Origin of the sequence: Hoylesella timonensis S9-PR14 (genome assembly GCF_000762405.1) — a bacterium.
In the GTDB taxonomy this organism is placed as follows: Bacteria; Bacteroidota; Bacteroidia; order Bacteroidales; family Bacteroidaceae; genus Prevotella; species Prevotella timonensis_A.
Genome location: NZ_JRPQ01000071.1, coordinates 1 through 105835, shown reverse-complemented (window position 1 = coordinate 105835; position 105835 = coordinate 1). Strand labels below are relative to the sequence as shown.

68 protein-coding genes, 1 tRNA gene and 1 pseudogene are annotated in these 105835 nt (G+C 41.8%); 41 read left to right on the top strand and 29 right to left on the bottom strand.

What is annotated here, in order from left to right:
* Positions 1 to 80: 80 nt before the first annotated feature.
* The 4 genes from HMPREF9304_RS04360 to HMPREF9304_RS04345 all read left to right on the top strand — a co-directional run bounded on the left by HMPREF9304_RS04360 (position 81) and on the right by HMPREF9304_RS04345 (position 4009).
* A complete protein-coding gene (locus tag HMPREF9304_RS04360; protein WP_036926767.1) occupies positions 81 to 1706 on the top strand; it encodes a hypothetical protein in 1626 nt (541 codons plus the stop codon).
* Positions 1707 to 1783: 77 nt separating this feature from the next.
* The gene (locus HMPREF9304_RS04355; protein WP_036926766.1) at positions 1784 to 2350 is read left to right on the top strand and encodes a hypothetical protein; all 567 of its coding nucleotides are present in this window, start codon (positions 1784 to 1786) and stop codon (positions 2348 to 2350) included.
* A 15-nt stretch (positions 2351 to 2365) separates the two neighbouring features.
* Positions 2366 to 3517 carry an OmpA family protein gene (locus tag HMPREF9304_RS04350; RefSeq protein ID WP_036926764.1) on the top strand — a complete coding sequence of 384 codons (1152 nt, stop codon included), beginning with the start codon at positions 2366 to 2368 and terminating at the stop codon, positions 3515 to 3517.
* Positions 3518 to 3631: 114 nt separating this feature from the next.
* Positions 3632 to 4009: a RidA family protein gene (locus tag HMPREF9304_RS04345; protein ID WP_008124457.1), complete on the top strand. Its 378-nt coding sequence runs from the start codon at positions 3632 to 3634 to the stop codon at positions 4007 to 4009.
* 159 nt (positions 4010 to 4168) lie between these two features.
* Here HMPREF9304_RS04345 and HMPREF9304_RS04340 read toward each other — a convergent pair whose 3' ends face one another.
* Positions 4169 to 5176 (bottom strand): aspartate-semialdehyde dehydrogenase, encoded by a 1008-nt coding sequence (locus HMPREF9304_RS04340; RefSeq protein WP_025072459.1) that lies wholly within the window; start codon positions 5174 to 5176, stop codon positions 4169 to 4171.
* A 1067-nt stretch (positions 5177 to 6243) separates the two neighbouring features.
* Here HMPREF9304_RS04340 and HMPREF9304_RS04330 point away from each other — a divergent pair.
* Genes HMPREF9304_RS04330 through HMPREF9304_RS04320 form a run of 3 tightly spaced genes read left to right on the top strand, consistent with a single transcriptional unit; the run spans position 6244 to position 10070 of the window.
* Complete coding sequence (locus HMPREF9304_RS04330) at positions 6244 to 8376, top strand: cation:proton antiporter (RefSeq protein ID WP_036926761.1); 2133 nt, start codon at positions 6244 to 6246, stop codon at positions 8374 to 8376.
* On the top strand, positions 8373 to 9104 hold the full coding sequence (locus HMPREF9304_RS04325; protein ID WP_025072457.1) for an ABC transporter ATP-binding protein: 732 nt from the start codon (positions 8373 to 8375) through the stop codon (positions 9102 to 9104). The genes HMPREF9304_RS04330 and HMPREF9304_RS04325 overlap by 4 nt, the downstream gene beginning before the upstream one ends.
* A gap of 42 nt (positions 9105 to 9146) precedes the next feature.
* A complete protein-coding gene (locus tag HMPREF9304_RS04320) occupies positions 9147 to 10070 on the top strand; it encodes a CvfB family protein (RefSeq protein WP_036926760.1) in 924 nt (307 codons plus the stop codon).
* A 95-nt stretch (positions 10071 to 10165) separates the two neighbouring features.
* Here the strand turns inward: HMPREF9304_RS04320 and HMPREF9304_RS04315 are convergent.
* The 6 genes from HMPREF9304_RS04315 to HMPREF9304_RS04290 form a co-directional block, all read right to left on the bottom strand.
* Positions 10166 to 10250: transfer RNA gene (locus HMPREF9304_RS04315), tRNA-Leu, on the bottom strand.
* A 71-nt stretch (positions 10251 to 10321) separates the two neighbouring features.
* On the bottom strand, positions 10322 to 10567 hold the full coding sequence (locus tag HMPREF9304_RS04310; protein ID WP_197061636.1) for a hypothetical protein: 246 nt from the start codon (positions 10565 to 10567) through the stop codon (positions 10322 to 10324).
* A gap of 100 nt (positions 10568 to 10667) precedes the next feature.
* On the bottom strand, positions 10668 to 11684 hold the full coding sequence (locus HMPREF9304_RS04305; protein WP_036926755.1) for a S41 family peptidase: 1017 nt from the start codon (positions 11682 to 11684) through the stop codon (positions 10668 to 10670).
* Complete coding sequence (locus HMPREF9304_RS04300; protein WP_081455466.1) at positions 11681 to 12520, bottom strand: DUF3316 domain-containing protein; 840 nt, start codon at positions 12518 to 12520, stop codon at positions 11681 to 11683. Before HMPREF9304_RS04300 ends, HMPREF9304_RS04305 begins: the two co-directional genes overlap by 4 nt.
* Positions 12498 to 15218, bottom strand: a complete 2721-nt coding sequence (locus HMPREF9304_RS04295; protein ID WP_036926753.1) for a DNA gyrase/topoisomerase IV subunit A — start codon at positions 15216 to 15218, stop codon at positions 12498 to 12500. The genes HMPREF9304_RS04300 and HMPREF9304_RS04295 overlap by 23 nt, the downstream gene beginning before the upstream one ends.
* Positions 15219 to 15760: 542 nt before the next feature.
* The gene (locus tag HMPREF9304_RS04290; protein ID WP_036926792.1) at positions 15761 to 16519 is read right to left on the bottom strand and encodes a YaaA family protein; all 759 of its coding nucleotides are present in this window, start codon (positions 16517 to 16519) and stop codon (positions 15761 to 15763) included.
* Between the two features lie 434 nt (positions 16520 to 16953).
* On the opposite strand from HMPREF9304_RS04290, the gene HMPREF9304_RS04285 reads away from it, so the two are divergent.
* The 11 genes from HMPREF9304_RS04285 (at position 16954) to HMPREF9304_RS04240 (ending at position 33416) form a co-directional block, all read left to right on the top strand.
* Positions 16954 to 19527 (top strand): zinc-dependent metalloprotease, encoded by a 2574-nt coding sequence (locus HMPREF9304_RS04285; protein ID WP_036926752.1) that lies wholly within the window; start codon positions 16954 to 16956, stop codon positions 19525 to 19527.
* Positions 19528 to 19531: 4 nt separating this feature from the next.
* Complete coding sequence (locus HMPREF9304_RS04280) at positions 19532 to 22618, top strand: SusC/RagA family TonB-linked outer membrane protein (protein ID WP_036926750.1); 3087 nt, start codon at positions 19532 to 19534, stop codon at positions 22616 to 22618.
* Positions 22619 to 22643: 25 nt separating this feature from the next.
* Positions 22644 to 24407 (top strand): RagB/SusD family nutrient uptake outer membrane protein, encoded by a 1764-nt coding sequence (locus HMPREF9304_RS04275; protein WP_036926790.1) that lies wholly within the window; start codon positions 22644 to 22646, stop codon positions 24405 to 24407.
* A gap of 250 nt (positions 24408 to 24657) precedes the next feature.
* Positions 24658 to 26202 carry a glycine--tRNA ligase gene (locus HMPREF9304_RS04270; RefSeq protein WP_036926749.1) on the top strand — a complete coding sequence of 515 codons (1545 nt, stop codon included), beginning with the start codon at positions 24658 to 24660 and terminating at the stop codon, positions 26200 to 26202.
* A gap of 10 nt (positions 26203 to 26212) precedes the next feature.
* Positions 26213 to 26875, top strand: a complete 663-nt coding sequence (gene bamJ / locus HMPREF9304_RS04265) for a BamJ family beta-barrel-assembly machinery protein (protein WP_036926748.1) — start codon at positions 26213 to 26215, stop codon at positions 26873 to 26875.
* Between the two features lie 1317 nt (positions 26876 to 28192).
* The gene (locus HMPREF9304_RS04260) at positions 28193 to 29581 is read left to right on the top strand and encodes an MATE family efflux transporter (protein WP_036926746.1); all 1389 of its coding nucleotides are present in this window, start codon (positions 28193 to 28195) and stop codon (positions 29579 to 29581) included.
* Positions 29582 to 29711: 130 nt separating this feature from the next.
* Positions 29712 to 30815 carry a phosphotransferase enzyme family protein gene (locus HMPREF9304_RS04255; RefSeq protein WP_036926745.1) on the top strand — a complete coding sequence of 368 codons (1104 nt, stop codon included), beginning with the start codon at positions 29712 to 29714 and terminating at the stop codon, positions 30813 to 30815.
* Between the two features lie 2 nt (positions 30816 to 30817).
* Positions 30818 to 31471 carry a carbohydrate-binding family 9-like protein gene (locus tag HMPREF9304_RS04250; protein WP_036926788.1) on the top strand — a complete coding sequence of 218 codons (654 nt, stop codon included), beginning with the start codon at positions 30818 to 30820 and terminating at the stop codon, positions 31469 to 31471.
* Between the two features lie 75 nt (positions 31472 to 31546).
* Positions 31547 to 32788, top strand: coding sequence for a D-alanyl-D-alanine carboxypeptidase/D-alanyl-D-alanine-endopeptidase (locus HMPREF9304_RS04245; RefSeq protein WP_052045886.1), 1242 nt, complete (start codon positions 31547 to 31549; stop codon positions 32786 to 32788).
* Between the two features lie 110 nt (positions 32789 to 32898).
* Positions 32899 to 33084 (top strand): DUF4250 domain-containing protein, encoded by a 186-nt coding sequence (locus HMPREF9304_RS13985; RefSeq protein ID WP_081953644.1) that lies wholly within the window; start codon positions 32899 to 32901, stop codon positions 33082 to 33084.
* A 77-nt stretch (positions 33085 to 33161) separates the two neighbouring features.
* Positions 33162 to 33416, top strand: a complete 255-nt coding sequence (locus HMPREF9304_RS04240; RefSeq protein ID WP_036926741.1) for a BAR domain-containing protein — start codon at positions 33162 to 33164, stop codon at positions 33414 to 33416.
* Positions 33417 to 33786: 370 nt separating this feature from the next.
* On the opposite strand, the gene HMPREF9304_RS04235 is transcribed toward HMPREF9304_RS04240, so the two are convergent.
* The 13 genes and pseudogenes from HMPREF9304_RS04235 to HMPREF9304_RS04175 all read right to left on the bottom strand — a co-directional run bounded on the left by HMPREF9304_RS04235 (position 33787) and on the right by HMPREF9304_RS04175 (position 51860).
* Positions 33787 to 34410, bottom strand: a complete 624-nt coding sequence (locus HMPREF9304_RS04235) for a putative endonuclease domain-containing protein (RefSeq protein ID WP_231564464.1) — start codon at positions 34408 to 34410, stop codon at positions 33787 to 33789.
* A 56-nt stretch (positions 34411 to 34466) separates the two neighbouring features.
* Positions 34467 to 38006: an SIR2 family protein gene (locus tag HMPREF9304_RS04230; protein WP_036926738.1), complete on the bottom strand. Its 3540-nt coding sequence runs from the start codon at positions 38004 to 38006 to the stop codon at positions 34467 to 34469.
* A 38-nt stretch (positions 38007 to 38044) separates the two neighbouring features.
* A pseudogene (locus tag HMPREF9304_RS04225) lies at positions 38045 to 39966 on the bottom strand (DNA methyltransferase).
* A gap of 9 nt (positions 39967 to 39975) precedes the next feature.
* Entirely contained in the window at positions 39976 to 42855 is a 2880-nt protein-coding gene (locus tag HMPREF9304_RS04220; RefSeq protein ID WP_036926736.1) for a DEAD/DEAH box helicase family protein, read from the bottom strand.
* A 12-nt stretch (positions 42856 to 42867) separates the two neighbouring features.
* Positions 42868 to 43830 carry a cell filamentation protein Fic gene (locus tag HMPREF9304_RS04215; RefSeq protein WP_156104757.1) on the bottom strand — a complete coding sequence of 321 codons (963 nt, stop codon included), beginning with the start codon at positions 43828 to 43830 and terminating at the stop codon, positions 42868 to 42870.
* Positions 43823 to 44029 (bottom strand): helix-turn-helix domain-containing protein, encoded by a 207-nt coding sequence (locus HMPREF9304_RS04210; RefSeq protein ID WP_036926733.1) that lies wholly within the window; start codon positions 44027 to 44029, stop codon positions 43823 to 43825. The genes HMPREF9304_RS04215 and HMPREF9304_RS04210 overlap by 8 nt, the downstream gene beginning before the upstream one ends.
* A gap of 178 nt (positions 44030 to 44207) precedes the next feature.
* On the bottom strand, positions 44208 to 44723 hold the full coding sequence (locus tag HMPREF9304_RS04205) for a DUF6155 family protein (protein ID WP_036926731.1): 516 nt from the start codon (positions 44721 to 44723) through the stop codon (positions 44208 to 44210).
* Positions 44724 to 45089: 366 nt separating this feature from the next.
* Positions 45090 to 47018: a molecular chaperone DnaK gene (gene dnaK / locus HMPREF9304_RS04200; RefSeq protein ID WP_036926730.1), complete on the bottom strand. Its 1929-nt coding sequence runs from the start codon at positions 47016 to 47018 to the stop codon at positions 45090 to 45092.
* A 241-nt stretch (positions 47019 to 47259) separates the two neighbouring features.
* Positions 47260 to 47808 (bottom strand): hypothetical protein, encoded by a 549-nt coding sequence (locus tag HMPREF9304_RS04195; RefSeq protein ID WP_036926784.1) that lies wholly within the window; start codon positions 47806 to 47808, stop codon positions 47260 to 47262.
* Between the two features lie 346 nt (positions 47809 to 48154).
* A complete protein-coding gene (locus HMPREF9304_RS04190; protein WP_036926782.1) occupies positions 48155 to 48673 on the bottom strand; it encodes an outer membrane beta-barrel protein in 519 nt (172 codons plus the stop codon).
* A gap of 170 nt (positions 48674 to 48843) precedes the next feature.
* The gene (recA, locus tag HMPREF9304_RS04185; protein WP_008123422.1) at positions 48844 to 49872 is read right to left on the bottom strand and encodes a recombinase RecA; all 1029 of its coding nucleotides are present in this window, start codon (positions 49870 to 49872) and stop codon (positions 48844 to 48846) included.
* 75 nt (positions 49873 to 49947) lie between these two features.
* Positions 49948 to 51174 (bottom strand): saccharopine dehydrogenase family protein, encoded by a 1227-nt coding sequence (locus HMPREF9304_RS04180; RefSeq protein WP_036926780.1) that lies wholly within the window; start codon positions 51172 to 51174, stop codon positions 49948 to 49950.
* A gap of 86 nt (positions 51175 to 51260) precedes the next feature.
* Positions 51261 to 51860 (bottom strand): DUF6621 family protein, encoded by a 600-nt coding sequence (locus HMPREF9304_RS04175; RefSeq protein ID WP_036926778.1) that lies wholly within the window; start codon positions 51858 to 51860, stop codon positions 51261 to 51263.
* Positions 51861 to 52577: 717 nt separating this feature from the next.
* On the opposite strand from HMPREF9304_RS04175, the gene HMPREF9304_RS04170 reads away from it, so the two are divergent.
* The gene (locus tag HMPREF9304_RS04170; protein WP_036926728.1) at positions 52578 to 53327 is read left to right on the top strand and encodes a ThiF family adenylyltransferase; all 750 of its coding nucleotides are present in this window, start codon (positions 52578 to 52580) and stop codon (positions 53325 to 53327) included.
* Between the two features lie 14 nt (positions 53328 to 53341).
* On the opposite strand, the gene HMPREF9304_RS04165 is transcribed toward HMPREF9304_RS04170, so the two are convergent.
* Positions 53342 to 54097, bottom strand: coding sequence for a helix-turn-helix domain-containing protein (locus tag HMPREF9304_RS04165; RefSeq protein WP_036926727.1), 756 nt, complete (start codon positions 54095 to 54097; stop codon positions 53342 to 53344).
* 316 nt (positions 54098 to 54413) lie between these two features.
* Between HMPREF9304_RS04165 and HMPREF9304_RS04160 the strand changes: the two genes are divergently transcribed.
* The 8 genes from HMPREF9304_RS04160 to HMPREF9304_RS04130 all read left to right on the top strand — a co-directional run bounded on the left by HMPREF9304_RS04160 (position 54414) and on the right by HMPREF9304_RS04130 (position 69086).
* A complete protein-coding gene (locus tag HMPREF9304_RS04160) occupies positions 54414 to 56684 on the top strand; it encodes a TonB-dependent receptor domain-containing protein (protein WP_231564463.1) in 2271 nt (756 codons plus the stop codon).
* Between the two features lie 27 nt (positions 56685 to 56711).
* Positions 56712 to 56840 (top strand): cysteine peptidase family C39 domain-containing protein, encoded by a 129-nt coding sequence (locus tag HMPREF9304_RS15160; protein ID WP_081953642.1) that lies wholly within the window; start codon positions 56712 to 56714, stop codon positions 56838 to 56840.
* 333 nt (positions 56841 to 57173) lie between these two features.
* Positions 57174 to 58370, top strand: a complete 1197-nt coding sequence (locus HMPREF9304_RS13780) for a TlpA family protein disulfide reductase (protein WP_197061635.1) — start codon at positions 57174 to 57176, stop codon at positions 58368 to 58370.
* Positions 58371 to 58488: 118 nt separating this feature from the next.
* On the top strand, positions 58489 to 59994 hold the full coding sequence (locus tag HMPREF9304_RS04150) for a kelch repeat domain-containing protein (protein ID WP_036926724.1): 1506 nt from the start codon (positions 58489 to 58491) through the stop codon (positions 59992 to 59994).
* Between the two features lie 69 nt (positions 59995 to 60063).
* Positions 60064 to 63159: a SusC/RagA family TonB-linked outer membrane protein gene (locus HMPREF9304_RS04145; RefSeq protein ID WP_081953641.1), complete on the top strand. Its 3096-nt coding sequence runs from the start codon at positions 60064 to 60066 to the stop codon at positions 63157 to 63159.
* 36 nt (positions 63160 to 63195) lie between these two features.
* Positions 63196 to 64713, top strand: a complete 1518-nt coding sequence (locus HMPREF9304_RS04140; RefSeq protein ID WP_081953640.1) for a RagB/SusD family nutrient uptake outer membrane protein — start codon at positions 63196 to 63198, stop codon at positions 64711 to 64713.
* Between the two features lie 413 nt (positions 64714 to 65126).
* Positions 65127 to 66479 carry a sodium:proton antiporter NhaD gene (nhaD, locus tag HMPREF9304_RS04135; protein WP_036926717.1) on the top strand — a complete coding sequence of 451 codons (1353 nt, stop codon included), beginning with the start codon at positions 65127 to 65129 and terminating at the stop codon, positions 66477 to 66479.
* Positions 66480 to 66527: 48 nt separating this feature from the next.
* On the top strand, positions 66528 to 69086 hold the full coding sequence (locus HMPREF9304_RS04130; protein WP_052045888.1) for a peptidase associated/transthyretin-like domain-containing protein: 2559 nt from the start codon (positions 66528 to 66530) through the stop codon (positions 69084 to 69086).
* On the opposite strand, the gene HMPREF9304_RS04125 is transcribed toward HMPREF9304_RS04130, so the two are convergent.
* From HMPREF9304_RS04125 to phoB, 3 genes are read right to left on the bottom strand one after another with little or no spacing between them, the layout of a single operon-like run.
* Positions 69070 to 69651 carry a GNAT family N-acetyltransferase gene (locus HMPREF9304_RS04125; protein WP_036926713.1) on the bottom strand — a complete coding sequence of 194 codons (582 nt, stop codon included), beginning with the start codon at positions 69649 to 69651 and terminating at the stop codon, positions 69070 to 69072. The two genes, HMPREF9304_RS04130 and HMPREF9304_RS04125, sit on opposite strands and share 17 nt — an antisense overlap.
* Complete coding sequence (locus tag HMPREF9304_RS04120; protein ID WP_036926711.1) at positions 69648 to 71066, bottom strand: sensor histidine kinase; 1419 nt, start codon at positions 71064 to 71066, stop codon at positions 69648 to 69650. The genes HMPREF9304_RS04125 and HMPREF9304_RS04120 overlap by 4 nt, the downstream gene beginning before the upstream one ends.
* Complete coding sequence (phoB, locus tag HMPREF9304_RS04115) at positions 71063 to 71758, bottom strand: two-component system response regulator PhoB (protein ID WP_036926709.1); 696 nt, start codon at positions 71756 to 71758, stop codon at positions 71063 to 71065. Before phoB ends, HMPREF9304_RS04120 begins: the two co-directional genes overlap by 4 nt.
* A 1084-nt stretch (positions 71759 to 72842) precedes the next feature.
* On the opposite strand from phoB, the gene HMPREF9304_RS04105 reads away from it, so the two are divergent.
* The 3 genes from HMPREF9304_RS04105 (at position 72843) to HMPREF9304_RS04095 (ending at position 75909) form a co-directional block, all read left to right on the top strand.
* Entirely contained in the window at positions 72843 to 73664 is an 822-nt protein-coding gene (locus HMPREF9304_RS04105; RefSeq protein ID WP_036926706.1) for an AAA family ATPase, read from the top strand.
* A 31-nt stretch (positions 73665 to 73695) separates the two neighbouring features.
* Positions 73696 to 74691 carry a DUF4435 domain-containing protein gene (locus HMPREF9304_RS04100; RefSeq protein WP_036926703.1) on the top strand — a complete coding sequence of 332 codons (996 nt, stop codon included), beginning with the start codon at positions 73696 to 73698 and terminating at the stop codon, positions 74689 to 74691.
* A gap of 318 nt (positions 74692 to 75009) precedes the next feature.
* A complete protein-coding gene (locus tag HMPREF9304_RS04095) occupies positions 75010 to 75909 on the top strand; it encodes a diaminopimelate dehydrogenase (RefSeq protein ID WP_008123387.1) in 900 nt (299 codons plus the stop codon).
* Between the two features lie 150 nt (positions 75910 to 76059).
* Here HMPREF9304_RS04095 and HMPREF9304_RS04090 read toward each other — a convergent pair whose 3' ends face one another.
* Together HMPREF9304_RS04090 and HMPREF9304_RS04085 are read right to left on the bottom strand one after the other, a co-directional pair.
* A complete protein-coding gene (locus tag HMPREF9304_RS04090; protein WP_081953637.1) occupies positions 76060 to 78522 on the bottom strand; it encodes a S9 family peptidase in 2463 nt (820 codons plus the stop codon).
* Between the two features lie 13 nt (positions 78523 to 78535).
* Positions 78536 to 79942, bottom strand: coding sequence for a C1 family peptidase (locus HMPREF9304_RS04085; protein ID WP_036926770.1), 1407 nt, complete (start codon positions 79940 to 79942; stop codon positions 78536 to 78538).
* 112 nt (positions 79943 to 80054) lie between these two features.
* On the opposite strand from HMPREF9304_RS04085, the gene dxs reads away from it, so the two are divergent.
* The 10 genes from dxs (at position 80055) to HMPREF9304_RS04035 (ending at position 99327) form a co-directional block, all read left to right on the top strand.
* On the top strand, positions 80055 to 81968 hold the full coding sequence (dxs, locus tag HMPREF9304_RS04080) for a 1-deoxy-D-xylulose-5-phosphate synthase (protein WP_036926700.1): 1914 nt from the start codon (positions 80055 to 80057) through the stop codon (positions 81966 to 81968).
* 35 nt (positions 81969 to 82003) lie between these two features.
* Positions 82004 to 83347, top strand: a complete 1344-nt coding sequence (gene trkA, locus HMPREF9304_RS04075; protein WP_036926698.1) for a Trk system potassium transporter TrkA — start codon at positions 82004 to 82006, stop codon at positions 83345 to 83347.
* 19 nt (positions 83348 to 83366) lie between these two features.
* Positions 83367 to 84824 carry a TrkH family potassium uptake protein gene (locus HMPREF9304_RS04070; RefSeq protein WP_036926696.1) on the top strand — a complete coding sequence of 486 codons (1458 nt, stop codon included), beginning with the start codon at positions 83367 to 83369 and terminating at the stop codon, positions 84822 to 84824.
* Between the two features lie 37 nt (positions 84825 to 84861).
* Positions 84862 to 85824, top strand: a complete 963-nt coding sequence (locus HMPREF9304_RS04065; protein ID WP_036926695.1) for a type I phosphomannose isomerase catalytic subunit — start codon at positions 84862 to 84864, stop codon at positions 85822 to 85824.
* Between the two features lie 358 nt (positions 85825 to 86182).
* The gene (gene ruvA / locus HMPREF9304_RS04060; protein WP_028901009.1) at positions 86183 to 86797 is read left to right on the top strand and encodes a Holliday junction branch migration protein RuvA; all 615 of its coding nucleotides are present in this window, start codon (positions 86183 to 86185) and stop codon (positions 86795 to 86797) included.
* A 42-nt stretch (positions 86798 to 86839) separates the two neighbouring features.
* Positions 86840 to 94429, top strand: a complete 7590-nt coding sequence (gene sov / locus HMPREF9304_RS04055) for a T9SS outer membrane translocon Sov/SprA (RefSeq protein ID WP_036926694.1) — start codon at positions 86840 to 86842, stop codon at positions 94427 to 94429.
* A gap of 618 nt (positions 94430 to 95047) precedes the next feature.
* Positions 95048 to 95491: a PH domain-containing protein gene (locus HMPREF9304_RS04050; RefSeq protein ID WP_036926692.1), complete on the top strand. Its 444-nt coding sequence runs from the start codon at positions 95048 to 95050 to the stop codon at positions 95489 to 95491.
* On the top strand, positions 95488 to 96750 hold the full coding sequence (gene dacB, locus HMPREF9304_RS04045; protein ID WP_036926691.1) for a D-alanyl-D-alanine carboxypeptidase/D-alanyl-D-alanine endopeptidase: 1263 nt from the start codon (positions 95488 to 95490) through the stop codon (positions 96748 to 96750). Before HMPREF9304_RS04050 ends, dacB begins: the two co-directional genes overlap by 4 nt.
* 42 nt (positions 96751 to 96792) lie before the next feature.
* On the top strand, positions 96793 to 98004 hold the full coding sequence (locus HMPREF9304_RS04040) for a mechanosensitive ion channel family protein (RefSeq protein WP_036926690.1): 1212 nt from the start codon (positions 96793 to 96795) through the stop codon (positions 98002 to 98004).
* 81 nt (positions 98005 to 98085) lie between these two features.
* Positions 98086 to 99327 (top strand): serpin family protein, encoded by a 1242-nt coding sequence (locus HMPREF9304_RS04035; RefSeq protein WP_036926689.1) that lies wholly within the window; start codon positions 98086 to 98088, stop codon positions 99325 to 99327.
* Between the two features lie 103 nt (positions 99328 to 99430).
* Here the strand turns inward: HMPREF9304_RS04035 and HMPREF9304_RS04030 are convergent, their stop codons facing one another.
* From HMPREF9304_RS04030 to gdhA, 3 genes are all read right to left on the bottom strand, one after another.
* Positions 99431 to 100288: an enoyl-ACP reductase FabI gene (locus HMPREF9304_RS04030; RefSeq protein ID WP_036926687.1), complete on the bottom strand. Its 858-nt coding sequence runs from the start codon at positions 100286 to 100288 to the stop codon at positions 99431 to 99433.
* 77 nt (positions 100289 to 100365) lie between these two features.
* Complete coding sequence (locus tag HMPREF9304_RS04025) at positions 100366 to 100890, bottom strand: septal ring lytic transglycosylase RlpA family protein (RefSeq protein WP_231564462.1); 525 nt, start codon at positions 100888 to 100890, stop codon at positions 100366 to 100368.
* 76 nt (positions 100891 to 100966) lie between these two features.
* Entirely contained in the window at positions 100967 to 102304 is a 1338-nt protein-coding gene (gdhA, locus tag HMPREF9304_RS04020; RefSeq protein ID WP_036926686.1) for an NADP-specific glutamate dehydrogenase, read from the bottom strand.
* A 312-nt stretch (positions 102305 to 102616) separates the two neighbouring features.
* On the opposite strand from gdhA, the gene HMPREF9304_RS04015 reads away from it, so the two are divergent.
* Positions 102617 to 105583, top strand: coding sequence for a PEP/pyruvate-binding domain-containing protein (locus tag HMPREF9304_RS04015; protein ID WP_036926685.1), 2967 nt, complete (start codon positions 102617 to 102619; stop codon positions 105581 to 105583).
* The last annotated feature ends 252 nt before the right edge of the window (positions 105584 to 105835 follow it).

The following is a 105835-nucleotide window of genomic DNA, read 5'->3' as shown; positions in this document are numbered from 1 at the left end:
GCAAAAGTGCTATATTTTAATTAACATATATTAGTCCTTTTATCAAAACACAGAAGGATGGTTTTACACTTCGTGCACAGATGCCAAAAGAAGGTAAGCAGCAGGCTTATGCATTCAACAAAGACAAAGCGAATAATGAACAGAACCAAGCAACTATCGATCGCGAACCTTTGGTACGCGTTATTTTGACAGATGATGTTAATAAGAAGGTTGCTGCCGTTGGTTATATCAAGGTTAAAATTGTTGCTCCAGAAGATGTTGCAACAGACCCAGTGTTGTTTACTCACGATGTACCTGTAGTGAACACCGACTATACTATTGCTTGTGGTGATGAGAACGTTCTTGATTTGAAGTTGAAGTGGTTTGAAATTGAAGAGCCGATTATTGCTAAGCTTAACATGTCTAAAACAGACTTCGAAGCAAATTACAAACTTGATGGTACAGTTGCAGATGCATCGCAGTTCGAATCGAATGAGGACGCAGCAAACGCTGTTGCACTTGACGCTGACAAGAAAGTTGGTGTTATTGCCCAGACAACCGCAGATGTTGAAGGCACTATGACTCAAGTATTGAAGTGGACTGTTAAGAACCAACAAGCTTGGGCCGCTTTCAAGGAAGGTAAGACAACTCTTTCTACTTACGTTCGTTACAAGAAGACAGGTACTAAGGGTAAGTACGATTACTTCTATGTGAAGTTTACATGGACTCCTAATAAGATTAACATCACGCCTGAAACCGCTTTTGGCAATGCTAATAAGATTAAGGGATATTGGTATGCTGAGGATAGTAGTGTTGCAGGTTCTGGTTACAAGGATATTCATGGAAACGTAGAGGCTGTTGGTACTACAAATAATACAGTGACAGGGTCAACCACTGCCGAGGCAGATGATGAATATGTATTTAGTATAATGACCGCATTGGAAGGCAATAAGTTGACTGTTGATAAGTTGGCAGCACCTTATGATGGTTTGAATGCTAACGTGGCTCATAAGTTCGCTTTTGTTACTGGTAAGGGACTTTATGCTAACCAAGATGGTACAAAAGTTTATGCCGAGAAGTCTCTGACCAATGAGGTTGCTACAATCGACCCTGTAACAGGTATCGTATCTTATTCTAAGAATGAAATCGCATTGCAACTCTTGAATGCTTATGATCATTCAGACCTCTCTAAGACTGTTACTGCAGTAGTTGCAGTTAAGGCTACTATCTGTGGCAATATTGATGTGCCTGTGAAGAATAATAGATTTAATGTGAAGTTCCTCCGTCCTGTTGATGTAAAGGATGCTAAGGCTACATTCACTGATGCCGAAACAAACGGATCTGAGTCTGCTTTGAATTTGACATTCGTAGATTGGCGTGATCACAACTTTACAGATAATGTTAAGACCAAGGGTCATAACTATTGGAAGTACTATGGTGTTAAGTCTATCAAACTGGATATTGATAATGCTACATCTGACTTGAATGGCAATATGACACAGAAACTTTCTGAGATTACTTCTCAGGTGAAATTCAAATACACAGAACCTACAGTAGCAGAAATTGAGGCTGGTAAGTTTGGTAAGATCCGTTATGAGAATAATGGTCTAACCGTTGGTGAGTTCCATGTGAATATTCCTGCAACCATCACTTATGATTGGGGAACAATTCATTTGACTGTAAAATGTACAGTTAAGAAAACTCAGAACAATGCAAAGCGTCATTAATTATTTGACAAACGCTTAATATTATAAATAGGCAGGCATGATTAGCATGCCTGCCTATTTTCTTAACATACTATACGATGAGGAAATTTATCTCTTTTATTTCATTTTTGCTTTTCCTTTCGCTTGGGCTTTTCGTAAGTTCATGTAAGAAGAAGCCTGCTCCTCAAACCAAGACCTCGTTTGAAGTCTCTTTGACCAATCAGGATTCTTTAGAAGTGATACATTTGATTGATCAGTTCTTTCAATATGCAGAGTCAGGAGACGCAACTTCAGCTGCGGGCATGTTAGTCAAACTTGACAATCGTGACGTGTATTCCGAGCCACAGTTGTTGGATAATGAAGAGCTTAAAGACATGGTTTCTTTGCTCAAATCGCTTCCTATTCAGAGTCATCGAATTGATTACTTAAAGTTCAGCGAGACCTACGAGAATGAAGCTAAAGTTACGGCTGTTATCATGCCTGCTCACGACAATGTTCCTGAAGTAAAGACGGTATTTTATTTTAAGCCAATTGTCTATCTTGGGAAATGGAAGTTGAGTGTAATTGATAGTCACTCTGATGATAAGACTATTATTGATAAGGATAAGAAAGACTCTATGGAATCAGAGTATGCAACAGAGATGAGACATAAAGAACAACATTAAAAAGACATTATAAAGATGAAAAATTATAAGATTTTAATTGTTGCGTCCATGCTTTTTGGCATTGGAACAACGATGTTGGCACAATCCACCTATACGGATAAAGCCAACAACGAGTATCAGTTTAAGAAACATGCTTTCCTGAATCTTCAGGGTGGTGCACAGTACACACTTGGCGAAGCTAAGTTTGACAAATTGTTGTCTCCAAATGTACAGTTGGGTCTTGGTTATCAGTTCTCACCTGTCTTTGCATTGCGTTTGCAAGCCAATGGCTGGCAGAGCAAGGGAGGCTGGAACGGTTATGAGTTGGCTCGTACTGGTAATCCATACACTGCTGACTATAAATTTAACTATGTGGCTCCAGGTTTGGATTTGATGTTTAATTTATCAAATTTATTCTGTGGCTGGAATCCCAACCGTGTATTCAATGTAACTGCTTTCTTAGGTGGTGGTGCTAACATCGCATGGAAAAACGATGAGGTAAATGCCATTGCCAAGACCTTGAAGAATTTAGACAACTATCAGTTGCAGAATTTATGGGATGGTACTAAAGTACAGCCTTATGGTCGTGGTGGAGTTGAATTGGCTTTCCGCTTGGGTGATGCAGTTAGCTTCTTGGTAGAGGGTAACGCTAACATCTTGAGTGACAAGTACAACTCCAAGAAAGCTGACAATCCAGACTGGTACTTCAATGCTTTGGCTGGATTCCGCATTAACTTAGGAAAGACCTATAAGAAGGTTGAAGCTCCTGCACCCGAGCCAGCTCCTGTTCAAGAGTATGTGGAGCCTACACCTGCTCCAACTCCAGCACCTGAGGTTAAAGAAGAAGTGGTTGAAAAGAAAGTAGAACCTTTCCGTCGTGATGTATTCTTCTTGATTAACTCTGCTAAGATTCGTAATTCAGAAGCAGGTAAGATACAAGAAATGGTAGACTACCTCAATGCCAACCCTAACGCAAAGGTATCTGTTACTGGTTATGCTGATGCTGGTACTGGTAACAATAGAATTAACGACCGCTTGGCTCGTCTTCGTGCTCAAATCGTAGTGAAGACCTTAAAGGAGAAGTACAATATCCCTGCCGATCGCATTATTTCAGATTCAAAGGGTTCAAGAGTACAACCATTTGCTGTAAACAATAAAAACCGCGTTACGATTTGTATCGCAGAATAATACTTACGATATAAAGTTGCATTAAAAAGAGAGCTCATCATGTTGGGCTCTCTTTTTTGCATGATTCAGATTTTATGATTAAATTTGCATCATCATCCTATAAAACACAACATAATGAAATCAGTACATTCAGAAAAGGCTCCAGCTGCAGTTGGACCTTACAGTCAGGCTATCGAAGCCAACGGTTTTGTTTTCGCATCTGGTCAATTACCAATAGACCCTTCAACAGGAAAGTTCCCCGAGGGTGGTATCAAGGAGCAAACACGTCAGTCCATACTTAATGCTCAAGCGGTATTAAAAGCGGCTGGGTTAGACTTGTCCAAAGTAATCAAGACAACGGTGTATCTATCCGATATGGCCAACTTTGGTGCCATGAACGAGGTGTATGCAGAGTTCTTTGCAGAACCTTATCCAGCTCGCTCTGCTGTTGCAGTTCGCACACTCCCTAAGGAAGCCTTAGTAGAAGTAGAGTGCATCGCAGTGAAAGCATAAAAGTTAATTGCAACGGATTTTCACGGATTTGCGCACTACATCTGTGCCATTCCGTGAAGTTCCGTTGCAATAGTAAGATATTTCACTGAGCGGTAGATTTGTGGCTACAATAATCAGCTTTCAGTGAAAGTATCGATAAAAGGAGAAAGGCCGGTTCTTTTATCTTTCCTTTTTGATTAAATATTCTGCAATTTGCACAGCATTCAGTGCAGCACCCTTGCGAATCTGATCGCCTGTTAGCCATAGCGTGATACTGTTGTCGTCTGCCAGGTCTTTGCGGATGCGACCAACATAAATATCATCGTGTCCAGCCGATTCCAAAGGCATGGGGTAAAGTCCTGCATTAGGGTCATCCTTCACCTTACAACCAGGTGCAGCAGCTATTGCCTTGCGCACCTCTTCAACATCAAGTGGCTTTTCGGTTTCTATCCATACTGATTCAGAGTGCGAACGAAGCGAAGACACGCGTACGCAAGTGGCACTCGTCTTGATATCCGAATGCATGATTTTTTGCGTCTCGTTAAACATTTTCATCTCTTCCTTGGTGTAACCGTTCTCTGTAAACACATCTATTTGCGGAATGACATTGTATGCCAACTGATGTGGAAATTTCTGAATGGTTTTCACCTCGCCCGTTTCCACTAACTCTTTATACTGTTGCTGTACTTCTGCCATGGCTGCCGCTCCAGCTCCGCTTGCACTTTGGTAGGAGGAGATGCGAACCCGTTTGATGTGACTTAATTGCTCAATGGGTTTCAATACCACCACCATCATAATGGTAGTGCAGTTGGGATTGGCAATAATGTTGCGTGGACGAACGAGTGCATCTTCAGCGTTCACCTCGGGTACTACCAACGGCACGTCCTTATCCATGCGAAATGCACTGGAGTTGTCAATCATAATGGCTCCATGTTTTGTGATGGTCTCGGCAAACTCTTTAGAAATGCCACCACCAGCCGAGGTAAAGGCAAAATCAACACCTTTGAAATCATCGTTGTGCTGAAGACGTTTCACCGTGTAGTCTTTACCCTTAAAGTTGTATGTCTTACCTGCGCTGCGTTCAGAGCCGAACAGCACTAAATCGTCGATAGGGAAATTACGTTCTTCCAAGATGCGTAAAAACTCCTGACCTACTGCGCCACTTGCGCCTACTATTGCTACTTTCATTGTCGTATCTATTTTTATTAAAACTGAGCAAAGCTCAAACTTCTTTTATGTACATAGTACCCGACAAATTTACATAAAAACTGTGATTTATATGCCTATGGAATAAAGAAAATGCTTTTTTCTTTAATGAATGTTGGCTCTTTCATTGAAGAGTACTATTCTTGCCATGAAAAATATCGAAAATATTGGTTCTGTAAGATTGGTGGTACATTAGAAGGAAGAAAAATTAATGCTGAATTTTCTTTACAAAGTACCTCTCAAAACTCGCATGAAAACATCCAACGACAATGTTGGTCGCAAATACGCGAGTTATGAGCAACTTTCATAACCCATTGCTATTTAGAGTATTGCGTATAAATCATTTCCTTTCTTTCGTATTTTTACCACTTTTTTGCGACTGAAGCATTAAGATAAGGTTGCTATTTGCATGCTTTAATGTCGTTGAAGTATGTGAATAACACCTCTAAAGAGTGTTTCCAAGAGCGTTAAGTCGATGCTCCAACTTGAAAAGGCATCAATTTTGGCAAAATTAGCCCATTTTTGCATCTCGTTTGCCTATTGATTTTTTCTATTTTGAAGATTTTGGATGACCGTTTTTTGGTAAATTAACAGGACAAAAATGGTATTTGACAAGTGCTTTTGGTGATTGAACTCTCAAAGAAAAAGCTCTTTCTTTCTCCCACTCGCTTATAATTCGGAAAATTTATCTACATTTGCATAAGGTAGGCTGCGCCTTAACAAAGAAAGTAAACTTTCTCTGTCTTCGGCTTGCGCTACCTTTGCATAAGGTAGGCTACGCCTTAACAAAGAAAATAAATTTTCTCTGTCTTCGGCTTGCGCTACCTTTGGATAAAAGAGACTTCGTCTTAGCAATTTCAGGCTTGCCTGATTGCGTTCGGCTCGTACTCTTTTTGCATAAGGTAGGCTGCGCCTTAACAAAGAAAGTAAACTTTCTCTGTCTTCGGCTTGCGCTACCTTTGCATAAGGTAGGCTACGCCTTACAAAGAAAATAAATTTTCTCTGTCTTCGGCTTGCGCTATCTCTGATGTGTAAAAATAACTAACCGCATGATATCAGCATATTTCCCCATTACAGACCCCACTTTGGTGTTTTTAGTAGTATTATCGGTCATACTCTTGGCGCCGATAATCATGGGAAAATTGCGTATTCCCCATATCATTGGCATGGTGTTGGCGGGCGTTGTGTTAGGGAAGTATGGACTAAATATCTTGGTTCGTGACAATTCATTCGAATTGTTTGGCAAAGTAGGGCTGTATTACATCATGTTCTTGGCATCGCTCGAAATGGAGATGGAAGGGGTGAAGAAGAACAAATATCGTATGTTGGCGTTCGGTCTTCTTACCTTTGCAGTACCCCTTGTGTTGGTTTATTTTTCATGTGTTTACATTTTACATTTCTCCGCACAGGCTTCGTTGTTGTTGGGGTGCATCATGTCTTCCAACACTCTTATTGCTTATCCCATAGTAAGCCGATATGGATTGCAGCGCAAACCCAGTGTGATGCTGAGTGTTGGTGCCACCATGCTGTCGTTGTTGTTAGCGTTAGTGTTGTTGGCAGGCATTGTCTCTTCTGCTGAAAGTGGGTCGGATATGGGATTTTGGTTGCTGCTCACGCTGAAATTTGCCATCTATTGTGCCGCCATGATTCTTTTGATTCCTCGATTTACACGTTACTTTCTGCGCCGCTATAGTGATGCGGTGATGCAGTATGTGTTTGTAATGGCAATGATGTTCATGAGTGCAGCCCTGAGTGAAGCCGTTGGTTTTGAAGGTATATTTGGAGCTTTTTTTGCAGGTTTGATACTTAACCGTTATATACCAGCCGTTTCTCCACTGATGAACAGGATAGAGTTTATAGGCAATGCGCTGTTTATCCCCTACTTCTTGATAGGGGTGGGGATGCTCATCAACTTGCGAATCCTCTTTGCAGGCGGACAAGTAGTGTTCTTTCTATTGGTGATAACCTTGGTGGGAACCGTTGGAAAAATGTTAGCTGCCTACCTTGCGAGCCATCGTTTTCAGCTTCCGCTCTCTTCGGGAACGATGATGTTTGGATTGACTTCGGCTCATGCCGCAGGTGCTATTGCCATGGTGATGGTAGGGATGAGGATAGAACTGGCACCGGGAGAGTTTCTTGTGAATGATGAAATTCTCAATAGTGTGGTGCTGATGATACTACTCACCTGTATCATTTCCTCGTTGATTACAGAGCGTTCTGCTCAGAAAATAACATTGCGTGATCAGCAAATTGCATCGGATGAAGAGGCGTCTCTCGACGATGAGCATATCCTTGTTCCTATAAAATATCCCAATTATGCAGAACAACTCATTGGTTTGGCAATCTTGATGAAAAGTCGGAAGCTCAACAGACCCCTCACGGCTATTAACGTGGTGTATGAAGATGAGCAAATGCGAGTGAATCAGGAAAAAGGCAAACATTTATTAGAACAAGTTACACGGTATGCGGCAGGGTCGGATGTACAAGTACAGTCGCAGGTGCGAATAGCCGTGAATATCGCCAATGGCATCAAACATGCTTTCCAAGAGTTCCAAGCAAACGAGATTATTATTGGGATGCACACGCACGCTGAGGTTTCAAAGAAGTTCTGGGGGCAATTTCATCAAAGTTTGTTTAACGGATTGAATTGTCAGATTATCATGGCAAGACTGATGCAACCCCTCAACACGCTCCGCCGTATTGTGGTGGCAGTACCTTCGAGAGCTCAATTTGAACCGGGCTTCTACCGATGGTTGGAACGCCTTTTGCGTATGGCGACGCATTTAGATTGCCGAATAGAGTTTCATGGCAGACAAGACACATTAGCGTTGATAAGTGCGTATATACAAGAGAAGCATCCTGTGGTGAGAGCGGCATTTAAGGACATGGAACACTGGAATCAGTTTCCGCAGTTGGCTTCTACGATTGCCGACGATCACATGTTTGTGGTCATTACAGCGCGCAAAGGCACCGTTTCTTATAAAAATGCGTTAGAAGAATTGGCAGAAGAAATAAGACAGAACTTTTCTGGGAAAACGATTCTCATTGTTTTCCCCGACCAATATGGGGCTGTAGAGGGCGATATGACCTACTCTCAATCCCAACATCAGGAAGAACGTTCGGCGTATGACGTTGTTGGAGGATGGATAAAGAATAAAATTGAAAAAACAAAAAAGATATGATAGATATACAAGGCGTTACAAAGTCGTTTGGTCATCTCCAAGTATTAAAAGGCATTGATTTGCACATCAACAAAGGAGAAGTTGTGAGTATTGTGGGACCGAGTGGTGCTGGCAAAACGACTTTGCTCCAGATAATCGGAACATTAGACCAAGCAGACCAAGGACAAATCATGGTAGATGGGGTTAGAGTAGACCAGTTATCTTCCAAAAAACTAAGTGATTTTAGAAATCAGCACATTGGTTTTGTATTTCAATTTCATCAACTATTGCCCGAGTTCACTGCACTCGAGAATGTCATGATTCCTTCATTGATTGCAGGTAAAAGCCAAGTTGAAACAAAGCAGCGTGCCCAAGAGCTACTCCAATATATGGGACTGTTGGATCGTGCTCGTCATAAACCCAATGAATTGTCAGGAGGTGAGAAGCAGCGTGTGGCAGTGGCACGAGCATTGGTGAACCATCCAGCCGTGATATTGGCAGATGAACCCAGTGGTAGTTTGGATTCTAAGAACAAGACAGAGCTGCATCAGTTGTTTTTTGATTTGCGTAAAGAGTTTGGGCAAACCTTTGTTATTGTGACACATGACGAGGGCTTGGCGTCCATCACCGACCGCACCATCCACATGAAAGACGGTAGGCTTATCCAGACTACGCCATGCCAAGCAGAAAATGATGCGCAATGTCAACCTTCCGCTCAATGCTCTGAAGATGATACACGTCATTCTTAGGAGCATTCACAAGAATCTTCTATCTAAATATCCAATTGAATAATGAAATACAATCAACAAAAACAGCATAAAGACCATACGGGAGAAGAGACGCTTGAACAAGCTCATGCACCCGAACGCTCATGGGTTCGACTCGGCGATGATAATCGTTTAGTGATATTAAGAGAGGTTGAATTTGGTTTATATCTTGATGGTGGGGATGAAGGCGAAATATTGTTGCCGAAACGTTATGTGCCAGCACATTATACAATTGGCGATGCCTTGGATGTCTTTGTCTATTTAGATCAAGATGAACGTTTGGTAGCAACCACCGAAACTCCTTTGGCTAAGGTTGGCGAGTTTGCGTTCTTGTCGTGTTCATGGGTCAATGAGTATGGAGCGTTCTTGAACTGGGGGTTGATGAAAGACTTGTTTTGTCCCTTTCGTGAACAGAAGAAACGCATGGAGATAGGACATCAATACATTGTTTATGTCTATGTGGACGAGGAAAGTTATCGTATTGTTTCTTCTGCGAAGGTGGAACATTTTCTCTCTTCTGACACACCTTCGTATAAAAGCGGAGAAGAGGTAGATATCTTGGTGTGGCAAAAAACAGATTTGGGCTTTAAGGTGATCATCGACAATCGTTATGGCGGACTTATTTATAGCAATCAGATATTTAGACCCGTACATACTGGTGATCGGTTAAAAGCGTACATTTCTATGGTGCGTGAAGACGGAAAGATTGATGTAACGTTGCAACCGTTTGGGCAGAAACAAACAGAGAGCTTTGCTGAAGAGTTGTTGCAATATCTCCGTTCGCATAGTGGATATTGTGAGTTGGGGGATAAGAGCGATGCCGAACTCATCAAACAACGCTTTCAGGTGAGTAAGAAGACGTATAAAAAGGCTATTGGTGACTTGTATAAACGTCGATTGATTAGCATTCAACCAGATGGCATCCGATTAGTTGACGACCGCTCTTGATAGGATTGCGAGCATCTTCGGCACTCCCGTCTATACAATCTAAACAAACTTCCGAAATGTTGTAGATTCATCGCTACAGCATTTCGGAAGTTTTGTGGTGCGCCCGATAGGACTCGAACCTACACGTCGCAAAACACTAGATCCTAAGTCTAGCGCGTCTACCAATTTCGCCACGGGCGCAAAAAACATTGCGGTTGCAAAGTTAATCAATAATTTTATAAAATAATCTTGTTTGCTCGAAAAATGTTGTTTTATTCTTCAGAAGTTCCTCTTTTAGGAGACTTCTTCTCAAATTGTAACTTTTTCTTCAGCCTCTTCCATCCTTCCACTCCGATGATGGTTAGTCCACTATACTGACAGGTTTTAGCTAAACCAAAGAGTATTGTCCACCAAACACCTTTGGCAGTTGCGCTTATCGGCAGTAACATTTGTGCAAAGGAAAGAATGTAGAAAGGAATGCACATGCCTAATACGATGACACCTGTCCGAAATGACATGCTTTTTAACCATTGATGAAAGAGAGTGAATAGTCGTTTCATGCTGTTGATGATACTTTTGGGTTAGCAATAACAATAAAGATAATGGTATGACATCTCGCTATTTCGTTGTTGTTGGAATGTGAGTATTTGATAATAGCTTTCGTGCAAACTCAATAAGCGTGTCTTCGCCCTTTAAAGTGTCCGTCTTTTTCATCATGACAACGTGGTCGGGGTCTATGCCAAATTCTGTACTTTTCTTGTTTGCGTCAAAGATAGGGCATGCAGAGAATCTTACTCCCCACCCATTTGGTAGCTCACTTGAAAAAGGAAGTCCTGCTCCACCACCAGTCTTATCACCTACAATTGTCACTTGTGGACAAGCCTTCATGTATTTAACAAATTCGTTGGCTGCACTAAAGACCTCCCGATTGGTTAGCACAATCACTTTCTTTTGCCACCTAACACCTTTGGCAGGGTGTAATATTTGTTCACGCATCCTTGAAAAATCTTGATGCCCTTTGCCTGTTTTGTGTTGTATGTAGCCAACTAATAAATCCTCATTGGTAAAGCGGCTTGCTAACTGTTCTGCAGAAGTTAACATCCCACCGCCATTTCCTCTAATATCTATAATGAGTCCATTGCAAGGTGCTAAATAGAATAAAATGTTGTCCAAGTTGCCCGATCCAATAGCTCCCTCAAACGAACGACAGGAGATGTATCCCACATGATCGTCTAAAATGCAATACCGCATGCCAGCCGTGATGCGATAGTCGGTGCCGATATAGTGGTCTATAAGTATTTCATCAAAATTCTTTGGATAGTCTTCATGCCATTTCCAATACCGTCCATGATCAAAGCTTGTGTAAAGATTTACATGTCCATCTTTGAGTTCGGCAAGCATTTTAGCCATGATTTGAAACTGTTGGTACTCCGTTAGCTGTTGATGCATTTGATGAGAGTATCGTTGATAGATAGCATACCAGTCAATTCTTTTCTCTTCGAAGAAGCAATAATGCTCATCTAAAATTTTCCATAGGGCTTCTAAATTGCCTTGTGGGGTATCTTCGAACACTTCGTCCTGCGTGCAACTACATAGCCCCAGACTGAATACGAGTATGCATAAGAGCTTTTTCATGGTAAGATATGTGTGAGTGTAAATTTCTTCACTAAACCTATTACGAGCGAGTTTGAATAGGAGTGATACTTCAAGTTGTTCACGTTTGCTTGTTGGTAATCTCCCAAATAGCCCACTCTGAAAGTTGTTTTCCAAAGTGTAAAGTCGAGTGTGACCAACTGTTTCAAAGCAGGTGCGTTTCCTAAATGGGTACAAACGATGTTGTGATCGTAGTCGCCCCTTGAAAAAATCTCGTAATAAGACTGTCCGTAATTAGGCGAGAACATCATTCCTACGATAGGAGTAGATAATTCATAGCGTAATTGTAGAGGAACTTTCTGTATTTTTAGTGCGTAGGAAAGAATGAGGGCAGGAGCGATATTGACTCCTAACTTGGCTTGCATCGGATTGTTGCCGTTTCTTCCATTATAGAGAGCACCTGCATGTAGGTTCATTTTCCCACCTGTCATCAACTGTAAATGCTTTTCAAAGAGCTGCCATTGGTAAAAGACACCATATTCAAACTGGTACATTCCTTCCATTTCGTAAGCATTCTTTGCCCGATTCTTGGCGTAAGTGAAGTTGCCTTGATGTATTTTCAGTTGCATCCAGCGACTCTCTTCTTTTGTTCGCATGATGTGTGAAAGGTAGTCAATGCGATACCCCGTATATGTTTCGGCAGACAGATAAGTGTCCAACAAAGACGCTTGTCCATAGCCTATCATATCACTTTTTGTCGTGATACGTTGGGGTATTGCCCTCTCTTCTTGCGCTATTGTGCTTGTCACTCCGCCCATCAAGATGAAAGCGACAGCTATTCCCCTCACGCTTATCTTATTTAGGAGCCAGTTCCTCATCGTTAAACAAACTTAGTTGTCCCGTTATTTCGTCAATAACTTGTTGCTGACTCTTTCCAGCATCAGGGTCAAGATTTTCTTCTTCTTCATCATCATTGGTGTCTTCTTCTGGCTCATCATCTTGCGCAACTACGGGTTGGCGTGTTGGTTCGAGTTCTTCTATCTTGTCTATTTCCCAAGTAGTAAGACGCTTTCCTTTTGCCTTAAAGCCTTTTACGGCAATAAACTCCTCAACGTCTATCTCTTGACTGGGACGTGAGGAATCATTACCTCCAAAGGTAAGTAACAAGCGAGGATAGGCAACTTCGGTAAGTAAAACCAATTTGTTGTTTGGGTTCTCTCCTAAGTAATTTTGCTTTTTCTTCATTGCCTCCATCGTAAAGCGCTTCACATACGGATAGTTTTGGTTGTCTGCATCAAACAGCACGGCTGTCCATACCTTCGCATCGTCCCATTTCTCTATGATGTGAATATTGTCATCGTAGTGATTGTTGGCATCGAAGTCGGTGATGTAAAATTCCCCGTTGTCAAGCACCACCAAGATAGAGTCATCATCGTTGAACTCACCTAAATAGCGTCCGTGTTCCTCATAGTTAATGCGATTTACATCAGGGTCGAACCATACCTTTCTACCGCCCAGTGTACTGTGCCCATGACTCTTTAGTCCTATTCGGTGAATAGGCTTCTTGGAAACAATATTTCCTTTGGCACTGCGCGATTTAATCATGATGTCAGAGAAATCTTTTTCGATGAAGATGTTTTGTCTTGGCTTGGAAGGGTCAGGTTCTAACGTTATCTTTATCACTTCAGCTTCTCCGTTTGGATTGGCAGTAAAATATACTATTCTGGAATTGGGCTTACCCTGAGTCAAGTCGTACTCTTTGTCACGAGTGAAATTGGTAACATTAAAACGCTTGATGAAGTATATTCCGCTTTTGCCATCCTTGTAAACAACGTTGTAAGTAGTACGCTTGTCGTTTTTCTTGAACACCTGAACGTGAATAACATTCTTGCCCACAAATATCTTATCTGCGACCCTTATGATTTTGTACTTACCGTCACGATAAAAAATAATGATGTCGTCAATGTCCGAACAGTTACATACAAACTCGTCCTTTTTTAGTCCTGTTCCTACAAATCCTTCTTGTCGGTTGATGTAAAGCTTTTCGTTGGCTTCTACCACTTTCGTAGCTTCAATGGTGTCAAAGCTGCGTATCTCTGTAAGTCGTGGATGCTCCTTGCCATATTTGGTTTGGATGAACTCAAACCAATTGATGGTTACGTCGGTCATGTGTGCCAAGTCGTGGTCTATTTCTTTAATTTCGGCTTTGGTACGCACAATGAAATCATTTGCTTTGTCTTTGTTGAATTTCAGGATGCGGTGCATCTTGATTTCCAACAGTCGCAAGATGTCGTCGCGGGTTACCTCTCTGATGAAATGCGGCTTAAAGGGTTCCAATCGGTCATCCACGTGTGCCACAGCCGCATCTATATCTTTGGCTTCTTCAAATTTCTTATCTTTGTAAATACGTTCTTCGATAAATATCTTCTCAAGCGAAGCAAAAAATAATTGTTCTAATAGTTCGTTGCGCCTAATTTCCAATTCCTTGCGCAGCAATCCCATGGTGCTATCTACGCTGTGGCGTAACACATCGCTCACAGTTAAAAACACGGGCTTATTATCTTCTATCACACAGCAGTTGGGTGATATATTGATTTCGCAATCGGAGAAAGCATATAGGGCGTCAATTGTTTTGTCGCTACTAATTCCAGGCGACAGATGAACTTGTATCTCCACTTCGGCAGCTGTGTTGTCATCTACTTTTCTGGCTTTTATTTTTCCCTTGTCTATGGCTTTAAGAATAGAGTCAATGAGCGTTGTCGTTGTCTTACTAAATGGAATTTCCTTGATAACCAGCGTCTTATTGTCTAACTTTTCAATCTTAGCACGTACTTTTAGCGTTCCTCCACGTTGTCCGTCGTTGTATTTTTCTACATCAATGCTACCACCCGTAGGGAAGTCTGGATACAATGTAAAGGGTTCACCTTTCAGATAGTGAATGGCAGCTTGGCAAATTTCATTGAGATTGTGAGGTAGAATCTTCGAACTCAAGCCTACCGCAATGCCCTCTGCACCCTGTGTGAGGAGCAATGGAAACTTGGCTGGGAGTGTGATAGGCTCTTTGTTTCTACCGTCATAACTGAGTTGCCAGTCGGTCGTTTTAGGGTTAAAAACAACATCAAGGGCGAATTTAGACAGTCGAGCCTCAATGTAACGTGGTGCAGCAGCACGGTCGCCTGTCAAGATATTTCCCCAGTTACCCTGCGTGTCAATGAGTAAATCCTTTTGTCCCATTTGCACCAACGCGTCGCCAATAGAAGCGTCTCCGTGAGGATGAAACTGCATGGTATGCCCCACAATGTTGGCAACCTTATTGTATCGTCCATCATCCATGCGCTTCATGGAGTGCAGAATGCGTCGCTGCACAGGTTTTAGACCGTCCTCTATGTGTGGAACGGCACGCTCTAAGATGACATACGAAGCGTAATCCAAAAACCAATTCTTGTACATTCCACTCAAATGGTGTACTGCCGAAGCGTCAAATCGGTCGGCTGGTTGGTAGTCAGAATGCTGGTCGGTAGTCAATTCATCGTCTTCTAATTCTATATCGTCTTGTTGGTTTGTCTCTTTGCTCATGAACTTTTCTGTATAGGTAGATTTACTCAACTTGCAAAAGTAGGAAAAAAAAGGCACTTTTGCAAATCATTTACCATCTTTACACACCCATGATGTCATGAAAACAAAGCAAATAAAAATGTTGAAAAATTAGGACATTCGTTCAAAATACGCGCGTTTTTACAACCAAGTGTCTCTTTGGTTGGAAATATGCGAGTTTTATAGTTGGCTGATAATCAGCGACTTTACTAAAAAATAGCATGTCCTTTTGTTTGTTGAAGCAATGCTATAATGGCATTGAAGCATGTAGTTAACCGCCCAATCTACATACTCTAAGACCCTTATCTGCGATATATAGGAGTGTTATCTCAATGCTTCATGTATTTTCGGCGCTTAAATTGGAGATTTTATGCCATTTCCATCCCCGTTTTTTCTCTATTTTGCAACTTGAAAATTTTGAAATTTTTGGACAAAAAAGGTATGTTTTTTGTTCGTCAGTGTAAGATAAAAATCATCTTTCATGCAACAAAAAGATGTCCACATAGTGCAAATTAGTCAAACGATTAGAGGACAAATACCAGCTCATCGCCCTTGCTCTCTTGCTCATTATACACAAATCCTTCGTATTCAAAGGTTTTGAGCGCATCGACAGTGTGGGCATGATGTATAATAGCATGGCGTGCTAAACCGCCACGACACATTTTAGTGTACACAACAATGGTCTTCAGCTTCCCGTTTTTTCGTACTTTGAAGGCAGGTTCTATGATGCGAACCGATTTCTTGATGCGCTTCCAATCAAACATTTTCTTCATTTCCGCACTCGCCAAATTCAGCAGCACACCGTCGTCAGCACGAACGGCATCAATGAGGAGTTGTGTGAGGCGTGGCTTCCAAAAATCAAACATCGTTTGGTTGTCGTACTCGGGAAGCTGAACGCACCCCTCCAGTCGATAGTTCTTAATGCCATTGAGAGGACGTAGTAGTCCATAGAGAAACGAAGTGAGCCACAAATGCTGGTCGGCATATTGAAGTTGTTGAACCGACATCGATGCTGCATCCAGCCTTTTATATACGATTCCGTTGTAAGCAAGAATAGCGGGTAGGGTGGGCGAAGGTTCTAAAAAATGGGTATAACGTAACTTGTTGAGTGAAGCCAATTGGGGATTGATTTGTAACATCTCCGCCAGTTCGGTGGTGCTATATTTCATCAAGTACACCGACGTTTGCTCAGCTTCGTGCTGAAACTGCGGCAGCGTGGTTGATAAAGCCAAGTTTGGTGCAGCATCAACCATGTCCTTTGCGCAAGAGAGTAGTATTTGCATCTTGATAGTTTTGGCAACAAAAGTACGAAAAGTATTAGACAATTTAGGGGAAACAAATGCAAAATCTCACGACCATTTTTCCATGATAATGGTTTTACTTCAAAAGTCAGTAACTTGCAATGCGCTATGAATGTTGGCGTATGTGCAGGAGTGACTTCTGTTCATGTAGCAAATAATTTTTGCTTGCGCAAAGAGTTTGTCGCAGGAAAGAGAATCTGATCAGATGTTAAAATGATAGTTTTCGTTACAAATTTTGAAGAAAAGATAAAGAATAGGCAAAAAATCTATATATTTGCAAAATTATAGAAGAGAAATCGCCATGTTCATGAATCGCACTCCCTATGTAGGACGAGTTGGGACACCGTGTTTAGGGTATTGATGGAGAGCGGCAATTTTAAGAACTGTAAACAATATTAATAATTAAAAATGCTACTATGAGAAAATTTTTGATGATTCTTTTTTTGATGGGAATGATGTTCCCCAATCCTACACTTGCCAAGAAAAAAGACAAGAAGAAGACTGATGCACTCAAGGTGTTGACCGATAAACCCAAGGAAACGGGTGGGATAGAAGATTATAACAAAGCTATCAAGGACGCCAAGGTGTGCAAAGGAATGTTCAATACCTATCAGAAAAAGGATGGGAAGTTGTATTTTGAAATGCCAGATTCGGTGTTCTCGCACTTCTATATATTGTCCAATCGTATTTCAAAGACAAGCAACACCAGCGACTATGTGGCTGGACAGATGGTTACGTACCCCATGTTGCTGCGTTTCACCAAGGACAGCACGCGTGTGTACATGCACTTGGTTCAAAATGATAATGTGGTGGCGAAAGACGATCCGATAGCTGTGGCATTTCGTTCTAACTTTGCTGATCCAGTCTTAAAGGCGTTCAAGATAGTTGGACGAAAGGACAAAAACGTACTCATTGAGGTAACGAGTTTCTTTGGTGGTAATGAAAGATGTATTAGTCCGATAAAGAAGGACAACCCCCTGTCTATTCTTCTTGGTGGAAAAAAATCGCTCAAAGGAACTTTCGTCGCTGATGCATCGGGTATCACCGAAGTGAAAGCTTTTCCTAAGAATGTGGAGATTAAGACTGTGCTGTCTTACAATTTAACAGACAAGGACATGCCATACACAGTGGAGATGCACCGCTCACTGTTCTTGGCACCTGATAAGCCCATGCGTATGCGTCTAAAAGACAAACGCGTAGGTTTCTTCGACACAGAAAAGAACATTTATTCTTCGAACAAAGATAATATAGAAACAGAGACCTATATTAATAGGTGGCGGTTGGAACCCAAGGATGGGGAATGGGAAAAATATTATAACGGTGAACTTGTTGAACCCAAACAACAAATTGTTTACTATGTGGACACGGCTTTCCCCGAAAAATGGCGCGCCACTGTTCGACAAGGTATCGAGGATTGGAACAAAGCTTTTGAGGCTGCGGGTTTCAAGAATGTGGTAAAGGCCTTAGACTATCCTAAGGATGATCCCAACTTCGACCCCGATGACATGCGCTACAATTGTGTGAAATATGCTGTTACCGACATTGCCAATGCTATGGGTCCGAGCTATGTTGACCCGCGCACGGGAGAGATATTGACCGCCGATGTGATATGGTATCACAATGTGGTGTCGTTGTTGCACGATTGGCGATTTGTCCAAACTGCCGCCGTTGACGCACGCACACATAAGGCTGTTTTTGATGACGACCTCATGCAAGAGTCCATGCGTTATGTTGCCGCCCACGAAGTGGGACACACCCTTGGCCTAATGCATAATATGGGTGCAAGTTACGCATTTCCTGTGGACTCATTGCGCAGCCCCTCGTTCACACAAAAATACGGCACTACGCCAAGTATCATGGATTATGCTCGCAACAACTTCGTTGCACAGCCCGGTGATTTGGAGCGTGGTGTAAAACTAACGCCACCCGTATTGGGCGTGGCTGATATTTATGCCATCAACTGGGGGTATCGATTGATTAAGGACGCTGACACACCAGAGGCGGAGAAAAAAACACTGGATGCTTGGATAGATGCGAAGAAGGGAAATCCTATGTTTGAGTTTGGCGCTCAGCAATTTATGGGAACTGTTGACCCCACTGCACAGTCGGAAGACTTGGGTAATGATCATATCAAGGCTGGTAATTACGCCATCAGCAACTTAAAGATTATCGTGAAAAACCTTGAGAAATGGACCTTTGAGAAGGGTAAAAGCTATGATGACGTGACTGCAATGTATAAAGAGGTGGTGTCTCAATACTCAAGACACCTTCATCATGTCATACCATATTTGGGAGGTGTTTGTTTCCATGAGATTAGACAAGGCGACAACCAAAGAGGTGCCAAGACCTATGTGGACAAGGTTACACAACGCAAGGCTATGAAGTGGCTGGTGAATCAAGCACTCACATACAATTCTTGGTTGTCTCCGCAATCGTTGTTAGTGAAGTTGGATTTGCCGTCCACTGTAAATATGAAGCTGCAAAAATCGTTGGCTGGTGGTATCTATGGCGCTACCACTTTGTTCAGGGTGAGCGAGGGTTATAAAGTTAATCCGAACAAGAATTATAGTCTCGGGCAATATATGAACGATGCTTTCAATGAGATATTTCAAAACACATTGAAGGGTAAGGCTCTTTCCGAATCGGACATTAATTTGCAGGCTTCCATTATCTCACTTTTCAAGAAGAGTGCTGGATTGGACGGCGACGATTCTAAAAAGAAAGGACTGTCATTGCTCCAAGAGGAGTTGAAGGATGACAACATTTGCCTGCCCTCTCTGCCATGCAGCCACACAGAAGCAGAATATTCTTTCATGCGCATTAACTACGGTTTACCAGCCTTGTCGCCCAACTTGCTGGAGCCACTTATGCTTAGTCAACTGAAAAAAGTGGTAGCTCTCTATAAGCAGAAAAGAGCGACGGGAGATGCGAAGACGCGCAATTATTACGAATATCAAATTTTGCAAATAGATAAACTGTTAAAAAAGTAAGGCTATGAGAAAAATCTTTTTGTTAACATTGCTGTTGTCGGTTGTGTGTTTCATGCCTGTATTGGCACAAGACATCACCGTATCAGGGAAAGTTGTTGACTCCTCAGGCACTCCTATCATAGGAGCAGCGGTGAAAGCACAAGGAGAAAAAACAGGTGTGATTACTGATAAGGACGGCAATTTCAAGATTGTGATGCCCAAGGGCAAGAACAACCTTGTCGTGTCTTATTTAGGTTATAAAGAGATGATAGTGCAAGCCATTCTTGGCAAACTCTTAAACATCAAGATGAAGGAAGACGCTCAAAACTTGGATGAGCTGGTCGTGGTGGGTTACGGAACACAGAAAAAGTCGGCGCTGACCAGCTCTATCGAGACGGTGAAGGGCGAAGACCTACTGCGCATGCCCACCCCCAACCTCGACCAAGCCTTGAATGGTCAGGTGGCTGGTTTACAAGTAATGTCACTCTCTGGCGACCCAGGTGCAGCTCGAGAAGCTACCATTCGTATTCGTGCCATGTCGGGAGCGGTCAGCTCACCATTGTTGGTCATAGACGGTATTCCTCGTTTTTCGGAGAACACCACGGAGGGAGAACAGCGCCTGTCTGACCTCAATCCTGATGATATAGAGAGTATCTCCATCCTCAAGGACGCTGCTGCCGCTGCCGTTTATGGTGTGCGTGCTGCCAATGGCGTTATACTCGTTAAAACAAAACGCGCATCTGGCGACTCTAAAGTGCGTGTGAACTATCGTGGACAGTTTAATATCCAAGAAGCTACGCAATTCCCTCATTTCCTAAAGAGCTACGAGTATGCCAAGCTCTATAACAAGGCAGTGGAGGGCGCAAGAAACGCCCAGCCTTATACAGAGGAAGAATTGGAGCTAATTAGAACACAATCCATGCCAAATAAGTATGCTGATACCAATTTGCTCGACTATCTGAAATCGCATGGAACGTCCTCCACGAACGCTGTATCTCTCTCTGGCGGTAACAAGTTTGTAAGGTATTACATTTCTGGTGCCTATACCAATACAGTGGGATTGTATAGTGGCGTAGGGCGCGATCGTTTCAATTACGCTGCAAAGCTCGATGCCACGTTAGCCAAAGGATTGACACTATCGCTTGACATGAGTGGCGTTCGATCAGAATATAAGAACACAAGCTACACCACTATTGACGCAGCATACAGTTATGCCCCGACTCAACCGTTTGTCTACGATAATGGCGATTTGGCAAGTATTGGCCATGCCAACCCTTTGATATCGGTGCGCGGATTAGGAGGTTATAAACAAATGACAACCAAGATGAACACCGTTACGGCTAATCTGAAGTGGGAATTGCCTTGGGTTAAGGGACTGTCGGTTTACGGAAGGGTAACCGTTGATAATAATAGCTCGTTAAACAAGAACTATAACAACCCTGTAACGCTGTATCTGTACAACGAAAAAAACAAGGAGATAACGGTAGACAAGACTACTATTTATCCTAAAGCTAAAATAAGTGTATATCAGGGAACTCAGTTTGTTGACAACGCTTTGATAGAGTTTGGTGCAAATTACGACCGCACGTTTGGTGGCAAACACCATGTGACAGGATTGTTAGTAGCTAACTACCAATCTTATAAGCGCAAATCTATGGATGGAACCAACAACGATTTGCCGGGTTTATATCCCGAGGTTCTCGGCTCTACCAATACGGGAACGTTGCATGGAGTAGACAGCGAGGTACAGCGTGCATCGTTGATTGGACGTGCTACTTACGGATTCTCTAATAGATATTTCGCTGAGTTCAGCTTCCGTATGGACGGATCTGCAAAGTTCCACCCCGATCATCGTTGGGCGTTTTTCCCAACGGTATCTGCATCATGGATTCTCTCTAATGAAGAGTTTTTCAAGAATTGGAGACAGAAAGTGTTGAGCAATGTTAAGTTTCGCTTGTCTACCGGCTTGTTAGGGCGTGATGGAAGTGTGCAAGATTACTCATACTTGCTTAAATACATTTATTCGCCCGCCTATGGCTACAATGTTGGCGGCGTATTCAAACCCGCAGTTATCGTGGCCACAGGAAACTATCCCAATACACGCTTGTCATGGGAAAAGAACCGTGATTACAATGTTGGCATAGACCTTGGGTTTTGGGATAACAGGTTTGGGCTTACTTACGAGTATTACGTTCGTTACCGCACGGATATGCTGACACCTGCTCCCGACTATCTGTACCCTGCTTCTACAGGTACCAATGGTAGTGTGCCATTGATGAATTTTGGCAAGTTGAAGGCTTGGGGATGGGATTTAACGCTCACGCACAGAAACAGCATCAACAAGTTTAGGTATGACGCTGCACTCACGTTGTCATTAGGACGTGACGAGGTGATAGACTGGGGAGATGAATCCAACCAATTGGAGAACATGCGAAGAAAGGGTCAAAGCACTGGAACCACCTGGATGTACGAGTCGTTAGGTTTGTTCCAAACGCAAGAAGAGATCGATAATTGGAAACTCAACCAAGACGGAACGTACAAAGGCAAAAACAAAACGATAAAGCCTGGTGATATCAAATACAAGGATCAGAACGATGATGGCGTTTTGGATGACAAAGACTTGAAGCCTTTCAGAGATTCACAATATCCTGATTTCACTGGAAGTTTACGTTTGGGTGCGAGCTACAAAGGGTTCTTTGTGAGTGTCATGTTCCAAGGAGTGTCAGGTTTCAAGCAATATGTAAGCGAGATGTACTCATTAGAAAACAACAGCTTGCCCAAGTTCCAAGATTACCATCTCACAGATTGTTGGACTCCCGAGAACCCCAACGCCTCGTTCCCACGTGTCAAGTTGGCAACGGCAAGAGACAACAACCGTAAAAAGTCATCGTTCTGGGTGCGAGACAACAGCTTTGTACGCTTAAAATCTGTCAGTGTCGGCTATTCGCTGCCCTCTTCTGTGTTGAGCAAACTCAAACTATCATCGCTTAGTATATCATTGATGGGAGGCAACCTTTATACATGGAGCAAGCTCAAGTACATGGACCCCGAATCGATGCGAGGATATCCTATCCAGCGCACTTATGGTATCAATGCGAATATTGGTTTCTAAAAAAGGAATACATAAACTTATGATTATGAACAGAATTAGTAAATATATATTGACTGGCTTTGCCTCTTTGTCGCTTACTTTTGTGACAACAGGTTGTGACGACCTATTTAACGACGCACCTGTTGATAAACTTGCGGAGCCGAGTATTTGGGCAAGCCCCAACCTTTTGGACGAATACAGTTTAGTATGGTATCACAATCTTTCCAACGGTTTCAGCACAATGATGTCTACAAGTTGGTTCTTGCGCTATATGTCAAAACCGTACACAGGATGGTTTACCGACCAAATTACCTACTCGCGTACAGAATGGAGTCGTACTATTTTCGCCGAGGAAGTTGCTGGCGAAGAAGAAGCTATCAATACTGCGGGCTTAAATGAGTGGGGCAAGGACTATGAAATGATACAGCACATCAATAGGCTGTTAGCCAATGCAAACGAAATAGCCGATGGAGCACATAAAAATCGTGTTTTGGGTGAGGCTCACTTCTTTAGAGGATGGTATTACTATCAACTCCTCCGTCGTTTTGGTGCACCAATGCTTATTCAAGAATTGTACGACCCGTTGAATGACCAACGCAAATTCCCGCGTTCCTCATATGAGGAAATGGTGGCTTATATCGCTTCAGAGGCGGACAAGGCAGCCAATCTACTCGCTGTGAGAAACGAACCAGAGAATGTGGGACGTGTAACAAAGGGTGCAGCTATCATGCTTAAAGCCAAAGCGTACTTCTGGGTGGGGTCGCCAGCGTTCCAAAACAAGGGCAAAACCATCTACGGATTCAAGTCTGACCGTTCCAAAGAGATGATGCAAAAAGCGGTTAATGCCTATGAAGAATTGATGCGTTTGGGATGCTACTCATTAGTGCCAGTTACAGGCAACACCGAAAGTGAGATAGCCGAGAGCTACAATTCAATTTTCCGACTCCACAACAGTTCTGAGTCTATCTACGAGATTCAACACAGTGCTGACGGTATTGTAGATGATTTCGGACACCGTCTCGACGAAGACGCGGCCTCACCATTCTTTGCTGGAACCAGTTGTGCATATGTTCCCACCCAGAACCACGTGGACGAATATGGTATGCGAGATGGCAAGACCTATGATGCGCAACATCCGTACGCAAACCGTGATTATCGCTTTTATGCCAACATCACTTATGATGGCTCTACGTACAATAAACATGAGTTTGAGATACATTATGCTGTGGACAAGGGAAAGGAGGTGCCTGGCGCTGACCTTACGAAATATGGAACCAGTCGTAACGCTGCTGTAACACGCACGGGATACTACATGCGTAAGTTTCTTGACCCCAAAACAGAGCTTTTCGGTGATAGTAAATATGGTAGCAAACAGCATTATATCATTTGGAGATACGCTGAGGCGTTGCTCGATTATGCAGAGGCTCAGTTCCGTGTGGGCAATGCTGCCAAGGCTTTGGAGGCTGTTAACGAGGTTAGACAGAGAGTTCACATGGACGCTTTGCCCTCCATTACGCTTGAGCAGATACTTCATGAGCGTCGTGTGGAGTTAGCTTTCGAGGAGTCCATATATTGGGATTATCTTCGATTAGGAACAGCGTTCGATAAATTGAACGGTTCTACCAACCCTTTGCAGGGCATGAAGATTGTCAAGTTGGCAGATGGTACAACTACCTATACAGTCAGCGACCTGAAGAGTCAGGCTGCCGAACGGGTATTTAGAGCCAACCAATATTACTATCCCATACCTTGGTCGGAGGTGCGGTATCATGGGATAGAACAAAATGAGGGCTGGCACGAGATAAAATAGTATTTCTCGTTATAGCATGCTCTTGAATTATTTATACGTCCGCGACGCACTTTTATAGGGGTGTCGCGGATGTTTTTTGGTTGATGCTGTTTTGTCACAGATACGTTGTAAAACGGTATTTGTAAAGGAACAAAGTCTTTATAAATAAGAGAACCGTTGCAAAAATCTAAAGAATTTAAGCCGAGATAGCCAAGTACTCAAAAATATTGCGTACCTTTGTCCGATAAAATATACTCATAGGATATAAGAAATGGCACAAGAAGATGTTTTCAAAAAGATTGTGAGCCACTGCAAGGAATATGGTTTTGTATTCCCCAGTAGCGATATATACGATGGATTGGCAGCCGTTTATGATTATGGTCAGAATGGCGTTGAACTGAAAAAAAATATCAAAGAATATTGGTGGAAAAGCATGGTTCTGCTGCACGACAACATCGTGGGCATTGATTCGGCTATCTTTATGCACCCTACGATCTGGAAAGCCAGTGGACATATCGATGCGTTTAACGACCCTTTGATAGATAATCGTGACTCTAAGAAACGCTATCGTGCTGACGTTTTGATAGAAGACCAAATCGCCAAATATGAAGAAAAGATTGCCAAAGAGGTGGCAAAGGCTGCCAAACGGTTTGGTGATGCTTTTGATGAGGCGCAGTTTAAGGCAACCAACAAACGTGTTTTGGATTATCAAGCCAAGCGCGATGCTTTACATGCGCGTTATACTGCGGCGATGCAAGGACCTGATTTGGATGAATTGAAACAAATTATAGTAGACGAGGAAATCGTCGACCCTATTAGTGGAACCAAAAACTGGACCGAGGTACGACAGTTTAACCTGATGTTTTCAACCGAGATGGGGTCGCTATCGGATGCCACGAACAAGATTTATTTGCGTCCAGAAACAGCACAAGGAATTTTCGTGAATTATCTAAATGTGCAAAAAACGGGTAGAATGAAATTGCCCTTTGGTATTGCTCAGATAGGTAAAGCATTTCGCAACGAGATTGTGGCACGCCAGTTCATCTTCCGAATGCGTGAGTTTGAACAAATGGAAATGCAGTTCTTCGTGAAACCCGGCACAGAACTGGAGTGGTTTAAGCGATGGAAGGAACTGCGTATGGCATGGCACCAAGCTTTAGGTTTTGGTGCGGAAAACTATCGTTTCCATGACCACGAGAAGTTAGCTCACTATGCCAATGCAGCCACCGATATTGAGTTTAAGATGCCATTTGGTTTTAAGGAGGTAGAAGGGGTACACTCACGTACCAACTTTGACCTTTCTCAACATGAGAAATTTAGTGGGAAGAGCATCAAATATTTTGACCCTGAAACCAACGAGAGTTATGTACCTTATGTCATTGAGACTTCTATTGGTGTAGATAGAATGTTCCTTTCAGTGATGTGTCACAGCTATCAAGAAGAGGAGTTGGAAGGAGGCGACAAGCGCATTGTGTTACGTCTGCCTGCCGCTTTGGCTCCTGTAAAGTGTGCGGTGATGCCTTTGGTGCGTAAAGAGGGATTGCCAGAAAAAGCTCGCGAGATAGTTAATTTGCTCAAATTCCACTTCAACACCAGCTATGACGAGAAAGATTCCATCGGTAAGCGTTATCGCCGTCAGGATGCAGTGGGAACACCTTATTGCGTCACTGTCGACTTCGATACGTTGAAAGATAACAAGGTGACGTTGCGCCATCGCGACACAATGCAGCAAGAGCGCATCGACATTAGTGAGTTGTGTGCGCATATTGAAGATAAGGTAAGCATTGTTAGCTTGCTGAAAAAACTACAAGCTTAAGATATTAGATATGAAAAGAAACAAGTTGTTATATCTCATGATGCTCTTATTGGGAATGGGAATCATGGTGGCATGTAGCGAAAATGATGGTGAGGTAGAAGAATTTGCCGATTGGCAAAATAAGAATGAGACCTATTTTAATCAGTTGTATGCCTCAACACAACAGCGTATTGCCAAGGGTGACCAAAGTTGGAAGATTATCCGTAAGTGGTCATTGCCAGAAGATAACCAACATTTTCATGCGAACTTGGGAGATTATATCATTGTGCATATATTGAATGCAGGGGGCAGCACATCAGGTAGTCCTCTGTACACCGATTCGGTCAAGGTGAATTATCGTGGACGTTTAATCCCATCTGCGACCTATACAGGAGGTTATGTCTTTGACCGTAGTTATAATGGTAAGTACACTCCACAGACAATGCGTCCTGCAACGTTTGCAGTGAACGGTTTGGTAGATGGCTTTACCACCGCATTGATGCACATGACGATAGGAGATCGCTGGGAAGTGTATATACCACACCAGTTAGGGTATGGTAACAAAGAGCAATCGAATGGAACTATTCCAGCTTATTCAACCCTTATTTTTGATATCGGATTAGCAGGTTTTTATCGTGCAGAGGCTCCTACAGTTCGAGCCAGTGCATCCACAGGAAAGTGGATAGAGCGGTAATTCGCATCGTTGAAAATGATATTTAAGCGAGCAGTTTTATGTTGAAACTGTTCGCTTTCTTTTTCTTGGCAACTTTGTATAGCGTACGGTCGGGGTGGATATGCTTAACTCAGTTTTGTTGATTTAGGTCAAGAATTAATGTCTTTCATCGCCTTTTGTCCTATTTTTTCTTTGTTGTGTGCGGAAACAGTCGTATCTTTGCAACGTCAATAAGACAAAAAGGAGATGCCGAGAGGCATCAATCGAATACGATTAAAGATATTATTTGAGAGATATATTTAGGTTATTAGTTTTTAAGGGAAAAGCGAATATTCAGGTATCGTCAGGTATTAGATAAGGTAAAAAGACAGTAAGGGTAACAAAGGTATTAGTCGTTAGGTAAAAAGAAGGATATTAGTTCAAGGTAGAAGATAAAGGATAACCAATAGGTAGATGGTTTAGAGGTAAAATTTAGGATTGTTAGTAAGGAAAAATCTTCAATAGCGGTAGGCTCCATAGAGAAGGAGTAAAGACAGGAAAAAGATTATTTAGGACAAGATGAAAAGCCAAGTTGCAGCATTGCTGCACTGGCTATGCTGGGGGTGGAACAAACAGTTCGAAGAAGATTCCCCCATTTTTTGAGAAACTTCATGATTAAATAGAATATAATTAGCGATTTCACAGACAAAGTGAGTCGCTTTTTTGTTATAGCGAGTCTTTTATTTAATAGTGGTCTGCACATCAAAAACAGCACCGACAATGTCGTGTATTTAATGTTGATGAAATGCAGTATGGAAGGATAATAAATTCAGAAAAATCTTTACAAAGTGCCTCTCAAAACTCGCGTGAAAACAACCAACGGCAAAGTGGGTCGCAAATACGCGAGAAATGAGCCATGTTCATAATTCGTTGCTGTTGAAGATGTTACGCTTATATCTTTTCTTTTCATTCTCATTTTTACGATTTTTTGGCGACTAAAGCATTGAGATAAGCTTAGAATTTGCATGCTTTAATGCCGTTGAAGCATGTGAATAACACCCTTAAATGGTGTTTCCAAGACCGTTAAGTCAATGTTCTAACAAGAAGAGACCTCAATTTTATCAAAATCAGCATCATTTTGTGGGTCGTTTGCCTATTGATTTTTTTCTATTTTGAAGATTTTAGATGGTCGTTTTTTGGTAAATTTATAGGACAAAAACCTCGTTTTGAGAGTGCTTTTATCGGTTCAAGTTCTCTGCAAAAATTGGATGAGTTATTTTTGTTTGTCTTTTGCGATTTTCTTTCAAATTTCAGAATATGTAAATTTTAATCTGTATCTTTGTGCGAGAATAAAGAGGAATGTTTTCGAGTAAAAAAAGTGAAGCTTTATTAGCGAATATTCGTGAAAATAAGACATTAACGCGAGGTGAAAAGCTCAATTTAATTGTAGAGTTGAGTATTCCGTCAATTCTTGCGCAGATAACCACAGTGTTAATGTTCTTTATAGATGCCTCCATGGTAGGCCATTTAGGCACCGAGGCATCGGCTTCTATCGGTTTGGTGGAAAGTACCACGTGGCTATTGGGGAGTGTTACTGCCGCTGCATCGATGGGTTTCTCGGTGCAAGTAGCCCATTTTATCGGAGCCAATGATTTTGTGAAAGCCCGACAAGTGTTTCGGCATGGACTAATTTGTACCCTGATGTTGAGTGTGGTAATAGCCTTCATTGCACTTTTTATTTATCAACCCTTACCCTTTTGGCTGGGAGGTACATCGGATATTGCACGTGATGCTTCCCTTTACTTCTTAGTGTTTGGATTAGCCATGCCTTTTATGCAACTCGCCAGCTTGACAGGAGCCATGCTGAAATGCTCTGGAAATATGCACATTCCGAGTATTATCAGCGTGGGGATGTGCGTGATGGACGTCGTCTTTAATTATTTTTTCATTTATGTGTTGCATTTGGGCGTGTTGGGTGCCGCATTTGGTACGGCTACTGCCTTTTTAATAGGTTCGTTACTTCAAGCCTATTTTGCCATTTTTCGTAATAAGATACTGGCACTGGGACAAGATCACGAGCCATTTCGCTGGATGAGTAACTACGTTAAAAATGCCTTGAAAATTGGTGCACCCATGGCGGCTCAATCCATATTGATGAGTGGTGCACAGATTGTGAGTACCATTATTGTGGCACCGTTGGGCAAAGTTGCAATTGCAGCCAATACTTTTGCCATAACGGCAGAAAGTTTATGCTATATGCCAGGTTATGGAATTGGCGAAGCAGCAACTACACTTGTAGGACAAAGTGTGGGTGCGGGGCGCTATGACGTGTGTAAAAGTTTTGCCTATATGACGGTATTTTTAGGAATGGCAGTGATGTCCGTCATGGCAGTATTGATGTATATTTTTGCTCCAGAAATGATAGGTATCCTTACACCCGTTGAAGAAATCCGTGTGTTGGGCATTCAGAGCTTGCGAATAGAGGCGTTTGCAGAGCCATTCTTTGCAGCTGCCATTGTGACGTATAGTGTATGTGTAGGTGCTGGTGACACCTTGAAACCTGCTATCATGAACTTGCTGTCCATGTGGTGCGTTCGACTTACGTTAGCAGCAATATTGGCGCCACAGTATGGATTGAAGGGAGTATGGATAGCCATGGCCATTGAATTATGCTTGAGAGGATGTATCTTCCTATATCGTTTGTTTTCTGGGAAATGGCTGCATCAGCTGCATCAAACAAGTTTGTAGGCTTAGAACTTGGGAAAATCATAATATTTTTATAATTTTGTGGCTGTCGTTTTTGTTAAACGAGGTGCGCAAATAGCTAAAGTCGCACAAATCTAAATCTTTATAATAAGCAATAAATAAAAACAATTGTATGGAAACCGAAAAACTAAACCAAGTGATTAGCCCTTTCCTCATTGAGGGAACTGTTAGTAAAATTTCACCTTTAGGAAATGGACTTATCAATGACACTTATAAGATTGAAACAAAAGAGGATAATTTTCCCGATTATGTTTTGCAACGTGTAAATAATGAAGTGTTTACAGATGTTGATTTGCTACAGCACAATATTGAGGTGGTGACCAATCATATTCGTGAAAAACTACAAAAACAAGGTGAGTCTGAGTTGGACAGAAAGGTGCTTCGCTTCATTCCAACGAAGGAGGGAAAGACCTACTTTAAGGACAATGATGACAAGTACTGGCGAATTAGCGTATTTATCCCAGATGCCAAAACGTATGAGTTAGTAGATGCAGCCCACTCGTACGATGCAGGCAAGGCATTTGGGCATTTTCAGTCGATGCTAACAGATGTACCGGAACAATTAGGCGAAACGATACCTGATTTTCACAACATGGAACTGCGTATGAATCAGCTGAGGGAAGCTGTTGAGGCTAATCCCGTCGGTAGGGTAGCAGAAGTGCAAGATATGTTGGACGAATTAGAGACGCATGCCAACGAGATGTGCAAGGCAGAACAGTTGTATCGCGATGGAAAACTGAAAAAGCGTATCTGCCACTGCGATACCAAGGTGAATAATATGTTGTTTGACGAAAATGGCAACGTGCTTTGCGTCATTGATTTAGATACTGTCATGCCGAGCTTTATCTTCTCAGATTATGGCGATTTCTTACGTACCGGTGCTAATACGGTAGCAGAAGATTCCTCCGAATTTGATAAAATAGACTTTAGAATGGATATCTTCGAGGCGTTTACAAAAGGGTATTTAGAGTCTGCTCATCATTTTTTAGAGCCCATTGAAATAGAAAATTTACCCTATGCAGCCAAATTGTTCCCATTTATGCAATGTGTGCGCTTCTTGGCAGATTATATCAATGGTGACACCTATTATAAAATTAAGTATGACAAGCATAATTTAGTTCGTGCCAAGAACCAGCTCTGTCTCTTCAGAAGTGCTTGTACACACGAGCCAGCAATGAGGACATTTATCAAGGCATGCTTAAAAGAAATCCAATAGGAATGAAGACATTAAATATACAAAAATTGCACCAACGTCCATCCGCAGCTGCGATGATACCTGCCATTATGGATTCTCAGAAGATTGCGTTTGAGACAATTTCGGTTGCCAATTGGCGTGAGCAATATCCATATACACCACAGGTGCGGTTTCGCATGGCTCATGATGAGGCAGCTGTTTATTTGCACTACTGTGTGTCTGAAGACAGTGTGCGAGCTGTGGCGACCGAGGATAACGGGCGTGTTTGGGAAGATTCATGCTGCGAATTCTTTTCACAGCCTGCAGATGACGACACCTATTATAACATAGAGTGTAATTGTGCAGGTACCATTTTAGTGGGTTGCGGCAAAGGAAGAGAAGGACGCGAGTTGGCTCCACTATCAGTTCTTGAAAAGATTGACCGTTGGTCAACTTTTGGGCGTTGTCCTTTTGAGGAACGAATGGGAACATACGATTGGCAATTGGCACTTATCATCCCTTTGAGTACATTTTTCCAACATCAAATAAAACCCTTGAGTGGGCGAACTATTCGTGCCAATTTCTATAAGTGTGGCGATGCCTTACAGAAACCACATTTTCTGTCATGGAATCCTATTGATATAGAGAAGCCCGATTTTCATCGCCCAGATTTCTTTGGCGAGCTAACATTTGAGTAGACGAGTAGCAAGGCGTTTCTCATTCTCTCCTTTTCGATAAGTTGTTTAGGAAAGAAATGATTAACTTTGCAGCCTATGAGGAAAATCTTTAGAAAGATGGCGGTTGCGCCAACTTCGTTGTTGGTTTTGATGAGTATCGTGCTGCTGTTCATGGCTTGTGGTGATAAGCATCGGAAAGAAACGAAAGAAAAGCAACCCGATATTGCTATTGACGATAGCCTGCGTTCTCGGTTGGCAGCATTCGCACAAGACCCCAGGGTGCAGGGTAAGTTTGCCTTTCATGTGTACGACCTTACAGCGGATAAGCCCGTATATGGCTACCACGAGACCTTAGCACAACCTTCAGCGTCGTGCTTGAAGTTGCTCAGTGGCGTGGCGGGGCTGCATCTTTTGGGTAGTGACTATCTGTACATTACGGGCTTGTATCAACGGGGAAAGGTGTCTGACGGTGTCCTTCAAGGCGACCTGACCTTCAAGGGAAGCCTTGATCCACAGTTCACCGAACAGGAACTTGTGCGATTTGGGCAGGCAACAAAGAAGAGAGGAATCAATAGAGTGGATGGCAAGATCTTTGTAGATCTCGTGATACAGGAACCTGTGAAAAGCGAGGAGCATTGGTATCCATGGGATTTATCTTTCAGTCGATATGGCTTATTTTACAAAGGTGCGTCTCGGGTGATGAAGAGTTTGAAGAGTGTGCTGCGTACTCAGGGTATCGCTTTCGCTGACAGTCAGGTGGTGTTGGGTACAATGCCTGCTGGTTCAAAGGTTATTTACAGATACGGTACTCCCATCCATCGCGTTGTTAAGCGCATGTGGAAGAATAGTTCCAACACTCAATCCACCGCACTGCTGTACACCATTGGCAACCGTATTAACACGCAAGCCGACCCAACAGCCACGGGAGTAGCATATCTTAGAAAGTTTTTAAGGGAAGATCTCGGTATGACCGACACTTCATTGGTCGTACACGATGGGTGTGGTTTGTGTACTTACAATCATCTTTCTCCCCAAGCGTTGACGGCTATTCTCGTGTATGGGTATAAGGATAAGAGTATTCACACGATGCTTATGCAGAATTTGGCGATTGCAGGCGTTGATGGTTCGTTGGCTCATGAGATGACCGGACCAAAGACGCGGGGGAAGATACACGCCAAGACGGGTACTCTGTCTCATCCTTATGGCATCAGCTCACTGGCAGGTTATTGCCGTGGAAGCAACGGACACGACTTGGCATTTGCCGTAATGAGCAGCGAGATGTCTGTCCTCGATGCCCGCGTGTTGCAACGTAGGTTGTGCGAGAAATTGATAGAGTGAGAATTATCCTCATGAAAAAGATGTCAATGTTAAAATTTTGAGTTATAGAAAAGGTAGAAAGTTACAGATGACACTTTACTTACATTCATTTATTGATAGGAGAAAGGAACATGGAGCATTTACCATTACATGATACGCCGATGTTGGTGTCCGCCATTAACTTTTTGTTGCGTGATGAGGAGTTTGATAATCTCGACCAAATTTGCTATCACTTCAATGTTGATAGGGAAGAACTGGAAAAGCGTTTATCCGCAGCAGGATACTCTTATTCTACGGAGCATAAAAGATTTTGGTAACCGTCTATTTGTTTTGTTTATGGACGAAACTTATCTATTCTGCACTTGTTAACTCGTCAACTTAAAAACCTCCCCGCATGATAACCAAAGATAGTATCGAGACAGCCTACTGTTTTTTCCATCAGAAATGGCAAGTATATCGTAATTCCACCATGGAGTGGCAGAAAGAGGATATTGAATATGCCATTAGTTCGTATGTGGAGCGTATGAATCAAGAATTATATGAACTGTTGTCACAGGGGAGAGAGGAATATTTGCAGCAACCAGAAACCTTTGCTTTTGACTTGGCAGATGCCGTTGATAAGTTAGATAAAATGAAAAATGACAAGTAAAGCCCCTACTCATCAGAGTGCAGCCTTTACTTGTCATTCAGCGTGGGGCTATGGACAGTTATTATAAACCCAAATGGTCATTAGAGATTTTTCCGTGCAAAAAGTCAGATTATAGCAGACTGTTCCATCGTTATAGCATCTGTATACTAACACAATATGCATCTTTCGTTCTATTTCAAGACAAAATGAAAGCGAAATTTTCTAATGACCGATTTAGGATAAAATCCCAGTAACTTATTATGTTACTGGGATACATTTGTATTTATTAATAAACTTTAGTCAGCTTTATTTCACTTCCTCAAAATTATTATATGTTGAATATCAGTAACTTACATTTACATGATACAAATAAGTTTCCTCAATTTGAGTACTATTGATTAGAAACAATCTTGGATGTTATCTCCTTGTAATATTTATCTAATTCTTTAATCCCTGTAAGATATTCGTTGTTGACTTTTTCTAAAGCAGCCTTGTTTACTTCATATTGTTGTGGAAATTTACGAAAATCAGATGCCATTCTTTTTAATCCTTCTATGCAACAAAATGCAGGAGTATTTTTACCTTTAATACCCATTGACGGAACTGAGGGTGGAAACATTTGCTCCTCAACTTTTCGCCCAAAAAGTTGTTCTATAACTTCATTTGTCAATTGGATAAAGTAAGGAATACGGATAATTTGATATTCTAAAGTTTCATATTCCATTTGATTCTCAATGTCCCTAATGATATCCTCTGGTTTTTGATAATGCAGGACACCATCAAATTCTATGATCAAATGCAATTTCTCACATCTGTAGTCAGGCCGTTTTGAGCATCCGTTACCAACTTGTTTATTATGTACCCATTCAGAACTATCAATTTCTGGATAAATCACTTGAAGATACTTTTCCAGTCCTGTACGACATAAGCCTGTATCTTTATCCAATCCTGATTCCTCGGCTTTTCTTTGAGTTTCTCGTAGAAACCCCCATTTACTTTTTTGTTCCATTTTCATATTATTAAAATTTTACGCATACTGACTATTAATGATTCAGTATCATTGGATATTCGTCAGTTCTCTGTATGTAATTGAGGTAAGAATATTTTGACAAATGGGTCTTGTATCCAATATTCAATTATTTCTCCCTTGTAACCTTGTTCTTGAAGATAAAGAGCAATGTTATTTAAGTCTTCAAAACTTAAGTCTGGCCGAAATTCATCCATTTCCTGCCAATGTTCTTTATATACTGTTAAAAGAATATTTAGTTTGGGGGTAATTTTCATTTCTATCAATTCTGTTTTATTCAGATCTATAATCCATGCAATTACAGAAAGAGTCTTAGCCATGGCTTTTTTCTCTCCCATGATAGCTCTATCTACGATAAAATTGATCTCATTATGATAAGGAGCTAAGCCTGATGCACGAATACCTTGAACTATATTATCAATACCATAAGAAACATCTGCAGACTGCTCTGATAGCATCGCTTCAATAAAAGAGTTATACGAAACTCTACTCTCCAATAGTTTCTCTACTTGTTTTCTTACCGAACTCAGCATTTCAGACCTTTCTATCTCCAAGGAGTCTATAAATTGTAACACATCAGATAAATAGGATATTTGAATATTCCTCATAAATGAGTCTTGATGAAGCCTTTCAGCATAAGTCTCATATTTATTGATGTTCTCTTTGAGATTATCAGCGATAATTTCAAATTCAGGGTCACTCCATTTGATTATTTTATTAAATGCTTGTAAACGTATATAGTTAGGAGTTGACCAACCTTTGCTATCTTCTAAAACGCCACAATGCCATATATTCTTCTCGAGTAACTTCTGTTTAGCCTTACAAGTAATTTCCTCATCATCTTTTGCTAAAATACATATATAGAACAAGGAAGATATTTCTGAAGGAATTTCATCAAGCCCTGCCATTTTTAACTTGTTAATAAATGCTTTCAATAGAGTTTTAGAAAGACAGTTATTTTTATTGAAGAAATGTATAATTTCAGTGATATCAACTTGGGGATATTCATTAATTAACTCTTCAAGTAATGTCATTGTGTCATTATCAGCCTCTTGATTTAAGTAATTTAGGTGGATGTTATTGCGGATAAATCCATCCACAACAATGGGGTTATTTCGAAAATTACGCAAAAGGTCATTTATGATGACCAAAATATTTTGCTTAATCTTTAGATTTGATAGGGCATATTCTATATTCTCAACTATTTCATCACTATTTGTAATCTGACCAAGTTGCGCTAACATTGAGTCAAAAATGTTCGTTTTAAAGGACTCGAACCAAATGGATTCATCTACACATAAGTATAAAGGACCTGTAATATTTAGTATTCCAGATAAGAACGTTTTTGGAGTACACTGATTTCCATACGCCTTTAAAGAGGATAGTAGTAAGTCTTTATTTTCTTCTAATAAATCTGGGGTAAAGGCATAATCTTGTCCAATGCGTCTTAATACATCTTTATCATGATATTGAATTGAATAAAAGAAACAAGGATATGGTAAAAACCTAAATAGATTCTTACAAACTTTATACCAATCCTTAATATTAACAAAAGATGTAATACCAAAGTTTAAGTACAGTCCTGTATCAAATATAAACTGCAAAAATCTCAGGCTTTGCTCATATAGAGTGTTATTAGAACAAAGGCTATATGAAGAACCGACCCAACCCCTCTGTTTAGGCTTATCTTCTTTACTTCTCATCTTTTCAAGGATGTAACTGATTATCTCACCTTGTCCATAAATGTTATTTTGAAGAAAAACTTCCAAATTATATGGCCGAGGATACTTTAAAGAAATATAGTTGGCTAAAACGCATGCATACATTTTTTCTTGTGCATTTTCAAGGTTATCAATATATGAAGATAAGATGCTAAACGCATTTTCACTTCCATGAAATGCAGCTAATCGCATGGCTCTTGCTTGTAACCAATAACCTTCTGCATACCAATTTCCTAAAAGTTGACGAGCTGTCTCAAAATCTAAATGAAATAATTTCCTTTGAATATTCTCATAAATAGTATAATCAGATGGGATATCAAGCCGTAACACCTCTGTACTTCCTTCAAGAGTTTCGCTTCTTTGTACAAGTTCCTGCCAAAGTGGAATTGAATCTAAAGTCGGCTTATCTTGTAATAATGGAGAGTAATAGCGAGACAACTGTCCCGTTTCTTTAACAGCAAGTGCAAATAAATAGGCTTCTGCTTCCGCTAGATCTCCTTTTCTTCTAAGAGCTGTTTTTATAAAATATTTTTGATTATAGACATTCTGACAAAAATGATAGTTATGTTTCGCGCTTTTAATGCGTTCCATAATTTCAGATAAATCTTCTTGACGCTCGAATTTTGTATTTGCCTCATTCCATAACTTTTTATATTCGAAAGCAATAGCCTTTTCTACATTTGCTATTTCTACTTTTGTAGTCTTACTCCCTATTGAAGTCTCAGGCATATCTTCAAAAGTCTTATTTCCTTTACCACCTGTTTCTTCTAAGCGGACATCTTTCGTTTTACAAAGGAATTTTAAAAAGCTCTCAAGTATTTCTTTATAGGAGCCAGGAGCAGATAATGATAATGTAGATATTTCTAATTGATTATACCCCAGTACAGAAAGAACCTTGTTGTTCATAAGATTAATGACTCTAATATAATGATTGCTATAATAGAGTTTCTTATCCGAGCTTTCGTTATCATCAAAAGTGATAAGGTAAATTTTAGGACCTTTATCTTTTCCTTTCCCAAGAATATCACTCATCCATTTAACCCACCCCATATAATTAGGGTCATTACCAGAAAAACCCAATAGACAGAACTTCCCTTGTAGCATCGAAATTCTCATTAAATGAGAAAAAGCCTCATGCTTCTCAATATAGGTGTCATAATCTTCTTGAGCTATTATATATCGCAAGTGTTGATCACCATCAAATTCAAACCTATCATCTTCTATACTTAATGACCCATGTATTTTTATTATACTGCGCTTCTGGAAACCATCTGACAACTGCCATGATGTATTTACCACAGGAGTTTGAGACTCTAAAAAGTTATCTGAAGTAAATTCTAACAGATTATCATAATTTGTTGTATATATATTTTTAAATTTATCACATAGCAACAATTGCTTGTGTACAGAAAAGTCCGATTCTATAATGTCAGTCTTCTTTATGTCTTTTATATATAGGGACATCGTATTATCACTATTCTTTTTTGCATAAGGTGTTCGCTCTTCTATATAATCTTCTATAACCTCCCTATACCCCTTTTGAGCAATATATTTCGAAACAAGTCCTAAATACCCATACTTGTTTAGAAGGCTGTCAACAAATTCTTTCTTTATGGTTTTCTTTATGGCTTTCTTTTTCTTCTCGTTATATTTTCTTGCATTACAATGAATGTAATTTCCTATATACTGATTAATTTCCAATTTGAACGAATCATCTATAAGGTCTTCTAATAGTGAGGTCCAGTCCAAGTAAAGGGGTGATACATTTTTAGAAAAACCTGCCCCAATAAGGGCTGAAACCAGCCCCTTATTATAATCTTCTTTTAAGAATTCAAGATTTTCTATGTTCTTGTTCACTTCCATTGCCAATATGAAATATTCCCGATAAATTCAGTAATAATTTACAAGTTATATATCGTCTCATCCCCACAAATATTTCTAATCTTGAGGCGGAGAGGCTTTTCGTCGGAGGTTATTGTGCCATCCCAGAAAGATTTGGTGTCGATACCATTCTTGCGAACGTAGCCGAGGCGGTCGATGAGGATTTCAGAGGTACTGTGCCACGGAGCAGAGGTGTCAGAAGAAGTGCAGTCGAGACTGAGGAACTCGATGGTTTCAAGTCCTTCCTCGCTAATGGTAATGGGCTTATAGTCCTTTTTACCTTTGAGTGCCTGCTCCTGTCCTTTAAGGTTAAACTCTTTTATCTTTTTGTCGACTCGGTCACTGAAGAAACGATTGATTTTAACTTGCCAAACCTTTAGCAAGCCCTCGTTGGTTTCGCTCAATTCATAGTCGGCTTCATCTTCCACGACCACATTATCGAGTATATTTTTCAAGTCGCGCAGCTCTACCTCAATGATAGTGTCCTTTTGTTCTTTGATGAACTGCATGATTTCCTTTTCATCGGTGATATCAATGTAATAGACCACAACCTTTTTCACGCCATCTGGCAGATCGGGCATAGCCTCTCGGAGGATGCGATTCATCAAGGCGGTGTCTAACAGGCGAGTACTGCTATCCATGAGATTGGGAAGATAGACCGGTATCATGCCCTCTTTGGTATGTGGATGCTTCCTTCCCAAAACTTATCCAATTTGTCCTCGTTTCTAAGGCCAGGGATCAAACTCTTTAGTTTGTCCATCGTCTGAACAGGGTTGCGATAAAGAGAAACGCCATCTTTAATTTCCATCACTTCAAATTCCGCTCCAGCCTTACGCAAGCGGTCGCGCGTGGTTTCTATGCTATTCACGCCAATGTCGCAATGAATAAACCGACGCCCTAACCTATTGGCAACAGCAGCCGTCACGCCACTGCCACCAAAGAAGTCGGCAACAAGCATCTTTTCATTGCTACTTGCTTTAATGATACGTTCTAATAAGGCTTCTGGCTTTTGGGTGGCATAATTGACCGCTTCTGCAAAATGAGATTTTAAAGGAGATATATCATCCCACCAATCAGATAATGGCTGGCCATTTGCTATGTCTAGCCATATTTCAGACAAATCACTAGGAACCCCTTTTAAATTTTCAAAGACACCAGGATTACTATTTTTTAATGATTGATATGAGATTTGTCCTTTTTCATCAAAATATTTATGATAACGTTCAATTGTACTGGAAGAAAGACTTTGTCTTTGAATATTAAAAACTCTTTCATCTGTCTTCTGGTACAAATAAATGACATCATGCTTCTTCTTAAAGTAAGGTACAGCTTTAGCACCAATATCCTTATATCCCCATACTATTTCATTGACAAAATTGTCCTCCCCATATATCTCATCCAAGAGGATTTTTACATAATGCCCTATATGCCAATCCAAATGCACATAGATAGATGCGGTATCGCTCATGATGGATTTAATAGCCATGAGGTTCTCATACATCCAATTCAGATATCGCTCTTTGTCCCATACATCGCCGTACATTTTTTCCTCAAAGTTACGGAGTTCTTCGCTATCAATCTCTGATTCGGCTTGCTTAATTGCTTCTGCCACTTTAGGATTACGGCGAATATATACCTTTTTGGCATAATCGGCACCACTGGCAAAGGGAGGGTCTATATAGACTAAATCGACTTTTATGCCTTTCTTTTTCAGATAGGCACAGGCAGAGAGGCATTCGCCACGGATGATCATGTTGTTATTAGGATTATTGCCAACAATTTCCTGACACTCCATTTCGTAAAGAGGCATGCCACGCTCTATGCGTTCAATGACTTTATCATTATCACGATAATAAAGTTTTCGGTAGGTTCTTGCAAAATTGTCAAGAACAGCTTGTCCTTCAAGTACATTTGGACGGTAGGAAATATATTTAATTGTCATAATTATCTGTTATTTAAAGAATTGATTGATTGCATTGATTGTTATTTTGTCTTGCTCGGCTTGAGTAAGCGTATCTTCTATATACAAGAAGCAGAACTTGTTGTAGCCAAACTTCTCGTTGTTGCGTTTTACGAATTCATCCATGAATGATCGTCGTTCTGCAAACTTGGCAGCAAACCCTTCGCCCTTGGTTTCTATGATGATGACTTGTTTGATGGCATCCTGCTCATCACGGCTGAGAAAAAGAAAGTCGGGGACATACTTACCAATATAGTTCCAAGTTTTGCCGTTCTGTTTGTAGCATCTGATCTTGAAATCAGTCAGTTCATCGTCACCATTGAAATATACCTCCAATTGCTTGTCTTGGATAATGGTTTGGAGCAATGAGGAGAAGTAATTGATTTCAAACTTACTATCGAACTTATAGGGGAGATAATGGTAGGTATTATTGTTAATGCTGTCCTCTACTGCCTCATAACTTTTGGGGTCGTCAAGCAAGGCTTGTATTGTGCCTTCTTGATTTCCCATTGACTTAAGCGTATTTATTGTAGTCATGACAGCATCCTTCAGTTTCTTTTCTCCTTTGTCAGCATCAATAATCTTCAATACTTCCTCTTGCGCTGGATAGTAGTTAGAAGTATTAGCCACTTCGATAGGAGATATAAGTTTCTCTATCTTTAGAAGTGCTGCAGTTTCCCGGATAACTTCTTCCTTCACTTCTATGGTGCGTGTAGGGATGAATGCCTTACGGATATTTGTGCGAATTTGTCTGTGATTGTATTTGCCTTTAGGATAGCATACCCCCACTCTTTTTTCCGTAATCGAATCAAAGATATCTTGAAGCTGCGACGTGTATGCCTTAAGCTGCTGGCTCGTCAATGTGCCGAAGCTTTCTTTTGTGATGAGATGTAGCCAGGCATTGAAAGTGATAGGCTGGTTTTGCTCCTCATCCTGAAGGAGTTCACTATCTTTCTTGATAATTTCTCCCTTCAGGTTTTGCTGACTGATAAGTATTGAAGTACTTTCAGTACGGATGTCGCTACTATTCAATTCTTCGGAAGTGTTTAATTCTTCTTCCAGAACCAATGTCTGATAAGAAACCTTTAACTGATAGAAGTCGATGGGAGGAACTCGCAATTCCTCCATACGAGAGAAGCGTTGCAGGGAATGTAACTTGCTGTTCGCAGCCTTGTTGAGTTCCTCTATCGAAGTGTGTTGCTGCTTATCTAACTCATTGTTCAAGATTCGGGCATTCTCCTCGTTGAGCCAGATAAGAGCAGTCTCCTTCTCGTTTCTCACAACTTGACGCAAGCATCGGCAACTGGTTTGAAGTACCATGTTTTGAGGACAAGCACCCTTTTGTGGCAGAATAATACTTGAGAGACTCTTACAGTCCCAGCCTTCTTTACCAATTTGTGCCAATAGCACCACCTTTATTTTTGACAAGCTGGTGTCGAGTGAAGCAAACTGTATGGCTGCATCCTCGGCTATGGAATATTCTTTGTTACCACCATGATATCTAAGGATGGTGTCAGTTGGATTGAGACCATGTTTGCTAATGAGGTCTGAAACAATTGGATAAATGTTTTCTTCCAAATTGTCGATACGCCCACAATAGATTGCCAGCTTGGCGCAAGTGCCATTCTCATATACTAAACCGCCGTATGTTTCCAAGAATTCAGCGACTCCTTTTCTGATAATAGCCGCGGATTCACCATTCGATATTTTGATTGATGGGGTTTTGAGGAAATTACCAACTCCTTGGATGAGTGGATAGTAATAGACTACGTTTGAAAGATTCTTGTTCTGCAAAGATAAGTCTGAACTTATCTCTACTGCATCAGCAGAGGGAAAATAAGGAGTACCTGAAAAACCTAAAACAGAATTGAACGTTTTGGCTTCAGTCCACTTGTTTACAACCTGACGAAGTTTAATGTCTCCATCGGAAGCATGGTGTACTTCATCTATGAAAATAGAAAGATGTGGAATCTTTGCAATAATATTACGGAGTTCGTTTGAGTTTTTGACTTCATCCCATTCCTTTTCAGTATATAAGGAACGGTCATCGCCTTTGTCTTTATCAACCTTGTCGAGTATTACCTTTTCGGCATTGGTTACAGCCACCAGTCCACGAAGATATTCAAACGGTTGGTGGTTGTTTATCTTCTGTGCGTTCGGATTCTTAACAAGATTACTTTTTTGTGCGGTCTTTTGTTCATCGAGTATCTCAAATTGTATTTCTTTTTTAAGTTGGGAAGCAACTGGATCTGGTAGAATCCAAGTCGGGTCAAAGTCCTGAATGTTTTTGATGCTCGGGATAATGGATGACTTAAGACCTGATGGGGCAAGCACCATGAAGTTATGAGCGAAAGCAGGATTGTCTGGTTCGTTCAGGGAAAAATACAAGTCAAGATAGATAAACGTCGCCATGAGGTAGGTTTTGCCTGCTCCCATTGGAAGGCTGAATATATAATCAGGATAAGCAACATTATAGAACATTCTCTTGAAAACTGAAACATAATCTATTGTATCAGGGCTCTCTTCAATGAAGTTCTTTAAAGTTGTGGCAGACAAATTGCCTTTGTCATCTTTCAAACAGGCATATTCGTAAAGCGAAGCAGCTGCCTTATTAGATGCAAGGATATCTCTCGCTTTGGCTGTCAGCCTCAAATCATCAAGATTGAGAGACAAGAAATCACCCTCTATGAAAAGTCTCCATAAGGGCTTGTTGTTGCATTCAATCTTCAGGAACAGATAGGTCTTGATTGCTTCAATTTGCGCATCACGCATCATTCCTTTACTTTCAATGTATGAGAGTAAAGATTTGATAGGGCAGTCTTCACGCCCTAACCATTCGTTCCTTTTTCGTTGTATGATATTGTAGAACATTAATCTATAATTTTAATCATTTTGTTCATAATAATACGAATAATCAATTCCTTTCATAAACATTTCTCGGTCATCAATCTTTGTAGTGAGGGCAGGTTGTACCAAAGCTTTGATGTGCGTGCTGTCAGAAACACTCTCACGCATTGCCGATAGATATTCGTTTTTATCTATCTGACTCCAATCCACACACCGCTTGAGAGAATGCTTAAACATCAGATCAAGCCAAATACGGGTGCTGCGACCATTACCCTCCATAAAAGGATTGGCTACGTTGCATAAATTCGGCTGCACTCTACCATTAGTGAACTCGTTCACATGGTACTCGTTTGCACGAATTTTCATTTCTACATATTTGTCCATAATCTCATCAAAGGTTGTTTCTGGCATTCGCTCTATTGCTTGCAGGGTTTCAGGGAAGTGCATACAATTAGCAAAGGTAAAACCACCTTTTGAAATATTTTTGGTACGGATTTGTCCTGCAAAGTCATACAATCCTCCAAAGAGATAAGCATGTATCTGTTGCAGACACTTGATACTGCCAGGTTCTGCCGTTTGCAAGATGTCACTTTCAAAGAGTTGATAAGCTTTTTTCTTACTCTGCCCATCAATGGTGTTGTCGCTGTAGGTAAACCAATCAAGAAAGTCATTAGCACGATTGTTGGGGTAGTTCTTTGCCAACAATACAACATCCTCACTATTAAGAACATCTGCCACACGTAACTTCCCATCAGGAGCTTCAAACTTGAAGTCGTGAGTGGCACTCACGAGTTCGACATCTTTTTGCTTAAACTTCCTTTTAAGCCATCGCCAATAGTTACTGGCTTTAGTATAGTCTGGTTCATTGTTAATAGCACGAACAATATCTGTTGCTGAAAACCACCAACAGTTTTGTTCCTCGTCCCACACCGCCCTAACTTCACGGTCGTTGAAAAAGCGGATAAATGTTTTATGCTCTGCCATAATAAAGTTACTCATCTGGGGTGTTAATCAATTCCTTTGGATTAACCTTCAAAATCTCTGCTATCTGAAATAGCAATTCGAGGCTTGGCTGTCGACGATTGCAAACATAGGAGTTTACAATCGTGAAACTCTTACCGAGTTTCTCTGCAAGCCATGTTTGCTTAATCCCTTTCTCGATAAGCACCTCTTTAATTCTATTAGTTGGACTTTCCATAAATATTATATGATTGTTTACAAATATAGTAAATATTATTATATGAAGAACTAAAAAGGAGGAGATTTTTTCTCCTCCTTCAAAAGTTTTATATCTACAATTTTATTTGCCTTTCTTGTGTTGCAGATTATTCTGTGCCAGTTCTATTCTCTATAGATTCTCAGCTATTTTATTAGGATTACGAAGACTGGTATTGGCTATATATACCCCACAACGTATCCGAAAATCCCCATCCACAGTCCGTGGCATTGAGCATGCGTTCTATCCGTTCGTTGTAGTTGGGCAGTAGTCCGTGAAGGGAAATGAACTCCATCGCTTTCTCAAAGTTGTTCTCCAAAGTAACATAATACTGTTCCCACATATCACCAAAAGTCATCGTATATTCGCAGCCTTGCTCTATGTAAAAGAGCATCAAGTCGGCTAAGCATTCTGGTGCAGGTTTCAGCTTCTTAAATTCAGTGATAGCCTTGCGACATGTAGCGAACGATGGCTTTTCAGAAAAGCCACGAGCAGGGAAAAACTCATTTTGTATTATCTTCTTGTATTTCTCCACCTCGGCATAACTGTCGGGCGTAAGATAAAACTCTAAGTAGGTCTTTGCTTCCTTGCTTGCATTGTAAAGGCTCATCATCAGATTAATGACATTCTCCTTTGGTAATGTATCCAACTTCTCTCTTAGCTTTTCTTTTGACATAACTTAAATGCATTTATTTCTTCTATAAATATCCTTTTATCACTTCAGCCCCAATTAGCTGATTCAGCTTGGCTCCGATAATTTCATCAGAATAGATGGCTTGCCAATGGTTATCAAACAATGGTCTTTCAATGTTGCTGAAATTTTTCACTTGCCATACTATTTGTATCTATTTGATTATTAATCTATCATTAAATTAAGTCGCACTTTATCTCCCATTAAGTCGCGGCACAAATATGGTACAAATATAAGCACAAAAAAACGATTAAAAACGATAAGATTTAATCATTATTAAGAAATAAAAATCCCAGCAACTTATTATGTTACTGGGATTTACCTATTTTTGATTAGCGTTTATTAGCACTTTTATTTCACTTCCTCGAAGTCGGCGTCCTGTACGGTGTCATCAGAAGAGCCACCTTGGGTTTGCTGACCGTCACCTGCTTGCTGTTCACCAGTAAAGCCTGCGCCTGCACCTGGCTGTGCGCCACCTGCTTGTCCATACATTTGGGCACTGGCAGCTTGCATAACGGTATTCAGGTTATTGATGGCAGTATCAATGGCTGCTACATCGGCATTCTTGTGTGCGTCTTTCAACTGTTGCAAAGCACTTTCAATGTTAGGCTTCTGATCGGCAGGAATCTTGTCACCGTTGTCCTTCAAGAAGTTTTCTGTGGTGAAGATCATGGAGTCTGCCTGATTCAGCTTGTCCACCTTCTCACGTTCAGCCTTGTCAGCAGCAGCGTTTTGTTCTGCCTCAGCCTTCATGCGGTCGATTTCTTCTTGACTCAAACCGCTTGAAGCCTCAATTCTAATCTTCTGTTCCTTGCCTGTAGCCTTGTCTTTTGCCGATACATTCAAGATACCGTTGGCATCGATGTCGAAGGTAACTTCAATCTGTGGAACACCACGACGAGCAGGAGCTATGCCTTCGAGATTAAACTGTCCAATGCTTTTGTTTTGTGATGCCATTGGACGTTCACCTTGTAATACATGGATAGTTACAGCCGTTTGGTTGTCTACTGCGGTAGAGAATGTTTCGCTCTTCTTGGTAGGAATGGTTGTATTGGCATCAATCAATTTGGTCATTACACCGCCCATGGTTTCAATACCCAACGTTAGCGGAGTTACGTCGAGCAATACGATGTCACCAACGCCACTCTCTTTATTCAGGATAGCTCCTTGAATTGCGGCACCAATAGCAACTACCTCATCAGGGTTCACTCCCTTTGAAGGCTCTTTACCAAAGTAATTCTTTACTAAGGTTTGAACAGCAGGAATACGGCTTGAACCACCTACAAGAATCACTTCATCGATATCTGATGTGGATAACTTAGCATCCTTAATAGCGTTTTGGCAAGGAACCAAGCAAGCCTGAATCAAGTCATGTGCCAACTGCTCAAACTGCGATCGTGTTAGCGTCTTTACTAAGTGTTTTGGCACACCTCCCTCTGCCGAGATATAGGGCAAGTTAATTTCTGTAGTCGTGGTACTTGAGAGTTCAATCTTGGCCTTCTCTGCAGCCTCTTTCAAACGTTGCATAGCCATAGGATCTTTTCGCAAGTCAATTCCTTCGTCAGCTTTGAATCCGTCTGCCAACCAGTCGATAATTACTTGGTCAAAGTCGTCACCACCTAAGTGTGTGTCACCATTGGTAGAAAGTACTTCAAACACACCACCGCCAAATTCCAAGATAGAGATATCAAAAGTACCACCACCAAGGTCGAAAACAGCGATTTTCATATCCTTGTGGGCTTTGTCAACACCGTATGCCAAAGCTGCTGCCGTAGGCTCATTGACAATTCGTTGAACTTTAAGACCTGCTATCTCTCCTGCCTCTTTGGTTGCCTGACGTTGTGAGTCAGAGAAATAAGCTGGAACGGTAATCACAGCATCAGTAACTTCTTGTCCTAAGTAGTCTTCAGCGGTTTTCTTCATTTTCTGAAGAACCATGGCTGATATTTCTTGTGGAGTATATTTCCGTCCATCAATGTCTATTCTTGGATAGCCATTTTCGTCTACCACCTTAAAGGGTACGCGCTCAGCTTCTTTTTGGCTCTGTGCATAAGTTTCACCCATGAAACGTTTAATGGAGTAAACGGTGTTCATAGGATTGGTGATAGCTTGACGCTTAGCTGGGTCACCAACCTTACGCTCGCCATCTTTTACAAAACCAATCACAGAAGGCGTTGTGCGCTTACCTTCACTATTAGCAATTACCACAGGCTCATTGCCTTCAAATACAGCAACACATGAATTTGTTGTTCCTAAGTCAATTCCAATAATCTTTCCCATATTTATATTGTTTTTTTAGTTTACGAGTTGATAAGTTTATAAGTTTACGAGTTGATAAGTTTATAAGTTTACGAGTTCACATGTAATATTACATATTTCATCGTTTCGCTCATATAAAAACAAATGCCATGCCAAAAACAATATTTAAGTGCATACTGACAAGGAATATGCCAATCTGTCATTTAGACATTCTTATTGTCATGCGTGGAAAGAGCAAAGGAAAAGGAATGAGCCCCCTATGTTATTCTAATTTTGTCATGTGGTAGCCCATGGACTTAAGTTGTATGGCAGCACCCAAAGAATATAGTTGGTGTAGGGCTGTGACTACCGCACGATACGCATCTTCCGATCCATGTGTTATCGGAAAATGTTGGAGAATGTTGTTGGTGCGGGCAGCACATTCACCAACAACGGACTGTAGTGTTTGCGCTTGTTCTGCGTTTAAGCACAACACCTTTTCACGGATGTAGTCATCCATGTGATCAAAGTCGATGCGGTTGCGCAAATAGAGATACAAATTTTCCACCTTATTATATAGTTCCCAATCTTCATCCCAATATTTGGCTACAGCCATGCCAATGTACATCATCCAACCAAAAACAACGGTAGGGTATTTATTAAATTCACGTACAGCATCGGGCATATAAGCGTTGGCTATTTGTAGCCACTTCTCTTCAATGTCAGGTGCATCAGGTAGGTGGGTGTCCACTTTGTTCAGAGATAGCAGGTAGTTGTAAAGGTCTTTTTGTAGTGTTCTCGCAAATTCGGTGACAGGTTGATTCTCATTCATCATATATTTCTTTTGAAAAGGGCAAAGTTAGAAGGCATCCCTTAGTTTTATCATTACCACAATTGATGTATTGCAAAATTACGAATTTATTGTGTTGAATACAAAGGGGCAAATAGAAAGTTTTGCAATTTTACTTCACTCAACGATATCTTCAAAAAACGTTACTGTTATTTTGTAGTTATAAAAGCGATGTCTATTTTCGTACTTGACATTATATTTTAATAAAATTAATCAATAAGAAAACCATATCATTCCGCCTCATGGCGGGTGATATGGTTAAATGCTTGAAATACCTTAGCCAGCTAAGGCAGTTCGTATCTTGACAAGGTCAAGTTGCTCTGTCTTATCAGAATTTATAGGCAAGACCTGCAGAGATGACGCCTTGATTGTTGTTTTTAATAATTTGGAATTTAACCTCTGCATTGAGGGCAAACTTTTCTGAGAGGTCGTATTGGAAACCACCACCAAGGTTTACGCCAAGATTGCCGTCACTGTATGATTCGTTACTTCCTACTGTGATACTACCAGCTGGCGTGCTGACTGTTTGAGTGAAGCCATCAACAGAACCGCGTAGGTAGGTAAGTCCTGCCAGAGGGTAGACCTTGATATTGTCTCCAAGTGAGAAGAGATAATGTACATCCAAATTGAGATCCCACCAAGAAGCGTTGTTCTTTTTTAGGTAGTAGTCGAATGTTGCCTGTGTGCGGATAGCGTCAGTGATTCCATAGCCACCTTTTACACCAATACCTAACGATTTGATGTCTGTTGGATACGCCAGTTGCCCACCTAAGTAGGCTTGTCCCTCTTGCGCATAAGCGCCAATACTAAGCAATGCGATGACTGCTGTTAAAAATAATTTCCTCATAACTATGTTGATTAAATGAATAATGTGTCCCATTTCTTAGTCATTGATGCTTAATGAGAACCAGCTTTGACTGATACCACCAGCCTTGACTTATGGTTAAGGAATATGTTGCTACAAAGATAGAAAATATTTATTATTTATGGATGAATATGTCATCCTTTTTTTAATTTTTATAATTCTGTCTTTTCTGCAATAGCTTGTTTGATTTGTGCTTCCAATTCTTCACACAGTTCAGGATTGTCTTTCAGTAACTTTTTGGTTGCATCGCGTCCTTGTGCCAATTTAGAGTCTTGATACGAATACCACGAACCACTTTTCTTGATAATGTCATATTCTACCCCCAGGTCAACAATTTCTCCGATTTTAGAGATTCCTTCACCAAAGGTAATCTCAAATTCTGCTTTGCGGAATGGAGGAGCTACCTTGTTTTTTACCACTTTCACACGCACTTGATTACCAACAACCTGGTCGCCATCTTTCAGGCTGGTCACCTTTCTAATGTCCAGTCGTACAGAAGCATAGAACTTTAATGCGTTGCCACCTGTAGTGGTCTCTGGACTGCCAAACATGACTCCAATTTTTTCTCGCAACTGGTTGATAAAGATACAGGTGGTATTGGTCTTGCTAATATTCGAGGTGAGTTTGCGAAGTGCCTGACTCATCAGTCGAGCCTGCAAACCTACGTTACTGTCGCCCATGTCACCGTCAATCTCTTTCTTAGGTGTCAGTGCTGCCACAGAGTCAATAACCAAGATGTCGATAGCTGAAGAGCGAATCAGCTGGTCTGCTATTTCCAAAGCTTGCTCACCGTTGTCGGGTTGCGAAATCCATAGATTGTCCACATCTACGCCTAACTTTGCGGCATAAAAACGGTCGAAAGCGTGTTCGGCATCAATGAAGGCAGCAATGCCTCCAGCCTTTTGTGTCTCAGCAATAGCATGGATAGCCAGTGTTGTTTTTCCCGAAGATTCTGGACCATATATTTCAATGATGCGTCCTCGTGGATATCCACCCACACCGAGTGCGCAGTCTAATGCAATGCTACCTGTTGGTATCACTTCAACATCTTCTATTTGTTCATCACCCATTCGCATAATAGAACCCTTGCCAAAGTCCTTCTCTATCTTCGCCATCGCAGCCTGTAGCGCTTTCAGCTTGCCTTCGTTGGTGGCTGGTGATTTTGTTTCTTCTTTTGCCATATTTTCTACTTTATTTTTTTTCGTTGTTGAGCTAATTAGTCTAATTATTCCTATTGACCTTGTCAGCCAAAATGACTATAATTCCAAATCTTTGCCAAACTCTTCGTGCCAAGGCAAGCCTTGCTTGTTCAGTTGTTCCATGAAAGGATCTGGGTCGAAGTCTTCAACGTTCCAAACACCAGGTTTCTTCCAAATTCCTTTAAGAAACATCATGGCACCAATCATGGCAGGCACACCAGTGGTATAGCTCACTCCTTGCATTCCCGTTTCTTTGTAGGCGTCTTGGTGTTTGCAGTTGTTGTAAACGTAATAGGAAAGTTCTTTACCGTCTTTTATGCCACGAATGCGACAGCCGATGCTCGTTTCACCGTCATAGTTCTCGCCAAGGTCTTGTGGATTGGGCAATACGGCTTTGAGGAATTGTAGAGGAACAATGTTTACCTTCACTTTCTTGCCAGAGCCATCAGCCAATTCTGCCTCGTATTCAATCTCATCGATGCGCGACATACCCAAATTTTGAATAACATCCAAATAGTTAAGGTATTGTTCACCAAAGGTCATCCAGAATCGAGCTTGTTTAATGGTAGGATAATTCTTCACCAAGCTTTCCAACTCTTCGTGGTGCATCAAATAGCTCTCACGTGGGCCGATGTTAGGATAGGTAATGGGTTGATGGATTTCCAAAGGTTCGGTTTCAATCCATTTGCCATCTTTGTAATAAAGTCCCTTTTGTGTGATTTCTCGAATATTGATTTCAGGGTTAAAATTAGTGGCAAAAGCTTTATGGTGATTGCCAGCATTACAGTCGACAATGTCCAAATAATGTATCTCGTCAAAATAGTGTTTGGCAGCGTAAGCCGTGAAGATACCACTCACACCCGGGTCGAAACCACACCCAAGAATGGCTGTAAGTCCTGCCTTTTCAAACTTGTCTTTGTATGCCCATTGCCATGAGTATTCAAAGTGCGCCTCGTCTTTGGGTTCGTAATTAGCCGTGTCAAGATAATTGCATCCGCATGCCAAGCAAGCTTCCATAATGGTAAGATCTTGGTAGGGCAAAGCCAAGTTAATCACCAACTCTGGTTGGTAATCGTTCATCAAAGCTTTTAGTTGCTCCACATCGTCGGCATCTACTTGGGCTGTTTTGATGTTTGGGTTACCAATAGCTTTTACTATTTTATCGCATTTCTCTTTACGTCTGCTGGCTATCATCAACTCTGTAAACACTTCTGGATTCTGTGAAATCTTAAATGCTGCTACGGTTGCGACGCCACCAGCGCCAATCATTAAAACTCGTGACATAATCATGAATCCCCGTCACCTCCATTGTGGAGGAGAGTGCCTCGCAGGGTACGCCTTTATCGGCACTTTCTGTTGGTTGTTATACTTTATTTTATTTCTTCGCTCTTAATCCCTAAGGCATTCATTAACGAATAGCCCAAGATTTCTTGCCTGAAGTTTCCTCCCACTAAGGGTTGCATAGCAAAAACAGTGATGCGTTTATTCTCATCGTCTACGCTACGCAGACTTGTACGAATGAGGTCGAACACCCCTTCTCGTTCACAGTTGGGGATAATCATCATCCGTTTGACATTTGGATGCTGGCATACGGTGAGCAGGATGTCCATAAAGAAGTCGGTATCCTGCACAATATCTTCTACAGGAAACGAACTTAACATAAACTCGCCTAAGTGATCTTTGAAAGCCTTTCCGTTCAAGTCATTTTCAAAATTACCTGGCTGAAAGTTTTCCAGTGTAGTCTTTTCCTTGCTATGCACAAAAATCACTTGTGTGTCATGTGTTCCTTCTCTGATACCGCCATCTAAGGCTATGCAATCAATCCATCGAGCGATGTCGGCTGCAGGAATGCGCCGTCCAATCATTCGCTCAAAGTTCACAATCAGGTCAAAAGCAACCTGATCGATATAATCACCATCAACGAGAATGATATTCTCGCTCCATTGATTGTTTGAAATTTGTGCATCCATACTTTGCAAATTTACATAAAAATAATGATACCAACCATACAAAATATAAAAAACTAATTGCATGAACACAGCTCTTCCACTGTAGAAAGGTTGTTTATGATGCAAAACAATCTTTTTTCTTCTTTTGTTTCAACAACCATGACTCTTCGATGAAAGGTGACGTTTTCTTATTTTTTTTGGTAATGTCATTTGCTGTTTTTGTCCTATCATTTTACCAAAAAACGGCCATCTAAAATTTGCGAAATAGAAAAAAATGATAGGCAAACGACCCGCAAAAATGCGTTGATTTTAACAAAATAAACGTCTCTCAACGCTGGAACATTGACTTAACGCCCTTGGAAACACCATTTAAGGCTGTTATTCACATACCATAACAGCATTAAAGCATGCAAATAACAAGCTTAGAGCAATGCTTTAGCCGCCAAAAAAAGGTAAAAATAGGAAAGAAAAGAGATGTTGTAAACGTAACGTGTTTAATAACAAAGAATTACAAACCTCACTCATTTCTCGCGTATTTGCGACCCATTTTGCCGTTGGTTGTTTTCACGCGAGTTTTGGGAGGCTCTTTGTAAAGAAAATTCAGCATTAATGAGCCTTCCATGTTTTCTGAATATGTTATAAAAACTAAAATAACCAATGACCTGAACGATTATTACACTTTTGTGTAGTGCATGTTTATTTTGTAGGTTCTATTTTTGCGAAAAATAATTATTGACTATGGAACAAAGATACAGTAGAAACAGGCTCTACGTGAGCGAAAGGGAACAAAGTATTATCAAGAATTATAAGATTTTTCTTGGTGGTGCAGGAATTGGCAGTATAATCGCTGAATGTGCTTTAAGATTTGGTTTTGAACATATCACCATTGTTGATGGTGATAAGGTGGAGGAAAGCAATCTTAACAGGCAGAACTTTACGGAAAATGACATTGGTAGATACAAAGCGGAGTGTTTGGCTGAACGCTTGCAAAGCATTAATCCCAATGCACAGATAGACTTTCACACGGAGTTTATGACCGCAGACAACATTGAAAAATTATTGAATGGGCATGATGTGGCTATCAATGCCTTGGACTTCAAGGATAAAACCCCATTCGTCCTTGATGAAATATGCAAAGAAAGAAAAATTCCTGTACTGCACCCATACAACTTTGGTTGGGCAGGTTTTGTTACAATTGCAGACCCATTGGGACATTCCATATCAGAATTGGCAGACGGATTTAAGGGATTTGAACTAAAGGTGGCTGAATATGTTACCGGACATGGAGCTTTTTGGAATCAGCCAAAAGAGTGGTTGGATAAAATCGTTACTCAATATAAGGAAGAAAGTGAGATGCTCCCACCTCCACAACTGTCCATAGCATCATGGATTACAGCGGGACTATGTACAACAGCAATGTATAATCTTGCTACAGGAAAACCTGTGAACTATTTTCCAAAGTTCTATTTCTCCTCACTTTTGCAATAAGCGAAGTTCTTTTTTCAGAACAATTTGTTTAAGGTTGCCCTTGAAATAGCTTCTGAAATATTCGCCACGCCTAACTTTTCAAAGGCGTGGCGTTTGTAGAATTTAATGGAGTCTAACGAGCGACACATCCTGTCTGCAATTTCCGTCATCGTAAGACCAGCCACAGATAGTCTGAGAACTTCAAGCTCTTCTTCTTTAAGCGATACACCATCACATTCCTTCCACCGATGTCCCTCGAAAGAGTATTTCCAATAATTCTGTTGTCCATTCTTGTGAAACTCTACATGCCCAGCTGTTTTATGCGAAGACAGAGACACGACACACATTCCTATCCATGTCTTGCCCTCATCGGTTAATAGTATAGGAGTAAGCTGATGATTGATTAGTTTGCTCCTCGTCCCACTCTTCAGATGAAAATGATAGGACATAGAACATTGGTATTTATCAACGTTGTCGAAAGTGTCAAAGAACTTAAACCCACTGCTGTTTAGCTCAACAAGCATTTTCTGTTCCTCCTCTGGCACATGTTCCAAGTAAAAACTGTACCCTAATTCCTTCACCTCCTTTGCCGTATGCCCACAAAGAAACAAAGGGTTGTCCGACACATAAAGAAACTCCTGCCTGTAATAATCTATCAAGTAAACACTCTGATAAGTCACACGTGCAAAAGCCTCTACGGTTTGCACCAATGTAGAGAGTACATGTGAGTCATAGTCCGGTGCATTGCGTACGGTATTCGATGCGATAAAGAAATCTTTAATGTCTGTCATATATGGCGAACATATTAGGTACTTCACTTAATCTTATGGCAAAAATACTTTTTTTCTTCGAAACGACACTAAAAGATTACACAAAAGTGTAAAAAGCAAAATAGAAAAGAAAAATTACACAAAAGTGTAACGATATAATTTGGAGATATAAATATTTTTGCAACAGAAATAATCAAATCGAGAAGATTATAAAGCAAACATAACTGTCAGTATGTGTAATGTTAGAAGTTATAAGAATCTGATTAAAAACATCTTAGAAATATCTCTTATGAAAAATTTGATTACTATTTTATTAATGTTAATAAGTTTGCAGACAATGGCGCAAAGTGTTACAGGAAAAGTCGTGGACGAAAAACAGAATCCTGTCTCATTTGCAAACATTGTAGTACTATCAGCAAAAGATTCTACGTTTCTTGGAGGAACATCAAGTGATATCGATGGTTTTTTCCGAATAGAAAAGCTTTCTCAAGGAAGTTTTTTGAAAGTTTCGTCTGTCGGATATAAGACGAAGTTTATAAACTGTAATGACGCATCATCCATTATCATAACGATGGAAGAAGACTCCCATTTGCTTGGAGAGGTCATTGTAAAATCCCAATTACCCAAGACATTACTCAAAGACGAGGGAATGATAACTACCGTTGCAGGCAGCATATTGGAGAAAACTCCGTCAATGGAGCATCTGCTCGACCTGATTCCGAATGTATCGGTAAGGAATGGGAATATCGAAGTATTGGGAAGAGGAGCTCCTGAAATATACATCAACGGAAGAAAGATGCGCGATGGAATGGAATTGGAACGCTTGCAGCCTGACGAGATAAAGAATATAGAGGTCATAACCAATCCGGGAGCACGCTATAACGCAAATGTGAAAAGCGTGATACGTATCACTACAAAGAAGGCTGTCGGCGAAGGATTCAGCATTGACAGTAAGACTAACTCGGAAGTGAATGAGCAGAAGCGAATGAGTTGGGTTGAAAGTCTGCGGCTGAATTACCGAAAGGGAAGATGGGACACGAACATTCATCTCTATGGGGCCTATAGGCATAAGCAAGATGACAAGCAAATTCATCAGATGACCTATCTTGACGATATTTGGGAACAGAATTCTGCTATTTCTCAAGAATACACCAATGTCAATCCTTATGTACGGCTGGCTACAAGTTACTCGTTAAATGCTGATAACTCTATTGGGGCAAGCATCAGTTATGACCGACATGCCAAAGATTTGGGCATTGGAGATATTAAAGGACTGTCTATGCGCAATAATGTTCAGACAGAACAGTCGCTGTCATATTTCGAGTATCCTAGCAATTCAAAAACATTGTTGTCCAATGTTTATTATGTCGGGAAAATAGGAAAAATGAATATTGATTTTAATACTGATTATTATTGTTCTGGGATAAACGAACAGATGAATAATACCGAGAAGATTAATGAGGTAGGAGTACAGGAAAAAGTGCAGAAAATTAATTCTGATCGGCGGACATATAATCGTCTGCTTGCTTCAAAGTTGGTACTTTCGGTACCTTTCATGTCTGGCAATCTCTCGTTTGGAAGCGAGTTCTCTGCATCCAACCGGAAAGAATCTTATACTGTATTGCCGCAAGATGTGGTAAACGATGAGGACAGTCGGATAAAAGAGAATATGACCTCTGTATTTGTCGATTATAGCAAAACTTTTGGTAAACTGAACGTACAGGCAGGGCTACGGTATGAATACATCAACTTCAACTATTACGATCACAATATGTATGTAGCAAATCAAAGTAAGACGTATGGTAATTTCTTTCCCTCTTTGGCACTCTCTTTGCCAGTTGGAAAAACACAGATGCAACTAACGTATGCTACTGATATTTACCGTCCTTCATATTATGAACTTCGCAATGGGGTGCAATATGACAACCGTTATACCTACGAATCCGGAAATCCTTTCCTTGTCCCATCCATCAGTAAAAATTTAAGTTATGCCCTTTCGTGGAAATGGCTCAACCTGTCGGCTATGTTCACACACATATCGGATGAAATCTGCACGCTGGTAAAGACGTATAAAGATAATCCTCAAACCGCATTGGCACGCCCGGAAAATACGCCATCATATAATAATATGCAAGTTTCATTAGCATTAAGTCCTAAGTTTGGGATATGGAATCCTTCACTCGAAATGATGTTATTCAAGCAGTGGTATCACATGGATACGAATGGAACAAAGAATCTAAATAATCCTGTTGCAACTTTCCAACTGACTAATACGTTTGATACAAAGTGGATGACGGCTTCTATAATACTGTCTGGACAAACAGAGGGGAATATGGGAAATAAGTTTGTTCGTAGAGGATATTTTAATACCGATATATCCTTATATAAGTCTTTTCTGCATGACCGCCTTACACTGCAACTCTATGTAAACGACCTGTTTGGGACTGCTGACGAACATCGCATTTTCTATTCTGGTTCACAGCGGTCAACGTATTACGACGGCTACTCTTCAAGTTCCGTAACACTAACTATACGTTATCGTTTCAATACAACAGCCAGTAAGTATAAAGGTACAGGTGCAGGGCAAGCACAGAAAAACAGAATGTAAGAATAATCTTGATGAGATAGTTATTATATGAGGTATCCAATTGTTTATCAATCAGATTCAATGTTATGTGGAATTGCTTGTCTACAAATGATATGTAAGTCATTTGGCAAAATATTCTATAAAGCTATATCATTGCTGTCCACTAAAAATAGCTAAGCGTCAGCATGTTACTCACTGCACAACGCATCTCAAAGATCTCTTCGACAAATCTATATTCCAAAATAACAAAGACAGAAACGGTTCAGGCGAACCTAATTTATTTAATTTTTAACTCGTCTATTTTTAGTGGACACTAATAACAAAGAAAACGCTTTCAGTTTATTAAATAAATGTGAACGAACCGTAATAATAACAAAATATATGGTGATTTAGTTATAAAATATTGTGTATCTTGTTCTTTTTGCTTACATTTCGTCATATTTAGTGGACAAAATGTTTACTAACAATCTAATTATAACCAATTATTATTGTAAATAAATGAAAAACTTGTTGAAGAATTGTTGTGTTATGTCGGTGGCAGCCTTGTTGCTGTTTCCCATGTTTGCCTTTGGTCAACGCACTGTTACCATTAAAGGAAATGTAAAATTCATTGAGAACGATTTCAAAGTGGGTGTGTATCGCTTCTCGGGTACATTGAAGCAGTTGTTGGCTGAAACCACTGTAGATCCAACTACCCATAATTATACCCTATCAGTGCCAGCTGATAAGATAGGTGAGGCTATGGTTGATTGTGGCGGCTGGCAAGCTGTGAATGTGTGGTTGCAGGACGAGGACATGGATATTGATTTTCGTGGAGTTGACACGGCAGCCATTAAAATTAAAAATCCTCCATTCGTATATATAAAAGGTGGTAAAAATAACGAGTTAATGAACTTGTTGAATTTTGACGCTTACCGTAATTATCAGTCGATGATTGTCTATTCACAAAAAACTTATGTTACGAAGTTTGCCGATGAGAAGAACCAAAAATCGTTGACCAATGCGCTTTATGATTTCATGGGCGATGATTATGACGCACGGTGTCGCTATTATGTGGAGCATTACGCTGACCGCCCAAGTGTGATGGTGGCTATTGAGCAATTGGATTATGAAAAAGACAAAAAGCTCATTGATGATGCACTGGCACGATTGGCTACCGTGTCACCACAAGCCAACGAGTTGGTTGCGCAATTCCACAAAGACAAGGTAGAAGAGAAGATACGCATTGAGCGTGTTAAGGTTGGTGCACCCATGCCTGCTTTTGAATGCAAATCGCCAAAAGGTAAGACACTTCGCCCTGCTAACTTTAAGGGTAAGGTGCTTGTACTCGACTTTTGGGCCAGTTGGTGTGGACCTTGTCGCCAGGAAATACCTAATCTCAAGAAAATATATGCCGATTTCAAAGATAAAGGTGTTGAGTTTATGAGCGTTTCAATTGATGCAAAGCGTGACGCATGGGTGAAAGCCATGAGTGAAGAAGGCATGCCTTGGCATCAAGGCTGGGTGTCTGATGGAGGAAAAGAGGTAATGGATCTCTACCAATTCTCTGGCATTCCATTTATCCTGATTATTGATAAAGACGGACGCATTTACAGAAAACATGTTCGTGGTGACGAAATAAGGAAAGGTGTAGAAGATGTGTTAGCTGGAAAAGCTCCAGCTGAAGAGAAAGGCACCAGCATTAGCATGGGTGCCATGTCCATGTAAACAAACCTAAAGCCATTCACCCGTGACAGCGGGTGGATGGACAGGTTCGAGCTGTTCGAAGAAAGAAAGATTTAGCGTTTAAGATAGTTGTGTTGTATTAATTTAAAAGGTTTTGACTATGAAATTGAAGTATTCTGTTTTTATATTGCTTGCTACCGTAGTTGCAGCATTTACCGCTTGTTCAGATGATGAAGACACAAAAGAACAGGCAGTTGGTATTGTATCGGGTACTATCACACCTATGGGTAGTACGGTGTCATATAAGTTGGTGCCAAAAGATAACGCTACGATAGAAAACACCAACGACAGTTTGGCTTGGGATGTGACGGAGACTGCTCTGTCCGAAGCGGTCTTAAAGGTGACTCCTACGCTCGAGACCACAGTTAGCTACAATGGTAAGGAAGTTGGTGCCGATGGTGTAACGGTGAATGCCAACAATCCTGTGACTTTGCAAGTCAAAGGCTCATCAGGGAAGACTGTGACATATAAGTTGAATGTGGTACGTGCCAAAAATCTGAAAGAGGGTCTTGTCAAAAAGTCAAGTGCAATGCCAGGCACTGTAAATGGTGCCGTTTGGCAAGACGTAGTTTCCTTTAAGGGAAAGTTCTATGCGCTCGTTGTCAGTGCCAAAGCTACTGGAGAAAAGAAAGGTGAGGGTGAAGAACATTATCAACTCTTCAGTTCTATCAATGGTATTGATTGGCAAGAAGTAAACTATGCGGTATCGCCCAAACAAGACGTCATTGGCGGAGAAGGAGCACGATTGGTTGTTTTTAACGACAAACTCTATGTGTTAGGTGGCATTCGTACGTTGGGTGCAGATAAATATGGAGTTCCAGCCGAGATTGAGGACGGATGGATGGGACCTGCTCCTGTTATCAAGGTGTGGCGTGGATATGTCACCAGCGATGGTACAAACTTTGAATCGCTGGCTGAAAAGTTGAAAGTGGAGGACAAAGGAAAAGCGGTTGAAGCGAAAAATACCTGGCTGTATAACAACCCATATTGTAGCTATGCTATATTGAATGGTAAGATTTTCCAACATGGAGGTTTTACCATGTTCATGGGCATGGCACAGGCAGCCAACAATATGCTTGAGTCTTCTAATGGTCATGAATGGAAAGTCATCTCTACACTTGATGACCAAGGTAAATCTATTTACTTGCCATCCATTGGTGCAAACTTCTTCTCTTTCAAGGGAAAGCTTTATATCGTAGGTGGCTTTAAAAATTTTATAGATGCAAAATCCATGAATAATGCTGTTTACTCATCTACCGATGGTAAAGTGTGGAAGGAAGAGGCTGAAAATGTGGAAGGATTCAGCAATCTTTACCAAGCTACTGTTGTAGCTACAGACAATGTTGTTTATATCATGGGTGGTGAGATTTTCAAGGAAGACAAGACACGTGTGTTGAATACCAAGGTTTATCGTTCTACCGACTGCATACACTGGACAGAGGTGAGCGCAGAAGGTTTCACAGGAGTACGTTACGCTGCGGGTGTTGTGGCAGGACAAGGAGCTTGGTTCTTTGGCGGCTACGAAAGTGTGTCTACAGGCAATTATGCGTTTCCACAGCAGCCGTTTAAGTGGTCTAATACTACTTGGAATGCGGCAATGAAGTAACAATATAAAAATAACAAAGCTTCTTCCGTTGCCACCGAGTGCATAGGAGAAGCTTTCTTTTTTAGCACTATGAAAAAAGTTCTTTTCATTCTTTTTCTAATCTTTCTATCATGCGTGTCGATTCGCGCTCAACAAAAGCCCATCACCGGCAACGTGGTAGATCGTAATGGTAACCCTATAGAATGGGTTTCGGTCGTTGTCAAACACACGAATGTGCATACAACTACCAACCAAACGGGAGCGTACAATATTATTGCCTCTGTCGGAGATACATTATCGTTCAGCATTATTGGGTTTGACAAAGAGCAGCGAATCGTTGGAAAGTCGAATCGCATGGATATCATGCTCCACGAAAGCAAAGATATTGTACTTGCCGACCTTGTTGTGACTGGTTATAGCAAGCAAGAGCGTCGTGACCTCACGGGTTCGGTGGCATCGGTAAAGCTCGATGACAATGTCTCCTTTCGGTCTGTGGACCAGATGTTGCAAGGCAAGGCTCCAGGTGTTTTCATGACCACATCGTCGGGTGCTTTGGGCTCTGCTAACGTCTTGACCATTCGTGGTTTAAGCTCCATCATCGGAGACAACAACCCCCTTTATGTCATCGATGGTGTGCCTATCTACGGTACAGACCGTTCTGCCAACTCCACCGATGTATCTGGAGGAGCGATACCTGCTGCCTCCATGATGGGTATGCAAACTGGTGGCGGGTCCTTACAATATAACACTGACCTAAAATATTCGTTCGAAAAGAATCCACTTGCTACGCTCAACCCTGATGATATTGAGAGTATCGAAATTCTAAAGGATGCTTTTGCCACTGCTATATATGGTTCGCGTGGCGCCTCTGGAGTAGTACTTATCACTACCAAGAAGGGTAGTAAGGCTCGTCCTCGTGTTACGGTTAACTACACTCTGGGTGTGGACAATCCCTTGGGCAAGCTCAAATTGCTCAACGGAAAGCAGTATGCGCAAATCTATTCACAATATTTTAATGGGATGAACTTCCCTGAACTCTATGACACCGATTGGATTGATGCGGTTACACGAACGGCAGTGAGCCACAACATCTCCGCTTCGTTCTCTGGTGGAACTCAAAAGACGGTTTATTTCTTGAGCTTGGCAGCGTCAGATAACGACTCGTATGTCATCAATAACAACATGAAACGTTATTCAGCACGACTGAACCTTACTACTGCAATCAGTTCAAAACTCGATCTTGGCGTCAACGTTTCTATTTCCCGTTTGGACAACAACGCCTTGCAAGCTCCTGAAATCTTTGCATCAGCGATTAAGAAAGCACCCAACCTTCCTATATATGACGAAGACGGATCGTATTATTACGGATATGCACCTAACAGTAAAGGTGACCCCGAGACCTACAACCCTGTGGCGCAGGCTTATATCAATGACGAAGGCAGCGAGGACACCCGAACTATCGGAAACGCATATCTTGAGTGGCATCCCATGAGTTGGTTGATACTCCGTTCAGAGATTGGAACAGATTTATACAATTCTTTTTCGTCCATTAGGAAAGGAGCTTTACCCGACCATGTCAAGGGCGTCGCTGGAAATCAAGCACAAGAAACCACCACACTCAACACGAAATATGTGGTGACCAATACGCTGAATGTCAACAAGGTGTTTGGCGATCACTTCATGCAAGGCATTGTAGGACAGAGTTATGAGTACACTCGTGAACGTTTGAACGCTGTGGCAGGAGATGATTTCTTTAGTCCTGATTTGGTTGGAGTTGGCGCTGCCCGATCCAAACGTGTCATCAGTGCCTATTCGCAACAGTCGGCTCTATTCTCTGCCTTTGCGCGATTGAACTATCAGTATCGAATGAAATACATGTTGGGCTTGACCTATCGTATAGATGGGTCTTCTCGATTTAATCGTTCACACCGTTACTTAGGAACACCGTCAGTGAGTGCCGGATGGCGTATGTCAAACGAGCGCTTCTTTCGTAAGGCACTGCCTTTTATTAACCAAGCCAAACTGCGCGCATCGTTTGGTGTGTCAAGCAAAGACGGCAACAATAGTTACTATGGTGCCCAAGCAACCTATAAACTCAATTCTGCCGTCAACTATGGCGACCGCAACTATCTGCAAATGTCGCAACCTGGCAATGATAACCTCAACTGGGAACATACCTTGACTTGGAATGGAGGTCTTGACTTAGAGGCATTCAAAAGTCGTCTCAAGCTCACGTTGGACTATTATTACAAGAAGACTACCAACATGCTCTTCCCTTCTAACCTCCCTTTATACACGGGATATAAAAAAGAAAATCAAAACATTGCCGACATGATGAATTCTGGGCTTGACCTTCAAATCATTAGTGAGAATGTTGTTGGCAAGAATTTTGGTTGGCAAACGGTACTCAATGTCTCCACGACAACGAATAAAATACTTAAATTAAACTTCGAAGGCAATCAGCTTGACCAGCTGAACAGCTCTTTTAAGTATTATCAAGAGGGAAAGGCGGCAGCCCAGTGGTACCTGCATCGATGGGCAGGCGTGGATCCAAATACTGGAGATCCTCTCTGGACTTACGCTGACGGAACCCAATCTACGGTACCACCAGCAGCCAATAACGAAACATCGCAACTCAACAAATTTGTTTGTGGAACGGCTTTGCCAACGGTTTATGGATCGATTAGCAACTCGCTAACGTATCGTAATTTTGAGCTTGATATCTTCTTTAACTACGCGTTGGGTAGCCACATGATTAACGCCACTCGAGCTACGATGCTTACCTACACCCAGAACGCCACCAACTTGTCCAAGGAGATGATGAACCTTTGGCAGGTGCCAGGGCAGGTAACCGATATTCCAAAGCTCAACAATGCCTCTATTATCGGAGCTTACGACTACACCACTGCCGTTACTTCTGATCGCTTTTTGGAGAACAACTCTTATCTAAGACTAAAAACGCTTACTTTGTCCTACCATGTTTCACCTGCATTGTTACGCCGGTATAAGCTATGTAGGCAGCTGCGTGTCTATGCAACGTTTACGAACCTGTTCACCGTGACAGGTTACAGCGGACTGGATCCAGAGGTTAGTGCTTTTGGCTCTTCGGTCACAGCGTCAGGATATGACAACTGCACCATGCCATCGTCTCGCAGTATGCAGTTTGGCGTGAGTGCAACATTCTAAAACGAAAGGTAGTTCATTATCTAAGGAAAACATAAGATGAAATATAAAAATCATTTGCGAACACTGCTCTCTACAGTCCTCGTCTTCTCACTGTTTAGCTGTGATTTGGACATGGAACCAGAGAACGTGTACGTTGACGAAAAGGTATATCGTACTCAAAAAACAGCCGAAGCGGCTCTTACGGGAAGTTATGTGAGGCTTAACGTCTTTCTTAGCGGTGCTCCGCAAGATCAGAACAATTATTCCAACATGGGTTATGCCCTCATGTTGGCTGACTTAACGACTGACAATCTCAAAGTACGACCATCGTCTACAACGCTCGTGGCGGTTGAGACCAGTCAATACACTGCCAACGAACACGACCAATTGTTATACTATGTATGGCAATGGGGCTACAATGTAATCGACTACGCCAACAACGTTATCCATGGTGTTGAGGCGTATGGTCAATACAAGGACGAAGTGAAACGCCAACATATTGCTGAGGCTAAGTTTATTAGGGCATACGCTTACTTCTATATGCTTTGTCTGTTTGGTGACCAAGCCCTTCTTGGCAATGATGCGGGAGACGGTTTGGTGATGCGTCTTGAACCTTATAAAGGATATGATCCCAACAATCACCAGCCGCGTGTAAGTAATGCTGAATGTTGGAAACAAATCATTAACGACCTTCAAGAAGCCATTGTTGACTTACCGCAGTCTGTTCCTTCACCATCGGCTCGAGTTAGAGCCAACAAAAGCGTTGCACAGGGGTTGCTTAGTCGCGTTTACCTTTATAAGGGAACGTTTACGAACACCATGGAAGAGTTGCAGTTGGCTGAAAAATATGCGGCAGAAGTACTGAACAGTGGAGCGTATGGTTTCTCTAATTCGCCTAACGAATATACGGACAACCTTTTCCCATCTAATGAGTTCTCGCAGTCAACAGGCTATCCCAACCCTACAACGTACAGTAGCGAGCTTATGTTCTTCGAGCCAAGCCGCATATACACTGCCAATTACCCGAACGGTATGCGGTATTATCAAAAACGACTTTTCTATATACCTCGAACTGCTGTCGAGAATTATGCGTCTAACGATGTTCGACGTTCACAGCTTATCGTGACAGGTTCGACTTCTGACAACCCTAACGACCTCACTACTCGCAAATACTGTGGAGGCATGTACGACGATGTTATCTATATGCGACTGACAGAGATGAAACTCACTTATGCTGAGACGCTTGTCCGTACCACCAACAGTGTTTCACGACAGGCTGTTGATCAACTCAACGACATCCACCAGCGAGCCTTCCCTGATGGTATGAAACCGAAACGATTCACTGTGTCTGATTTTCCTGATACGCAATCATTGTTGAAAGCCATTTTGCTGGAAAGGCGGCATGAGTTGGCGTATGAGGGGCATTATCGTTGGGATCTTATGCGAACCAACAACCTCTTAAAGGACAAGACACTAAGTGCCGTGACGCCCAATCGTTGGAATTTGCCCGTACCAGATTATGAGCTGCGTATCACCAAAGGTCTTATACGTCAGAACGCGGGATACATCAAATAGTTTCTGCAAGGCTTTCTCACGAGTCTTACCCTTAAAAGAGTCATGAGTGTTTGACCTTTTTTAGGAATAACGAAGCTCGTTTTATCCTCTTTAAGCAATTACCCCGGTTTGGGCTTAGTCCGAACTGGGGTAGTCTCTTTACGTTATTTTCCAAAAGAACTGTAGCAACAAGATGATAATAGCCTTGATATGACATACCAAGATGACAAAACAGCAATTGTAAAAATAAACACCTGCTTTTATTTGGTAGAATAGTTTTCAAAACTTATCTTTGCAAACAATTTAATCTAAGAAGAACTAACAAATGCTCTTTTATAGGTTGTGAGCAATAAAAATGTGGGCGGAGGGCATTCTAAAGAACAATGCCTGTATGTCCGTTTATTTTCATTAAAAAGGTTTTAAGTTTTTAGTTTATGGCATCTTTGACATTAGCGATTGTTATCGTTTTTTGTATTGGCTATTTATTTATAGCCATCGAGAGTGTTACAAAAGTGAACAAGGCAGCTGTTGCTTTGCTGATGTTTGTGGCCTGTTGGACACTGTTTATGCTGGATCCTAATACCTATTTGCCTGGGTTCTCTGGACAAGAGTTGGTAAACGAGGTGAGTAGTGTGATTGAAAAGCATTTGGGTAGCACGTCTACAACCTTGTTCTTCTTGATGGGAGCGATGACGATTGTAGAAGTAGTCGACCAAAACGGCGGTTTCAACTTTGTGCGAGGTGTCATGAAGACCAAGAGCAAGCGCTCATTGTTGTGGCGCATTGCCTTTATGACTTTCTTCCTGTCGGCTGTGCTCGACAACCTTACTACCAGTATCGTGATGATTATGATACTGCGCAAACTGGTGAAGTCACACGAAGACCGTCTTATCTATGCCGCCTTGGTTATTATAGCAGCCAATTCAGGTGGAGCTTTTTCGCCCATTGGAGACGTTACTACCATTATGTTGTGGAACAAGGGAACCATCACCACAGCAGGTGTCATTGAGGAGATCTTTGTTCCATCGTTGGTAGCGATGATCGTACCAGCGTTTATTTTGCAATATCAATTGAAGGGCGAGTTAGAACCTACTGATGTTCATGTTACCTCCGACTATCAGGTGCTTGACTTTAGCAGTACACAGCGCAAGATAATTTTCTTCTTGGGTGTGGGTGGATTAATGTTCGTTCCTATTTTTAAGAGCATTACACATTTACCTCCATTTGTGGGTATCCTCTTAGTGTTGGGTGTGTTATGGACTGTGACCGAGGTGTTTTATCGCCGATTGCATCGCAAAAAGGACAGTATGGCCAAGCGTGTAAGCAATTTGTTATCTAATATTGATATGTCCACGATCTTGTTCTTCCTCGGTATCCTCATGGCAGTAGCGAGTTTGGAGCAAATAGGTGTGTTAGAAGGACTTGGCAAATGGCTCAATGACGTATCTAACGGTAACCATTACATGGTGACAGGTATCATCGGTGTTATTTCAAGTATCGTTGATAATGTTCCATTAGTGGCTGGGTGTATGGGCATGTATCCAATTGAGGCAGCAGGAGATATGGCAGTAGATGGCATCTTCTGGCAGTTGTTGGCATACTGTGCTGGCGTAGGAGGTTCTATCCTTATCGTGGGTAGTGCTGCTGGCGTGGTTGTCATGGGATTGGAGAAGATAACCTTTGGTTGGTATCTCAAGCACGTTAGTTGGATCGCTTTGGTGAGTTATTTATCAGGAATCCTATGTTATTGGGTTATCCGTACTTTCATTTTCCCGACAGTTATATAAACTTATCGCTGATTACGATTGGTTGATAATAATATAATCTGGAAAAACATGATTGATAAAATTATTTGTAGTCTATTTGTGTTGTTGCTGGGAACATTGCCTGCGACAGCACAAAACAGTTCTGTTTTTGAACGTTTTTTTGCAAATGCTGTAACCTTTTCCAAAACGTTTCCACGGGAGAAGGTGCATTTGCATTTAGATAACAGCAGCTATTACCAAGGTGATACTATATGGTTTAAGGCGTATGTTGTAACGGCTACAAATAATCAGTTGAGCAGTATCAGCAAACCGCTTTATGTAGAATTGCTCGATCAGCTCGGCAATGTATTGGAGCGCCATATCATTAAGTTGCGCGATGGTGAGGGAGCAGGGCATATTGCCCTGACGAATACCTTTTTCACGGGTTATTATGAGATACGAGCTTACACTCGTTGGATGTTGGCTTTTGACGATGCGTCGTACTTTTCACAAACCATTCCCATATATCGGAAGCGGCTCACACATAAGGAGTCTCCCAGAAGTATTGCTGTATACAACATGGACAAGAGTATGGCGCAACGTCCGCTTCCTCAAAAAGATGAGTTAGAAGCTCGTTTTTACCCTGAGGGTGGTAACTTGGTGCAAGGCATTCCCTCTGTGATTGGTTTCGAAACAGTGAGCCGTGACAGCGGTTTTGTAAACCTTGACGGATTCTTACTTTCTCCTTCGGGCGAACGTACAATTCCCATTTCTACGATTCATGATGGGATGGGGAGCTTCATGTATACACCTCGTGAACAACCAGCCAATGTAGAAATCCTTTTTCGAGGCAGTACTTATCGTTTTGAGTTGCCCAAAGCTTTGCCACAAGGTTATTCCATGTCGGTAGCAAATCGAGAAACATCTTTCGATGTAACGGTAAAGAGAAGTTCAGAATCGTTGACAGATTCCTTGGCTTTGTTCACCTTTTCTCAAGGAACACCGCATAGTTTCAACACCATAGAATTTGTGGGTAAAGTGTCGAAGACACTGCGAATCATGAAATCAGACTTGCCTCCTGGCATTGTGCGTATGTCGCTTATCAATGCAGCAGGACATACTCTTTGCGACCGTTTTTGTTTTTCCTATCCAAAGAAGACAATCACCATGAAAGGTGTTAGCGATAGTAAGGTGTACACGCCCTATCAGAGAGCACGCTATGAGGTAAGGGTTACCGATACGGAGGGGAAACCTGTACGCAATGCCAGTGTGTCGATAGCCATACGTGATGGTGAACAAACCGACTATATACCAGCCTCTCAAACCATTGAGACCGACTTACTGCTCACTTCCGATTTAAGAGGTTATATTCATCAACCAGCGTATTATTTTGAAGAACGGAGTAGGGGAAGGCGCAAATTGTTAGACAATTTGTTGCTTATTCGTGGTTGGAGACAATACGATATAACTCAGCTTATCGGTGAGAAGCCGTTTGAACCGAAGCAAATGCCCGAACCAAACTTGACCCTGTATGGGCATGTAGACTCTTGGTTTGGCAAGCAACAGTCTAATATTGCCGTTACAGTGTTAGGTAAGCGCGACACGATTTATGTGTCGGGAGCTACCTATACCGACTCATTAGGGAATTTCAGTCTGCCAATGGACGATATGTATGGTCGTATGGAGTCTGTCATTCAGACCAAACGCAATGGTAAGCAAAAGAATCGTTATGCCGATGTGAGTCTTTATCGCAACTTTGAACCTGGCTTAAGAGCCTATGATTGGCGAGAGTTGCACCCCACTTGGGAGGACCCTGTAGACACTTTGGCACTGCAACAACTGGTCGATTCGCTAACAACAAATCAACTTGAAGCGAATGCTTTGCAGATAGACGAGGTGGTGGTAAAAGGTAAAAAGCGACATAGTACTTTGAAAGACACCGAGTCTTTTGAACGAGATATTCTTGCCTTTTATAATATTCGTAAACATATCGACAAACTACGCGATGAAGGGAAGTATGTATCAAATGAGGTGGGATTTTTCTTGCACAACCTTAACCCACTTATTAACCCAGAAGGAACGCAATATGGTGTTAATCCGTTGCGATATAGCGTGAATGGAGAAGAGATACAACTGCCCTATATCGAGAAAGACCTTGACATGGTAGAAACGGCGATGTTGTACATGGACAAGTTTAACAGATACGCTTATTCGGTTGATGATAACTATCGCATACAGAAGTCTGAACTCACCGATGCTTATACTCATTTACGTGTAGACACTGCCAGTCAGATAGCACTCAATAAGTATGTAGTACGTTGTGCGTTTAAGATGGCTGACAATTGGAGTTCTAACAAAAATTATCGTCCATCACGAGGCATCCGTCGCACAGTGATTCAAGGATATGATGAGCCAAAGGCTTTTTATTCGCCCATCTATCCAGAGAGTGGATACTTTGACAACAATGCCGATGAGATGCGTCGTACTTTATATTGGAATCCGAATTTGAAGACTGACGAAAACGGAATAGCGGTCGTAGAATATTACAATGGTAGCTACACAACTTATATGAATGTGTGTGCGGAGACGCTCGTAGATGGCGTACCCGCATCACTGAACGCTTTTTCTTATCCTATCCGTAAAAAGTAATCAAATACTGTAGATGTTTCATGGGATGTCCACCCCAATCGGTGTCGTCTACATACCGAAACCCTTGGGTCGTGTAGAGGCGCTCTGCATGTGGATTGTCTTTATCCACTAAAAGTCCAATTTTATCTATCTTCATTTCTTTCGCCTTATTTAAGGCTTGCATGATCAGTTCTTTGGCAATGCCCTTGCGGCGGTATTGCGGAAGAATAGCAATACTGTCAATATATAGTTCGTCAGGCTGTGCCTCGTCTTTCATATCTCGATAGTCGATGTTGAATTTTTGAAGTGCTTTTTCAATGAATACCTTTCTCAGCTTCTTCAGGTCGGCACCGTGGTAACTCACACAAATACCTGCTACTTCGTTGTTATCACTCAATGCTACGAAGGTGTTCTTATAACTGTATTGGCTTTCGTCCATGCTCACCAATTCGGTCATCAAGTCTTCAAACTCGTTCAGTGTGTGATTGGGACCTGCTAAGTTTTGACAACACTCATAGTTCATGGCAAGCATGATGAGTTTTGCAATTTCTCTTGCTTGTTCTTTGGTGGCTTGTGTTATTTTCATTCGTTATTCTTTTTAATATTAAAATCAAATCGCAGACCTCCTGTGGGTAGGTTTTTAGCTTGAATCGTTCCTCCATGAATCATCACAGCATTCTTTACAATAGCGAGTCCTAAACCTGTGCCGCCTAATTTTCTACTTCTCCCTTTATCTATTCGATAAAAGCGTTCAAAAATGCGCGACAAATGTTCATTTGCGACTCCAATGCCATTATCATAAAACGCAAAACTCCAATCTTTATTGTTTTCTACGGCATCCAATGTAATCGTGGTGCCATTGCCTGCATAAGCGATAGCGTTATCTGTCAGATTTCTAAAGATACTATATAGCAGGCTTTTATTCCCGTGCACAATGATGGTTTTAGGAAGATTGATGATAAAGCTCATGTGGTGCTTTTCTAATTGTAGCGCAGTCTCTTTACTAATATCTTCTATCATTTGAGAGATATTTACTTCTACATTTTCTTTTATTTCAGGGGCATCATCCATCCTATTCAACGTAGAGATGTCTTGTAGGAGAGAGGTTAGTCGCTGACTTTGGGCATAACTGTGTTTCAAAAATTGCTTCTTCGTCTCCTCGTCGATATGGGGATTGTCTAAGATAGTTTCCAAATAGCCCTGAATGCTTGCTACGGGAGTTTTTAATTCGTGCGCAATATTTTGAGTAAGTTGTCGTTTTAGCTTATCTTGTTCTTGTCGTGTACTCTGAAGACGTTTATAGATTTTGATAATTCTTTCGGCTATCTCTCCCAATTCGTCGTCAGGAAAAGCAATCAAATCTTCTGTTTCCAAGCTTTCATTATGGTCGGCTCTACTGGCAAAAAGTTTGAGCTTTGTAATGTTGGCACCTAATCTACTCAAGAAACGCCATAATACTAACGTCAATATAATAATAGTTGTCAACGCAAACCAAATGAAATGCTGATCTGTTTGAAGCGATTTTGCCAAATCATTATTATACGGTAAGGCACTGCGAATCGTGATTTTGCTATCGTTGAAGTAAGTTGCCGAATAAAAAAACTCCTGCTTTAACGTCTTACTATTTCTTTCTACACTTGAACCTGTCCCTTTTTTTTTGGCTTCTATGACCTCTGGACGATTGGCGTGATTTGTAAAACGGTTGTAATTCTTTTCTAAGTTGTCAAACGTAACATGCCCTTCGTTGTCTATAATTGTTACTCGGAGGTTAGGTAAACTGTGTGTCTTCACATAGGAGTCCAATGTCGTCTCGTCGGTCTTGCCCATATACTTCATGGCATCAGCTAACTGCTTATTATAGTTTTGCAGTTTCTCATTCAGCAGTTCTATTTTATATTGTTTTTCACGGACTTGTTGAAATACAATAAATGCAATGGCAAACAGCAAAAAAATCGCCATAATACTGACGTATAGGCGTGTCCCTACGGATATTTTTCTCATAGTGCGTCAAAATAATAGCCAAATCCTAAACGTGTGACGATGCACTTTGAAAACCGATTAATCTTTTTTCTTAAGCGTGTGATATTAACATCTACAGTTCGGTCGAGTACCAACACATCCTTCGGCCAGATACGATCAATAAGCTCTTGACGTGAAAAGACGTGTCCTTTTTCTGAGAGTAAGAGATGCAATAACTCAAATTCTGTTTTAGTAAAAGGAACATCCTTGCCATCAATAGAAACCGTTTTTCTGTCCAAATTCATCTCCAAACCTTGATATTTGAGCATCTTTGGTTGCTTATGGTCTTCCGTTTCTGCAGTTCTTCTGATGACCGCACGAATCCGTACCAAGACTTCGCGAATGGAGAAAGGCTTGCTGATATAGTCATCTGCTCCTAAATTAAATCCTGTCACCGTATCATTCTCAGTGTCTCTGGCAGTCAAGAAAATAATTGGAATATGGGTTGTTGCTGACTCCTCTTTAAGCTTCTTTGCCATGGCAAAGCCAGACATCGTTCCCATCATGACATCCAACAATAACAAATTGTACGATGTTAGCTCCATATTCATGGCTTCCTCTGCCGAATTGGCAGTATCAACAGCATACCCTTCAGTCTCGAGATTGAACTTCAGAATCTCACATAAGTCTTGTTCATCGTCTACGACGAGAATGCGATAATTGTTTTCTTCCATATTTGATAACAATAAATGTATTCAGTTGACAAAGTTAGCACATCAACTCTTCATAGATGTTTCAGAAATATTACAATTCTGTTACCTTGAACAAGATGTGTTAGGTTTTTATTCAAATCACATTCTTCTGAAGCTATAACTTTTCCCATGCAGTAGTAACCCGCCTTATCGAACGCTTAGCAATGAGGAACTCACCTCTTATTTCGTACAATTGTATGTTTCACACAAAATTAAGAAAAACTATGAGAAAATCAAATATATAGATGATCTTATTTTGATTACATACTGCTCTTTCATCAAAAGAGCGACATTTTTACAACAAAGAAGCATCCATAATACAGCATATGTAAGATACTTGGTACGGTGTTTTGGAGGATAATAAATGCTGAATTTTCTTTACAAAGTGCCTCTCATAACTCGCATGTAAATCACCAACTGCAAAGTTGGTCGCAAATACGCGAATTATGAGAAACTTTCATAACCCATTGTTATTAAGCGTATTATATTTTTATCATCTCTTTTCTTTCCCCTTTTTTCCACTTTTTGGCGACTGAAGCATTGAGATAAGCCTCCTATTTGCATGCTTTAATGCCGCTGAAGCATGTGAATAACACCTCTAATGTATGTTTCCAAGACCGTAAAGTCATTGCTTCAGCTGTAAAAAGCGTCTTTTTTGTTAAAATCAGTGCATTTTTGCATACCGTTTGCCTATTATTTTTTTTCTATTTTGCAGATTTTAGATGGTCGATTTTTGGTAAAATTATAGGACAAAGATAGCGAATGCCTTAGCCATAGATAATAATGATAAAAAGCCGCAGCTCTTTCATTAAAAGGTCAGTCAGAGACAAGCATTTTTTCTCAAATAAAAGAGCGTGTTCATTATGTTCTATTTTTTTCAACAGTTCCTTTCATGTATTTTTTCATTCAGTATTCATCATGGGCTGTTTTATTTTTATTTTTAATTTAGATAGCGCTTGGCACATTACCGATAATTCTGTATATTTGTCCAATCAACAGGTGGCATGGGTGGTAGCCTTTGCATTGTGCGAGTGTTGCCATGCTTGACAGATAAAACATTGGACAGATGAAATACGCAGATTATATCAAACGAATTGAGATAGATTCTCTGTGGAGTGGTAGACGACATATTGTGTGGAATCTTGACAGGCAGGTGAATGTGCTTAGTGGTATCAATGGGGTGGGTAAGAGTACCATTCTCAATAAAGTGATCAAAGGACTGTTAGAAGGTAATAACTTGATTTCAGAATTGCCACCAAGTGTCAAGATTACCGTGTCTCCTGATGATGCAGATTGCGTACGATATGATATTATTCGCTCTTTCGACAGACCTTTAATGAGCTCCGATACCGTTGCCAAAGTAGATAAGCGGTTGGCAACAGAATTGGATTGGCAATTGTTTCAGTTGCAGCGTAAGTATCTCGATTATCAAGTTAATGTAGGAAATCGGATGATAGAGGCGTTACAGAAAGGTGGACCTGACGCTGCTGCTACTGCCCAACAACTCTCTTCAGCCAAGGTGTTGTTTCAAGACATGATGGATAAATTATTTGCCGATACGGGTAAAACTATCATTCGAACACAAAACGAAATTCGCTTTTCCCAACTTGGTGAAACACTGGTGCCTTACCAACTCTCCAGTGGAGAGAAGCAAATACTTGCCATCTTGCTCACAGTCTTAATTCAAGACCACCAACCCTACGTGCTCTTTATGGATGAGCCAGAAGTAAGTTTGCACATTGACTGGCAAGAGCAGCTCATTGATTTGATATTACAATTAAATCCGAATGTACAACTCATTCTGACGACTCATTCGCCAGCGGTGATTATGAATGGCTGGATGGAACACGTTACTGAGGTAAGTGACATCACAGATGTGAATCGATAGCACTTGAAACCACCTTGAATCAGGGCTTGAAATGGGAAAACGACTAAAAGATAATATTTCATCTGCCTATATTGGGGCTGCCAATCAACTCAAATCATTGAACGCTAAACGGCGCATTGTGGCGTATGTAGAGAGTTACGATGATATTTATTTTTGGCGCACGGTATTGAGAGAGTTTGAAGATGACAAATGTTATTTTCAAATCATGTTACCTTCTCGTCTTCAACACTTGGAGCGTGGAAAGAAGGCAGTGTTGATGAATCTGCTTACAGATAAAGTAGGTCGTGATATGATTGCATGTGTGGATGCCGATTATGATTATCTAATACAGGGAGCCACTCAAACCTCAAAGGAAATACTTTCCAATCCATACATTTTCCATACCTACGCCTACGCCATTGAGAACCTGCAATGTTATGCGCCATCGCTCTTTGATACCTGTGTAATGGTAACGCTGAACGACCATCATATTTTTGATATGCAGCGATATTTAGAAGATTATTCGCGTGCTATTTATCCTCTTTTTATTTGGAGTATTTGGTTTTATCGCACTCCCGATTACAACAAATTTACCATTACCGACTTTCTTCGCATCATCATGCCTGGGCATTTTACGATAGCGAATGCCGAGCATAATATTTCCAATGTTCGTCAGAAGGTGGGCAAACGCATTGCCAGATTTCATAAAGAATATCCTGATGCCAAGGAAGGCTATCTCAAAGTGAAAGCCGACTTGCGCCGATTGGGAGTCACTCCAGAGACTACTTATCTGTACATACAAGGACATCATTTGTTCGATAAAGTCGTGGTGCCCATGTTAAATAAAGTGTGTGTGCAATTAACGCAAGAGCGTGAGCGAGAGATTATGCAACAGAGCAAACACGGAACTCAACAGCGCAATGAACTGACAAGTTATCGTAACTCTGTGGAGAACATTTCTTCCATGTTGAAGAAGAATACGGCTTACAGTGAGTCTGAACCTTTTCAGCGCATCTGCCAAGATATACAAAAATATATCAAATCATGACCTGATACGAACGGGTCCTTTCTTTCCGCCTTGTGTCTTGACTCTGAGGTGAGGAAGTTTATCTTGTGTCTTGATTAGAGCGTGGAGACAAGGCTGATTAATCCTATGTTATATTTTTAACATAGCATTGCTCAACATAAAGTAGCTCGTAAAAAAGAGTTAAAAACTAAATTACATGCGTGTGTATCTACGTAAATCTATATACTTTTGTATCCAGATTAAGGAATTAAATAGGGATAGGATTCATGGTGCAAAATAGAATTGTTGTATCCATTGTAAACGATTCCTGTTTTTCAAACCAAATAATAAATAAACAAAATGAAGAAGATTAGAGCAGCCATAGTTGGTTATGGCAATATTGGAAAATTTACGGTTGAAGCCGTTGAAGCCGCTGAAGACTTTGAATTAGTAGGAATTGTACGCAGACAAGGCGCAGAAAACAAGCCAGCCGAATTGGCTCCTTACAAAGTTGTACAGGATATTAAAGAACTTGAAGGTGTAGATGTTGCCATTTTGGCAACGCCTTCACGCAGTTGTAAAGAATATGCAGAAAAGATATTGCCCTTGGGCATCAATACCGTTGACAGCTTTGATATTCATACAGATATTGTAGACTATCGCAGCGCACTAATGCCTCTCTGTAAAGAACACCACGCTGTAAGCATCATTAGTGCAGGTTGGGATCCGGGTTCTGACTCGGTTGTTCGCACGTTGATGCAAAGCCTTGCACCCAAAGGATTGAGCTATACTAACTTTGGACCAGGCATGTCGATGGGACACAGCGTGTGCGCAAGAAGCAAGAAAGGTGTGAAGAATGCCCTCTCTATGACAATTCCTTTGGGTGAAGGTATTCACAGACGTATGGTGTACGTAGAGTTGGAAGAAGGTGCCACACTCGATGAGGTAACTAAAGAGATAAAAGCCGACCCCTATTTTGCACACGATGAAACGCATGTAATGGCTGTTGACTCGGTAGATGCCGTAAAAGATATGGGACACGGTGTACACTTAGTGCGCAAGGGAGTGAGTGGCAAGACACAGAACCAACGCATGGAGTTTACCATGAGCATTAACAATCCTGCCTTGACCGCACAAGTTTTGGTTAATGTAGCACGTGCCAGTATGCACCAACAACCCGGTTGTTACACGATGGTAGAGATACCTGTAATTGACCTGCTGGCTGGTGAACGAGAAGATTTAATAAAGGCACTGGTCTAAGTGCTATTTGAGTGAGCCAAATTTGGACAACTTTGTGAACGCAAAGTTCACTCATCAACAAGGTCATGGTAGAAGGGCAATGCTGTTGACAGCCCGATACCATGACCTTGTTTCTATGCAAAACAGTTTTTACCTGTTTCCCTTTGCCGCTTAAAGTGCTTTCTTAGGATACAGCGCATCCCACCATGTGCTGTCGTTTTTAAGCCATTTGGTAAACCAAGCAAAAATAGTGTTTTGCCATTTTTGTCGCTTATGATAGTCGAGTATATGGTGGTTCTCACCGTCAACTACCACAAAAGCTGTTGGTCTACCCAAGAGTTTCAAGGCTGTAAACATCTGTATGCTTTCACCAATGGGTACGTTGGTGTCTGCACTGCCATGCAAGAACAACAACGGTGTGTGGATTTTATCCGCATGGAATAGCGGACTTTGGTTCACGTACAATTCGGGATTGCTCCATGGATAGCTGTTGGCCATGGACACTTCGCTATAACTATATCCCCAATAACCTTCGCCCCAATAGCTGGTATGGTCGCTAATGCCCGCATGTGAAATGGCAGCAGCAAAAATATCGGTTTGAGTTTGCAGGTATTGAGTCATGAATCCTCCATACGAAGCACCAATACATCCTATTTTCTTTGCATTGATAAAGGCATGTTCTGCTACAAATTTCTTCGTTCCTTCAATAATATCTTCTGCCACACCTTTACCAGCTGTATTGACATGTCGTGACGAGAACTCCTGCCCAAACCCTACTGCACCGCTGGGCTGCAATACATATACCACATAGCCCAGTGCGGCATAGGCATGTTGTGGGTAGCGTGTTTCAAAGTTACGACTGGTGGGCGAGCACCCTCCATAGTAGTTGACGATGAGCGGATATTGCTGAGTAGCATCAAAATTTGGCGGCAAATAATACCTTCCACAAATTGTATCTCCACGCGAATTAACAAAATTCCAAGTCTTGCAGGCACCTAATTGAACATTTGCCAATGTTTCTTGATTGGTGTCTTCCACAAGTTTTGGCTGACTGCGACGTAGATTTATCGTATAAACTCGGTCGGCATTTGAGGCACTCTCACCGCTAAAAACCATGGTTGGCGCTTGACTTGCAAAAGTAATTTGTTTGACAACCTCTTCGGGTTGAGCCATCTTTTGAATTTTATGGGTACGCATATCGCACCGAAACAAGTGAACATAGTCACGATCCATGGCAGTAAAATATAACTGACCATCGTATTTATTCCATCTGAACTTGCTTACGCCAGGCTTAAAATCCTTGGTTAATGGCGTCACTTTTCGATTTGCAACATTCAAAAGATATAGTTGATAATCGTACATGCTGGGTACTTTCCCTTGAGGAACATTCGCCCCAACACCGTGAAATGCTTCGGGTGATGCCATTACTACGATTTCTTTTCCAGACGGAGCATAAGCAGCATCCGCTACAAAACCGTCATCCTTCACCAATTGCTCTACACTCAAAGTGCGCAAATCCATATCGAAAATGTTGTACAAGGTTGTGGGTCGCTGGGTGAGACGAGTATGGTTGGTCATGAACAGCAAATGAGTTCCATCGGCAGAAATGTCCAACAGGCTAACGTTGCGATATCCAAAAGTGAGCGTTTGGCAAAGACCTGTTGCAAAATCATATTTCAACAAGCTTACCCTATCACGCCAACCTGGCTGTCGATCCTCGGGTTCAAGAATCTCATAAATAGCTTTATCTTCCTTTGGCCCTTTGTTTTGTTTCAGCAATATAAGATAATCTTCTGTGGGGGACATGACAAAGTTGCCTGTTGGAAGATTTGTTGCTAAGACATTTTCTTGACCACTATTGACATCGGTAACGACCAATTCACGACCTTGGCTGCCTTCACGTGTCCAATAATACTGCATAGAACGAGGCATCCAGTGGATAGCATGATGGGTAGATGCAACAACTGCACCTGACTTGAGGTTTGATACTTTCCAAGTATAAGTTGTTTTTCCGCCTTTCACGACATCACGATAAGCAGTAATTAAATATTCTCCTGTTGCCGAAAGTTCTACGCCAGTGACAAACTTGCGGTCGGTAAGATGACTTAGCGTGAAGAGTTGATGAGTTGGATCAATGTGCAGCAATTCGCTCTGTGGTGATTCTAATTGAAGTTGAAGCGTGTCCAATTGTCCCTTGTTTGAGAGGTATTTAATGACAATGTCGTGCGTTTTAGGTTCAAGCGTCAGCTTACCATCCTTGTTCAATTGCCCATCTACATATAATTGATAATGTGTAAGTCCACCTACATGGAGCGTCGCATGCGCAAACCCGTCGGACTGAATTTGGAAACCCAATAGATGAAGAGCACAAGCAGCGTCGGTTTTTGGTAAGAAAGGAGACGATAAGAACCGTCCACGAAAGACTTGGTGAAGATCAACTGGGGTCTCTAACATTGATAACGTATCGTAAGGGTGCTGACAAACATCGACACTGTCCAATCTATAAGGTACTTGAACAACAAATGGTCCAGCATACCGAATTTTTTGGATGGGCACATCAGCACCGAAAGAAAAATCAGCTGTCCATAAGACAGCTGATAAAAGGAGGAAAAATTTGATACCTATATTTTTCATTTTTTCGTGTAATTTATTGATCAACTTCAAACAAAGGATCTTCTGGCATCACCATGATGGGCTTTTGCTCATATTCCTTTAACAGTTTGGCAGGTACATATTTTTTGTGTACTACCAATCTAAACATATATTCGTTAAACCATTTGTTCGTCATAATGAGACAACCTTGGTGTCCTGCACTGGCACCCCAGCTATTTTCTACTTTCCACTTTAGAGGCATACCCTTTGAGTCAAGGTCTACTGCCGTTAGTGTCATGGCATGGGTAGAGCCACTTTCAAAGGTGGCAATGCGGTCAGCCTTTGACATGTTAAACGTGGTTCCAAACAAACTGCCATAGTCATAATTGTCTACATCAAGATAGCCTCGCTTGCGATCGAACTGCTTCCCTACATCGTAAGAGCTATACATTTTATGTCCATCTTTTAAGCTGGCGATTGCCAACTCTGCAATCTCGTTCATGGGGAGATTTAGATATTTCCAGTTATGTCCATCGTAGGTGTGTCGATCATACTCTACTTCGTAGGTTTGATGATAAGGTCTTCGAGGGTCGTTCATCAGCATGATGAAGGTTCCGTTCAGTGGATGACCTACCGTAGCGTTATAAAATTCACGAGGAGTATAAGTCTTTAATGGAGTTACAGTTTTCCCTTCTTTGTTCTTAAAGGCATAAGTAAACTGCTCAACAGGCTTGCCTATTGTCATTGACAAGATGTTATAAATAGTGGAAAGCATTTCTGTTTTACGAGTTTCTATCGTGCGTTTATTCTTTCCAGCATGCACCATGCTTCGCAACTCCAATCCATATTCACGCAATTTCGATGCCACCATACGTGCCATGAGTCGAGTATTGTTACTCGAATACGTCTCTGGCATCACGCTCATTGGTACCAGTCCATACTTTTCGGCTAAGTCAGCCACCCCACAAAAGGTGCCTCCGTCATTGATAGGGTTCTTGAAAAAGAACTGCATCCGAGTGTCCTCCAAGGGTTTAGAGGCATTGTCAATCACTCCTTGGAGCATAAGATTTGCCTTTTCCAACTGGTCATAGAAGAATAAATAAGCGTGAGAAAATTCTACAGTTATTGTATCATTGTGCTGTTTAGCAAAGTTAGCTCGCAACACATTAAAGCCAGAAAACATCCAACAGCGTCCACTACTCTTTTGATCATGAATGCTTTGCTTAGGCGTTTCTACACTAAAATAGTCGTCTATAGTTCCACTATTGGCATAATTCTGTGCCAGATTATCGATGTTGTTAGACGCCAAGGCATTGATGATGCCTTTGGAAGACTGTGTTGAGGGCTGCATACGCTCTATTTTTTGTAACATATCAGCCGAGATACCACCTGCCCTTTGGGCATACATAGCTATGCTCGAACACAAAAGAGCAGTAGCCAAAAAGATTTTTTTTTGATTCATAACAGGTTTCATGTTTTCAGTTTAGGGATTCAAAGATACAAAAAACAAATGAAAGTCCACGTGGTTCATAGAAATTTATTATCTTTGCATGGATATTGTTGAGAACTTATTGATGAACAAAGATAAATTTGGACTTCTAAATCAGATTGATTATCCAGAAGACTTACGCAAACTTAGCATTGACCAACTTCCCCAAATCTGTGAAGAACTACGTCAAGATATCATTCAAGAGGTATCTGTCAACCCTGGACATTTTGCTTCTTCTTTAGGAGCAGTGGAGCTAACGGTAGCTCTGCATTATGTCTTTGACACTCCAAAAGATAAACTTGTTTGGGACGTAGGTCATCAAGCCTATGGCCATAAGATATTAACAGGTCGACGAAAGGCTTTCAACACCAATCGGAAGTTGCGTGGTTTGCGTCCTTTTCCTACGCCCCTTGAGAGCGAATATGATACCTTTACCTGTGGTCATGCATCTAACTCCATATCTGCTGCCTTAGGAATGGCAGTAGCAGCCAAGCAAAACCATGAGGACAATAAGAAGATTGTAGCCATTATTGGCGATGGTGCAATGAGTGGAGGACTCGCCTTTGAAGGACTTAACAATGTTTCGTCCACCCCCAATGATTTATTGATTGTGCTCAATGACAACGATATGAGCATTGATCACGCAGTGGGTGGCATGGAAAAATACTTGCTCACACTCGACACCAATGCAACCTATAACAAGCTTAGGTTTAAGGCTTCGCAGTGGTTACACCAACGAGGGTACCTTGATGACAAACGTAAAAAAGGAATCTTAAGGCTCAACAATGCTATTAAATCTGTCATCAGCCACCAACAGAACGTGTTTGAAGGCATGAACATACGCTACTTTGGTCCTTTTGACGGACACAACATCAAGGAGATTGTACGTATCCTTCAACAGTTAAAAGAAATGAAGGGACCTAAATTATTACACCTTCATACCACCAAAGGGAAAGGCTATAAGCCTGCAGAGCTGTCGCAAATAGAATTTCATGCGCCCGGAAAGTTCAACATTGAAACAGGGCAAAGGATACAGCAAGATAACGATAATCAAGCTCCTAAATATCAAGACGTCTTTGGAGATGCGTTAGTAGAATTGGCAAAGCTGAACCCCAAAATTGTTGGCATTACGCCAGCGATGCCCACAGGATGTTCTATGAACAAACTGATTGATGTGATGCCCGACCGTGCCTTTGATGTTGGAATAGCCGAAGGTCATGCCGTAACCTTTTCGGGAGGATTAGCTAAAGAGGGGATGATGCCATTTTGCAATATCTACAGTTCGTTTTCACAGCGTGCCTACGATAACATCATACACGATTTGGCAATCTTAAACTTACCTGTTGTGCTATGTTTAGATCGCGCAGGACTTGTAGGTGAAGATGGTGCAACGCATCATGGCATGTTTGATATGGCGGCATTGCGCCCCATTCCCAACCTAACGATTTCTGCACCTATGGATGAGAGAGAGTTGAGAAGACTGATGTACACCGCCCAACTGCCCAACAAAGGAACGTTTGTGATACGCTATCCTCGGGGAAGAGGTGTACATACCGATTGGAAATGTCCATTAGAAGAAATCAAAGTAGGTACTGGCAGAAGATTGAGGAGCGGAAAAGATTTGGCGATTCTATCGATAGGGGCAGTGGGAAACGATGTTGAAAAAGTACTCGACTCTCTTGGTTCGCTCTATTCTATCGCCCACTATGACATGCGGTTTGTAAAACCTTTAGACGAAACATTATTAGAAGAGGTGGGCAAACACTTCCAAAAAGTCATCACGATAGAAGACGGAATCCGCATGGGTGGATTTGGTTCAGCTGTATTGGAATGGTTCAATGACCACGGATATGATATTCAGGTAAAGCGAATGGGTATCCCTGACCAGTTTGTTGAACATGGAAGCGTAGATGAACTCAAAGCACTGACGGGCATTGATACAGCGCATATCCAACACACTATTCAAGACCTACTGTCGGCAGAGACAATGCCTTCTTAGGCTTTTATAATTCATTTCTTAAGAAGTTTATCAATATGAAAATCATCATCAGTGGTGCATACGCTATCGGTACCCATCTTGCAAAAATGCTGTCTCGCAACCATGAAGATATTACCTTGCTTGATGAGGCTGAAGACAGGCTGGCGCAAATAGGGTCCGACTTTGACTTACTCACCATGCAAGCATCGCCCAGCAGTATCAAAGCTTTGCGTGCGGCAGGAGCAGACCACGCTGATTTATTTATTTCTGTGACCCCCGATCAGAGTCTCAATATCACCTCTTGTGTCTTAGCAAAGGCGTTAGGTGCGAAAAAGACAGTAGCGATGATCAATAATAGTGAGTATACAGATCCCGAGCTACAAGCTTTTTTTGCAGATTTGGGAGTAAGTTCTCTTATTTATCCAGAAAAATTGGCAGCCATTGACATCATCAATGGGCTTAAGATGTCATGGGTACGTCAGCGATGGGATGTCCATCATGGTGCGTTGGTGATGCTTGCCATTAAATTAAGAGAGACCTGCGAGATATTAAACAACCCTCTCAAGAATCTCTGCGGTCCTGATGATCCCTACCATGTGGTAGCCATTAAACGGTTAAATGATACTATCATCCCTGGAGGTAATGACGAGCTAAAACTTTACGATCTTGCATATTTCATGACAACTCCACAATATATTCCCTATATCCGTAAGATTGTAGGGAAAGAACTATATGCAGATGTGAAAAACGTCATGATTATGGGAGGAGGTTCGACAGCCGTTCGTGCAGTGAATACGATGCCAGAATATATGGATACCAAAGTGTTGGAAATCAGTGAAGAACGCTGTGAACAACTCAATAACCTCATGGATAATGACAAAGCGCTGATCATTAACGGTGACGGAAGAGACATTCAGCTATTACAAGAAGAGGGGATTACGAATACACAAGCTTTTGTGGCGTTGACCGACAATGCCGAAACTAACATCTTGGCTTGTCTTACAGCTAAACGATTAGGGGTGAGAAAAACGGTTGCCATGGTGGAAAACGTAGACTATGTCAACATGGCAGAGAGCTTAGATATTGGTACAATCATTAACAAAAAGGCAATTGCGGCAAGTCACATCTATCAAATTATGCTTGATGACAATGTGATGAACATGAGATTTCTGACCACTGCGAATGCCGATGTAGCCGAGTTTGTGGCTAAAGAGAAGTCTATTGTGACTAAAAAAGCAGTCAAGGATGTAGGATTACCCAAAGGTACAACGATTGGAGGTTTGGTGAGAAACGATGAAGGTATGCTGGTTTCGGGTCACACACAAATATTAGCAGGCGATATTGTCGTTGTATTTTGTCACAATGTAAATATGAAAACCATTGAAAAGTTTTTTATATAGCATTTCAAAGTCATAGAAAATGATAAATCTTCGTTCTGTATACAAGGTCATTGGCTCGCTTCTTTTCATAGAAGCCTTTATCCTATTTGTCTGTTTCGTCATGGCATTTAGTTATGGAGAAGATGATGCAATGGCTTTTATTATCTCTGTCGCCATCACGCTTTTCGTTGCCTTCATACTGAAATACTTAGGTCGTGCATCCAACAACTCATTGTCTCGGCGTGACGCCTATCTTGTGGTAACCTTGTCGTGGATTGTTTTTAGCCTCTTCGGTACACTTCCATTCACCTTCAGTGGCTATATTCCGAATTTTACAGATGCGTATTTTGAAAACATGTCTGGTTTCACTACTACGGGTGCAACCATTCTTGATAATGTAGAGGCTCTTCCACATGCCCTCCTTTTTTGGCGTTCTATCACCCAATGGATTGGTGGATTGGGCATTGTGTTCTTTACCGTAGCCTTGTTACCTTCCATGGTGGGTGGTTCTGTCAAGGTGTTTGCTGCCGAAGCAACGGGACCAATAAAGACAAAGTTAGCCCCAAAACTCTCCACCAGTGCCAAGTGGATATTGTCCGTCTACCTTATATTAACAGTAGCCTGTATGGGCAGTTACATGTTTTTTGGCATGAACTGGTTCGACTCTCTCAATTATGCTATGACTTCGACAGCGACAGGTGGTTTTTCAACTCACAATAGTAGTACCGAGTTCTTTCACTCGCCTGCGATAGAATATATGTGTACACTCTTTTGTTTCTTGTCGGGTGTCAACTTCACACTCTTATATGTATCTGTTGCTAAGTTAAGGATAAGAGACTTGTTTAGAAACTCTGAATTCAAGTTTTACATTTTTCTGATTAGTATCTTTAGCCTTTTCATCATGCTTGAACTCATCTTTAGGCGTGGTTACGACGTTGAGCCTGCATTCCGATCGGGCATCTTTCAAGTCGTTTCTTTTATTACTACCACAGGATTATTCAATGATGATGCTGGGCAATGGCCACATGTTACATGGGTTATCCTTGCAATCTGCATGTTTATGGGTGCTTGCTCGGGGTCTACCAGTGGAGGTGTTAAATGTATAAGGGGTGTGATGCTGTTGAAAACGATTCGCAATGAATTTAGACAAATACTTCATCCCAATGCGGTTTTACCACTCAAGATTGACAAAACAAATATTCCCTATCAAAAACGGGGAATACTCTTAGCTTTCGTTACGATGTACCTCATACTTTGCGTATTGGCATCATTTGCACTGATGGTAGCCCATATCGACAGTACCAACTCTATCACTATCATCCTGAGCTGCTTAGGTAACGTTGGTCCCACCTTGGGATTGGAGATAGGACCAACCATGAGTTGGAGCATTCTTCCAAATTATATCAAATGGATTTGTGCCCTCATGATGCTTGTCGGACGTTTGGAAATCTTTAGTGTGTTAGTGATTTTAACACCCGAATTTTGGAAAAAGAATTAACATATCATTTCAATAGATTTAGTAAAATATCTAACTTATGAAACCATTAAAATTCAATGCGTTCCTTAAACAAACAATATGGGGCGGTAACAAGATTATTCCGTTTAAGCATTTAGATAGTCAATTAGAAAATGTAGGTGAGAGTTGGGAAATTTCTGGCGTTAAAGATCACCAAACCATCGTTAGTGAAGGAGAATATTCAGGGCGTGCCTTAAATGAAGTTGTAGAAGAATTGAAGGGCAAACTCATTGGAGAATCTAACTATGAGCAGTTTGGCAATGAATTCCCGCTCCTCATTAAGTTTATCGATGCTCGTCAGGATTTGTCCATACAAGTTCACCCTACTGATGAAATTGCAAAGAAACAAGGTAAATCACGTGGCAAGACAGAAATGTGGTACATCATGGATTCTGACAAGGATGCACATTTGCGCAGTGGCTTAAAAAAGAAGATAACACCTGCCGAGTACAAAGAAATGGTAGAAAATGATACCATCCTTGATGCAATAGCCGACTACTCGGTAAAAGAAGGCGATTGCTTCTTTTTGCCAGCAGGACGGATTCACAGCATTGGTAAGGGATGCTTCTTGGCAGAGATTCAGCAAACCTCAGATGTCACCTATCGCATTTACGACTTTAAGCGCAAAGACAAGAACGGGAACTATCGAGAATTGCACACAGACTTGGCTGCTGAATGCATAAATTACGAGGTGTTAAACGACTATCGAACAGTCTATACATCACAAAAAAATCAAGGTGTGAGCCTTGTCCACTGTCCTTACTTTCATACCGCAGTGTACGATTTAGACGAGCCCATGACACTGGATTATAGCGAATTGGATAGTTTTGTAATCCTTATAGGCGTAAAAGGAGAAGGTACCATTGTTGACAATGAGGGTAATGAAACATCATTACGGGCTGGCGAAACGATTCTGATTCCAGCTACAACCAATGAATTAAAAGTAAATGGAACGGTGAAATTTTTGGAAACTTACGTATAGTTTTCAGACATTCATATAACGATAACGTGCAAGACCTATATCCCATATTTACCAAGGATATAGGTCTTTCTTTTGGTTAGAGGTGTAACTACCTTTCTTTATGTGCCCACTGTGGATGATTGGGGCATAGAGTAGATGCTTAAAACATAGATCATGAGCTTTAAGTTGGTTGACTGTTTTTAGGGTAGTTGTTAATATATTGTATGATAAGATGTTGCGATACTAATAAAAAACGCTGAAGCCATTGAATTTTTGCGCAACGTTTTTTCACCTTTTCCTTTTGTACTTTCTGCCCATAGGAGCAATATCTTGCCATGGATAGCGTTATCTTTCATGTATATACACAAACAAATAAGGTATGATAGAATATATTCGGGGTGAATTAACAGAATTAACTCCTGCTCAAGCTGTACTCGAGGCGGCTGGCATTGGTTATAGCTTAAATATTTCATTGAATACTTACAGTGCCATTCAAGGCAAGAAAGAAGTGAAATTGTATGTCCATGAATCACTCGTAACAGGTGGAAGAGATGACAATTTTACATTCTATGGCTTTTATTCTAAGCAAGAACGTGATCTGTATCGCATGTTGATAACCGTTTCGGGTGTAGGGGCTAACACGGCTCGGATGATTCTCTCCGCCATTTCTCCTGCCGAATTGTGCAACGTGATAGCAAATGGAGATGAGCGAATGTTGAAGTCTGTCAAGGGAATAGGATTAAAGACAGCACAACGCATCATTGTAGATTTGAAGGATAAGATTGTAAGTAGTGGCATCGCTACCGAGCTACACGTGAGCGATCAACCGCAGAATATGGTGCATAGTGGCATTCGTGATGAGGCTGTAAGTGCGCTCACTATGTTAGGTTTCTCGCCCGCACCGAGTGCGAAGGTCGTAGAATCCATTCTAAAGGAGAGTGATTCGATGCCTGTAGAACAAGTTGTAAAATTGGCATTGAGTCGCATTAAGTAAAACAAATTCGGCAAATCGTCAAGCTGAGGACGCAGCGGAAGCATGGAGTTGAGAAGACGTATTTATAGTTTGCTGCTGGTGTTACTCGTCATGAGTATGGCGGGATATGCCTTTACTTTACCTTATTGGCAAGGTAGAGGTGTACAGCGTGTGCAACAACAGACTCCTCAAAAGCCTCAAAAACGAAACAAGAAAGATACCGTTCAGGTAAAGGTGCAGCCCGAAATCGAGGACGAAACCCATATACCCGATTCCCTATTACATCCAAGATGGAAAATACAGCGCACCACTCCTGTCATATTCGACGATTTAGAGGAAAGTCCTTTAGACTTAAAGCGTCCCAGAAACCTGAACCAAGACGTGGTTTATAATGACACGCTGAATCGGTATATCTTTGGTTCTAAGATAGGTAACTCTTGGGTGAATGCTCCTATTATGATGACTCCTCAAGAATATCGTAAGTGGAGTGAGCAACAACTCTTTAAGCAGTACTTTAGGACAAAGAATGCAGAAGTTTTCGAGAAAAAAGGAAAAGAGAAGTTCGACTTCACCGATATGCACTTTGATTTAGGACCAGCTGAGAAGATTTTTGGACCTGGAGGAGTGCGTATCAAGACACAAGGTACAGCAGAACTTAAGTTTGGTGGAACGATAAAAAAGATTGACAACCCCTCTTTGCCTATCCGAAACCGAAAGATGACCACAATGAACTTTGATGAAAAAATCAATCTGAACGTCAACGGTAGGGTTGGAGATAAGGTAAACATGAACTTGAACTACAACACTGACGCCACATTCGACTTTGATGCGCAGAACATGAAGTTGAAGTACGACGGCAAGGAGGATGAAATCATCAAACTGGTAGAAGCAGGTAACGTGTCGTTCCCCTCCAACTCGTCGCTCATTAAGGGTGCCAGTTCATTGTTCGGACTTCGTACCGATATGCAATTTGGTAAGCTAAAATTGCAGATGGTGGCATCACAAAAGAAATCATCTGACAAGACCGTATCTTCAAAAGGCGGCAAACAGTTTACGCCTTTTGAAATAAATGTGGCGAATTATGAAGAGAACAGACACTTCTTTTTGTCACAATATTTCCGCAAGCAATATGATGAAAACATGAAATCGTTACCCAACATCACTTCTGGGGTGAAAATTAACCGCATGGAGATATGGGTAACTAACAACTCGGGTGTGACGACGAACACTCGTAATATTATAGCCTTCACTGATTTGGGTGAGAATGAAAAGGTGTCAAATCCTTTATGGAACACCACCATGCAAAAGGTTCCGTCTAATCAGGCAAACAACGTATATTCTACCATCGTAAACACTTACGGCATTGTGCGTAATATCGACCAGGCTAACTCGGTATTAACATCTGCTGGATTGGTAGGAGGCGTGGACTATGAAAAGCTGGAACGAGCTCGTTTACTCAATCCTTCGGAATACAAAGTGAATACCGCCTTGGGCTATGTGTCGTTGAAAACTGGTCTGCAAACCGATCAAGTGTTAGCAGTGGCTTACGAATATACGTATGGGGGAACAACGTTTCAGGTGGGCGAGTTTGCCAGTGATGTGACCGATGTCAATGCCGCATTGTTCGTAAAGTCATTAAAAAATACCAGCAACAATCCACAGCAGGGCAACTGGGATTTGATGATGAAAAACGTCTATGAATTAGGTAATTCTATCGAGCGTGAGAAATTTAGATTAGATGTGAAGTATCAAAGCGATACAGCAGGCGTTTATCTTACTTACATCCCAGAAGCACAAGTGAAAAATCAACCTATCATAAGACTGTTAGGTGCTGACCGTTTGGACAATAACAACAAGGTGCACAGCAACGGTTATTTTGACTATGTAGAAGGATATACCGTGAGTGATGGGCGTGTGTTCTTTCCAAAGGTGGAACCTTTTGGAAGTTTTATCCTCAATTATCTTAGAGACAAGGGCGTTCAGCATCCAGAGAAATATGCCTTTACCGAACTGTATGATTCGACAAAGACGGTAGCCAAACAAATTGCCGAGAAGAATAAATACGTACTCATGGGGCAGTATCGAGGTTCAGCCGCTAATGTTATCTCTTTAGGGGCATACAATGTTCCTCAGGGTTCGGTCGTGGTAACGGCAGGAGGAGTGCGACTTACAGAGAATGCTGACTATTCTGTAGACTACGCAGCAGGTGAGGTCACCATCTTGAACAAAAGTATATTGGATGCGGGGACAAATGTCAATGTTTCTTTAGAGAGTAATACAGACTTTGCACAAGAACGCAAAACGATGTTTGGACTGAACTGGGAATACGATTTTAGCAAAGATTTTCAGTTGAGTGGTACTGTACAACATTTGTCTGAGCAGGCACTGACGAACAAGGTAAATATGGGAGCAGAACCGCTCAACAATACTCTTTGGGGGGTTAACCTCAATTGGAAAAAAGAAAGTCAGTGGCTCACAAGCCTGTTAGATAAAATACCTTTCTTGCATCTTACACAACCTTCGCACATTTCATTCAATGCCGAATTTGCACAACTCATCGCAGGTCAGAGCCACGGTACACAAGACAATGCATCATACTTAGACGACTTTGAGAATACAACTACAAAGATAGATGTTTCTACACCAACCTCGTGGGTCATGTCGAGCGTGCCTTCCATGTTCCCAGAGCATAGCGACAAGACCACTTTGCGTAGCGGATTTAACCGTTCGTTGCTGGCATGGTACACCATAGACCCTCTGTTTACTCGTCGTAGCAGTTCACTGACGCCCAGCCATATTAAAAGTGATTTGGAACAGTTGTCTAACCATTATGTGCGCGAGGTGTATGTGCGTGAGTTGTATCCCAAGCGAGATCAAAGCAGTTATAGTGGCGTTACCGCTACAATCCCTATCCTGAACTTGGCGTATTATCCTGCCGAACGAGGACCCTATAATTTCAATCCTGATCTTACTCCTGATGGTTTCCTGAACCATCCACAAGAGAAATGGGGAGGAATGATGCGAAAATTAGATTATAGCGACTTCGAAGCGTCCAACATTGAGTACATAGAATTTTGGATGCTCGACCCCTTTATCTATACCAGAAGAGACGGAACGGCTCATCAGTACGGTGGAGACTTTTATATCAATCTCGGAGAGGTGAGCGAAGATATATTGCACGATGGCAAGAAGTTTTATGAGAGCGGACTCCCCGTCGACGGAAGTCAAGCCTTTACGACTACGCAATGGGGTAAGGTACCTACGCAACCCAGCGTTACTTATGCCTTCGCAACGAGCAAGGGAGCAAGGGCTTTGCAGGATTTAGGGTTCAATGGATTGACCAATGAAGAAGAGAAAAACTTTGCCTCTTATCAAGATTTCTTACGTCAAATACAAGGAAAAGTAAACCCTGCTGTGTTTGAAGCCATTTTGAAAGATGTGGCAAACGATGATTATCATTATTTCCGTGGTCGCGATTATGATGAGATGCAAGCCTCTATTCTTCGTCGTTACAAATATATCAACAATCCGCAAGGCAATTCGCCCGATACAGAAAACCGTAGTGAGCGTTACGACACCTCTTATAAAAGTATGCCTGATGTGGAAGATATCAACCAAGATTATACTTTGAACGAATATGAGAAGTATTTTCAGTACCACATTTCTATTCGTCCAGAGGACTTGGTAGTGGGGCAAAATCACATTGTAGACAAGCGAGAAGCAGTTGCGCCTTTGCGTAACAAGAAAACAAACGAAAGGGTGACTTGGTATCAATTTCGCATTCCCATTCGTGACTTTGAGCGCCGATTTGGTTCCATCTCCGATTTTACCAGCATCCGCTTCATGCGTATGTTCTTAACAGGATTTGAGAAGCCCATCGTACTTCGCTTTGGTAGTCTTGACCTTGTACGTGGCGATTGGCGCATCTATCAGCAGCAACTCGACCCCTCTTCTGCCCAAACGGGTACGATGTCGGTGAGTTCAGTCAACATAGAGGAGAACAACGACAAGTTACCTGTCAACTATGTGTTGCCACCTGGCATCGTTCGAGCACAAGATCCAACCCAGCGACAGTTAGTAGAAGCGAACGAGCAGGCATTAGACTTGGTCGTTCAACATTTGGCAACAGGCGAATCGAAGGCGGTTTATAAAAACACGTCTGTCGACTTGCGGCAGTACAAGCGTATGCAAATGTTTGTGCATGCCAATGCTATGGAGCAGAACACCACCAATCTGCAAGACAATCAGTTGGCTGTCTTCGTGCGATTGGGGAACGATTACAAAAGCAATTACTATGAGTATGAAATACCGTTGCGATTAACAGCACCCGGTGTGTACGACCGTTATTCGCTTGCTTCGGTGCGAAAAGTTTGGCCCGAGGAGAATATGTTAGATATTCCGCTTACGGTATTTACGGAAGTAAAGAAAGAAAGAAACAAGGCGAAGGCGCAGGGACAAGCATCATACAATCGAGTATTTACCTCTTATGATGCAGAGCGTCCGAATAACAAGGTTAGCGTCATGGGCAATCCAACGCTTGGTGAAGTAAAGACGATGATGATTGGCGTACGCAACAAGTCGGGTGAGGTAAAATCGGGTGAGATATGGGTGAACGAACTCCGCCTATTGGAATACAGCAACGAAGGAGGCTGGGCAGCGCAAGGAAACTTAAATGTGCAGTTGTCTGATTTTGGTACTTTCAATGTGCAGGGACGTTACATGAGCGAAGGATTTGGCGGTTTGGAAGAGGGAGTGGACCAACGTTCTAAGGACGACTATCAAAACTACAGCGTCACAGCCAACCTTGAATTGGGCAAGTTCTTTCCTGATAAGGCAAAGGTGAGTGCGCCTTTGTATTACAGTAGACAGGAAGAACAAATAAGTCCAAAGTACAATCCACTTGATACGGACATGCGCTTGCAAGATGCTTTAGATGCCATGGGAAGTCAGCAGGAACGCGATTCTATACAAAGCATTGCTGTGACGAAAACCACCAACACCAACTTTTCACTGTCAAATGTGCGAGTTGGTATCCAAACCAAGCGTCACCCGATGCCCTACGACCCTGCCAATTTCTCGTTCTCGTATAGTCATGCTCACCGATATAGTACGGGAAAGACTACCGTTTACGAGAAAGAAGACAACTGGATGGGTAGCCTTTCTTACAATTGGTCTCCTGTCTACAAACCTTTAGAGCCATTCAAATTTATAAAAAGTCGTAGTAAATGGTACGATATCTTGAAGCGTTTTGGATTGAATTGGCTACCACAAAGTGTGGCATTCAACACAGATATGTCTCGTAACTATTATGAATTGCAAGAACGTGACATGCAAGATTTGGGCGGTTCACAACTCCCATTGACCTTCAATCAGCAGTTTATGTGGAACAGAGATTTTACGCTACGCTGGGATCTCACGAAGAATATACACATGAACTTTCAGAGTGCTACGCATGCAGAGATAGAAGAACCCTATACCCCTGTGAACAAAGACCTCTTCCCCGATAGATATTCGGCATGGAAAGACTCGGTTCGCACCAGCATTCGCAATCTTGGGACACCCTTAGACTATCAGCAACGATTCTCTTTGTCTTATCAGTTGCCACTCAATCTCATCCCTATTTTCGATTGGGTGCGAGCAGATGCCAACTATGCCGCTAACTATACGTGGGTGCGAGGCACAATGTTGGAAGATGGCACATCGTTAGGAAACACGGTGACCACCAATCGGAACATGAATCTGAATGGTAATTTTGACCTTCAGCGGTTGTATAATCATATTCCGTTCCTTAAGAAAACGAATGATAGATTTAATAAAGAGCCGCAACGTCGTCAGACAAGAGGCAGAAACTCGCGAATGGTGAAGCAAGATAAAAAACAATCCGCAGCACAGAAATCCACAGAGCAAGATGCCCAAGCTGAAGCCCAGAAACGTGCCTTGCCAAAGAACCAAAAAGGTTTCCAACAAGAAATAGTGCTGTTGCCCGATACCTTTATTACCGTGAAGCATGGTAAGCAAACCAAACGCCTGATAGTGTCGGCAAAGGCGGAGAATGGAAAATCTTACCCTCTTCGTTATCAAAAAATAGACAATAATACAATTCGCATCAAGAATAAGGTAGACTCTGCACTTCATCTAAAGATAACTGTGGCAGCAAAAGAGCCACTCGAAAACAAAGGGTGGTATAAGGCGGCTCAATCGGTGGCACGCCTGATGATGATGGTGCGTAGCGTGGGGTTGAGTTATCGCAACGACTATGCGTTGGCGTTACCCGGCTTTATGCCCATTGTTGGCGACGCCTTTGGACAAAACCGTACCCCCAGTGCGCTTTCACCCGGTCTTGATTTTGCCTTTGGCTTTGTAGACGATGGGTATATAGAGCGCGCTCGAGATTATGATTGGCTGTTGATGTCCGACTCAATAGCGACACCTGCCACCTCTAATCGTACCGAAGATTTGCAATTACGAATGACGTTAGAGCCAGTGCGCAACTTCAAAATCGACCTTCATGCCAGCAGAACCAAGACCATGGGAAAGAGTGTACAATACATGTACGAAGGAAATCCTACCGTTCTCAGTGGCAACTTTACCATGACCACCATCTCACTTCGCAGCGCATTCGAAGGAATGGGCAACGCTAACAATGGTTTTTATAGCCAGTCGTTCGTTGATTTCTGCCAGTCGTTAGAGGGCTTCCGTCATCGTGTGGAGGCACAATATCAGGGCGCTACCTATCCTCGTGGAACTTCCTTGGCTGGAGAAACATACAATGCTGCTAATGGTGGGGTGAACAAGTATGGCTCTGATGTGATGGTTCCTGCTTTCTTAAATACCTACACCAGTATGGGTGGACATTCTTTAGACCTCTTCCCAGCGATTACACGGTTGCTCCCTAACTGGACCATCCGCTATAGTGGACTGGGCAAGTTGCCATGGTTTCAAGATGTGTTCAAAAGTGTTACGTTGAATCATGCTTATAAAAGCGTCTTCGCCATTGGCTCTTTTAGTAGTTTTAGTACCTTCCAAGAATACATGAATGGATTGGGATTTATCACAGACCCCACTACGGCAGCTCCTATTCCCAGCAGCATATACAACATTTCGATGGTGAGTATCAACGAAGCTTTCTCTCCGTTACTCGGTGTGGACGTGACACTTCACAATAACCTTACCGCCAAGTTGGAGTATCGTTCTACGAGAGTGTTAAGTCTGAGTACAACCAGCGTGCAAATTAACGAAGCCATCAGTCGTGACTGGGTCTTGGGGTTGGCTTATCGAATCAATGACCTTCATCTTTTTGATAGTGGCAGAAATCGCAGAATGAGCCGCAACCGAAACAAGCAACAGCAGGCACAAACCACTACATCTACAAGTAACAGCACTACATCGAACCGAGGACTGAACCTTCGATTGGATTGTAGTTATCGCCGACAGGCAAGTATTAGTCGTGACATTGCCACCATGACAAGTATGGCAACGGGTGGAAATACGGCTTTTAAGTTCCAGTTCTCTGCCGATTATAATTTGTCTAAGCTCATGACGATGACGATGTATTATGATCAGCAAGTCAACAATCCGCTACTTTCGAGCAATAGTTATCCCACCACGACGCACGATTTTGGCATCAGTTTGAAGTTCAGTCTGACCCGATAAAAAATGTGAATTTTCTTGACAAACACTCTTCCATAGCTCGCATATTTGCGAAGACAAGTGCGTTCGTGCGTAAATACGCGAGAAATGGCGAATGTTGGTAATTGCTTGTAAGTCAGTTTGTTTGGTGAATTTCTCCGTATTTTAATGTTCTTTTTCTGCATTATTTTGGCTGTTAACCCATGGAGATTGCACCCTTAAAGCGTGCAAATAAGCCGCTTATTCGTTGTAGATAGCGGGCTTAACCCATTGAGTTATCACTAAAACCCATGTTTCACACACCAATTATCGTTGTTTTTCGAGTTTACAAACGTCTATTTTTTGCTGGAATGAGGAATTCAGAAGTGTTAAAAAACAGCCATTTTTTTTGACAATTATCGTTGTCGTTGAATGGCGTTTTTCTTTATGATTTGAACCAAAATGCGTACCATGAATAAAAATCTATGTTTGTGAAAGTATCATAAAGTACCAACAAGAAGCACTCAACCATAAATAATTTTGTAAATTTGCAACAAATAACTCTCCATTTATTCTGCTTGACTTCGTTGATTCAACCTTGTATCATCGCTTTTGAGCGCAGCAGGTAGTAGCAAGATGAGTACTATAAAACCGTAACAAGATATGTCGCAACGCACATTTCATCATCGATTAACTTTGGGTTCCCTGTGTGGATTAGTGCTGTTTTCCCTGTTGGTCATTTATTTGTTTTGGATAAAACAGGCCTTACTGGGACTCTTTGTTGTCATTGTTATTGTTGGAATGATAGAGCGTATATTACATACCACCTACACCTTTATACGTATCAAACCCTTTGATAGGGATGAAGAAATGGAATTTTTGCTCATCAATAGAGGTCGTTTTTCGACAAAGCAACAAGTTGCTTTATGTGATGTCGTGAAATGTGTACCTATGCGAAACAATTTTGGGCTTTCGCATTACCTACTCATTAAGTATGGTGCAGATAGGTTGATTGCCGTTCAGCCACAACAAGAGCAGGCTTTTATGGACGAATTGATGAAGCGACAGCAAGCAGAGGATGCGTCTTTTGCACATAAACATTCATGAAGATAATTAAGAATTTACTGTGTTTGGCAGTCTTGGGCTTATGGCAGCCTGCTCCAGCACAAACAGAAATAATACATCAGATAACAGCCCCAGATTCGTTGACACTGATATCAGTGCCAGTGGATACGGCATCTGTTGTTGCGCCAACCATTACTTGGCAACAGAAAGTGCAGACAAGGTTGGAGCAATTGTTGCAAAGCAAGTTGCTTGAAACCTCGCAATTAGGTTTAGCGGTATATGACCTAACAGCCGACAGTGTGCTTTATAAGTACCATGAGCGGCAACATTTGCGACCTGCCAGTACGATGAAACTCATAACAGCCATTGCAGCCTTGGATCAGTTGGGAGGTGATTATGAGCTTAAAACGGAGCTTTATTATACAGGAAGCATTGAAAATCGGACGCTGAAAGGTGATATCTATTGTGTTGGAGGCTTTGACCCTTTGTTCGATAAAGAGGATATGCAAGCCTTTGCAACCTGCGTGCAGGAACTTGGTATTGACACCATTCGTGGTACACTGTATGCAGACAAGGGCATGAAGGACCTTAACTTGTTGGGCGAAGGTTGGTGTTGGGATGATGACAACCCCGTGTTGTCGCCCCTACTGTATCGCCGTAAAGACCATTTCATGGCAGAGCTTGAGCGTAGGTTGCGAGACTCAGGCATACAAGTAGAGGCTTTTAGTACTACAGGCTCATGTCCTGCGAATGCGCAACGTCTTTGCTTGCGAACACATTCTATCGATCAGGTGTTACTGCCTATGGTGAAAAAGAGTGACAACCTATGTGCGGAGGCTTTGTTCTATCAGTTGCCAGGGGGAGAACGCCAACAAAGAAGGACAGCGAAAGATGCAAGCAATGTCGTCAAACGGTTGATAAAAAAGGTGGGCTTAAATCCTTCGACTTATAAAATTGCTGATGGTAGCGGACTTTCGTTATACAATTACCTGAGCGCAGAATTGTTAATAGAATTCTTGAAATATGCGCATCGCCAGCCTCGTATTTATAACCACTTGCTACCAACACTTCCTGTGGCAGGAGTAGATGGGACGTTGAGCGACCGAATGAGGGATGCGGATACCCGTGGCAAGGTGTGGGCAAAGACAGGAACGGTGACAGGAGTGAGTAGTTTGGCAGGTTATTGTCAGGCTCCAAACGGGCATCTGTTGTGCTTTGCCATTATCAATCAGGGGGTGATGCACGGAAAGAATGCCCATAGGTTTCAGGACAAAGTATGTGAAGCTTTGTGTTTGCCTTGAGAGATAACTAACGATCATTATTCATGAATAAACAATAAAATCATGTGGGATATAACAGAAACAATGGAGCAAGTACGCATTGTCGTAGAGAAATTGATACAGATGTGTGGAATTACAGGTGTGGCAGTGCCCGTAGTGCGGTATGTGTCGCTGTCGTTGGCAGCGATTTTCTTTTCTTGGCTCAGTTATATTGTTGCCAAGAAACTGTTGATTCCAATCATCAATAGGCTCACGGCACGAACTAAAGCCACGTGGGACGATGTGCTGTTCAACCGCGATGTGCTGCTCAAAGTTTGTGCTATCGTTCCTGCGATAGTCATTTACAAACTCTTGCCGTTGGTGTTCTATGAAGCACCGTTTGTTCAAGAAATGCTCAATCGGCTCACCAGCATCTACATCACCGTAGCTTCGGTGCAATTGGCGATTGCCATTATCAATTCTTTTCGTCATCTTGAGACAACAGAAAGTTCGAGTAGACAGCAATATATGCAATCGTTCTGCGGTGTATTGAAGATTGTTGCCATCTTCATCGGTGTCATCGTGGTGGTTGCATTGGTGATAGACAAGAGTCCAATGAAGCTGTTTGCCGGACTGGGTGCTACCTCTGCCGTGCTGATGTTGGTGTTTAAGGACACCATCGAGGGTCTGGTAGCGGGCATACGTCTTACCAGTAACGACATGATTCGGCGTGGTGACTGGATTACAGTGCCGTCGACAACCGTGGATGGTGAGGTGATGGAGATGACGCTTACCACGGTAAAGGTGCAGAATTTTGACAACACTATTGTGACGGTGTCGCCCAAGACGTTGGTCGATGGGTCGTTCCAAAACTGGAAAGGCATGCAGGAAAGTGGAGGAAGACGTGTGAAGCGACTGGTTTATTTCGACTTCCTGTCCATCAAACCAGCATCGCAGGAGCTGAAGGATATGTGTCAGGAGAAGGGATTTCTGACGACGCAGGAATTGAAAGGCGACCTTACAAACTTGGGCTTGTATCGCAAGTATATGGAAAACTGGCTCAAACAATCGCCCGAAGTGAATACAGAACTCACTTGTATGGTGCGCCAGTTAGAGGCTACGAACACAGGGTTGCCCATCGAGTTTTACTTCTTCTTGAGCAACAAGGAATGGATTGTCTACGAACATAACTTGGCTGAAATCATGGAATGGGCGTACACTATGGCGCCAGTGTTTGGTTTGCATATCTACGAACGTACTTCTGCAATGCCTCAAGTCAAGCAGCTGTTGGGATAAAAAATAAAAATAAATTGTAAATCGGTGCAAGATTTCATTGTTTTCGTCATTCTATGAGTAGATAACTAAAACAAAATAGATATGATAAAACATTTTTTTCCTTTAATCGGTGTATGTTGTTTATCAATTGGCATGCTGACATCGTGTAGTGAAGATGAACCTGTTGCACCAAACATTAAGTATAATCCGGGAACCGTGAAACTAACAGCAGCGCAGCAAGCGCAAGTAGAAAACAGCAATGAGTTTGCTTGGAAGTTCTTCAAAGAGGTGTCGAAAGGTGAGCAGGAAGACGTGTTCGTCTCGCCGCTGAGCGTGACCTATGCACTCGGCATGCTTGCCAATGGAGCGGTAGGAGATACGCAGAAAGAAATCTTGGAGGGTCTTGAGTTCCGTTCAGGCAAGGTGCAAGACATCAATTCTCTTTGCCATCAGCTCATGATAGAATCGCCAAAATTGGACAAGTCTACCAAGGTTTCCATGGCGAATGCTGTGGTTGCGAATGAAAATAAACCTCTGAAGCCAGACTTTAAGAATGTGGTTGAAAAGCAATATCAAGCGCTTGTAACCAATCAAGACTTTAGTTCGCCGGCCACTTTGTCGTTTATCAACCAGTGGGCGAGTGAACAAACGCACGGTATGGTGCCGCAATTGTTGGATCGTGTCCATCCAGATGCGGTTACCTATCTACTCAATGCGTTGTATTTCAAAGGTATTTGGTATCACAAGTTTGATAAAAAGCGTACGCAGCAAGAATCGTTTACGCTGGCGGATGGCAAAAAGTTGTCGGTGAAGATGATGCATCAGAAAGAGCGATTCTTTGCTGCTGAGAACGACAATTATCAGACCGTGGTGCTTCCTTACGGCAATGGATCGTACGAAATGGTGGTGCTTTTGCCTCGTGAGGGAAAGGATTTGTCGAGCTTGTTGCAGACCATGGATGCCAAAAAGTGGAAAGACAACCTGAAGAACACGTATAGCAGTAAGGTTGATTTGAAGCTTCCACGCTTCACATCTGCATACACTCGTGAGTTGAACGACGTGTTGAAGTTGTTAGGAATGAATATAATGTTCGACCGTGGAAAGGCCGATTTGACAAAAATGTCAGTGGCAAAAGCTTTCGTTTCCAAGGTTTTGCAGAAGGCAAAGATTGAGGTTGATGAGGATGGCTCAAAGGCAGCAGCCGTCACGGTGGTTGAGACGCTTGATGCAGCTACACCCCCTTCTCGTCCTATTATGTTCCATGCCAACCGTCCTTTCATGTATGCCATTGTTGAACATAGTACGGGTACCATCTTTTTCATGGGTACTTATCAAGGCAAGTAAACGGTTTTTGGACCGTTGGTAGATTGCTCTTTCAGCTGAAGAAATAAAAAGGGGCGACGTTACATCGGTAGCGTCGCCCTTATAATTGATTGTTATGACGTGTTTATCCGTAGATAATTTTTCCGTTTTCGTCTTTATATTCATCTAATCCTTTCTCGTAAGTAGCCATGGCGCGCAGGCTCATACCCACGTTAGAGAAACCACCATCGTGATAAAGGTTCTGCATGGTGACCTTCTTAGTGAGGTCAGAAAACATCACGATGCAATAGTTGGCGCATTCATCAGCAGAGGCATTGCCCAGTGGAGACATGCGGTTAGCAAAATCGAAGAGCTTATCCATACCTTTTATGCCTTGTCCTGCGGTGGTGAGAGTAGGCGATTGTGAGATGGTGTTGATACGTACATGCTTCTCTCGTCCGTAGATATAGCCAAAGCTACGCGCGATACTTTCCAACAAAGCCTTGGCATCTGCCATGTCATTGTAGCCATAGAAAGTACGTTGTGCAGCTACATAAGTGAGGGCGACAATAGATCCATATTCGTTAATGGCATCAAGTTTCTTGGCGCACTGTATCATTTTATGGAATGAAACGGCTGACACGTCCAATGTCGTGTCCAGCATCTTATAATCCAAATCGTCGTAAGTACGATGCTTACGAACGTTGGGTGACATACCAATAGAGTGCAATACAAAATCTATTTTACCTCCCAGAATCTCCACGGACTGCTTGAACACATTCTCTAAGTCTTCTACATTGGTGGCATCTGCGGGTATTACTTCGCAATGAAGTTTTTCAGATAATGCACTTACCGTACCCATTCTCACTGCCACAGGCGTGTTTGAAAGCGTAATCTTCGCACCTTCTTCCACGGCTCTCTCAGCCACTTTCCACGCAATTGACTGTTCGTTGAGGGCACCAAATACGATACCTCTCTTTCCTGATAATAAGTTGTTGCTCATATTTTCTATTTAAAAGAACGCGGCAAAGGTACAGAAAATAATTGAAAATAATGTTCTATTGCCGTGAAAGCTGGTCATTATTTCTTTTTTGTCTTCGTGTTAGACGGTTGCTTTTGCTTCTTTTTATCTTCTGTGGCAGATTGCTTTCGCTGTTTTGTCAGCTGTAATTTTGTTTTACTTGCATTGATAGACTGTTGTCGGGTCCATGCATCAATAAAATTATCTTCACCGCTGGTGATGTCAAACTCAAGTTCAGGTAACTCCCGTTTTTCTTTTGAGCGGTATGGTATGTGGATAATATCAGCAGAATCTATACGCTCCACGGTGACCATGGCAACCCCTTTCCCTATAATACCTATTTCTTTTGCAGCCCTATAGGACAAGTCTATGATTCTACCCTTTACGTGTGGACCACGATCCGTTACTCTGACAATGACGTTTTTCTTGTTACTTGGATTTGTAACTCTTAATAATGTTCCAAACGGATGCGTGCGATGAGCGCACGTCATGCTATCATGGTGAACTCTTTCCCCACTGGCTGTACGTGCTCCTGTGGAACGCTTAGAATAAAAAGTAGCTTTACCTTTCTGGGTTTGAGCCATCAGAAAGGTAAAGCTTACCATTATATTTAACAATAAAATACTTTTTTTGTGAAATATCACTATGATGTATTTTAGTTTATACTATGCCTTGTTCCAACATTGCTTGTGCCACTTTCATGAAGCCAGCAACGTTAGCTCCCTTGACATAATTGATATATCCATTAGACTCTGTGCCATACTTCACGCACTGTTCGTGGATAGAGTGCATGATGTAGTGCAACTTCTCGTCTACTTCTGCCTCGCTCCAAGTGAGTCGGATAGAGTTTTGAGTCATCTCCAAACCAGAGGTAGCAACACCACCAGCATTGACAGCTTTACCTGGTGCAAAGAGTTGTTGAGCTGCAACAAACTTATCAACAGCCTCAGCGGTACATCCCATGTTACTTACTTCTGCAACACAGAGAGGTTTGTGAGCTAAGATCTTGTCTGCATCTTCACCGTCCAATTCGTTTTGAGTAGCACATGTCAAGTAAATGTCGGCTTTTTGCTCCCATGGTTTCTTGCCTTCATGGAATTCAGAGCCTTTGAATTTATCTGCGTATGGTTTGCAAACGTCATTACCGCTGGCACGTAATTCGAGCATATAAGCAATCTTTTCGCCACTAATGCCATTTGGATCGTAGATGTAACCGTCAGGACCACTAATAGTAATCACCTTTCCGCCCAATTCTGTAGCTTTGAGAGCAGCACCCCATGCTACGTTACCGAAACCACTGATAGCTACGGTCTTGCCCTTGATGTCAATATTGCGTGTCTGCAACATTTGGTTCACAAAGTACAATGCGCCAAAACCTGTTGCCTCTGGACGAATGCGTGAACCACCATATTGCAAGCCTTTACCTGTAAGAACGCCTTCCCAGCGACCTACTAACTTCTTGTACTGGCCAAACAAATAACCAATTTCACGTCCGCCAACACCAATATCACCAGCAGGAACGTCAGTGCTCGGGCCGATATATTTGTAAAGTTCAGACATGAAAGATTGGCAGAATCTCATTACTTCTGCATCACTTCTTCCACGAATAGAGAAGTCGGAACCACCTTTGGCACCACCCATAGGCAATGTAGTCAATGCGTTTTTGAAGGTTTGTTCAAAGCCCAAGAACTTCATAATAGATAAGTTCACAGATGGGTGGAAACGCAATCCGCCTTTGTACGGGCCAATAGCGCCGTTGAATTGTACGCGGTAACCAATGTTAACATGTACTTCTCCTTGGTCGTCTACCCATGGTACACGGAACATAATGATGCGCTCTGGCTCAACAATGCGCTCTATAATTTTTGCTTTTTCAAATTCAGGATGCTCGTTGTACACGTCCTTTACGGATATAAGCACCTCTTTGACAGCTTGTAAATACTCGGATTCGCCTGGATGTTTTTTCTCCAGGTCTTGCATGATTTTGTCAATTTCCATAGTAGAATTTATTTAATTAGTTGGTTATACTTGTCACGGATATTATCCAAGACGTGGCAAATATAGTTTTTTTATAAATAACCACCAAATATATAAGGATAAATTCTAATTTCAATGTTTATAAATGTGAAAACTCATGAACTTACACCTTATTATATATCTTTACGAGGGAAAGATGAAAGTTCGTTGGATATTTGTGAATATACTTTGTTTTTTCTACATTTGTCGTGTCGATATTGTCCAATCAAAGACGGACCTGTATTTTGGAAACCTCTTTCATTTGGTTAGTTCTTACTTCTTGAAAAAACATTTATGAGCGATTCTGTGCCTTCTCAATGGCGTAATTTCTTATTGAAGGATGTGACTTTTGTCAACCTCATGATGAGACGTATTTATAATGTCTTAATCGTTGCCAACCCCTATGATGCCTTCATGTTGGAAGATGACGGCAGAGTAGAGGAGAAAATTTTCAACGAATATATGGAATTGGGTTTACGCTATCCGCCCACCTTTACACAGGTGAGCACCACGGAAGAGGCGACCCGCATTCTTCAGTCCACGCCGATAGACCTGGTGATATGTATGCCAGGAACCGCTGACGATGACGCTTTTACCGTGGCACGCAATATTAAAGACGCCTTTCCTGATATTCATTGCATCGTTCTCACGCCTTTTTCGCACGGCATTACCCGTAGGATGGAGAACGAAGACCTGAGCATTTTCGATTATGTCTTTTGTTGGTTGGGCAACACAAATCTCATTATGTCCATCATCAAGCTGATGGAAGACAAGATGAACTTGGAACACGATATCACCGAAGGGGGCGTACAAATGATATTGCTGGTGGAGGACAGCATTCGCTTTTACAGTTCTATACTGCCCAATCTGTACAGTTACATATTGGTGCAGAACAAGCATTTGTCCTTTGAGGCATTGAATCGACATGCTGCTACGTTGCGCATGCGCGGTCGTCCAAAGGTAGTTTTGGCACGAACCTATGAGGAAGCGATGGATTATTACAATCGTTTTGCGGACAATATATTAGGCGTTATCAGCGATGCCCGTTATCCTAAAGGCGGAGTGAAAGACCCCGAAGCGGGCTTAAAACTGTTGCGTGAGATTCGCAAGCGCAACCCTTATCTGCCTTTAGTGGTGGAAAGTTCGGAGTCAAGCAATCGGGAAAAGACCGAAAGGGAGGGCTTCCGCTTTGTCGACAAGAACTCGAAGATGATGGGAATAGACCTCCGTCATATCTTTGAAGAGCACATGGGCTTTGGTGATTTCATCTTTAGAGACCCGCACACCCGTCAGGAAATCATGCGCGTGCATTCGCTCAAGGAGCTGCAAGACAACATTTTTAAGATACCAGATGATTCGTTTCGCTTCCATGTCTCGCGCAATCACATGAGTCGTTGGCTTAGCGCACGCTCAATATTTCCCATCTCCGAGTTTCTTAAAAACATCACTTGGGACAAGTTGCAAGATTTGCAAGCGCATCGGCAAATCATCTTCGATGCCATTGTGCAATATCGCAAGATGAAGAACATTGGCGTGGTAGCGGTGTTCGACCGATTGAAATTCGACCAATATGCCCATTTTGCGCGTATTGGTGAAGGCTCGTTGGGCGGAAAAGGGCGCGGCCTTGCTTTCTTAGACCATATCATCAAGATGCATCCCGACTTTAATCAGTACGAAGGAGTGAAAGTGCAAATCCCAAAAACGCTGGTGCTTTGTACAGATTTGTTCGACCAATTCATGGACGAGAACAATCTTTATGACGTTGCTTTGAGCGATGCGACAGACGAAGAGATACTGCACAGCTTCTTGAAAGCCAAGTTGCCAGAGCGTCTGCGCGACGACTTTATCACGTTTTTCGATGCCACCAAGAGTCCGATCGCCATTCGTTCCAGTTCTTTGTTAGAAGACTCGCATTATCAACCTTTTGCTGGAATCTATTCCACTTACATGATTCCTTCGCTTGATGACAAGCAGTTGATGCTCCAAATGTTGGCCTGTGCCATCAAGGGCGTGTATGCATCGGTGTTCTATCATGATTCCAAGGCTTACATGACAGCTACCCGCAACCTTATCGATCAAGAAAAAATGGCGGTCATCCTGCAAGAAGTGGTGGGCAAGCAGTATGGCACGCACTTTTATCCCAAGATAAGTGGGGTGCTACGCTCACTGAATTATTATCCCATTGGCAACGAAAAGGCCGAGGAGGGCATTGCCTCTTTGGCATTGGGATTGGGCAAGTACATCGTAGATGGCGGTCAAACTTTGCGTGTGTCTCCTTATCATCCTCATCATGTCTTGCAAACCAGTGAACTGGAAAAGGCGTTGCGCGAGACACAAACGCAATTCTATGCCCTCGACACGGCTCACGTGGGACAGGATTTCCAGGTAGACGATGGTTTCAATATCCTCAAGTTAGGTGTCAAGTCAGCCGAGACAGATGGCTCCCTGCAATACATTGCGTCTACTTACGACCCATACAATCAGATAATGAGGGATGGACTGTACGACGGAGGGCGCAAGGTGATATCTTTCTGCAATGTGCTGCAACACGATGTGTTCCCTTTGGCACCCATCATGCAAATGGCGATGAACTATGGTGCGGAGAGCATGCGGTGCCCCGTAGAAATAGAGTTTGCCTGTGATATCAATGCCGATAGGACAGGGGAGTTTTACTTATTGCAAATCCGTCCCATTGTCGATTCCAAGCAAATGCTCGATGAGGATATTGTCGCCATTGCCGATGAACGGTGTCTGTTGCGTTCGCACAACTCGTTAGGGCATGGCATCATGGACGATGTTTGTGATGTTGTTTATGTAAAAACCAACGCTTCTTTCACAGCGAAGAATAATCCTGTGATTGTAGGGGAGATAGAAAAGCTCAATGAGCAGTTCTTATCTCGTGGTCAAGGCTATGTGTTGATAGGTCCTGGGCGCTGGGGGTCGAGCGACCCTTGGTTGGGCATTCCAGTAAAGTGGCCACAAATTAGCGGTGCAAAGGTTATTGTCGAGACGACATTAAACAACTACCGTATCGACCCAAGTCAAGGGACGCACTTCTTCCAAAACCTCACCAGTTTTGGTGTGGGCTATTTTACGATTGATGAGGTGGGTGGCAGTGGCTTGTTCAGGCAAGATCTTTTGGATGCCATGCCAGCTGTCGAAGAAACCACTTATGTTCGCCATGTTCGGTTTGATGCCCCATTGCGTATTTTGATGGACGGTCAGAAGCAAGAGGGAGTGGTACTCTTTCCTTCAACATAGAAAACGGCTTGGCGGATCGTGGGGAATAAAGCCCTATGTTCATCACAGATCTTTCATTGACGAAAGGTGTTTTGTTGTGAAAAACAATCTTTGCTCTTTTGCATCAATTGTTGTGCAACAATTCTTCTTCAATGAAAGAGCTGCGTCTTTTAAGCCATGTCATTTTTGGTCAACCAATCCATTGTTTTTGTCTTATTATTTTACCAAAAAACGGCCATCTAAAATCTTCAAAATAGAAAAAATCAATAGGCA

Coding starts and splice junctions, on each gene's coding strand:
- HMPREF9304_RS04240 (WP_036926741.1), top strand. CDS start 33,162: ATGATAACCAAAGATAGTATCGAGACAGCCTACTGTTTTTTCCATCAG.
- HMPREF9304_RS04345 (WP_008124457.1), top strand. CDS start 3,632: ATGAAATCAGTACATTCAGAAAAGGCTCCAGCTGCAGTTGGACCTTAC.
- trkA (WP_036926698.1), top strand. CDS start 82,004: ATGAAAATCATCATCAGTGGTGCATACGCTATCGGTACCCATCTTGCA.
- dxs (WP_036926700.1), top strand. CDS start 80,055: ATGAACAAAGATAAATTTGGACTTCTAAATCAGATTGATTATCCAGAA.
- HMPREF9304_RS04255 (WP_036926745.1), top strand. CDS start 29,712: ATGGAAACCGAAAAACTAAACCAAGTGATTAGCCCTTTCCTCATTGAG.
- HMPREF9304_RS04040 (WP_036926690.1), top strand. CDS start 96,793: ATGTGGGATATAACAGAAACAATGGAGCAAGTACGCATTGTCGTAGAG.
- HMPREF9304_RS04245 (WP_052045886.1), top strand. CDS start 31,547: ATGAGGAAAATCTTTAGAAAGATGGCGGTTGCGCCAACTTCGTTGTTG.
- HMPREF9304_RS04360 (WP_036926767.1), top strand. CDS start 81: ATGCCAAAAGAAGGTAAGCAGCAGGCTTATGCATTCAACAAAGACAAA.
- HMPREF9304_RS04140 (WP_081953640.1), top strand. CDS start 63,196: ATGAAATATAAAAATCATTTGCGAACACTGCTCTCTACAGTCCTCGTC.
- HMPREF9304_RS04280 (WP_036926750.1), top strand. CDS start 19,532: ATGAGAAAAATCTTTTTGTTAACATTGCTGTTGTCGGTTGTGTGTTTC.
- HMPREF9304_RS04130 (WP_052045888.1), top strand. CDS start 66,528: ATGATTGATAAAATTATTTGTAGTCTATTTGTGTTGTTGCTGGGAACA.
- HMPREF9304_RS04330 (WP_036926761.1), top strand. CDS start 6,244: ATGATATCAGCATATTTCCCCATTACAGACCCCACTTTGGTGTTTTTA.
- HMPREF9304_RS04190 (WP_036926782.1), bottom strand. CDS start 48,673: ATGAGGAAATTATTTTTAACAGCAGTCATCGCATTGCTTAGTATTGGC.
- HMPREF9304_RS04270 (WP_036926749.1), top strand. CDS start 24,658: ATGGCACAAGAAGATGTTTTCAAAAAGATTGTGAGCCACTGCAAGGAA.
- gdhA (WP_036926686.1), bottom strand. CDS start 102,304: ATGGAAATTGACAAAATCATGCAAGACCTGGAGAAAAAACATCCAGGC.
- HMPREF9304_RS04355 (WP_036926766.1), top strand. CDS start 1,784: ATGAGGAAATTTATCTCTTTTATTTCATTTTTGCTTTTCCTTTCGCTT.
- HMPREF9304_RS04275 (WP_036926790.1), top strand. CDS start 22,644: ATGAACAGAATTAGTAAATATATATTGACTGGCTTTGCCTCTTTGTCG.
- HMPREF9304_RS04050 (WP_036926692.1), top strand. CDS start 95,048: ATGTCGCAACGCACATTTCATCATCGATTAACTTTGGGTTCCCTGTGT.
- HMPREF9304_RS04300 (WP_081455466.1), bottom strand. CDS start 12,520: ATGAGGAACTGGCTCCTAAATAAGATAAGCGTGAGGGGAATAGCTGTC.
- HMPREF9304_RS04100 (WP_036926703.1), top strand. CDS start 73,696: ATGGGAAAACGACTAAAAGATAATATTTCATCTGCCTATATTGGGGCT.
- dnaK (WP_036926730.1), bottom strand. CDS start 47,018: ATGGGAAAGATTATTGGAATTGACTTAGGAACAACAAATTCATGTGTT.
- HMPREF9304_RS15160 (WP_081953642.1), top strand. CDS start 56,712: ATGAGGTATCCAATTGTTTATCAATCAGATTCAATGTTATGTGGAATT.
- HMPREF9304_RS04025 (WP_231564462.1), bottom strand. CDS start 100,890: ATGGCTCAAACCCAGAAAGGTAAAGCTACTTTTTATTCTAAGCGTTCC.
- HMPREF9304_RS04305 (WP_036926755.1), bottom strand. CDS start 11,684: ATGAAAAAGCTCTTATGCATACTCGTATTCAGTCTGGGGCTATGTAGT.
- HMPREF9304_RS04295 (WP_036926753.1), bottom strand. CDS start 15,218: ATGAGCAAAGAGACAAACCAACAAGACGATATAGAATTAGAAGACGAT.
- HMPREF9304_RS04015 (WP_036926685.1), top strand. CDS start 102,617: ATGAGCGATTCTGTGCCTTCTCAATGGCGTAATTTCTTATTGAAGGAT.
- HMPREF9304_RS04195 (WP_036926784.1), bottom strand. CDS start 47,808: ATGAATGAGAATCAACCTGTCACCGAATTTGCGAGAACACTACAAAAA.
- HMPREF9304_RS04260 (WP_036926746.1), top strand. CDS start 28,193: ATGTTTTCGAGTAAAAAAAGTGAAGCTTTATTAGCGAATATTCGTGAA.
- HMPREF9304_RS04150 (WP_036926724.1), top strand. CDS start 58,489: ATGAAATTGAAGTATTCTGTTTTTATATTGCTTGCTACCGTAGTTGCA.
- HMPREF9304_RS04125 (WP_036926713.1), bottom strand. CDS start 69,651: ATGAAAATAACACAAGCCACCAAAGAACAAGCAAGAGAAATTGCAAAA.
- HMPREF9304_RS04325 (WP_025072457.1), top strand. CDS start 8,373: ATGATAGATATACAAGGCGTTACAAAGTCGTTTGGTCATCTCCAAGTA.
- HMPREF9304_RS04175 (WP_036926778.1), bottom strand. CDS start 51,860: ATGGATGCACAAATTTCAAACAATCAATGGAGCGAGAATATCATTCTC.
- HMPREF9304_RS04220 (WP_036926736.1), bottom strand. CDS start 42,855: ATGTTCTACAATATCATACAACGAAAAAGGAACGAATGGTTAGGGCGT.
- HMPREF9304_RS04065 (WP_036926695.1), top strand. CDS start 84,862: ATGAAACCATTAAAATTCAATGCGTTCCTTAAACAAACAATATGGGGC.
- nhaD (WP_036926717.1), top strand. CDS start 65,127: ATGGCATCTTTGACATTAGCGATTGTTATCGTTTTTTGTATTGGCTAT.
- HMPREF9304_RS04215 (WP_156104757.1), bottom strand. CDS start 43,830: ATGAGTAACTTTATTATGGCAGAGCATAAAACATTTATCCGCTTTTTC.
- HMPREF9304_RS04070 (WP_036926696.1), top strand. CDS start 83,367: ATGATAAATCTTCGTTCTGTATACAAGGTCATTGGCTCGCTTCTTTTC.
- HMPREF9304_RS04230 (WP_036926738.1), bottom strand. CDS start 38,006: ATGGAAGTGAACAAGAACATAGAAAATCTTGAATTCTTAAAAGAAGAT.
- HMPREF9304_RS04170 (WP_036926728.1), top strand. CDS start 52,578: ATGGAACAAAGATACAGTAGAAACAGGCTCTACGTGAGCGAAAGGGAA.
- dacB (WP_036926691.1), top strand. CDS start 95,488: ATGAAGATAATTAAGAATTTACTGTGTTTGGCAGTCTTGGGCTTATGG.
- HMPREF9304_RS04210 (WP_036926733.1), bottom strand. CDS start 44,029: ATGGAAAGTCCAACTAATAGAATTAAAGAGGTGCTTATCGAGAAAGGG.
- HMPREF9304_RS04120 (WP_036926711.1), bottom strand. CDS start 71,066: ATGAGAAAAATATCCGTAGGGACACGCCTATACGTCAGTATTATGGCG.
- HMPREF9304_RS04090 (WP_081953637.1), bottom strand. CDS start 78,522: ATGAAAAATATAGGTATCAAATTTTTCCTCCTTTTATCAGCTGTCTTA.
- HMPREF9304_RS04290 (WP_036926792.1), bottom strand. CDS start 16,519: ATGCAAATACTACTCTCTTGCGCAAAGGACATGGTTGATGCTGCACCA.
- HMPREF9304_RS04165 (WP_036926727.1), bottom strand. CDS start 54,097: ATGACAGACATTAAAGATTTCTTTATCGCATCGAATACCGTACGCAAT.
- HMPREF9304_RS04105 (WP_036926706.1), top strand. CDS start 72,843: ATGAAATACGCAGATTATATCAAACGAATTGAGATAGATTCTCTGTGG.
- HMPREF9304_RS04085 (WP_036926770.1), bottom strand. CDS start 79,942: ATGAATCAAAAAAAAATCTTTTTGGCTACTGCTCTTTTGTGTTCGAGC.
- HMPREF9304_RS04030 (WP_036926687.1), bottom strand. CDS start 100,288: ATGAGCAACAACTTATTATCAGGAAAGAGAGGTATCGTATTTGGTGCC.
- HMPREF9304_RS13985 (WP_081953644.1), top strand. CDS start 32,899: ATGGAGCATTTACCATTACATGATACGCCGATGTTGGTGTCCGCCATT.
- HMPREF9304_RS04250 (WP_036926788.1), top strand. CDS start 30,818: ATGAAGACATTAAATATACAAAAATTGCACCAACGTCCATCCGCAGCT.
- sov (WP_036926694.1), top strand. CDS start 86,840: ATGGAGTTGAGAAGACGTATTTATAGTTTGCTGCTGGTGTTACTCGTC.
- HMPREF9304_RS04160 (WP_231564463.1), top strand. CDS start 54,414: ATGGCGCAAAGTGTTACAGGAAAAGTCGTGGACGAAAAACAGAATCCT.
- phoB (WP_036926709.1), bottom strand. CDS start 71,758: ATGGAAGAAAACAATTATCGCATTCTCGTCGTAGACGATGAACAAGAC.
- recA (WP_008123422.1), bottom strand. CDS start 49,872: ATGGCAAAAGAAGAAACAAAATCACCAGCCACCAACGAAGGCAAGCTG.
- HMPREF9304_RS04320 (WP_036926760.1), top strand. CDS start 9,147: ATGAAATACAATCAACAAAAACAGCATAAAGACCATACGGGAGAAGAG.
- HMPREF9304_RS04035 (WP_036926689.1), top strand. CDS start 98,086: ATGATAAAACATTTTTTTCCTTTAATCGGTGTATGTTGTTTATCAATT.
- HMPREF9304_RS04340 (WP_025072459.1), bottom strand. CDS start 5,176: ATGAAAGTAGCAATAGTAGGCGCAAGTGGCGCAGTAGGTCAGGAGTTT.
- ruvA (WP_028901009.1), top strand. CDS start 86,183: ATGATAGAATATATTCGGGGTGAATTAACAGAATTAACTCCTGCTCAA.
- HMPREF9304_RS04205 (WP_036926731.1), bottom strand. CDS start 44,723: ATGTCAAAAGAAAAGCTAAGAGAGAAGTTGGATACATTACCAAAGGAG.
- bamJ (WP_036926748.1), top strand. CDS start 26,213: ATGAAAAGAAACAAGTTGTTATATCTCATGATGCTCTTATTGGGAATG.
- HMPREF9304_RS04235 (WP_231564464.1), bottom strand. CDS start 34,410: ATGAAAATGGAACAAAAAAGTAAATGGGGGTTTCTACGAGAAACTCAA.
- HMPREF9304_RS04310 (WP_197061636.1), bottom strand. CDS start 10,567: ATGTCATTTCGGACAGGTGTCATCGTATTAGGCATGTGCATTCCTTTC.
- HMPREF9304_RS04350 (WP_036926764.1), top strand. CDS start 2,366: ATGAAAAATTATAAGATTTTAATTGTTGCGTCCATGCTTTTTGGCATT.
- HMPREF9304_RS04285 (WP_036926752.1), top strand. CDS start 16,954: ATGAGAAAATTTTTGATGATTCTTTTTTTGATGGGAATGATGTTCCCC.
- HMPREF9304_RS04095 (WP_008123387.1), top strand. CDS start 75,010: ATGAAGAAGATTAGAGCAGCCATAGTTGGTTATGGCAATATTGGAAAA.
- HMPREF9304_RS04180 (WP_036926780.1), bottom strand. CDS start 51,174: ATGTCACGAGTTTTAATGATTGGCGCTGGTGGCGTCGCAACCGTAGCA.
- HMPREF9304_RS04145 (WP_081953641.1), top strand. CDS start 60,064: ATGAAAAAAGTTCTTTTCATTCTTTTTCTAATCTTTCTATCATGCGTG.